The sequence below is a fragment of the Veillonella tobetsuensis genome (assembly GCF_002959935.1).
In the GTDB taxonomy this organism is placed as follows: domain Bacteria; phylum Bacillota; class Negativicutes; order Veillonellales; family Veillonellaceae; genus Veillonella; species Veillonella tobetsuensis.
Genome location: NZ_PPDF01000008.1, coordinates 460046 through 558190, shown reverse-complemented (window position 1 = coordinate 558190; position 98145 = coordinate 460046). Strand labels below are relative to the sequence as shown.

The 98145-nt window shown below is 38.6% G+C and carries 83 protein-coding genes and 1 pseudogene; 51 read left to right on the top strand and 33 right to left on the bottom strand.

Annotation, left to right across the window (positions count from 1 at the left end; genetic code table 11):
- The 14 genes and pseudogenes from VTHSUH11_RS05695 to VTHSUH11_RS05630 form a co-directional block, all read right to left on the bottom strand.
- Positions 1 to 1294: pseudogene (locus VTHSUH11_RS05695) on the bottom strand (autotransporter outer membrane beta-barrel domain-containing protein); the annotation flags it as partial.
- Positions 1295 to 1584: 290 nt separating this feature from the next.
- Complete coding sequence (locus tag VTHSUH11_RS05690) at positions 1585 to 2961, bottom strand: S-layer homology domain-containing protein (RefSeq protein ID WP_105092950.1); 1377 nt, start codon at positions 2959 to 2961, stop codon at positions 1585 to 1587.
- Positions 2962 to 3248: 287 nt separating this feature from the next.
- Positions 3249 to 4565 carry an S-layer homology domain-containing protein gene (locus VTHSUH11_RS05685; RefSeq protein WP_105092949.1) on the bottom strand — a complete coding sequence of 439 codons (1317 nt, stop codon included), beginning with the start codon at positions 4563 to 4565 and terminating at the stop codon, positions 3249 to 3251.
- 274 nt (positions 4566 to 4839) lie between these two features.
- On the bottom strand, positions 4840 to 6126 hold the full coding sequence (locus VTHSUH11_RS05680; protein WP_105092948.1) for a putative porin: 1287 nt from the start codon (positions 6124 to 6126) through the stop codon (positions 4840 to 4842).
- Between the two features lie 269 nt (positions 6127 to 6395).
- Positions 6396 to 7613 carry an S-layer homology domain-containing protein gene (locus VTHSUH11_RS05675; RefSeq protein ID WP_105092947.1) on the bottom strand — a complete coding sequence of 406 codons (1218 nt, stop codon included), beginning with the start codon at positions 7611 to 7613 and terminating at the stop codon, positions 6396 to 6398.
- A gap of 222 nt (positions 7614 to 7835) precedes the next feature.
- Positions 7836 to 8849 carry an acyltransferase gene (locus VTHSUH11_RS05670; protein ID WP_105092946.1) on the bottom strand — a complete coding sequence of 338 codons (1014 nt, stop codon included), beginning with the start codon at positions 8847 to 8849 and terminating at the stop codon, positions 7836 to 7838.
- 15 nt (positions 8850 to 8864) lie between these two features.
- Positions 8865 to 9806, bottom strand: coding sequence for a VirK/YbjX family protein (locus VTHSUH11_RS05665; RefSeq protein ID WP_105092945.1), 942 nt, complete (start codon positions 9804 to 9806; stop codon positions 8865 to 8867).
- Between the two features lie 4 nt (positions 9807 to 9810).
- Complete coding sequence (locus tag VTHSUH11_RS05660; protein ID WP_105092944.1) at positions 9811 to 10875, bottom strand: glycosyltransferase family 4 protein; 1065 nt, start codon at positions 10873 to 10875, stop codon at positions 9811 to 9813.
- 70 nt (positions 10876 to 10945) lie between these two features.
- Positions 10946 to 12976 (bottom strand): LTA synthase family protein, encoded by a 2031-nt coding sequence (locus VTHSUH11_RS05655; protein WP_105092943.1) that lies wholly within the window; start codon positions 12974 to 12976, stop codon positions 10946 to 10948.
- A gap of 65 nt (positions 12977 to 13041) precedes the next feature.
- Entirely contained in the window at positions 13042 to 13800 is a 759-nt protein-coding gene (locus tag VTHSUH11_RS05650) for a glycosyltransferase family 2 protein (RefSeq protein ID WP_105092942.1), read from the bottom strand.
- 54 nt (positions 13801 to 13854) lie between these two features.
- Positions 13855 to 14613, bottom strand: coding sequence for a glycosyltransferase family 25 protein (locus VTHSUH11_RS05645; RefSeq protein ID WP_105092941.1), 759 nt, complete (start codon positions 14611 to 14613; stop codon positions 13855 to 13857).
- 8 nt (positions 14614 to 14621) lie between these two features.
- Complete coding sequence (locus VTHSUH11_RS05640) at positions 14622 to 16559, bottom strand: LTA synthase family protein (protein ID WP_105092960.1); 1938 nt, start codon at positions 16557 to 16559, stop codon at positions 14622 to 14624.
- 193 nt (positions 16560 to 16752) lie between these two features.
- Complete coding sequence (locus VTHSUH11_RS05635) at positions 16753 to 17631, bottom strand: hypothetical protein (RefSeq protein ID WP_105092940.1); 879 nt, start codon at positions 17629 to 17631, stop codon at positions 16753 to 16755.
- Positions 17632 to 17788: 157 nt separating this feature from the next.
- The gene (locus VTHSUH11_RS05630) at positions 17789 to 18388 is read right to left on the bottom strand and encodes a class I SAM-dependent methyltransferase (RefSeq protein ID WP_105092939.1); all 600 of its coding nucleotides are present in this window, start codon (positions 18386 to 18388) and stop codon (positions 17789 to 17791) included.
- Positions 18389 to 18866: 478 nt separating this feature from the next.
- On the opposite strand from VTHSUH11_RS05630, the gene VTHSUH11_RS05625 reads away from it, so the two are divergent.
- Positions 18867 to 20216 (top strand): hemolysin family protein, encoded by a 1350-nt coding sequence (locus VTHSUH11_RS05625; RefSeq protein ID WP_105092938.1) that lies wholly within the window; start codon positions 18867 to 18869, stop codon positions 20214 to 20216.
- 398 nt (positions 20217 to 20614) lie between these two features.
- Here VTHSUH11_RS05625 and VTHSUH11_RS09560 read toward each other — a convergent pair whose 3' ends face one another.
- Positions 20615 to 20752, bottom strand: a complete 138-nt coding sequence (locus tag VTHSUH11_RS09560; protein WP_181143914.1) for a hypothetical protein — start codon at positions 20750 to 20752, stop codon at positions 20615 to 20617.
- Positions 20753 to 21121: 369 nt separating this feature from the next.
- Between VTHSUH11_RS09560 and VTHSUH11_RS05620 the strand changes: the two genes are divergently transcribed.
- Together VTHSUH11_RS05620 and VTHSUH11_RS05615 are read left to right on the top strand one after the other, a co-directional pair.
- Entirely contained in the window at positions 21122 to 22186 is a 1065-nt protein-coding gene (locus VTHSUH11_RS05620) for an efflux RND transporter periplasmic adaptor subunit (protein ID WP_105092937.1), read from the top strand.
- The gene (locus tag VTHSUH11_RS05615) at positions 22183 to 25245 is read left to right on the top strand and encodes an efflux RND transporter permease subunit (protein WP_105092936.1); all 3063 of its coding nucleotides are present in this window, start codon (positions 22183 to 22185) and stop codon (positions 25243 to 25245) included. The genes VTHSUH11_RS05620 and VTHSUH11_RS05615 overlap by 4 nt, the downstream gene beginning before the upstream one ends.
- Before the next feature lie 361 nt (positions 25246 to 25606).
- Here VTHSUH11_RS05615 and VTHSUH11_RS05610 read toward each other — a convergent pair whose 3' ends face one another.
- The 9 genes from VTHSUH11_RS05610 to dnaA all read right to left on the bottom strand — a co-directional run bounded on the left by VTHSUH11_RS05610 (position 25607) and on the right by dnaA (position 35266).
- Positions 25607 to 25924 (bottom strand): YbjQ family protein, encoded by a 318-nt coding sequence (locus VTHSUH11_RS05610; RefSeq protein WP_105092935.1) that lies wholly within the window; start codon positions 25922 to 25924, stop codon positions 25607 to 25609.
- 174 nt (positions 25925 to 26098) lie between these two features.
- Positions 26099 to 27580, bottom strand: coding sequence for an amino acid permease (locus VTHSUH11_RS05605; RefSeq protein WP_105092934.1), 1482 nt, complete (start codon positions 27578 to 27580; stop codon positions 26099 to 26101).
- A 10-nt stretch (positions 27581 to 27590) separates the two neighbouring features.
- Positions 27591 to 29492: a DNA topoisomerase (ATP-hydrolyzing) subunit B gene (gene gyrB / locus VTHSUH11_RS05600; RefSeq protein WP_059364542.1), complete on the bottom strand. Its 1902-nt coding sequence runs from the start codon at positions 29490 to 29492 to the stop codon at positions 27591 to 27593.
- A gap of 121 nt (positions 29493 to 29613) precedes the next feature.
- Positions 29614 to 29862, bottom strand: coding sequence for an extracellular matrix regulator RemB (gene remB, locus VTHSUH11_RS05595; RefSeq protein WP_059364541.1), 249 nt, complete (start codon positions 29860 to 29862; stop codon positions 29614 to 29616).
- Between the two features lie 134 nt (positions 29863 to 29996).
- Entirely contained in the window at positions 29997 to 30896 is a 900-nt protein-coding gene (locus tag VTHSUH11_RS05590) for a DciA family protein (protein ID WP_105092933.1), read from the bottom strand.
- Positions 30883 to 31983, bottom strand: a complete 1101-nt coding sequence (gene recF, locus VTHSUH11_RS05585; RefSeq protein WP_105092932.1) for a DNA replication/repair protein RecF — start codon at positions 31981 to 31983, stop codon at positions 30883 to 30885. Before recF ends, VTHSUH11_RS05590 begins: the two co-directional genes overlap by 14 nt.
- Before the next feature lie 3 nt (positions 31984 to 31986).
- The gene (locus VTHSUH11_RS05580; protein ID WP_105092931.1) at positions 31987 to 32217 is read right to left on the bottom strand and encodes an RNA-binding S4 domain-containing protein; all 231 of its coding nucleotides are present in this window, start codon (positions 32215 to 32217) and stop codon (positions 31987 to 31989) included.
- Between the two features lie 39 nt (positions 32218 to 32256).
- Complete coding sequence (gene dnaN, locus VTHSUH11_RS05575) at positions 32257 to 33378, bottom strand: DNA polymerase III subunit beta (protein ID WP_105092930.1); 1122 nt, start codon at positions 33376 to 33378, stop codon at positions 32257 to 32259.
- Between the two features lie 304 nt (positions 33379 to 33682).
- Positions 33683 to 35266: a chromosomal replication initiator protein DnaA gene (gene dnaA / locus VTHSUH11_RS05570; protein ID WP_105092929.1), complete on the bottom strand. Its 1584-nt coding sequence runs from the start codon at positions 35264 to 35266 to the stop codon at positions 33683 to 33685.
- Positions 35267 to 36491: 1225 nt separating this feature from the next.
- Between dnaA and rpmH the strand changes: the two genes are divergently transcribed.
- From rpmH to rsmG, 8 genes are all read left to right on the top strand, one after another.
- Positions 36492 to 36626: a 50S ribosomal protein L34 gene (rpmH, locus tag VTHSUH11_RS05560; RefSeq protein WP_004692946.1), complete on the top strand. Its 135-nt coding sequence runs from the start codon at positions 36492 to 36494 to the stop codon at positions 36624 to 36626.
- 79 nt (positions 36627 to 36705) lie between these two features.
- The gene (gene rnpA / locus VTHSUH11_RS05555; protein WP_105092927.1) at positions 36706 to 37053 is read left to right on the top strand and encodes a ribonuclease P protein component; all 348 of its coding nucleotides are present in this window, start codon (positions 36706 to 36708) and stop codon (positions 37051 to 37053) included.
- Between the two features lie 181 nt (positions 37054 to 37234).
- Complete coding sequence (gene yidD / locus VTHSUH11_RS05550; RefSeq protein ID WP_105092926.1) at positions 37235 to 37489, top strand: membrane protein insertion efficiency factor YidD; 255 nt, start codon at positions 37235 to 37237, stop codon at positions 37487 to 37489.
- 172 nt (positions 37490 to 37661) lie between these two features.
- The gene (locus VTHSUH11_RS05545) at positions 37662 to 38318 is read left to right on the top strand and encodes a YidC/Oxa1 family membrane protein insertase (RefSeq protein ID WP_059364529.1); all 657 of its coding nucleotides are present in this window, start codon (positions 37662 to 37664) and stop codon (positions 38316 to 38318) included.
- Positions 38319 to 38326: 8 nt separating this feature from the next.
- Positions 38327 to 39148: an RNA-binding cell elongation regulator Jag/EloR gene (jag, locus tag VTHSUH11_RS05540; protein WP_105092925.1), complete on the top strand. Its 822-nt coding sequence runs from the start codon at positions 38327 to 38329 to the stop codon at positions 39146 to 39148.
- 240 nt (positions 39149 to 39388) lie between these two features.
- Positions 39389 to 40774, top strand: a complete 1386-nt coding sequence (mnmE, locus tag VTHSUH11_RS05535) for a tRNA uridine-5-carboxymethylaminomethyl(34) synthesis GTPase MnmE (RefSeq protein WP_105092924.1) — start codon at positions 39389 to 39391, stop codon at positions 40772 to 40774.
- A gap of 148 nt (positions 40775 to 40922) precedes the next feature.
- Complete coding sequence (mnmG, locus tag VTHSUH11_RS05530; RefSeq protein WP_105092923.1) at positions 40923 to 42794, top strand: tRNA uridine-5-carboxymethylaminomethyl(34) synthesis enzyme MnmG; 1872 nt, start codon at positions 40923 to 40925, stop codon at positions 42792 to 42794.
- A gap of 738 nt (positions 42795 to 43532) precedes the next feature.
- Complete coding sequence (rsmG, locus tag VTHSUH11_RS05525; RefSeq protein ID WP_105092922.1) at positions 43533 to 44285, top strand: 16S rRNA (guanine(527)-N(7))-methyltransferase RsmG; 753 nt, start codon at positions 43533 to 43535, stop codon at positions 44283 to 44285.
- Positions 44286 to 44686: 401 nt separating this feature from the next.
- Here the strand turns inward: rsmG and VTHSUH11_RS05520 are convergent, their stop codons facing one another.
- From VTHSUH11_RS05520 to VTHSUH11_RS05510, 3 genes are all read right to left on the bottom strand, one after another.
- The gene (locus VTHSUH11_RS05520) at positions 44687 to 45544 is read right to left on the bottom strand and encodes a methylenetetrahydrofolate reductase (protein WP_082161474.1); all 858 of its coding nucleotides are present in this window, start codon (positions 45542 to 45544) and stop codon (positions 44687 to 44689) included.
- A gap of 114 nt (positions 45545 to 45658) precedes the next feature.
- Positions 45659 to 48091: a homocysteine S-methyltransferase family protein gene (locus VTHSUH11_RS05515; RefSeq protein ID WP_105092921.1), complete on the bottom strand. Its 2433-nt coding sequence runs from the start codon at positions 48089 to 48091 to the stop codon at positions 45659 to 45661.
- Between the two features lie 221 nt (positions 48092 to 48312).
- Positions 48313 to 49077 (bottom strand): vitamin B12 dependent-methionine synthase activation domain-containing protein, encoded by a 765-nt coding sequence (locus VTHSUH11_RS05510; RefSeq protein ID WP_105092920.1) that lies wholly within the window; start codon positions 49075 to 49077, stop codon positions 48313 to 48315.
- 423 nt (positions 49078 to 49500) lie between these two features.
- Between VTHSUH11_RS05510 and VTHSUH11_RS05505 the strand changes: the two genes are divergently transcribed.
- The 10 genes from VTHSUH11_RS05505 to VTHSUH11_RS05460 all read left to right on the top strand — a co-directional run bounded on the left by VTHSUH11_RS05505 (position 49501) and on the right by VTHSUH11_RS05460 (position 58577).
- Positions 49501 to 50274, top strand: a complete 774-nt coding sequence (locus tag VTHSUH11_RS05505; protein WP_105092919.1) for a ParA family protein — start codon at positions 49501 to 49503, stop codon at positions 50272 to 50274.
- A 116-nt stretch (positions 50275 to 50390) separates the two neighbouring features.
- Positions 50391 to 51302 (top strand): ParB/RepB/Spo0J family partition protein, encoded by a 912-nt coding sequence (locus tag VTHSUH11_RS05500; protein WP_105092918.1) that lies wholly within the window; start codon positions 50391 to 50393, stop codon positions 51300 to 51302.
- Positions 51302 to 52603 (top strand): [FeFe] hydrogenase H-cluster maturation GTPase HydF, encoded by a 1302-nt coding sequence (hydF, locus tag VTHSUH11_RS05495; RefSeq protein WP_105092917.1) that lies wholly within the window; start codon positions 51302 to 51304, stop codon positions 52601 to 52603. Before VTHSUH11_RS05500 ends, hydF begins: the two co-directional genes overlap by 1 nt.
- A complete protein-coding gene (locus tag VTHSUH11_RS05490) occupies positions 52597 to 53118 on the top strand; it encodes a DUF4446 family protein (protein ID WP_059364490.1) in 522 nt (173 codons plus the stop codon). Before hydF ends, VTHSUH11_RS05490 begins: the two co-directional genes overlap by 7 nt.
- A 74-nt stretch (positions 53119 to 53192) precedes the next feature.
- Complete coding sequence (locus tag VTHSUH11_RS05485; protein WP_105092916.1) at positions 53193 to 54149, top strand: M23 family metallopeptidase; 957 nt, start codon at positions 53193 to 53195, stop codon at positions 54147 to 54149.
- 768 nt (positions 54150 to 54917) lie between these two features.
- Positions 54918 to 55496, top strand: coding sequence for a cob(I)yrinic acid a,c-diamide adenosyltransferase (locus VTHSUH11_RS05480; protein ID WP_059364486.1), 579 nt, complete (start codon positions 54918 to 54920; stop codon positions 55494 to 55496).
- A gap of 41 nt (positions 55497 to 55537) precedes the next feature.
- Positions 55538 to 56668 (top strand): hypothetical protein, encoded by a 1131-nt coding sequence (locus VTHSUH11_RS05475; protein ID WP_105092915.1) that lies wholly within the window; start codon positions 55538 to 55540, stop codon positions 56666 to 56668.
- 23 nt (positions 56669 to 56691) lie between these two features.
- Positions 56692 to 57069 carry a GerW family sporulation protein gene (locus VTHSUH11_RS05470; protein ID WP_105092914.1) on the top strand — a complete coding sequence of 126 codons (378 nt, stop codon included), beginning with the start codon at positions 56692 to 56694 and terminating at the stop codon, positions 57067 to 57069.
- Between the two features lie 206 nt (positions 57070 to 57275).
- Complete coding sequence (locus VTHSUH11_RS05465; RefSeq protein ID WP_105092913.1) at positions 57276 to 57734, top strand: OmpH family outer membrane protein; 459 nt, start codon at positions 57276 to 57278, stop codon at positions 57732 to 57734.
- A gap of 249 nt (positions 57735 to 57983) precedes the next feature.
- On the top strand, positions 57984 to 58577 hold the full coding sequence (locus tag VTHSUH11_RS05460) for a hypothetical protein (protein WP_105092912.1): 594 nt from the start codon (positions 57984 to 57986) through the stop codon (positions 58575 to 58577).
- A 112-nt stretch (positions 58578 to 58689) separates the two neighbouring features.
- On the opposite strand, the gene VTHSUH11_RS05455 is transcribed toward VTHSUH11_RS05460, so the two are convergent.
- From VTHSUH11_RS05455 to VTHSUH11_RS05440, 4 genes are all read right to left on the bottom strand, one after another.
- Entirely contained in the window at positions 58690 to 59046 is a 357-nt protein-coding gene (locus VTHSUH11_RS05455; RefSeq protein WP_105092911.1) for an MmcQ/YjbR family DNA-binding protein, read from the bottom strand.
- Between the two features lie 276 nt (positions 59047 to 59322).
- Positions 59323 to 59610, bottom strand: coding sequence for a cupin domain-containing protein (locus tag VTHSUH11_RS05450; protein WP_059364474.1), 288 nt, complete (start codon positions 59608 to 59610; stop codon positions 59323 to 59325).
- Between the two features lie 252 nt (positions 59611 to 59862).
- Entirely contained in the window at positions 59863 to 60528 is a 666-nt protein-coding gene (locus VTHSUH11_RS05445) for a hypothetical protein (protein ID WP_105092910.1), read from the bottom strand.
- Between the two features lie 110 nt (positions 60529 to 60638).
- A complete protein-coding gene (locus tag VTHSUH11_RS05440; protein WP_059364469.1) occupies positions 60639 to 61595 on the bottom strand; it encodes a DUF1858 domain-containing protein in 957 nt (318 codons plus the stop codon).
- 409 nt (positions 61596 to 62004) lie between these two features.
- On the opposite strand from VTHSUH11_RS05440, the gene VTHSUH11_RS05435 reads away from it, so the two are divergent.
- The 15 genes from VTHSUH11_RS05435 to VTHSUH11_RS05365 all read left to right on the top strand — a co-directional run bounded on the left by VTHSUH11_RS05435 (position 62005) and on the right by VTHSUH11_RS05365 (position 80045).
- Positions 62005 to 62211, top strand: coding sequence for a DUF1659 domain-containing protein (locus VTHSUH11_RS05435; RefSeq protein WP_105092909.1), 207 nt, complete (start codon positions 62005 to 62007; stop codon positions 62209 to 62211).
- A gap of 124 nt (positions 62212 to 62335) precedes the next feature.
- The gene (locus tag VTHSUH11_RS05430; protein WP_059364463.1) at positions 62336 to 62557 is read left to right on the top strand and encodes a DUF2922 domain-containing protein; all 222 of its coding nucleotides are present in this window, start codon (positions 62336 to 62338) and stop codon (positions 62555 to 62557) included.
- 151 nt (positions 62558 to 62708) lie between these two features.
- Positions 62709 to 63944, top strand: coding sequence for a DNA/RNA nuclease SfsA (gene sfsA / locus VTHSUH11_RS05425; protein WP_105092908.1), 1236 nt, complete (start codon positions 62709 to 62711; stop codon positions 63942 to 63944).
- Positions 63945 to 64017: 73 nt separating this feature from the next.
- The gene (locus tag VTHSUH11_RS05420) at positions 64018 to 64836 is read left to right on the top strand and encodes a hypothetical protein (RefSeq protein WP_105092907.1); all 819 of its coding nucleotides are present in this window, start codon (positions 64018 to 64020) and stop codon (positions 64834 to 64836) included.
- A gap of 94 nt (positions 64837 to 64930) precedes the next feature.
- Positions 64931 to 65242 carry a hypothetical protein gene (locus VTHSUH11_RS05415; protein WP_244899992.1) on the top strand — a complete coding sequence of 104 codons (312 nt, stop codon included), beginning with the start codon at positions 64931 to 64933 and terminating at the stop codon, positions 65240 to 65242.
- A 64-nt stretch (positions 65243 to 65306) separates the two neighbouring features.
- Complete coding sequence (locus tag VTHSUH11_RS05410) at positions 65307 to 65585, top strand: virulence RhuM family protein (RefSeq protein ID WP_059364456.1); 279 nt, start codon at positions 65307 to 65309, stop codon at positions 65583 to 65585.
- Between the two features lie 185 nt (positions 65586 to 65770).
- The gene (gyrA, locus tag VTHSUH11_RS05405) at positions 65771 to 68236 is read left to right on the top strand and encodes a DNA gyrase subunit A (RefSeq protein ID WP_105092906.1); all 2466 of its coding nucleotides are present in this window, start codon (positions 65771 to 65773) and stop codon (positions 68234 to 68236) included.
- 164 nt (positions 68237 to 68400) lie between these two features.
- Positions 68401 to 68772 (top strand): hypothetical protein, encoded by a 372-nt coding sequence (locus VTHSUH11_RS05400; protein WP_105092905.1) that lies wholly within the window; start codon positions 68401 to 68403, stop codon positions 68770 to 68772.
- Between the two features lie 566 nt (positions 68773 to 69338).
- On the top strand, positions 69339 to 70415 hold the full coding sequence (locus tag VTHSUH11_RS05395) for a Fic family protein (RefSeq protein ID WP_059364515.1): 1077 nt from the start codon (positions 69339 to 69341) through the stop codon (positions 70413 to 70415).
- Between the two features lie 46 nt (positions 70416 to 70461).
- Positions 70462 to 70845: a hypothetical protein gene (locus VTHSUH11_RS05390; RefSeq protein WP_059364442.1), complete on the top strand. Its 384-nt coding sequence runs from the start codon at positions 70462 to 70464 to the stop codon at positions 70843 to 70845.
- Positions 70846 to 71191: 346 nt separating this feature from the next.
- Positions 71192 to 73246 carry a site-specific DNA-methyltransferase gene (locus tag VTHSUH11_RS05385; protein ID WP_105092904.1) on the top strand — a complete coding sequence of 685 codons (2055 nt, stop codon included), beginning with the start codon at positions 71192 to 71194 and terminating at the stop codon, positions 73244 to 73246.
- A 14-nt stretch (positions 73247 to 73260) separates the two neighbouring features.
- Complete coding sequence (locus VTHSUH11_RS05380) at positions 73261 to 76212, top strand: type III restriction-modification system endonuclease (protein WP_105092903.1); 2952 nt, start codon at positions 73261 to 73263, stop codon at positions 76210 to 76212.
- 322 nt (positions 76213 to 76534) lie between these two features.
- Positions 76535 to 77956 carry an ATP-binding protein gene (locus VTHSUH11_RS05375; RefSeq protein WP_105092902.1) on the top strand — a complete coding sequence of 474 codons (1422 nt, stop codon included), beginning with the start codon at positions 76535 to 76537 and terminating at the stop codon, positions 77954 to 77956.
- Positions 77957 to 78099: 143 nt separating this feature from the next.
- The gene (locus VTHSUH11_RS05370) at positions 78100 to 79530 is read left to right on the top strand and encodes a [FeFe] hydrogenase, group A (protein ID WP_105092901.1); all 1431 of its coding nucleotides are present in this window, start codon (positions 78100 to 78102) and stop codon (positions 79528 to 79530) included.
- 290 nt (positions 79531 to 79820) lie between these two features.
- The gene (locus VTHSUH11_RS05365; RefSeq protein ID WP_105092900.1) at positions 79821 to 80045 is read left to right on the top strand and encodes a hypothetical protein; all 225 of its coding nucleotides are present in this window, start codon (positions 79821 to 79823) and stop codon (positions 80043 to 80045) included.
- 279 nt (positions 80046 to 80324) lie between these two features.
- Here VTHSUH11_RS05365 and VTHSUH11_RS05360 read toward each other — a convergent pair whose 3' ends face one another.
- Positions 80325 to 82184: a hypothetical protein gene (locus VTHSUH11_RS05360; protein WP_105092899.1), complete on the bottom strand. Its 1860-nt coding sequence runs from the start codon at positions 82182 to 82184 to the stop codon at positions 80325 to 80327.
- 882 nt (positions 82185 to 83066) lie between these two features.
- Between VTHSUH11_RS05360 and VTHSUH11_RS05355 the strand changes: the two genes are divergently transcribed.
- From VTHSUH11_RS05355 to VTHSUH11_RS05310, 8 genes are all read left to right on the top strand, one after another.
- Complete coding sequence (locus VTHSUH11_RS05355; protein ID WP_244899991.1) at positions 83067 to 84776, top strand: YadA-like family protein; 1710 nt, start codon at positions 83067 to 83069, stop codon at positions 84774 to 84776.
- A 117-nt stretch (positions 84777 to 84893) separates the two neighbouring features.
- Positions 84894 to 85460 (top strand): hypothetical protein, encoded by a 567-nt coding sequence (locus VTHSUH11_RS05350; RefSeq protein WP_105092897.1) that lies wholly within the window; start codon positions 84894 to 84896, stop codon positions 85458 to 85460.
- Positions 85461 to 85465: 5 nt separating this feature from the next.
- On the top strand, positions 85466 to 86023 hold the full coding sequence (locus VTHSUH11_RS05345) for a hypothetical protein (RefSeq protein ID WP_244899990.1): 558 nt from the start codon (positions 85466 to 85468) through the stop codon (positions 86021 to 86023).
- 55 nt (positions 86024 to 86078) lie between these two features.
- Positions 86079 to 86666 carry a hypothetical protein gene (locus tag VTHSUH11_RS05340; protein ID WP_105092895.1) on the top strand — a complete coding sequence of 196 codons (588 nt, stop codon included), beginning with the start codon at positions 86079 to 86081 and terminating at the stop codon, positions 86664 to 86666.
- Positions 86667 to 87550: 884 nt separating this feature from the next.
- Positions 87551 to 88459: a YadA-like family protein gene (locus VTHSUH11_RS05330; RefSeq protein WP_105092893.1), complete on the top strand. Its 909-nt coding sequence runs from the start codon at positions 87551 to 87553 to the stop codon at positions 88457 to 88459.
- A 90-nt stretch (positions 88460 to 88549) separates the two neighbouring features.
- Complete coding sequence (locus VTHSUH11_RS05325) at positions 88550 to 89122, top strand: hypothetical protein (RefSeq protein ID WP_105092892.1); 573 nt, start codon at positions 88550 to 88552, stop codon at positions 89120 to 89122.
- An 8-nt stretch (positions 89123 to 89130) separates the two neighbouring features.
- Positions 89131 to 89700, top strand: coding sequence for a hypothetical protein (locus VTHSUH11_RS05320; protein ID WP_105092891.1), 570 nt, complete (start codon positions 89131 to 89133; stop codon positions 89698 to 89700).
- Between the two features lie 568 nt (positions 89701 to 90268).
- Complete coding sequence (locus VTHSUH11_RS05310) at positions 90269 to 90889, top strand: hypothetical protein (protein WP_105092890.1); 621 nt, start codon at positions 90269 to 90271, stop codon at positions 90887 to 90889.
- A 102-nt stretch (positions 90890 to 90991) separates the two neighbouring features.
- Here VTHSUH11_RS05310 and VTHSUH11_RS05305 read toward each other — a convergent pair whose 3' ends face one another.
- Positions 90992 to 92323, bottom strand: a complete 1332-nt coding sequence (locus VTHSUH11_RS05305; RefSeq protein WP_105092889.1) for a hypothetical protein — start codon at positions 92321 to 92323, stop codon at positions 90992 to 90994.
- A 215-nt stretch (positions 92324 to 92538) separates the two neighbouring features.
- On the opposite strand from VTHSUH11_RS05305, the gene VTHSUH11_RS05300 reads away from it, so the two are divergent.
- The 7 genes from VTHSUH11_RS05300 to VTHSUH11_RS05265 all read left to right on the top strand — a co-directional run bounded on the left by VTHSUH11_RS05300 (position 92539) and on the right by VTHSUH11_RS05265 (position 98138).
- Complete coding sequence (locus tag VTHSUH11_RS05300; protein ID WP_105092888.1) at positions 92539 to 93660, top strand: hypothetical protein; 1122 nt, start codon at positions 92539 to 92541, stop codon at positions 93658 to 93660.
- Between the two features lie 820 nt (positions 93661 to 94480).
- Positions 94481 to 95059: a hypothetical protein gene (locus VTHSUH11_RS05290; protein ID WP_059364390.1), complete on the top strand. Its 579-nt coding sequence runs from the start codon at positions 94481 to 94483 to the stop codon at positions 95057 to 95059.
- Positions 95060 to 95177: 118 nt separating this feature from the next.
- Positions 95178 to 95531 carry a Spx/MgsR family RNA polymerase-binding regulatory protein gene (locus VTHSUH11_RS05285; protein ID WP_105092887.1) on the top strand — a complete coding sequence of 118 codons (354 nt, stop codon included), beginning with the start codon at positions 95178 to 95180 and terminating at the stop codon, positions 95529 to 95531.
- Between the two features lie 133 nt (positions 95532 to 95664).
- On the top strand, positions 95665 to 96090 hold the full coding sequence (locus VTHSUH11_RS05280) for a hypothetical protein (protein ID WP_105092886.1): 426 nt from the start codon (positions 95665 to 95667) through the stop codon (positions 96088 to 96090).
- 97 nt (positions 96091 to 96187) lie between these two features.
- Complete coding sequence (locus VTHSUH11_RS05275) at positions 96188 to 96778, top strand: nitroreductase (protein WP_105092885.1); 591 nt, start codon at positions 96188 to 96190, stop codon at positions 96776 to 96778.
- Between the two features lie 333 nt (positions 96779 to 97111).
- Complete coding sequence (locus tag VTHSUH11_RS05270; RefSeq protein WP_071824921.1) at positions 97112 to 97372, top strand: hypothetical protein; 261 nt, start codon at positions 97112 to 97114, stop codon at positions 97370 to 97372.
- Positions 97373 to 97616: 244 nt separating this feature from the next.
- Positions 97617 to 98138: a MarR family winged helix-turn-helix transcriptional regulator gene (locus tag VTHSUH11_RS05265; RefSeq protein WP_059364375.1), complete on the top strand. Its 522-nt coding sequence runs from the start codon at positions 97617 to 97619 to the stop codon at positions 98136 to 98138.
- Positions 98139 to 98145: the final 7 nt, after the last annotated feature.

The following is a 98145-nucleotide window of genomic DNA, read 5'->3' as shown; positions in this document are numbered from 1 at the left end:
GTGTTGGAGTAGGAACTGGTTGCGGTGCTGGTGTTGGTTGTGGCGCCGGTTGCGGTGCTGGTGTTGGTTGTGGCGCTGGTTGCGGTGCCGGTGTTGGCGTTGGTGCCGGTGTTGGCGTTGGTGTTGGCACTGGTTGTGGTGCAGGTGTTACTGTTGTATTACCGTACACATATTTACCTTGACCATTTTGATCCGCTTGCCATGTAATAGCACCTTCTTTAGCATAGCCAGACGTTACTACCTTGAAACGGCCAGATTCAGCACCTTCAGAAGCAATGGCTACTGTGCCTTCAAGGTTTCTTTCACCAGTCACATAGTTATGGTAATACACCTTATGTGCAAGATTATCTAAAACCTTGTTTACATTATCCTCAGTAGACAAGTCTAATCCCTTGCGGCTAGTGTATAGATGAGCGCCAGCATTAGGGGCTGCGCTTGTAATATGAATGTCACCACCCCAGAAAGAATCAGCCGTTAAACCATTATATGTTGTGGTTGGCGGTGTATATTCTGGATCCTCGGTATCTGCATATTCATCATTAGGATCATAAATAAAATTCACATGGCCTTCGAGTTTATCAATATAGAGTTTATTGTGCTCATTTTGTTCTACCATATTTTGAAAATTGCGATTCGTAGAACCAACGAGTCGATGTACACGGCTAGGCATAGTACTACTATCAAGGTTGGTACCATCAAGGCCACCTTGATATAATAGCTCCCAATCCCCTCTTTCACCAAGGAACACATTGATATGATTATAGTTTCGCCTATTTTCATCAGCTAAATTGAAAGCTAGCCCAGACCAATTGGATTCCTCACCATCTATACCGATATTAATGGTTGAGCTATAATTTGGATCATTTTTAACTATAACATCGCCTTCAACGAATATTTTATCACCCGTAAATTCGCCGTGATGATCATGAACACCTATATTAATTGTACCCCCTTGAGCAAGGGCAACAGGTGTACTCACTCTACCAGAATTATATACACCTTTTTTCAATTTAATGTCTCCACCATTTTTACTGGTAGCAAATGCACTATGACCATAGCCAATATTAGAATATCCATCTTCAATAATAACCATACCACCATTCGCTACTATAGAAGATATATTTTTATCGTATTCTGGGAATACACGTATCATATCATCACTGTTAGCTACAAAATCTGTATTATCAGTATACGGAGCGGTATAGGCCGCATCTACCATCATATTAGGCATTACAGATCCAGCAATCGCCAGTGCCACAGCTAACGATAGCTTTGCTTTACTTACATGTCTCATAATAGTCCTCTCAATCACACAATGTAAACAAACTATAAATTACCTTAAATTATAATTTATAGTTTGTCGTTTGTAAATATGAGAAGAAAAATTAGTACTGGACTGTAGTATTGGTTGAGCCCTTTAATACCTATCCTAAAAATTAAAACACGCCTGTTCTAATTCTAGGGACACTATACCAGGCTATCTTACTAATTACTACAGGCGTGTTCTAATTTAAAATCCCCTTGATAAGTACCTAGATACTCATCAAGGGGATTGTTTTAATTATGAACTATACCGATGTCAGATTAGAATTGGTAGTTAAGGTCTAAACGATAGTAGTTAGAAAGTTTATCGTTATCACCAGTAGACTTGTTAGTTTTGTTGTTGAAACCGTAATATGCTGTTAAGCCTACATTATCTTGTAATGCGTAGTTTGCAGTTGCTATCCAACCTTTGAAGCCACGTAATTTAGTTACAAATGTAGCTGTATTATCAAGGTATCGAGTAGTATCATCATAGCCAACTTGCCATGTAGAAGATTGAGCAGCCATGTTTTCACCAAAATTGAAATATTGTGCTTTCACATCCCATGTACCACGTTTAGTTTGATTATATGCACCGTACCCAAGGCCAGCCGTCCAACCATAACCATAAGATACGCCAGGGGCTTTCACCCATTCACCACCAACCCAAACTTTATCAAAGTTCATATCTGTGCTGAAGCCATACATGTTGCGAATATCATTGTTAGAGGCTTTCTCTATATTATGACGAGCAAAGAATGCACCAATATTTACATGTTTATTCAATTCACCTTTTAAACTTGCATACGTAATAGTGAAGTTTTTATCTCTAGTAATTGTGCGTTCACCATATTCATCAGTTGCATAGCCGCCTTCAACAGCATAACCATAAGCTGCTTGGAATTGAACTTTATCATTGCCCGCATTGAATTGAGCGCCATCAAATGTATCATCATAGATTAAACCATTACCAAATGTTTGTTGGAAACGACCAATCTTAGCAGATACCCGTTCACCAAATTTATGATTTACATACGCACGATCAAACATTACTGTTCCAGGCTTTACGCCAATAGCTCCTACACCAGTTGGATTATGAGCATCACCAAATTCAATGTTACCAGAAGTCAAACGAACTATAGCTTCTGTACGATCATTAACCTTTGCATTAAATTGAACACGAGCGCGAGCATCGAATAAAGAACGTTGACTATAATCACGAGAATCAAGATTTGTTCTATCAGTTACATAGTGACCATTCTTTTCTTGTGCACCCAAATAACGAAGACGCATATCGCCTGTTACTTTCACATTACCTACGCGGTCTTCCAATCGTCCAACACGAACACCTAAGTTATTCAATTCATTAGAGAATTCATCAGCCAAGCGATTAATCATAGCTTGTTGTTCTGCATTAGCGCGGTCTTGATTAGCCATTGCTTTAGCAATCATTTGAGCCATTTCAAAACGAGTAATTTCTTTTTGCCCTTTGAATGTCCCATCTGGATAACCATTCACAACACCAGCTGCAGCCAATTGAGATACGGCTTGATAAGCCCAAGAATCTGTACTCACATCAGAAAATGGATTGTTAGCAAATGCCGTTGTTACACCTAATACAGCAGTTGCTGCTAACATTGCGGTAAATTGTTTTTTCATAATCTTACCCCACATACCAACTATACACTGTTAAAATTAACAATTAATAACTAATATAAACCTTTAAATACAAGTTATTATTATCAAAATATTTATACATTGTTAGTGTATCATATAAAAATATTTTTTCATAGTAATTTCATGAATATAAAATGTAGCATTAAGGACTTTCCTTCATACATGCTCTCCCTATCCTACAAACCTTTACTAATTAACAATCCCCTTGATAAGTACCTAGATACTCATCAAGGGGATTGTTTTAATTATGAACTATACCAATGGTCAGATTAGAATTGGTAATTTAACTCAACGCGATAGTAGTTAGATAATTTACGATATCTAGCATATTGTTCAGGGTTATTACGACCTTTAAAGCCCGCATAAGCACTTAAACCTAAGTTATCTTGTAATGCATAATTTACAGTTGTGAGCCAACCTTTATAGCCATGGAACTCGATATGACCTGTATTATCTGACTGTGTTGAATCATAAGCAATATTCCATTTAGAGGAGATAGCCCCCATATGCGAACCAAAGTTAAAATATTGAGCCTTTACATCCCAAGTACCTTGTTTAGCAAGGTCATAATCGCCATAACCGATACCAGCCGTCCAAGCATATGCATGTTTTGCATGCGTATCTTTCACAGTTTCCGCACCAATCCAAAGCTTGTTAAATTTCATATCTGTGCTAAAACCATACACATTTTTTAGGCTATGATCTAAAACCTTTTGTGTGTTAAAGCGCGTAAAGAAACCGCCTACATTGATATGTTTATTTAACTGACCTTTAACACTAGCATAAGAAATCGTATGATTATACTCTGCCGGAACGTTTACATAAAGCCCTGTAAGTAGATACCCATGTGCGCCTTGAAATTGGACTTTATCATTGCCAATATTTAGTTGAACCCCATCAAATTTATCATCATGGATCAAACCATTACCAATCATTTGATCAAAACGACCCGCTTTTACAGATACACGTTCGCCAAATTTATGATTTACATAGACGCGGTCAACAGTAAGTAGGCCAATCGACTCTCCACTCGGATTATAGGCAGCGCCTAATTCAAAATTATCAGATGCAACACGTACAACCGCATCAGTGCGGTCATTTACCTTCGCATTAAATTGAATACGAGCACGAGCATCAAAACGTGTCTTCTCACTATATTCCCCGTCGCTTCTTATAAAATCTGGTCCCATTGCTTTAGTGCCAAGATATCGAAGTCGCACATCACCAGTCACCTTTACATTGCCAACGCGGTCCTCTAAACGACCTACGCGAACGCCCAAATTATTCAATTCGTTAGAGAATTCGTCTGCCAAACGATTAATCATCGCTTGTTGTTCTGCATTAGCACGATCTTGATTAGCCATCGCCTTTGCAACCATTTGAGCCATTTCAAAACGAGTAATCTCTTTTTGGCCTTTGAAAGTCCCATCTGGATAACCATTAACTATACCAGACGCTGCCAATTGGGATACAGCTTGGTATGCCCAAGAATCTGGCGTTACATCGGAAAATGGATTAGCTGCGAAAGCTGTTGTTACACTTAACACAGCCATTGCTGCCAACATAGGAGCAAATTGTGATTTCATAAAATACCTCTCTAAAAGACTATATATTCACAAATATAGTTGAATCAATTCTATATGTATCCTCGTTTCCATATATGAAAAGTATACAACTACAGTATCCTTTCGTAGTATAACAATGAGAAATAAATAATCGTTAATAATATTATAAATTTTTCATATTATTTTCATGTTTTACAGTGATTCATGTATATTTTCCTGAAATATACAAAAAAGGTGACGAAACTAATATTTCGCCACCTTTGTGGTCTTTATTAATTTGTACTAATCTATTTAATTAGAATTCGTAGTTAAGATCTACACGATAGAAATCAGGCTCACAACCACAATCTTGATATTTCCAATCGAAACCATAATAAGCGGATAATCCAACTCTGTTTTTCAATGCATAATCAACTGTTGCCATCCAACCTTTAAAACCAGCCCCATACGGTTGATTCCATGTAGTATCAATGATCAAAGCATTATTTTTCATATTAAAATGTTGAACTTTTACACCCCAAGTACCTTGTTTTGCAATGTCGTAGTTACCATAACCAATGCCTGCCGTCCAAGCTGTAGATTCTTCAATATTAGAGGCTTTCAACCATTCACCGCCAACCCATACTTTATTGACGTTTACATTAGCATTGAAACCATATAATCCTTTAACAGGTTCATTGATTTCAAAATCTTCACCGTTAAAACGAGTGTAGAAACCACCTACATCAAGGTGTTTACCAACTTTACCATTCAAGTTTAATACAACGAGTTCCGGATTTATATCTGTCACCATATATCTAAATTCACCAGACACCATATAGCCATACGCTGCTTGGAGTTGAACTTTTTCATTGCCTGCATTGAATTGAAGGCCATCAAATTCGCCATCAAAGGATAAACCATTACCCAACATTTGACCAAAACGGCCGGCTTTCATAGATACATGTTTACCAAATTTATGATTTACATAAGCGCGATCAAATTTTACAGTAGTAGGATCTTCACCAAAACCAAACATTGAATTTGGATTATATGTTTCACCTAGCTCGAAATTACCAGTTGTTAAACGAACAACAGCATCTGTGCGATCATTTACCTTGCCATTGAAGAGAATGCGGGCACGAGAATCAAATCTGTATCTACTTTGAACGCCTCCATGCCCAATAGTTGGAGATGGCAAATTGTCGTATAAACTCCTAATATAGCGCAATCTCATATCGCCAGTTATTTTTACATTACCCACCCGTTCCTCTAAACGATCAACACGAACGCCTAAGTTATGCAATTCGTCGGAGAACTCATCGGCCAAACGATTAATCATCGCTTGTTGTTCTGCATTAGCACGGTCTTGATTAGCCATCGCTTTGGCAATCATTTGAGCCATTTCAAAACGAGTAATCTCTTTTTGGCCTTTGAAAGTCCCATCTGGATAGCCATTGATGATGCCAACACTCGCCAATTGAGATACAGATTGATAGGCCCAAGAATCTGGCGTTACATCGGAAAATGGATTAGCGCCAAATGCAGTCGTCACACCCAACACGGCAGCGGCCGCAAACATTGCAGAAAATTGTCTTTTCATAATTAAACCTCTTACTACTATATAACACACACAACTGTACTAGTGCCTAAATACATATTACTTATATCTCTATATTCAAATATGCATTTCATGCATTAGTAAAATGTATTTTCAGTATAACAGTAAGAATTAAATAATCCTTAATAAGAGCGTAAACTATTCATTTATATTTCATCATGTATTCATATGTACTATTTTCATATAAAAAGATGGCGAAACCTATGTCTCGCCATCTCTATTTGCTTTATTAAATTATGTAATCTTATAGATTAGAATTGGTAATTAAGGTCTACGCGGTATAAATCGTCTTCTTTAGCACCGTCCTGACTTTTCCAATCAAAGCCATAATAAGCAGTTAAGCCAACATTATTTTGTAATGCATAATTAGCTGTTGCTAACCAACCTTTAAAACCTGTCCCAACGTAAGGTTGATCCCAAGTAGAATCAAAGATTAGAGCATTATTTTTCATGTTAAAGTATTGAGCTTTTACACCCCAAGTACCTTGTTTTGTAATGTCATAATTGCTGTAACCAACGCCTGCCGTCCAAGCTGTAGATTCTGTGATTTTAGAAGCTTTCAACCATTCACCACCAATCCAAACTTTATTAACGTTAACATTAGCATTAAAACCATATAATCCTTTTACAACTTTATATACTTGTAAATCTTCACCGTTAACACGAGTATAGAAACCACCTATATCAAGGTGTTTACCAACTTTACCATTCAAGTTTAATACAACGAGTTCTGGATTTAAATTTGTTGCCATATTTTGGAAGTCTCCAGACATCATATAGCCATAAGCTGCTTGGAATTGAACTTTTTCATTACTAGCATTGAATTGAAGACCATCAAATGTACCATCAAATGCTAAACCAGCACCTAACATTTGGCCAAAACGACCAGCTTTAAGGGATACGCGTTCACCGAATTTGTGGTTAACATACGCACGGTCAACTTTAACTGTTGTATCAGCTGTAGCATCGCCAAATTCAAAATCACCAGCAACTACACGAACAACTGCATCAGTACGATCATTTACTTTTGCATTGAATTGTAAACGTGCACGACCATCAAAATTAACCTGGTTATTTGTAAACTTTTGATAACGAAGACGAGCATCACCAGTAACTTTTACATTACCAACGCGATCTTCCAAACGAGCTACACGAACGCCCAAGTTATTCAATTCGTTGGAGAATTCGTCAGCCAAACGGTTAATCATAGCTTGTTGTTCAGCGTTAGCACGGTCTTGGTTAGCCATAGCTTTAGCGATCATTTGAGCCATTTCGTAACGAGTGATATCATTTTGGCCTTTGAAAGTGCCATCTGGATAACCATTAACGATACCAGATGCTGCCAATTGGGAAACTGCTTGGTATGCCCAAGAATCAGGAGTTACATCGGAGAATGGGTTAGCTGCGAAAGCTGTAGTTACACCCAATACTGCTGTTGCTGCAAAGATTGCGGCGAATTGTTTTTTCATAAAACCACCTCTTATACTAACTACACACATACAATAGTGTTACCTCGATACATGATGCATATGTGTCCACGTTTCCATATGCATTATATTCATCGATTAAATGTACTTTTAGTATAACAACGATAATTAAATAAACCTTAACAAAAAAACAAACTATTCATTTGTATTTCATACTTTTATACAAAAAAGCTGGTGAAAACAAGTTTCGCCAGCTTTGTATTCTTAATTAAATCTAGAAAAAATATGTAATCGCAACCATTCAAGCACTGAACATACTGCAAATATTAAGATTGATACACCAACCATATGTAAAAGAAAAAATGGTGAATCAAAATAGTTATTTGCTTGAACTACTGTATTCCATAACCAATCACTAATAATAGGATTATTATGGATTAAATATACTGCAAATGTAGTAGATGCTACTGTATTAATAAATGGACTATATGAAATTTTTATATTCTTAAATATTGTAAATATGCCAATAGCAGCCAATAAGCCAACTACAGAGTTTCCTTTATGGGCTAAATACATAATATACAGGCCCTCATGTATATGAATATCATTCCACAAGATAGAGGCCAATATAAGTATAATACTCATAATACCAGCATATATAGATATCTTATCTAATTTTGCATCTCCATATTTACGAATATAAGCACCAATCATATACATAATGCCAAATGTAAAATAGGATGTTAGATATCCACCACCACTGATAAATGTACTAATCAGTGTAGGAACGGTATAAAATATAGTGGTTAATACAATTATGATTTGCCCCAATCGAGCTTTACTAACACTATTAATGATTTTATTAAATAAAGGTATTGATACATATAGTAATAAGTACGATCTGGCAAACCAGTTTAATGGTGTCAGTGGAAATATGGACTTATATATATAATCTGTCTTAATGGAAATCCCTAATGCAAAAGCCAATAGTAAAATAATGATTCCCCAAAAATAGGTACACGATAGTAGTTTCAATACCTTATTCCATCTAAAGGTTTGATTTACAAGAAAATATCCTGTTATGATGACAAAAATATCAACAGCGACCTTACTCCATGCCCCTAAGAACTGCATTCCCAGTAGATTAAACGATATAGTATCTATATTATCAAAATAGCTAAGTACATAATAGTGCCCCAACAACACCATGAACATACTAATCACCCGTAACAACTCAATGTTAGACTGACGTTGCGTTGCTATGTTTCCCTTATTCATGCTTTCCCCTATCCCCTATTTCAAATATGGTTTTAAATTTTCTTGTACTTCCTCAGCATATCGATCTAATAAATCATAGCGTTTCCGATATTGACTACGTTTTTGTGATTTAATTTCTTCAATCGGTTTACGGTATTCCTCTAATGGAATTATATAGAATCTTGGGTCTTGTGAAAGTTCCCCTCCACTTTCTTGCCACAAGGAATCTAGCTCTGCTACCTTAGCGCGATGACCGCGAACTAAATGAGTATTTGCATAAAAACCTTCATCAGATACAGCATAAATTATTTCTACACCACATTGTTGGGCAACTAATCTAAGCAAGTACATGATAAAATTTTTCGGACGATAGCCAAACATCTTTTTCGTAGCTGTCTTGGCATTGGCTAAACCATCCTTATACCCCTGAATGGTGCCAATCCACATGGCTTTTTCCCCATTAAAGCCCTTACCAAAGCGGAAGTTTGCATGATAAACACCTTCAGATTCTAAGGTCAGTAATAGCGTCAATAATCCCTCTTTACGCTGCCCTGCACCGTAATATAATTGGGCTTTCATGTTGAGCTCTTCAGATTGCCATACCACAAGACCACGTTTGATACGACTCACATCATCTAAGAAATTATCTTTATCTACAGAATACATAGACTGAATCGCTTTATCGGTGAATACATTTTGTATGTAATCAAAGTGATTGATGATGGCATCTAATCGCTCATTCGCCGTAGATTCTTTAAAGAAGAAGATACGTGTCATCAATTCGTATAACCCAATTTGACGATGTAATAATTCTGGATCTGGTTTAAAGTTAGCAAAATAGTTTTCTAACCGATTCATTTGCTGACGGCGACTGATGGAGCGAACTGTATGTAATACAACACGGCGAGTTTCTCTCCAGCTACGCTTACCATATATTTTTCGGCCTTTTGCCCATTGATTTTGTATATACTGTAACACCTTATCACCTCAAATTACGAACTATCGTTATTATGGAATCTACCATCTTGGAGATGGTAAAAGTAGTTTCAACACGTTTATATCCCTCATTAATTATAGATTCCCTAAGAACATTATTTATCATCATCTCTTGCATGGTATCTGCAATAGATGTACTATTTACGGTTTCTAACAGAATACCAGATGTACCATTCTCAATAATTTCAACTTGTGCACCCGATGTGCTTGTAATAACAGGCACCTTACAATACATTGCTTCACATAATACAAGACCAAACGCTTCTTGAACCTTAGATGGGGCCACTAAACAGTGAATAGAACGGTAAAACTGGTTCATATCCTTTTGAAATCCCATATATTGTACATAATCCTGCATCTTATGTTCTGCAATGTACTGATGCATGCGCTCGATATCAGAGGGCTTACCATCACCACATATACGTAATAAAATAGCTCTATCTCTATCATGAATGATTTTAATTGCATCTAATAACTCAAAGATGCCTTTATTTTCGATAATACGCCCTGCATAACCAACGATAAATGGACTAGTAGAAATACTTTCATTTTCAAGTACAGGAAAACGCTGTGTATTTACGCCATTATAAACGAGATGGTATTTATGAGCTATGTCGGCAATGACCTGAACATCATAGACTCGTTTAGATACACAGATAAAAGCATCTACCTGTGATTGTATCCATCGGTGGTACATATCGGTTTTTGCGTGTACCACATTATGTTTATAAAAGATAAGTTTAGCCCCTGTTAAACGTTTGAGAGCCAAGCATAAAAGGATATATTTACCCGAATGGCATTGAATAACATCAATACCATATTGCTTCATTTGTTTAACAATAGAACCAATAGATAAAAAACCTTTACACGAATAAAGATTAGCTGTAATGATTTCTGCTACTGACGTAAATCGGTCTTGTAGTTCCTGATTTGTTTCATCTACTAAAACAAAAGAGGGTATCTGCCGTCGATGTAGTTCGTCGCACATATCATATACATATTGCTCTCCGCCGCCCCATACTTTGGCGCCTACTACGTTCAGTATCGACATAGATACCCTCCTTTAAATATATATTGTAATTAACTATATATATTTAATCATATATGTATTTATTTTTCATCTACTTTTTAGAAAATAGTATCTTTTCATGATTGATCAACCAAGTTGTTAGTAAAGTCCAATCACGTGCTTCATCAGAATGATTATCGATAGGTCGAACTTGTTCCACAGGCTCAGTTGAAGGCACATTACTTTCACCATAATCCATACGGACATCACCCATCATAGTATCATTCATCCATTGATAAGGAGTTACTAAGGTTTCAGGCTGCTCCTCAAATAACGATGGAGTAATAGAATAATACTCAAATCCTTTAGGTGCAATAGCCTCGATAATCGTTGGCATAAGGCTCATATGAGTACCTTTTTGTGTAGCAATCATCGTACTATCTAGTTCAGGATGTTGCAATAATCCCACCGTACAGAAGGTATCGCGTAATGTATAATCACGGTGAATAAGCGACGTATTATTTAAAGAACCAAATAGATTAGAATGATCACCGGTAACGACAAATAAACTATCTGGGTATGCTTCCTTCATAGCTTCAACGAATCTAAAAAGTGCCTTATCGCTATAACGATACGTAGCGAGTTCCTTATTACGAGTCCTATTTGAACGTAAGTCTTCTCCTACATTAGGCATAACCTTTTTAGGGTCATAGTCGAGTAACGAATCCTCCATTTTATAAGGTCCATGATTAGAGGTTGTATAAATAAAATGGAAAGTAGGCTCATCAATTTCTTTGATTTGTTGCTCAATGTTCTCTAAAAATACATGGTCATAGACACCTACCCAAGTTTTCGGCGCATCAGGTCCACAGAATATGGATGCACTTTCAACACGGTCAAAGCCTTGGGCCTTACCAAAGTGATTAAAATTACCATAAGATGCATTTCCACCGTACCAATAAATAGTTTGGTAACCTAAGCGTTTCATTTGATGTGCAAAGGATGTAGGAAGTGATTCAGTCCAAAAACTTTCTCGTTCATTGACCTCTAAGCCTGCATCATAAATGCCACTCATAAGACTCACGATAGAGGGCCTCGAAACATTACCAGCTGGTAAAAAATTAGGAATTTGAACTGTATGCGATTGCTCTTTAAAATTCCATAATCCTGGGCAAATATTAAGAGATTTATGCGTCTCATCTAATGACCACTGAGGAATACTTTCACCAACAATAAAGAAAATATGGTTAGGTTTACTAATCTTAGGACCTTTAGCAATTCTTTTAAAAGCATATAACGGATTATCTAGCTCATGCCAATTCTCTTTATATTCACTAGGTACAACACGACTAACAGCGTGATTAATATTTTCCTCAGATGTAGTATATTCTGAGCGTAGAGGATGTTTATAAACCGTTTCCAATGCACATAAATCAGGTACAGTCGCACGAGCAAAAAATATATCTTCTTTTACAACTGTAGGAATCGTATCCCATTCTGGCTTATCGTCATGAGATAAAGTACCACCATAACGAAACCAATAGAAACCGATTACAGAAAGGGATACTAAGAAAAAGTTCCAACCTACCACTATCCAAGTATCTGTTAAATAAGCTGCTGGATAAGAAAAGGATGGGAGAGATAAGCTCAATTTACCCATATACCAAGATACAATTGCTACTGGGATAAATCCTAGTAAAACTAGGGCACCTCTATCTTGGTTGAAAAATACATCAATGAGGTTTCGTTTCTCTGCATGCTTACCATAATGGACCATATAGTTATACGTATCGTGAAAATGCTTGTAAAATATCATCTTCCCTGCAAAGGCAGCATATACTACACAAGAGTAAATCGTTAATCCAATGAGACGCACCATATCTTCATATTGATGATATGTATCAAACCATAGTGCAGGAATAGTAACAAATACTAAAGGCACTAAAAATACATAGGCATCAAAATCCATGCCCCACCAAAATCCATAGCGTAGAGCTCCTATAACAGATTTCCATCGATTTTTCCAAGATGGATATGGATTATAAACACGCATAAAAATCAAACGAAATATAGTGCTTAAAATAGGTACCCAAATCATTAATTTTATATTTTGTTGTAATGATAGAAAAAATTGTTCGCTCATTATATATTATGGCTTTCTCTCACTATAAATTCTCATATGTCTCCTTAATATCACTTACAAGTAAATTACAATTTCCCATTTGATTTATTTAAGTAATATAATTTTACATATTTTGTAACAGTATACATATAATGATACAACGATAAAATAAAACCTATCTTTCCATCAAGAAATCCTTTTTGCAAGATATAAATCTTGAAGAATGCCCAGTGAGGGCGAAGTATAATATCCTTCCAAAAAGAACAATGTTTTCCTTGTTCATGATATTTCTCAGCAGCTGCTGATGTATATTTGTTGAATTTATTGAAATACTGAGTCCAGTTATCATAGGTATAATGAAACAGTTTTCCTTTTAAAGTTTCTTGTGGAAATGGGCTAATAAAAGTTTCATGTACAAAACCTTCTACGGTCGCCCCTTCTTTTGGCATCAAACGTAATACCTTATCTGGTCGCATAGAGCCATGAGTTGCAGAGTTGTGACGAAATATATTATGACGAAATAACCAATATGCTTTTTTCTCTCTACGTTGTACAACTTGTCTTATTTCATCATTTAATTCAGATGATATCCGTTCATCAGAATCAATAAATAAAATCCACTCACATGAAGACTGACTAATACCAAATCGACGTTGTTGTGCCCAATCTCCATTCAATGCATGATGTATAACCTTAGCGCTCAATTGTTCTGCTAAAGATACAGTTTGATCTGTACTACCATCATCGATGACAAGTATTTCATTTGCACATTGAATGCTCTTAATACACTCTTCTATATGTTGTTCTTCATTACGAGCGAGGATAATCGCTGTCACATTATTCATATATTTCCCTTTAATAAAAAGATGCATGTTACTGCTATATATTATCTTATATAATTAATAATCTAATGATTCAAATGGTTTATGAATAGCTTTATCTAATCTTCTATACTGACTTATTAATTTACCTTTTAAAGATAATTGATTATATATCAGTTTATATGACGCATCTTTTTTAGATTTACGATCTGCTTTCCATAGTTTTTCTACAGTAGATGGAACTATATCTTCACTTATCTGTAATATTAAATCTTTATCAAGACAATACAATTTACATGCATCTAGCCAATAATAGAATTTAAATGCATCAATTTCAAATTTTACAGGAGTTTGTAAGTTTTTAATATTTTCGGCTCCAGCTCTATTAATCATATATCCATGCGTACAAAATGCATTTCGTGTTGAATATAGATTTACATTATTCCCTACACTGCGTATATATTTATGATGATAAATACTCTTTTGTAAAACTACTAAACGAGGTTCATCTGTTTCTTCTAAAAATTCCTTTATTTGTAATAATGAATCATAATTAAAATCCTCTGTAAAATAAATATCATCTTCACAAATCATGATACTTTTTTCATCAGAGTTAAGGAATTCATCGTATACACCACAATGACTTAAGGCACAACCAATTTCACTAGGCGATAAGAATGTATCTTTAATAGCTTTGGTATCTAATTCTTCTTTAGACATTCTATTCGCCATAACAGCATCAAAGAATCGAAACTCTACATTATGTTTCTTAAACTCTTGTGTAGCATTCTCTCTACGTGCTTCATTATTTTTATCTGAAATAACAACTATATTCATAATATCCCCTATTGATTAATACTATCCCCATGTTTTAGCCGCCATGCCGCTAGTTCTCGCATAGTTTTCATATACTTAGCATAATCTTGTGGCATTTGCTCATTTTCTAAATAAATACCATTTGTATCCATCCACAAACGATGGTTAAACACGAATGGCCCTTGATTAAATAGACTCGGCACCATAGCTTCATAGGTTTGCCCTGTGCGACCTACGAGTTCCGCCAAGGTCGGAATGATTTGGATACTCATGCCGAATGCGTCTGGTGAAAGCCATTCTTTTTTGATGCCTTGTCCATAGAAAATAATCGGAATCGTAGAGAACACATTAGCACTTTGTTCACGAGCAAAGGTAAAGCGTTCGCTATGGTCACCGGTGATAACAAATAATGAAGTTGGATCAGATTGTTCCTCTTTGCTAATAAATTCTCCCATCACATGGTCTGCATACCATATGTGGCCCATTTCATTGATTTGTTTATCCGTATTGGCAATGGAATCTGGCAAGTTCTTACGAACCTTATCCGCATCATAGCCTTCCTTCGCCACATTCACACTATATGGAGGATGATTCGACGTAGTCATGATAACATTGATGATCTTTTCGCCACGATGTTTGTCCATGTATGTACTGATAGCCTTGAACATATCTCCATCGGCTACGCCCCAAGCATTTGTTTCATTGCTCGGCATTTCAGATGCATCGTGGAATTCATCAAAACCTTGTTCTAATGCAAAGTTCTTAACATTTTGCCAAGTACTAAAACCGCCATACCAAAATATGGTCTTATAACCTAGTTTTTTCATAACCGGTCCAATACCGAGGCCATACGGTTCTTGTAACATACCTACGCTATAATTTGGATACATCCCCGTATCCGGCATGCCCGTTAATAAACCAATAATGGCAGGCATCGTACCCGTTCCTTGGGCCAAGGCCATTTGTGTACCCATCGCCTTAGGACTGCCTGCGTATTTGCGACCTTGCTCTACAAGATAAGCACCAGGTTCGTTAAATTCGGAAAGGAACGGCCATAAACCATAAGATTCACCGAGAATAATATTAATAGATTGCGGTTGTTGTTGTAATCGCTCTGTTGTTATCGTTTTTGTGAAAGCTTCATCAAATCGTGTACTATTAGGATTACCGCCAATGGATTGTATTTTTTCATGTAACTCAGCAGGTGTTAAGTGAATATCCTCTAGCTCTGAAGTCCGTTTCGCAATGGATTTTACACGGTATAATGCTTGTGCATCGTCTAATATTGTTTCATTTAATAGATTTGAATTAAGTCGAGCTGCGCTTTCCCAGTTAATGGAATTCGTATAACCAAAGGCTCCACCAAAGCGTAAAAATACGAATAATACACCAAATCCAACAAAACTGAGAATACCAGTAATCCATTTACTACGCTTAGTACTAGGTGCCCATTCATATGTGTTGATATTTAGTACTTTCACTAAAAGCCAACTGAAAACAATACTAAGCGCAATGCCACCAATTAAATATGGTATACCATGATATTCATTGATAGCTGTATTGATAATGGCATGAATATCGTCATGTTTGCCATTGATAAGCATCGCATTATACGAAGAATTGAATATGGTATAAAACGGGATACGCCCCATAAAGAGCAATGTAAAGAAGATGGTAACAAATACGTACCAAACCTTGCGTATACCTTGGGCCTTCCATTTTGGCCACACTATAGATGGCAATGTAGCAAATAGCAAACTTACAAGGACAATCGATCCAACGGTCTTCAAACTCAACCGAAAACCAAGCCATAAAGACATTAAAATACTATCCATTGTAGTCGTATCTAATTGAGATTGAAATATAATTAAAAATACGATTCTAAAAAGCGTAAACAAGATAGAAAAGAACAAAAATGCCTTTAATTCCTGTTGAATGCCTTTTATCCAGTTCAACCATCGATACATACCATGTTCCAATTTATACACCAGCCCTACAATTTATTCAAAATACAAATGTATACCCCTATTTACACGTATCATATGTACCATCACAGTTATACACGTGAATACTTCTTGCAACTCGGCCCCTTGCACCGCTTGCATTTTCCACAGCCTTTATCCGTAGTTTTCTGGCCGTGGTTATTTATGAAATCTACGGTTAGTCCTTTTTTCCAGATTTTTTGGATTCCTTTTTCAAGGATTTTTCAAGTTTCTTAGCCTCTTTATCCTTCTTGGATTTTTTATCTTTCTTCTTATCCTTGTCTTTTTTGTCTTTCTTTTTGTTCTTGTCTTTATCTTTCTTTTTCTTATCTTTTTTATCCTTTTTACCTGAAAGCTTCGCCCATTCTTCTTCTACGCGTTTCAGTTGTTTTTTGATAAGCTTGTCGATCTCCTTTTGTTGTTTAGTTTTATCCTTATCGCCTGTGGATTGTTTGGAATACAACAAGGAATTTACCATATCATAAGGATCTAAGGACGTACGAATATCTCTGTCTAATAGGCTTTCATCATCAAAATTGTCCTCTTCGTCATCAAAGTCATCATCATTGACGTCATTACGACTAGATGTTGTTTTCTTATTGGCTGAATGCTCATTAAAATAAACAGCATCTTGATTATCTATAGGATATTCCTTAGAAAGGTCGATATCTTCGAGGTCATGATCTATATCATGTAATTTAATTTGCTCCATCGTATAATCTAAGTTATCTTGATTTGATGCACCGTAACCCATCGGTTTATCAAAGGAAAGAACATCGCCAAACAAATCGCGTTCCAAGCTTTCATAAGAATTAAGCATGCTCATGCGGTCCTGTACGACCTCAATTTGATTCCACAATTCTATCAAATTTGCCGTATATTGCATACGTTCCTTAACCTCTAAATAAGCCTGATGAATAATAGACAATTCTTTTTCGTTAAGACCTTCTTCAGCACCGATTTCTTCAATCATTTGCTGAATTTCTTGATCACGATTATAACGTTCTATTAAGGCACTGCGAATTTCTTCAATAAGACTTGCTGACACGCGTTCCATACGTTCCTCCTTTATGGTATATACTCAGCCCTAATCACTACGATTAATCATTACGAATCAATACATACCATGGTGAATAGAAAATAAATTTTTATACTCTCTAATCTATTATTATATCAGAAAATACGCGGATTTTCTGCGTGTTTTAGTGAAAGTACTAAAACACATTCACTCTATATACCAATATGCGTTCTTTGTCGTCAGTTTTTTGAAATAAATCGCCGCATTGTATTGATTCTTCTGCTTCGAGGCGCACATGATTATTTAAAAAGTATTCTACTTCTTCGTTAATATAGTAGAAAAATAATAGAATTTCTCTTGGATGATGATATAAAGAATCAAAGATATTACCTAGTACGCGTTTAATGGTATGAAGTGCAAAGGGATTAAAGAAAAAGCATCGATCTGCATTGTCTGGCAATGTATAGGTAGCAGCATCGCCAAGGACAAAAGATACGCGGTTCTTGGCAGCTGGGCTTTCACCATTTACGATGGCCCGTTCATACAAACGTTCATCGTATTCGATACCAATGGAATGGCACCGCGTCTGATTCGCCATAAATATGCTAACGCGCCCCTTGCCACTGCCGTAATCGATGAGGGTATTTTGTTTCGTAATATAACCACTACTTGCGAGGCGCTCAAGAACACAATAGTCCGTCGGTTCATATGGATGATGCTCTGCATCCGAACGGCTATCATCACGGCCTGTAGTTTTGATTTGTAACACTTGTTCCCATTCCTGTTCGCTTGTCATCGTATCCTTCTCCCTATCGCTTATATACATGTACATTATGGTTCTTATCAATCATTGTATACATAGATAACATCATTTACAAATGTTAGATAATCATGTATCATAATATATGACAAAGGAAGTTAATGCGTTCAATATGTTGCACGCAAAAATGAAAAAGCAGGGTTGCCGCCCTGCTTTTTCTGTGCTAGTTACTGACGAAAGTATCTATCTAGCCACTTGCAGATGTAGTGACAGGTTACACCTGCTATGATAGACACTATTAAGGAAGTTAAAACGTCTGTCAAAATGTTGCACCCCCTTTCTGTTACCAGTCTAGGGCAGTAACACCTATAGTATATACCAAAAGTACCCTTATATATAGGGTGCTTTTCTTGTATACAAACATTTATTGCTGCTAATATGGTATACTAAAGAGTAATATTTCAATTTTTCTCATGTGCAGAATTATATCTCATAAAAAGGAGTATTTACTTACATGGACAGTGATCTGACCTTAGATTTTATAATTATTATAGTATTAATCATCGCCAATGGCTTATTTTCCATGACAGAGTTAGCCATCGTTAATGCTAAAAAACGCCGTCTCGAAGAGATGGGTGAAGCAGGTAATGAACGAGCTAAAAAAGCCTTTGAATTAGCAGAAAATCCTAATAATATGTTTTCTACCATTCAAATTGGTATTACCCTCGTTGGTATTTTAACAGGTTTGTATTCTGGTGCAACCTTTTCCGCTCCATTAGAAGAATTTTTAGTAGCTCATGTTCCAAGTATTGAACCGTATGCCACATCTCTTAGCTCATTTATCATCGTTGCGATTATTACCTATTTATCCCTCGTTATTGGTGAACTTGTGCCAAAACGCTTGGCTTTAAATAGTCCTGAAAGTATCGCAGTAGTGGTGGCAAAACCAATTTACTGGCTATCAGTAGCATTAAAACCAATCGTTAGCTTCCTCGGTGTTTCTACAGAATTTTTATTAAAATTATTAGGCGTTACTATTAAAGAAGAAGCTCCTGTAACAGAGTCTGAAATCAACAAAATGCTCACCGAAGGCGTAGCCATGGGTGCTTACGAAGAAGAAGAACCTATCCTCGTAGAAAATATCTTTCACCTAGCCGACATGGACGCATCTGACGTCATGACACCGCGGACGCAGCTTAAATGGATTGATTTAAACGCTTCTGAAGATGAAATCATGGAGGTTCTTAAAACGGCAAACCATTATCGCATTCCTGTAGGTGAAGATTCCCTCGATGAATTGCAGGGTATGATTAACGTAACAGATGTTATGGTTGAATGTTTGCAGGGTGAAAGCCCCCTTCACCACGTCATCCGTTCCTGTATGACAGAACCATTGCTTGTACCTGAAAGCATTTCTCTTATGAAATTGCTCAATACATTGCGTAATGAAGGCGTTCACGAAACCATCGTCCTCGATGAATACGGTGGCTTTAGTGGCCTCGTAACATTACATGACATCATGGAAGAAATCGTAGGCCTCATGCCATCTGGTGAAGATGAACGCCAAGAAGAAGAAAACCGTATCATCGAACGCGGTGACGGAACATGGCTTGTAGATGGTCTACTCAACATAGACGAATTTAAAGAATTCTTTCACATCGACAAAGAACTTCCTCGCGAAGAAGATGATCTATACAAAACATTAGGCGGTCTCATGAACCTACTATTCGGTAGAATCCCACGAGAAACAGACAAAACCTATTGGGAAGGATACACCTTTGAAATCGTAGACATGGATAATACGAGAATCGACAAAATTTTGGTTAGTTATGTTGAACCAGTTGTGGAACAAACAGAAGAATAAAATTTAGAGCACGTATTGTCATAAATACTAATATAAAAAAATAGACTCCCAAAAACTCCACCGGCCGGGTCTGACTCCGGCCTTCGGCCTCCGCAGGGCCAAAGTCGTTTTTGGAAGTCTATTTTTTTATTACTAATATCCTATGATCCTACGTGCTCAAATTTTCATTTCTGCTGTATTCGCACAACCGGTAAACATAATCTATGAGAGAAACACGCTACGCGGAGCCCAACGAAGGGTGTGAGCTAACAGAGGAGCGTAGCGACGTATGGGAGCCACACATCTCTAATCCAGCGGCGTAAGATTTTCCAAAGGAAAATTCACAGCCACTGGAGAAGTCGTTTTCAAGAGGGGTTCTCTCATCTTCTATTCTACGTTTGTTGCACAACTTGGTTAACTTAATCATCTAAAGCTCTTTTTAGTTCTTCTAACGTTTTATAACTAGGGTATTTCAAATCTCTAGCTATTTTCTTTGCTTCTTTCATCGCATCTAATGTTTTTTGATTATATTTTTCTCTATCTTTCTCTTGTTTCATAATTCCACCAACCTTTATCAAAACTATTATAACCTAAATTTCTCCCCGAAGGTCCCCTCTCTCCAATTATTAGAAAATATATATGTTTGTATAGGCTCTGGTTTATGATATTTTTTAACGAAGAGGCACCTTTCTAAAACCGACTTTACTAGGTCAAGCCATCAGGCGCAGACCGTTAAGGTAGCTGGAGGTTTTAGGAAGGTGCCTCGCAGTTACTAAATTTAGAAAACATATATATTTTCTAATATAATTAATATACATATAGAATTTTTGTTTAATATATAGTATTATTTAATTGTATAAAATATATATGTCATAGTAGTTATTGCTTTCACAATAATCTCTATAATATGTGTGAAGGAGAGAATTATGAATCGTAGTGTATTAGGATTGACCACGGCGCTACTGATGAGTGCACTAGTCATCGGCGGTTGTGGTTCGAATCAAGAAGAGCATGATACGAGTCTCAAGGTACGGACGATTACGATTGGCGAGGAGGCTGGCACAACGAGTGCTGGGTATTCGGGAACAATCCACAATAAAACGGAAACAAATTTAGCGTTCCAAGTTGGTGGCCGTATTATTAATAAGTTCGTCAGTGTAGGTTCCCCTGTTCAAGCGGGTCAAGTTATCGCCCAAATTAACGGCGCTGATACGGCTAGTCAAGTACAAAATGCACAAGGAGCCGTTACGGCAGCTCAATCGGCATATGAGCTAGCCAATACGAATGCGGAACGATTCCGTACTTTATATGAACAAAATGCGGTTAGTAAATTACAACTAGATCAAGCAGAAAATCAATTGAATGCTGCCAAGGCTCAGTTACAACAGGCTCAAGCAGGTCTCAATTTGAGCAATAATCAAAATAGTTATACTACTCTTGTTGCTCCAGATAGTGGCCTCATAACGGCGCTTAATCTCGAGGTCGGTCAAGTGGTCTCCGCTGGTCAACCAGTAGGCACCTTGGCGGCTGGTCATGAACCAGAGGCGGTTATTTCGTTGCCTGAACAAGAAATGAGTAAGATTCGCATAGGTAGTACTGCTACCATCAGTTTCTGGGCTTTACCTGATGTGAAAGTACAAGGGATTATCCGAGAAATTTCACCAGTACCAGACCCAATGGCACGGACCTATACGGTAAAAATTGCCTTACAAAATCCACCAAAAGAAGTACAGCTTGGCATGACCATCAACGCGGTCATCAATCAAGTAGAGACAACGGATATTTCTATTCCATTGACAGCTTTAGTGAAAGACAAACAAGGTAATAATGCGGTCTATATCATTCGAGATAAAAAAGCACATCTCGTACCAATTCAAACGGGCGATTTCGGTAATAATTCGGTTATCGTTAAAAGTGGCCTCGCTAAAGGAGATATCGTTATCACCGCAGGCACCCAACAATTACAAGAAGGGACGGCGGTGCATGAATGAAGAACTTTAACTTAGCCGATTGGGCGTTACGCCACAAATCTATTATCTATTACTTCATCGCCGTACTCCTCACCTTTGGTATATTCTCGTTCACCCATATGGGACGCATGGAAGATCCAGACTTTACGATGCGTACCATGGTGGTCGGCGTTTCTTGGCCAGGCGCATCACCGCAAGAGATGTCTGATCAGGTAACGGATAAACTGGAGGAACGACTACGGGATCTTCCGGGTGTAGATTATACTAAGTCTTTCACAGATGGCAGTAAATCTGTTATATACATCAATCTAAAAGAAGATTTGCCATCAAGTAAAATTCGTCCCGCCTGGGAAGAAGCACGTAACATTATCAATGATGAGTGGAAATCCTTACCATCTGGCGTTCAAGGTCCAGCTATCAACGATCGATTCGACGATGTATACGGCACGATTTATGCCCTTTCAGGTGACGAATTTAGTTACGAAGAAAAACGGCAACAAGCGGAAAATTTAAAACGACAATTGTTATCCGTTCCAAATGTAAAAAAGATTACCCTTATTGGAGTACAAGAAAAGTCCCTCGATATAACTATTAATAAGGATAAATTGGCCTCCTATAAGGTAACTGTTCAACAAGTGTTAAACGCGCTCAAACAGCAAAGCGCCATGGTGCCAGCTGGTATGGTTAACACCGATACGAACAATGTATATATCCGTGTGAATGGTGTATTCGATAGCGTCGATGCTGTCAAAAATATGCCAGCCCGCATCAACAATCAAATCGTACGACTTGGCGATGTAGCGGATGTAACAATGACCTATAAGGACCCATCTAGTCCTCAATTTTACTACGAAGGCAAGCCTGCCATCGGCATCGCTATTTCCATGGATGCTGGTGCGAATAATATCGAATTTGGCGAGGCTATCGATAATAAACTAAAGGAATTTAAAACGACGATTCCCGCTGGTTTAAACCTAGATCAAGTATCGAATCAGCCGCACATCGTTAAGGAATCCATCGGTGATTTCTCACAATCTCTATTCGAAGCCATCGCCATCGTATTGCTCGTAAGCTTTGCGTCCCTTGGCATTCGCACTGGTGTTGTAGTGGCGCTCACCATTCCTGTCGTTGTATCCACCGTCTTTGTGTTGATGTACGAAAACAGCATTTATCTACATAAGGTTAGCCTTGGTGCCCTCATCTTGTCACTGGGCCTCCTCGTAGATGACGCCATCATCGTTGTAGAAATGATGAGCGTTAAGCTTGAAGAAGGCTTTAACCATTGGCGTGCAGCCACCTTTGCTTATGAATCTACAGCCTTTCCGATGCTGTCCGGCACGCTCATTACCTGTGCTGGTTTCTTGCCTCTCGCCTTGGCAGAGGGCATGGTTGCAGAATTTACTAAATCCTTGTCCATCGTTGTGTTCTTAGCCCTCGTCCTATCTTGGATTGCATCTGTTCTGGTCAGTCCTGTACTGGGCTATAAAATCATAGAAAACAAGGCTGAAAAACCCGAATCCGAATGGACTCGTCGCGATCATATTATGCATCGTCTGAAAACGATTTTTTATGCACGTTTTGAAAGTCTCCTCCACTGGGCACTCGGTCATCACAAGGCTATATTACTGGGAACATTAGTGGCTTTTATCCTATCTCTATTATCATTTCCGCTCATCAAACAGGAATTTTTCCCATCATCAACGCGGAATGAAATCATTGTATCTATGCAATTTCCTCAAAGCTCATCCATCGATTATACGCAAAGCCAAGCTAAATTATTGGATGCTTTGTTAAAGGACAATGAGCATATCGATCATTACACAACCTATGTAGGTGAAGGGTCGCCGCGGTTTGTATTGACCTTAGAACCGGAATTACCACGTGCTAATTTCATGCAAACCATCATTGTCACAAAGTCCTTGAAGGATCGTGATGCATTGTTCAAGGATTTACAAGATCAGTTAAACAATCAATATTCATCAGCCCTCATCAATATGCAATTCGTTCAAATTGGACCTCCATCTAAATATCCTGTTATGCTTCGTGTATCGGGACCTAATGCATCTGAGGTAAAAACGATTGCTAATGATGTGAAAGCCATGATGCAGCAAGATAAGGACTTACAAAATATCGCCTTTGACTGGCCGGATACAGAGCCTGTAGCACAGGTTCATATCGATCCAGATAAGGCTCGTATGCTTGGCATCAATAGCTATGCTGTATCGCTTCATTTACAAAGCTTGTTAACGGGTACAAAAGCGGGTGAATATTACGAAGGTAACCAAACAATTCCTGTTACTTTCAAATTAGGTGGCAATGAAAACCACAATCTAGCGGCACTTTCATCACTACCAATCCAAACAGGCAATGGTTCCTATGTACCGCTCAGCCAAATTGCCACGATTTCCATGACCCAAGAGGAAGGGATTATCTGGCACCGCAACATGATGCCGACCATCAGCATCCATGCTAATGTTGGCCCTGGCGTACTTGGCAATGCTAAGACAAAAGAAATCTACAAGAACCTTGAAGAATATCGTCAAAACTTGCCGACTGGCTATACTATCGAGCTCGATGGCGCCGCTGAAAAGAGCGTTACAGCCGTTAAAAAATTGCTCGTCCCAATTCCTATCATGCTCTTTGTGATTATGACCATTCTCATGTTCCAATTGAAGAAAATTGCACTCATGCTCATGGCCTTATTCACGGCTCCTCTAGGACTCATCGGTGTTGTACTAGCCCTAAACATTACACGTACACCACTTGGATTTATGGCCATTCTCGGTGTTATCGCCCTCTCTGGCATGATTATTCGTAACTCCATCATCTTGTTGGACCAAATCGAAATCCACCGTGCTGAAGGCCAATCTCCACGAGAAGCCATCATCAACTCGGCCACATTAAGGTTTAGACCAATTATGCTAACCGCTATCGCAGCCATCCTTGGCATGATACCGCTCATGGGATCCGTATTCTGGAGCCCACTAGCCATCGCCTTTAGCGGCGGCCTACTCGTGGCAACGGTACTCACACTCATCGTACTACCAGTTATGTACGCAACATGGTATAAGGTAAAATAAATAATAGATATGTATTATACCTAACAATTGATTGACTACTAATTCTGATAGTATTAATATAACTTTGACAAGGGAAATAAGTAAGTTGCAATGTATTCACGCAACAAAAAAACAGCAGGGTGGCGGCCCTGCTGTTTTTATATGTTCTAGTTTCTCACTCAAACCCGGCCGATGGAAATTTTAAGCAAAATAGAATAAGTAGTGTTTCCGAACGACTTTTTCTTTTTCTAATCCAGACTGTTGTATTTAATAGAAAATAGATGGGACCACTTGTTTCATGACTTTGGCCCTGCGGAGGCCATAGGCCGGAGTCAGACCCGGCCGGTGGAATGAAACAAGTGGTCCCATCTATGAATTCTTATTAAATTACAACGGCCGTACCATTACATGTCACCATAAGCATGCCATTTTGTGCTCCTACGGTACTGTATTGGAATGATACGCCAATAACGGCATTAGCGCCGATTTTGCTAGCTCGTTTTGCCATTTCATCGATTGCTGCTTGGCGTGCATTCATTAGTGAATCTTCATAGCTTCCGCTGCGGCCACCAACGATGTCACGAATGCCAGACATAAAGTCTTTTACAAAGTTACGGCCTTCTACGACCTCACCAAATACGATACCTTTGTACTCTTGTACAGGTTTATTTTCAATATGCATAGTTGTGGTAATAATCATAATTGTATCCTCTCTAATTGACTACAATATATTTTGATTCATTATAGCAAGACTTTTATAGAAAAACAATCTTATAATGATAGCTTTCATATAAAACAATTACCTAATACTGCATGTACAAAAAAAGACCTATTCACTACTTTCATAATGAATAGGTCTGATTGTATTACGTTTTTATTTATCAAAATCGCGGTCTAGATTTACTTCTTTCAATGGAACTAATTTAGTTTTATTAATCCATTTGTAACCGAAGTATACAGCGAAGAAGATTGGCAATCCGATGTAAGCAACGGATACGCCGTACCAGTCGATTGTATCGCCTGTGAAAGCGGAGTAGTTTTGACCAGCAATAATAAAAATACATAAAATTAAAGCCAAGATTGGTCCAATTGGGAACAACCATGCTTTGTAAGGCAATTCACTAAGATCTCTACCTTGTGCAATGAATGCACGGCGGAAACGATAGTGAGAAACTGCAATACCAACCCATGCGATGAAGCCACAGAGACCAGAGATATTAACAATCCAAGTATATGCAGTACCTTCGCCGATGAAGCTTGTAAGGAATGCAAATAAACCGATGGCTGTAGTTACTACCAATGCAGGAACTGGAACACCACGTTTGTTAAGTTTAGCGAAGATTTGTGGCGCTTGACCTTCTTTAGCCAATGCGTAAAGCATACGAGTTGAAGAATACAAGCCGGAGTTACCAGCACTCAATACAGCTGTTAAGATAATAGCATTGATAAAGCTAGCAGCAAAAGCGAATCCAAAACGGTCAAATACAAGTGTAAATGGAGAAATGGATACGTTTTCAATGCTAGAATTCAATAGATTTGGATCAGTGTAAGGAATGAGGAAACCGATTACTGTGAAAGCCCCAATATAGAACAATAGGATGCGCCAGAATATGGAGTTAATCGCTTTAGGCACGTTCTTTTCAGGGTCTTCTGCTTCCCCAGCGGCTACGCCGATAAGCTCAGTACCTTGGAAGGAGAAACCAGCTACCATGAAGATAGCAAGGATGGATTCCCATCCACCTACAAATGGAGCATCACCTGTTGTCCAGTTTACAAATCCTGGAGATGTACCGCCAATGCCTAGGATAAGCATTGAACCACAGAATAGGAATACAAAAACTGTAATTACCTTGATGGATGAGAATACGTATTCACTTTCACCAAAGGAACGAGTGGACAAATAGTTGAGTCCAAATAGAATTAATAAGAATAAAGCGGACCAGACGATGGCCGGTACATCAGGAAACCAATATTTCATGATCAGGGCCCCTGCCAGTACTTCGGCAGCCAATGTAATAGCCCAGTTAAACCAGTAGTTCCAACCTAAGGCAAAACCAAAGGCAGGGTCTACATAGCGTTTTGCATAAGTCCCGAAGGAACCAGGAATCGGCAAGTACGTAGCCATTTCCCCAAGAGATGTCATGAGGAAGTACACCATGAGGCCAATGAGGCCGTAAGCTACGAGAGCACCACCAGGGCCTGCAGTACTTACTACTTCACCACCAGCTACAAATAAGCCAGTACCGATAGCACCACCTAGAGCAATCATATTCATATGACGCGCTTTTAGGGTACGTTTTAGATGTTGATCTTTGTTGGACGTAAACTCTACGTTATTATGTTGATTATCAGCCATGGTGCACCTCTTATAAGTCTAGATTACGCACATATTTTGCGTTATCTTCAATAAATTTACGACGAGGTTCAACCTTATCACCCATAAGTACGGTAAAGATTTTATCAGCTTCGATAGAATCTTCTAAGCTAACTTGTAAAATTGTACGATTTTCAGGGTTCATTGTTGTCTCCCACAATTGTTCAGGATTCATTTCACCCAAACCTTTATATCGTTGAATTGTAATACCATCGCGGCCTACTTCATCAAGTTTTGCTGTGAGCTCTGCATCAGAGTATACATACCAATGGGATTTGCCTTTTTTAATTTGGTATAAAGGCGGTTGAGCAATATAAATATGTCCTTCCTCTACCAAAGGTTTCATGTATCGATAGAAGAATGTGAGAAGCAATGTACGGATGTGAGCGCCATCAACGTCCGCATCTGTCATGATAATAATTTTATTATAACGGGATTTAGTAATATCGAATTCTTCACCAATGCCAGTACCGAAAGCGGTAATCATGGAGCGAATTTCGTTATTCGCCAAAATCTTATCAAGGCGTGCCTTTTCTACGTTTAGGATTTTACCACGCAATGGCAAAATCGCTTGGTAACGACGGTCACGACCTTGTTTTGCAGAACCACCCGCAGAATCACCTTCGACTAGATAAATTTCAGTCATAGATGTATCTTTTTCGGAGCAGTCCGCCAATTTACCAGGAAGGCTAGATACCTCTAACGCGTTCTTTCGACGTGTCAAATCACGGGCCTTACGAGCAGCCTCACGAGCACGGCTCGCCATCGTTGCTTTTTCGATGATCTTCTTCGCATCTTGTGGATGTTCTTCAAAGAATGTTTTAAGACCTTCTGACACGATAACGTCAGTAATACCTTTTACTTCACTATTGCCAAGCTTAGTTTTAGTTTGACCTTCAAACTGTGGTTCTAATACTTTCACAGAAATAACAGCAGTCAAACCTTCACGTACATCCTCACCGGAAAGATTGCTTTCATTTTCCTTGATAAGACCAGATTTACGGCCATAATCATTGAGTGTACGCGTCAATGCGGCACGGAAGCCAGATAAATGTGTACCACCATCAACGGTATTGATGTTATTTACGAAGGATAACAAGTTTTCGCTGTAACTATCATTATATTGCAATGCAACGTCAACAACTACGTCATCCTTTGTATTTTCAATGTTGATAACAGTTGGGTTAACAACTTCCTTGTTTTCGTTCAAGAATGTGATGAAAGAACTTAAACCACCTTCGTAGTGGAAGCTTTCAATACGAGGTTCCTCTTGGCGCAAATCGCTCAATGTAATGCGAAGGCCCTTGTTAAGGAACGCCAATTCTTGTAAACGGAACTTCAATGTATCAAAGTTGAACACTGTAGTTTCAAAGATTTCTGGATCTGCTTTAAAAATAACTGTTGTACCGGTGCCTTCAGCTTTGCCAATTTCATGCAATTCAGATGTTTTATGGCCACGAGCAAAGGAAATTTCTTGAATGATGCCATTTTGAGAAACTTGAACCTTAGTCCATTCACTCAATGCATTTACAACGGAAATACCTACGCCGTGAAGACCACCGGACACCTTATAGCCGCCGCCACCAAATTTACCGCCTGCATGCAATTTAGTTAATACCAATTCCACTGCGGACATGCCAGATTCATGCATGCCTGTTGGAATACCACGGCCATCATCTACAACGGTAATACTATTATCTTCATTAATGGACACTTCGATATGCGTCGCATAACCTGCGAGCGCTTCATCCACTGAATTGTCTACAACTTCATAAACGAGGTGATGCAAACCACGCACAGACGTACTACCAATGTACATCCCCGGGCGTTTACGCACCGCGTCTAGACCCTCAAGAACCTGTATATTCTGAGCGCCATAATTTTCTTCAGCCATTAAACAAACTCCTCCTAACGACATAAACCGCAATATGCTTATGCACAACACGTCTACGATTATAGTTTATCTCATTATTATACTATATATTGCTAATAACTTGAAAGCTATATATTACTAATTACTTATTCTTCAATATTGAGTAAAACTCATCAATACGTTTTTTCAAAGTTTTTAGTGATATACCAGATGCATACACACAATCATCTGTTACGATATATGTTTTTATCTTGTCTTCAGGCACCACGTTTATAACCTCAGCATCATAATACGATATGCCCGTCCTATGCGATTTTCCTGAATCCGCATGAATCATGGTAATGATTGAATTCATAGGGATACTCAAATTATCGCCAATATGTAAGTACATAAATCTCCTTATTCTTTTGAGGTGGATGGGGAGTGCTTTCTCGCTCCACCGGCCGGGTCTGACTCCGCCCTGCGGGCTCCGCAGGGCCAAAGTCGCTGCGAAAGTACTCCCCATCCACCTCATACAGCCTAATGCTATTCCAATATACCTCTAAGCATATTGAGCTCTTTTTGTTTTTCTTCACTCAAGAATTTTGATCTATGTTTATTACACAGGTTAATCACATGTTGATCTGTTAATTCTTCAGGTGGTTTATGGGTAATGAGCATGGCTGCCATATACATGTGATTACGGCTAGTTGAACCATGATATACCTTGTCTAAATAAAAATAAATAAGTTCTCTCATAGCCATGGCAAAGTCATCAAAAGTGCAGTTTATATATTTACAACATTCTTTGTATTTTATATAAGGAATCCGTCGAATTTGCCGTTTAATATTGTTGATATGCTCACGATGAATTTCATATTCACAGGTAACACAATGTTTAGTAGCTCGATTCATCAGAATTCGACAGCGTTCACAACGATGATAGCCATGTTCTAATAAATAGATTTCTTTTTTGCGACTGCTAATAATTACGTTTCTGAAAGTATCTTTTAATGTGTCATCAGAGATTTTGTTAACCATATTGTCGATAACATTTATATCATCATCGGATAAGATGATTTTTGACATATCTATATAGCCTTCTATATCAGGCATTTCTATATGATATATCTCCGGACCAGACGATTCTTTCACAAAGCTCTGACGATGCATCATAAGGCCCATTTCGGTGATAATCTCACCTTGATAATAATCATTAATGGCCTTAAGAATGCGTTTTTGGTTCATCTTAACCTCTTGCATCCACTGCGAATTATCAGCACTAAGCACAATTTTAGGAGGTTTAATGTCGATGATGCGCGTATGGCCTGCATAAATTGGACCTACCACATCACGCCAATGATGAATCAGAGTATTCAGTTTAAATTTTTCAAGTATACCTAGCTCATCAAGACCACTAGCTAAGCACATATTAAGGCTTTCCATAATGGACTTGCCCCTCCTGACATTGAATAAATTGAACACCTTGTAGGTTTTCAAAATCGTGTATATCCGTCGTAGTTATGACGGTTTGAATGCGTTTATGGATGAACTGCAATAAATTATTCCGTCTCGCCTCGTCAAGCTCGCTCAATACATCATCTAAGAGCAATACGGGATATTCGCCTACTTCGGATTTGATAAATTCTAATTCGCTTAATTTTAGTGACAGCACCGCCGTCCGCTGTTGCCCTTGGGACCCAAATCGCTTTAAATCAATAGAATCCGAAAAGAACCGCAAATCATCACGATGAGGACCTACGCTTGTGTTCATGCGATGACGATCCTGCGGCAACGACTCTTGTAATAAATCGTAAAAGGATTCCTTTGTATATACAAGATGATTATCCTTCCCATATGGTTGTTCATAACCGATGGTGAGATTTTCAAGACCGCCCGTCAATTTACGATTCATCAAATCGATGAGCAAATTTATTTTCTTTAAACTTTCCATTCGTTTTTTTACGATGAAAGCCGCCATATCCGCTAGCTGTATATCCCATTCAGCAAGAGGAATATTCTGCTTACCACGATATTCCTTCAACAAGGTATTGCGTTGTTGTAATAAGCGATTATATTGCAACAATTGATGATAATAAGTAGCGCTGGTCTGCGATATTTCCATATCAAGAAATCTACGACGCCCCGATGGACTGCCCTTGATGAGCTGTAAATCTTCCGGACAGAATATAACTGTATTTAAGGTACCAATTAATTCCTTCTGAGATATTTTAGTATCATTTAAGCGAATATCTTTTGGTCCTTGACGAAATAGCTTAATATTTACCTTCTGCGGCGTATCCTTTTTCTCAAAGTTCACCACAATACCTGATTCATCAGCATTAAATAAAAGCATATCCGACGTATCATTTGTACGATGGCTTTTACCAATGGTACCAACGTAAATCGATTCCAATATATTGGTTTTACCAGCCCCATTGGTGCCATATAAGACGATGATTTCAGGATGTAAGGATATATTCAATTCCTTATAGTTGCGAAACTGGAACAATTGCAGTGAGTTGATTCTCACCGATTATGCCTCCTCTTTGGTAACGATGAATTCTACATCGAGACCATCTACACCTATCACATCACCAACGCGACATTTTTTACGTTTTTCTGTAACGATGACGCCATTTAATGTAAGTACTTGATCATCGATAAGGCTTTTTACTTGGCCCCCTGTTTCGATGACACCTTCTAATTTAAGTAGTTGATCGATTTGAATGTACTCCGTATGGATAGGTACATGTTGTTGTTTCATAACGTCCTCCTATGGTGGACAAATTACTGTATGTGACGATTAAGCATTCGTACGAACAGGTGTTACTACGTACGTATAGTTCGGATTATTATCTTGGCGAATCACAACAGGACCATTTTGTTTTAAATACATATGGATATTATCGCCTGTGCTGTGACGCAAGATATCAGAAATGTAGCGACCATTAAAGGAAATCGTGAATGGTGTGCCCTTAAATTCCACAGGAATTTCTTCCTTTGCCATACCAATTTCAGCATTTTGGCTAGACAAAGTCACTTGTACCTCGGACCAGTCATAGCGAATTACGTTGTAACTCATATCTTTTGCCAATAAGGATACACGATCAACGGCGCCTGCAAAATCTTTGCGGTCTACAATCGCACTAGAATCGAATTGAGCAGGAATTACCTTTTCATATTCTGGATATGTACCTTCGATTAAGCGAGAAATAATATAGATGGATTCAAACATGAACACGATTTGTGTGCGATTCCAAATGATTTTAATAACAGATGGATTGTCTGTTGGCAATAAACGAGATACTTCTGCTAAAGCCTTTGTTGGAATGATAACGCGCATTGGATTAGTTGCTGGTTCATCGATAGTTACTTTCTTAACCGCCATGCGATGTGTATCTGTAGCAACCATAGTTACTTCTTTGTCATTTGCATCTTTAATTTCAAGTAAAGCACCAGCAAATACAGGGCGATCATCATCGCTGGCTGCTGCATAGTTCGTAAGGTCGATAAGTTCTTTCATCGCTTGGCTGTCCATAGTTACATGATCTTGGTCATGAATTTGTTCAACTAAGGAAAAATCGTCTGGATGCAATGTGACAAGATTAAATTCAGAGGAACCTGATGTGATTTTTAAGGAATTGCCATCTTCTGGTTTGTTCAATTGAATTGTTTCACCTGGCAATTTGCGGATTAATTCTTGGAAGTAACGAGATGCAACCACCAAAGTACCTGGTTCTAAGATTTCTGCATCGATGGTAAGTTTGATGCCCAATTCAAAATCGTTACCTTGCAGTTCCACTTGATTATTTTTTGTGGTGATATAAATGGAACCTGGTAGATTGGAACTTGTTTTGTTTTGAGATACTTTTTGTAAAACGTTAATGGCTTTTTGGAGATTGGCCTTTGGAAATTTGATATTCATATCGTAAATACTCTCCTTGTTTGTAATATTCATTGTGCGATTTACGTTGGTCCTCTATAGATAATCAACGATAGATCGGTTTTCTGATATGTTTTTGATTGTTTTGTAAGTTTAGTAGTATTTGTAGTAGGCACTGTGAATGTGTGTACATGTGAAAGTTTTCTAGATTTTGTGCCTTTCTACAGGTGTGGATAAGTGTGTGTATACATTGTTTTAGGTTATCCACATACTCACAGAAAATCTTAAATTCTGCATTATTCACAGATTTATACACAGTCTATCCACAGAGTTATCCACACCTATTTTAGTTGAGTGATGAAAGCTTGGCTTTGATGTCTAGGATAATCTGTTTTGTTTCAGGATTCTTGTCGATTTCTTTGCTAATCTTATCGTACGCATGCAAAATCGTCGTATGATCCCTCGAAAAGGCTGCTGCGATTTGTGGATAGCTTTCATTAATCACATCGCGACACAAATACATGGCAATTTGACGTGGAAATGCAAATTGAGCCTTACGTTTCTTGCCTAACAAATCTTGTTTCTTAATATTGAAATAAGTACTGATAAAATCTTGAATGGACTCGATATCAATCAGTGTCACCCGTTCCGTCGTGATGATGTCGGACAATGTTTTTTTCGTGTATTCTAGGTCGATACTGCTAGTTCGTTGTTCAAGGGATGCAGTACCGATAAGCTTGTTGAAAGCCCCTTGCAGTACGCGGATGTTTTCATCGAATTGTAATGCCACGTAGTTAATGGCATCGTTGTCGATAACGAGATTCCGATTCTTGTTGTTTTCCTTTTCAACGAGAGCTTTCAAAATGGCGATACGCGTTTCCAAATCTGGATTTTCCATGGTCGCTACATAACCTGCTTGGAACCTAGAACGCAAGCGCTCTTCGAACTGATCCATATCGTTTGGCATGGTATCGCTGGTGAGGACGATTTGTTTGTTATTGTCCAATAATTCGTTGAAAGTATTGAAAAATTCTGTTTTCGTACCCTCTTTATTTTCCAAGAACTGAATATCGTCGATGAGCAATACGTCGATATTGCGGAAGGTGTTACGGAATAGTTCGCCTTGTCGCTTGCGAATGGATTCGATGAACAAATTCATGAATTTTTCGCTCGTTGTACACATCACCTTAAGATTTGGATATCTTTCGACAATGGCATTGCCAATAGCGTGCATAAGATGCGTCTTACCGAGGCCAGACGGGCCATAGATAAAGAGCGGATTATAGTCGCCACCTGGATGTTCCGACACATTTTGAGCGGCTCCAAAGGGAATGCGGTTCGAATTGCCTGTAATGTAATTATCGAATCGATAGCCACGGTTGAGCTGAGACGACGACAAATCGATAGGAATATCCATAGACTGCAGCGTTTGCGCAGCTTTTGTCTGTTCCATAGGGAACATCGGCTCATCAGGAATTAACTCATACGTTTCTTTTCGTTGAATATACACAGGTTCATCATAGACCGGCGTGTAAAACTCCTCTTGATAAGGAACCTCTTGTTTCGTAGGTTTTGTAAGTTCCGTAGCATTTTTCAGCGTACTCAATGCAGTACTTACGGAGAAAGTATCCGTTACTTGCGGTGGCTCTACCGGTGTTTCCTCTTTGGGTGGAAATAAATCAAGTAAAACCATATTTAATTGTTTGCCCGTCACTTGCTGGATGGCATCTGTTAACATCTTACTCACCGTTTGCTGAGATTCAATGACATTTTTTATAAAACTCTGCATAACCACAATGTGAATAGAATTGTTATCTATACTCATCGGTATGAGAGATGTACTTAAACTTGAATAAATCGCAGGTGGCAGTGTTTGTTTCGCTACTTGTAATATATGTTCCCATATATCATTAAGATCAGTTGCTTGCATTTTATGCCTCTTGTGTATAAATTTTACTAAAAATGTGGATAACTTTTGTAATTATGTGTATAACTTATTCAAAAGCTGTGGAAAAATTAAAAATACCTGTGAATAACATGTGCACAACTTGTGAATAAGAGAAAATAAAATTCCCTTCCAACCTTATAAACACTAGGTTTTTACTATTCATAGGTTAAAAGAGAAAAAATGTGGATAACTTTTGTAAGCTATCTATAAAATACTTATAAAAACATATATTTTTTACCAATTTCAGTTATAATTGTACCAAAAAATAGGGGGATTGTCATTTAATCTGTGGATAACTTTTATGGAATTTGTTTATTTTTAGTTGTAAATGTTGATAAGATCGGTTAGGCCATTACTTTTTAGCTCCACCGGCCGGGTCTGACTCGCCCTTTGGGCTCGCAAGGCCAAAGTCGCGAAAAAGTAATGGCCTAACCTCACTACTTCAGCATATTAGAAACTAAAAATAAACAAATTTCATATGGGAATGGGGAACACCGGCTGGGTCTGACTCGCCCTTTGGTTCGCAAGGCCGAAGTCGCGAAAAAGTGACTACCAAACCTACTTTCATCCAAAATTAGCTAAAATAAATAAATTCCATACGGAAATAAGGGAAATGGGGCAAAATGTATTTTGCCCCTATTGGTGTTCCATTGGCCGGGTCTGACTCGCACTTTGGGCTCCGCAGGGACATAAGTAGGGTGTTTGGGAAAATAGAACAGGCCTGTTCTATTTCAAAAGAGGTGTATGTATGTTGCTCTAAAATAGTAGATTCTGTCTTCGCCGCCAAGGGAAGGGGCGCGCAATCTGTTTCAATAAAAAAACAGGAGTTGATCTATAAGGTTCAGATATAAAAGATATGGTGTCTTGATAAGATGTGAATGGTGTAATTTGTTTGGCTAATTTATGAATATTGTTTAATGATGGCTGCCTAATATTTTTGCAGCGACTTTGGCCCTGCGGAGGCCGTAGGCCGGAGTCAGACCCGGCCGGTGGAGCGAGAAAATATTAGGTAGCCATCATTACTTAAATGTAGTAATATTACTGGCAAACAAATTACATTTGTAGATTTTATTCGAAACACCATATCTTTTTTATATAAATATATATAGAAAACCCTGTTTTTTATTGACAGATTTGCGTTTTCCCTCTATAATTACCCTGTTATGGTATAAGTAAAACAAATATATAACGAGGAGGTGTTTTACTAATGAAACGTACATATCAACCAAATACTCTTTGGAGAAAACGTACCCATGGTTTCCGTGAACGCATGAAAACTATTGGTGGCCGTCTCGTATTAAAAAGAAGACGTGCTAAAGGCAGAAAACGCTTATCTGCATAATATAATGGCTCAGCAAGAGCTTTCAGAAAACTTGGCGCTCTTGCCAAGTTTTTCTATTCTATAGGACTCGGACGATACAATGGATTACCGCTTAGATAAAACGAGACGTATTATAAACAATAATGAATATCGCCTTGTGTATAAGCATGGTAAGTATGAGATAGGACGCATGTGCGTTTTATATCGTATGCCTGTAGCAAAGCAAAAAACTCGTATCGGATTTGTGACGGGGAAAAAGGTGGGCGGTGCGGTTGAACGCAATCGAGCACGTCGCCTTATGAAAGAGGTATATCGCCTCAATCAGCATCAAATTCGCGAAGGGTATCATATTGTTATCGTTGGACGTGGCCCTCTGAAGGACGCAACCTATGAACGAGCGGAAAAGGAAATACTGTACTTATTGCGTAAAAGCAAGCTCTTAGTATAATCCTATATAGGACCACAAGCATGGACAGCGCTATGCTTTGGTCCTATTCGCGTATTATGAGGCATATGGGTTAAATGTATATGTATTTTATAGTGTATATTGCTATGCATTTTATAGTGTATATTCTTATGCATTTTGATATATATACAATTTTAAATCTTACGCCTAAATGGTGAATTCTATGAAAGATACATGTATAACTATATCAAATTTTATAAAACAAGGTGTTACCTTTGTTTTATGGCTCGTTATCCGCTTCTATCAGATTGCCATATCCCCTCTCAAACCGGGATGTTGCCGATATTATCCCACTTGTTCCGCATATACTCTGCAGGCCATTGAAAAATATGGACCCTTGAAAGGTAGCTGGCTTGGGCTAAAACGCATTTTGCGTTGTCATCCATTTCATAAGGGCGGTTATGATCCCGTTCCTTAATTTGGTATTGGTGAAAGATAAGACTAGTATAACTTTCACAATTGACATTAGTTTGAGTGAGCACAGTTTTGGAAATACCTGAGCATCTGTATGGATGAAATTTAGACCATACCATAACGATATATGGATGCGCAATGGTGTCCTGTTTAGGCCTACATTCGAAGGAGAAACAATGGAAATTTTTAACTATTTAGTTGAATTTATGCGCACGCTTGTGACATATGCATTCAACTTGACTGAAATGGTCGGATTCCCAAGCTATGGGATGGCTATCATCATCCTTACTGTTTTTATCAAAGCGATTCTAGCGCCGTTGACAGTAAAACAAATCAAATCTATGAAAGCTATGCAAGAGTTGCAACCTCGCATGAAAGAGCTTCAAGATAAGTACAAAAATGATCCTGCAAGAATGCAAGCTGAAATGGCTGCTATGTACAAAGAATTGGGTGTAAATCCACTAGCTGGTTGCTTGCCTTTATTGGTTCAAATGCCTTTCTTGATTGCTATCTTCTATGCATTGCAAGGTTATCCTTACAATCCTGCATTCGAACATTTCCTCTGGCTTCCTAGCCTTGGAGAAGCAGATCCATACTACATCTTGCCTGTATTGAGTGCTTTGTCCACATGGGTTATGTCTAAACAAACTGGTATGGGCGCTTCTGGTGCCGCTGCACAACAACAAAAGATTATGACAATCTTTATGCCATTGTTCATCGGTTACATTTCCTTGAACTTCCCATCCGGTCTGGTTATTTACTGGATCGTATCCAATGTGTTCCAATTTGTGCAACAACATTTCATTTACAAAGGCTTAGAAGCTAATAAATAGGAGGCACTATGGAATTTATCGATGTATCTGCTAAAACAATTGAAGATGCCATTGCTAAAGGGGTTGCAGAACTCTCTATAGATGGTCGTGAATTGGTAGAAACAAAGGTTATTGAACAACCTTCTAATGGTTTTTTAGGCATTGGCCGTAAACCAGCCGTTGTTCGTTTGTTTTATACAACAGTAGCTGCTACGGCTACAGTAGAAGAAAAAGAAGAAATCGCTGAAATTTCTGTTGCTGTATCTAATGAGCCTGTGGCTACTTCTGAAAGTAATGTTACTGTTTCTGAAAGCTCTGCTGATGATTCTGAAATCGACGCAGTTGAAGAAGAAACAGAAACTACTAAAGAAACGAAAAAAGAACTTTCAAAAGAAACACAACAACTTATCGCTGAAAAAGGTAAGAAATTCCTTGAAGATATGTTCGGCCAAATGGGCCTTGTTGTGATAATTGAAAAAATGTTTACCGCTGATAAAATCACGTTCCAAGTACATGGTGAAGACCTCGGTATCTTGATTGGTAAACATGGTCAAACTCTTGATGCTATCCAATATTTAACTAATTTGGTAGCTCATAAAGAAGTGTCTGGCCACTGTCACATCGTGGTGGATGTGGAAAATTACCGCTCTCGTCGCGAAGAAACGTTGATCAATCTTGCAAAACGCCTTGCTTCTAAGGTAAAACGCAATCGTCAAAAGGTTTCCTTAGAACCTATGAATGCATTTGAACGTAAAATCATTCACACTGCGTTGCATGATGATAAACATATCGTCACAGAATCTGCTGGTGATGAACCATTCCGCCATATTGTGATCTCTTACAAAAAATAAAAGTGTTTGGTGGCGATAGCATTCTGATAACCTCCACCGGCCGGGTCTGACTCCGGCCTACGGCCTCCGCAGGGCCAAAGTCGGTTTCAGAATGCCACCGCCACCACCATTTTATTTATACGTAATACAATAAGTTATGGTGAAAGCTAACTTAAGGTAATCTTCGCGTGCGTAGATTGGTTTAGTTTAACTTTCACAGGCGAAGAAGATATAAAATATATTCGAAATACGGAGATTTTTATGTATATAGATGATACAATAGCGGCCATTGCGACGCCGCCCGGCATCGGCGGGGTTGGTATTATTCGTGTTAGCGGCAAGGATAGTTTTCCTATTGTAAATAGCCTGTTCAAGAGCGTTGGTACCGTTCCTTTGATGGACCGCCAAAACAGAACGATTCAATACGGAACCATTGTGGACCCTGCAACGAACAAGACCATCGACGAGGTTCTTGTGTTATTAATGAAAGGCCCTCATTCTTACACGGCAGAAGACGTGGTAGAAATTCAGTGTCACGGCGGTATTGTGCCGGTTCGACAAATCTTGAAATTGCTCGTAAATCACGATGTGCGCATGGCTGAGGCCGGTGAATTTACGAAGCGCGCCTTTATGAATGGACGTATCGACCTCACGCAAGCGGAGGCGATCATTGATATTATTGAAGCAAAAACAGAGGACTCCCTCTCCCTTGCTGTATCGCAGCTGGACGGCACAGTTTCGTCCTTTGTAAAAGATGTGCGTGAACAGCTTATCGCTATGATTGCTCATTTAGAGGTAACCATTGATTATCCTGAGGAGGATATCGAGGATGTAACGAGCCAAGAGGTTCGCGATCAATTGCAGCCTATTTTGAAAGCTATGGATGAACTCTTGTCCACAGCGAATACGGGACGCCTCATTCGCGACGGTATTACGACGGTTATTGTAGGTCGTCCAAATGCAGGTAAATCGAGCCTTATGAACGCTCTCTTGCGCGAAAATCGCGCTATTGTAACGGATATTCCGGGGACGACGCGGGATAGTATTGAAGAATATATGACCGTAGAAGGCATTTCATTGCGCCTCATCGATACGGCAGGTATTCGGGATACACAAGATACGGTAGAAGCCCTCGGTGTGGAGCGTGCTCGCGATTATATTAACAAAGCAGACATCGTGCTCTGCGTTATTGACGGGTCTACCCCATTGACCCCTGAAGAAATTGAAATTTTGACCTCTGTTAGCGGTTTGAACACTATCGTACTCCTCAATAAGTCCGATGTAGCACAAGTCGTTACAGACGAAACTATTAAAGAACACGGTAATTTTACAGCTATCGAACGCATTAGTGCAAAAGAAGGCGAAGGCTCTGCAGTTCTCTCCAAATGGGTGCAAGAACTCGTCTACGGCGGTCATGTAAAACAAGACAACAGCGCCATGATTAGTAACGTGCGCCACATCAGCCTCATGGAACAAGCAAAGACTCAAGTCGAAGAAGCCCTCTCCTCCATCGATATGGGCATGCCAGTGGACTTTGTCGCTACCGATTTGCGCAGCGCCTGGGAACTACTAGGCGACATCACGGGTGACACCATCCGAGAATCCATGATCGACGAACTATTCAGTAGATTTTGTCTCGGTAAGTAATGTAGATATGGAATGATGGCTTTCAAAAAACGACTTTGGCCCTGCGAAGGCCGTAGGCCGAAGTCAGACCCGGCCGGTGGAGTTTTTTGGAAGTTATCATTCCATATACATTTCAAAATAAGTAATAAATATAAGGAATTCAATAGATATGTATACTGTAGATAATTATGATGTCATCGTCATCGGTGGTGGTCATGCTGGTTGTGAGGCGGCCCTCGCCTGCGCGCGCATGGGTCATCGCACGTTGATGGCGACCATCAGTTTGGATAATATTGCACTTATGCCGTGCAACCCTGCCGTTGGGGGTCCTGGTAAAAGTCATCTTGTGTATGAGCTCGATGCGTTGGGCGGTCAAATGGGTATCAATGCGGATGCTACGGCCATTCAAATGCGTATGCTCAACATGGGTAAAGGCCCTGCCGTGCATTCCTTGCGCTGCCAATCGGATAAAATTAAATACCAACATTTGATGAAACAAACTGTAGAGAATACAGAGAACCTCAATGTTAAGCAAATCATGGTTACGGAGCTCAAGGTTGAGGATGGCAAGGTAACGGGCATCGTTACTGAGCTTGGCGAATTCTATGGCGCTAAGGCTGTCATCCTTTGTACAGGGACCTATTTGAAAGGTAAAATCCTCATCGGCGATATCGACTATGTAGGTGGCCCAAATGGGCAACGGGTAGCGGAACAATTTTCTCAATCCCTACTAGATAATGGCGTTGAATTGATGCGCTTTAAGACTGGCACGCCAGCCCGCGTAGATAAACGGACGCTTAATATTGAATATATGGCCGTTCAAGAAGGCGATGCACATCATCATGCCTTTTCTTTTATGGACGAATGGATCAACCGCAACGAAGATGTGTGCTGGTTGACGTATACGAACAAGGAAACGCATGAGATTATTAAAAGCAATATTCATCGTGCTCCTATGTACAGCGGTAAAATTGAAGGTGTTGGCCCGCGTTACTGTCCTTCCATCGAAGATAAGGTGGTGCGCTTTGCCGATAAAGAACGCCATCAATTATTCGTAGAACCAGAAGGAACGGGCACAAATGAAATGTATGTACAAGGCATGAGTACATCCCTTCCTATGGACGTACAATATGCATTCCTTCGCACTATTCCTGGTCTTGAAAACGTCGAAATCATGCGTCCTGCCTATGCTATTGAATACGATTGCTTGAACCCAACACAATTGACGCCAGCTCTTCAAGTGAAACATATTGAAGGCCTCTACTCTGCAGGTCAAGCAAATGGCACATCTGGCTATGAAGAAGCGGCTGCACAAGGCCTTATGGCTGGTATTAACGCAGCCTTGTGGCTTGAAGGTAAGGAACCTTTCATCCTTGCTCGCTCCGAAGCATACATTGGCGTTCTCATCGATGATCTCGTGACAAAAGGTACCAACGAACCGTACCGCATGATGACGAGCCGTAGTGAATATCGTCTATTGCTTCGTCAAGACAATGCGGACATGCGCCTTACCGAAAAAGGTCGTGAAATCGGCCTTGTGAAAGATGATCGTTGGGCTAAATTTACAGCTAAAAAAGCGGCCATCGAAGAAGGTATTGAATTGTTGCGCAACACACCTGTCAATCCGTCCAAGGAAACACAAGCCTTGCTTGAAAGCTTGGGCACAGCCCCTATCAAAACAGGCATCCACGCATATGATTTGGTAAAACGTAACGAACTCTCCTATGCTACCGTAGCTGATGCATTCGGTTTGAAACGCTTTACACCTGACGTAGAAGAAGCTATGGATATTGCCATTACCTACGAAGGGTACATCAAAAAGCAAATGGAACAAGTTGAGAAGGTTCGCAAACTGGAAGAAAAAATTCTTCCAAAAGAATGGGATTATACAGAAATTAAAGGCATTTCCCTTGAAGCGCAACAAAAGCTCAACAAAATTCGCCCTCACTCCATCGGCCAAGCAAGCCGTATCTCGGGCGTATCCCCGGCGGATGTGTCTGTACTGTTGATTCAACTAGAACAATATAATAGGAACAAATAGAATATGTGATTACATAGAAAAAAGCTAGCTAATCGTTTGATTAACTAGCTTTTTCTGTTATAAGGTTTCCCGTTCCTGATGCTCATCGACTTCGCGACCTTGACTCATATAATCTGGAGTAAATAAGGATAGCCCAAGTTTAAATAAGAACCACATACATTTTTGTTTCATGGGTACCACCTCCTATTGATTGTAGTGTATCCATAAATGATACCATTAGCAAGCTTTATTTTTATAAATGTAAAAGTGAGTATATACGTAAAAGTTTGTATATTTATATGAATATTTATAAAATACATATTATTATACTAGTAAAATATGTACACTAGAGAAATACACTGAGTGTACATTCAGAATAGACAAAATAATCTGTATGTGAAGAAAAGTTCATAGTGATAAATTAGAGATAAACAGTAAAATTTAAAAGGTAGAAATAAGATATATAAATTTGGAAAAGGATGTGTTAGAAGGTTAACAAAATAGGTTTACAATTATGAGGCAGTTTAGATGATATAAGATTTTTATGCGTACCTCCTCTTTTTGCACTTTTATCTATATAGTAAATGAGAATATATTGAGAATATGGTATAATAGATACAAATACGACTCTTATATTTCGCTTGTATGCTCTTTTTTAAGTGCTTTGTATATAATTTATCCTAGAAGTACATAAATAGGTCTTATAGCGCGAATAAATGAATTTTAATCTGAATTACATACATATAGTTAGGAGCACCGATGAAAGAAAAATATGATGTGCCTATCGCTAGTGAATCTGAGTTTGTAGAATATATGCTTTCACAAATGGTATCATTTGGATTGCCATGCACACTACAGCAAGCAAAAGATTTCTACGTGTACTATGCACGCATGATTGAAACAAATAAATATCTCAACCTGACGGGTATTACGGATATGAAGGAAGTCGTGGTTAAGCACATGATTGATTCTCTATCTTGTTATGATCCGAAAATTATCAAATCTGGATTCTCCATTATCGATGTCGGAACCGGTGCTGGTTTCCCTGGCATTCCCTTGGCCATCTATGACAGAACCTTGCACGTGACCTTGTTTGACTCTCTCAAGAAACGCCTTACCTTTCTTGAGTCTGTTATCGACGAATTGCAATTGACGAACTGCAAGACCTTACATGGACGGGCTGAAGATTTGAGTCATCAGGACTATCGTGAAAGCTTCGATATCGCCACGAGTCGTGCAGTGGCACGTTTACCAATCCTATTAGAATGGACCGTACCATATGTAAAAGAAGGCGGCTATGTAGTTGCTTTAAAAGGCGCTATCTATGAAGAAGAAATTGAGGAATCTAATAAAGCCCTTAGCACATTAAAAGCATCCATTGAAGATGTAAGAACCGTGACCTTACCGACACTAGACGATAAACGTGCTATCGTGTACATTAAGAAAACAGGAACAACACCTGGGAAATATCCAAGAAAACCAAAAGAGATAAAGGATAAACCGTTATTATAATATGCTACAATCTTTTTCATTAATGTAAGCAATCTAAAAACACCTTCCAAAAAGCCTCCACCGGCCGGGTCTGACTTCGGCCTATCGGCCTCCGCAGGGCCAAAGTCGTTTTTTGAAAGGTGTTTTTAGATTAAACTTATATTATGAGTAACAATAAATAGGAAAAGATTGTGGCATATTAATACTAACGGCCATATCGAAAACAAAACAGGGAACAAATCAATTTTGATTTGTTCCCTGTTCTTTTAAGATTTGCATATTATTTATCACGTTTTTGCTTAATTATAGAATAAAGAAGCTTCCAATAGCCTCCTAAAAATGACTTCGGGTCCCGCTTTAGCGCGATAGCGTGTCATTTTTAGGAGGCTGTTGGGAGCACTTTTACTGTTGTATTAGAAGTATTACACGTGATCAATAATATGCAAAGTCGTATCTATATCATTGAGCGGCATAATATGTACGCCCGCTGCGATTTTCTTGATTTGTTCAAGTGTTTCGATGGCGATTTCTGTACCTGCTTCTTTGCCGCCTTTTTCTACGCGATCTAAGATGTCTTGAGTAAGGCTGATTCCAGGCACTTTCTCGTGAAGGTATGTGGCCATTTTAAAGCTTTTAAGAGGAATCAAACCGAGCATGATTGGCACGTTGAATTCGGACATTGTATCGATATAGCGTTTAGCTTGTTCTAAATCGTAAATCGGTTGTGTTTGTACGAAATGAGCACCATTTTTGATTTTAGCAGCTAATTTTTGGCGTTCAATTTCTAAATCAGGGGCCCCAGGGTTACCTGTAGCACCGATATAAAAGTTTGTCGGTTCGTCTAAATCGTTGCCTGCTAAATCTTTACCGGCATTTAATGTTTTCGCAATATTGAGTAAGCCCATGCAGTCCACTTCGAATACGGATTGTGCAAATGGATGGTCCCCGTGGTCAGGCTTGTCACCAGTAAGTGTTAAGATATTGTTCACACCTAATGCTGCAGCACCAAGTAATTCGGATTGTAAACCGATGATGTTGCGATCACGGCATGTGAGGTGGAAAATCGTTTCGATATCTTTATTGTGTTGTAATAAGTAGGACAAAGAAATTGGGCTCATACGCATTTTAGACATTGGGCTGTCTGCGATATTAATGGCATCTACCTTGCCTTTTAAGCGAGCCGCTTGCTCAAAAACCTTTTGGGCAGAACTACTTTTTGGTGGATCTAATTCAACGGTGATAGTAAATTGACCGTTTTGGTGTTTCTCTCGTAATGTCATCATGTACCTCGTATGTATTCTTTGTATGATGAAAGCCCTATATGTACTATATCAGCGTTTTATGAGGCTTTCACCATCATTATTAATATGTATATTATATTTCTAGAATGGCGATTATTTCAAAGTTTCAAAGAAATCGTTCGCGTGGTTTACAGCCGCGATGCCGTCCTTGGCGTAAATATCTGCGCCCGCTTGGTCAGCGTAATCTTGGGATACTACGGCGCCACCAACCATGACCTTCGTTTTAAGGCCGGCTGCACGAATAGCAGCGATGGTATTGTCGATTTGAGGCATTGTTGTCGTCATCAAGGAACAAATGCCTACGAGGGCCGCCTTGTTGTCCTTAATGGCTTGTACGATGACCTCAGGGTCAACATCCTTGCCGAGATCGACGATTTTGTAACCATTATTTTCAAGTAAAGCGGCTACGATATTTTTGCCTAAATCGTGAATATCGCCCTTAACAGTGGCTACAACAACGGTTCCTTTATCTAAACTGTCGCTGGCTGGAATGATTTCTTTGATAGTGTTGAAAGCAGCTTGCATCGTTTCCGCAGCGAGCATAACTTGTGGCAAGAATAATTTACCAGAACCGAATTTGTCGCCTACTACGTTCATGGCTTCTGAAAGCCCTTTTTTCGTAATGTCTAATGGATCCATACCATCTGCTAAAGCCTTTTTAACAAGCTCAACAATGGCTTCCTTTTCACCTTGCTCTACGCAAGCACGAATATTGGCTAACGGATCATTGCTGTCAAAGGATGCTTTATCTGGACCCTTTGGAGCCGCATTGCCTGGGGCGGTTGTTTCGTCTTCGTAGCCGTATTCTTTAATGAACTCGGCAGAACCTGGATCCCAACCAAGAAGTGTGGAGCTTGATACGAATGCTTTTTTAGCGGCGTAGTTAAGTGGGTTCATAATTGGCGTAGTTAAGCCTGATGCGAGTGCCATTGTTAAGAACTGACCGTTTAAGTATGGACGTTGTGGCATACCAAAAGAAATATTGGATAGGCCCATAACTGTTGGGAAACCAAATTTTTCTTTATATAAACGCAATGTTTTTAGAGTTTGTCGTGCACTATCTTCCCCACTAGCAAGTGTTAATACCAATGGATCGAGTAAAAGGTCATGAGGTTGTAAACCATAGTTATAAGCGCGATTTACGATGCTTTCAGCTAAAGCGACACGGTCCTCTGCTTTTTCTGGTAAATCACCGCTGGAAAGTGGCAAACAAAGTAATGCAGCACCGTAGCGTTTAGCCAAAGGCATAACATGTGTGATTGACTCCTCTTCTCCATTTACAGAGTTGATAAGGGCGCGGCCTGGATAGTTTTTAAGGGCCACTTCCATAGCTGCGGGGTCTAGTGTGTCGATGGATAATGGCGTTTCAACAAGCATGGATAGCTCAAAAATCGCTTTTTCCATCAAAGGTGTTTGGTCCATGCCAGCAACGCCCATATTTACGTCGAGAATATCTGCACCAGCCTCTACTTGGTCTAAGGCGTCGCGTTTTACACGAATGAAAGAACCATCGCGTAACTCTTGAGCTAATACTTTTCGACCTGTTGGGTTGATACGTTCACCAATAATTAATGGCTTTACATTATGACCTAACTCAAGAAGTTTTGTACGGCTTGTAATGATTGTTTTAGGCTCAATATAAGCACGCTCTTTTGGTGTGTGTGCTTTTACAGCATTGGAAATAGATTGAATATGAGCTGGTGTTGTACCACAGCAACCACCTACATAACTTGCACCTGCATCGACGATATCAAGCATCAATGGCCCCATCTCTTCAGCCGTTAATGGGAATACAGTTTGTTTGTTGATGAGTTGCGGCATACCTGCGTTCGGTTGACAGCTGATTGGTAAATTAGTTACACTTGCGATTTCTTCAATAAGCGGTGTGATTTGCTCAGGTCCAAGAGAACAATTGATACCGATGATATCTGCACCGATGGCTTCTACGATGGTAGCTGCTACTGCAGGTGGCGTGCCTGTAATAGTACGCCCATCTTCACTGAAAGAAAATTGACAAATAATTTGTACGTCTTCTTTGGTTTTCTCTGCTTCATTACGTGCATCTAAGGATGCCAACAAAGCGGCACGCATTTCTTGTACATCGATAATCGTTTCAATGATGATAAAATCTACACCACCTTCGATTAAAGCATCTGCTTGCTCTTTGTACGTATCGTAAATATCATCGAAACTCATATTGCCTAAAGGTTGTAAAAATCGTCCTGTAGGGCCCATAGAACCGGCTACACGAGCGGATGGCTTGAACTCTGCAATTGCTTCTTTGGCAACCTTTACAGCTGCTATATTTATTTCTTTTACACGATCTTGTAAATCGTAATCTTCTAATTTAAGGCCGCATGCGCCAAATGTATTAGTAGTAATTACATCACTACCATGTTGTAAATATTGAGCGTGGATATTTTTTACTACTTCTGGTCTTTCTACGTTAAATAATTCTGGGCAATAACCTTCTTCAAGGCCTGCTGCTTGGAGCATTGTACCCATAGCGCCGTCAAAAATGTACATGTGAATCATCCTTTATATATTGCAATCTGCTTAGGTCCCCAAGGACGTTCGGCCTCCACCGCCTTAACGGTCTTCGGCCGAGGACCTCGACCTAGCAAAGTCGGGCTCAGAACCTTGGTGACCTACATTAGATTTGTAATTATTAATGTTATAAATGAATTGTTTCACGTGAAACATTTTTGCCTGCACATGGGTACAAGAAAATGTTTCACGTGAAACATTTAGTTTGTTGGTTGTCCTTTCATTGCGATGCCTGGTTCGTTTGTTGTGCTTTTTTCGCAAGGCGTTTCATTGTTTGTGTCTTGAGCACTTGCTTTTTCTGGAATTTTTCTAGATGCACAGTCTTTTTGTGAACAGGATGTACAACCTCTTTTAGTTTTTATGTCTTCGTTAGCTGGCATTAAGCCGATAATGGCTGTTACAGATTTTCTTGGAAATAATAAGAAGTTTTCCGTTACTTGTAGACCAATTTGTTCGGTCTTAATGATTTTAGCTAAATCTTTTTGAACTTCTAAAGGCCAGTTTCCGTAACCAGGGCTAAAACGCCATGTTGGTTTATATCCTTGTTTTTTAGCAATTGTATTAATTACTTCGTTAACTTGATCAGCTACCTGTTCTACAGCTGTTGTAGCAGCTGCATCAAGTAACAAGCCGACCGTATAATTACCTGCCTTAAATAGTTGCTCACTCCGCACTTCTACATCTTCACCTACGGTAACGCCTAATACATATACCTTTGTAGATTTTTCTAAATGTTTTTCTATTATGGAGCCTTCAATTTTTAATGGTGGATTACTAAGAATTGTTTTAGTCTCAGCGTCGTATTCATATTCTTGATACACACCTTTTGGTGTTGCTAGTAATTGAATCTCTTTACAAGCTTCGTTAACAAATTTTTGAGGGAAATCCTCTGCGTGTCGAAGTCCAGCATAGCGCTTTACTTCGTCCTTGTTTATGACCGGAAGCATTCCGTTATATATGGGCATGTGAAACGCCTCCTTTATAATCTATATAAATAGCTCTAGAATTGTTTAAAATAGCTTTAGAACTGTTAAATCGATAAAAAACTATCTTTTATAAGTATAAATATATCCCTATGCACTGTAAAGGCTATAGCTTCATATAATTTATTAAGGCGCGTCCATAGATAAAAGTTATATAGCTTGTATCTATATGACAACAGTTGATTTTCTATATATAGAAGTTCTATAGAATTGTTACATGTAGAAAATCTTATAATGATTTATTGTTTTAAGTACATTCGAAATGTTTCACGTGAAACATTTTGGATACTTTTATATGGACTAATCAAAAATTACCTTGTAAGGTCTTAAAAGTTCTATTTCTTTTGTGTACCCTATGTTATAATGAAATGAAATATTTTTGAACGTAAAGTCGAGGTGAATATTGTGGGCAAAGTAATAGCGATTACTAATCAAAAAGGCGGTGTAGGAAAGACTACAACATCTGTTAATCTCAGTGCTTGTTTAGCTGATGCAGGCAAAAAGGTGTTGTTGATTGATTTAGATCCGCAAGGTAATGCTAGTTCCGGTTTGGGCATTGAAAAAGATGATTTAGAGTTATGTATTCACGATGTACTGATAAATGGCGAGAATATCACTAATGTCATTCAAACTACAATGCTTAAAAAGTTATTTGTAGCGCCTGCAACAATTCAATTAGCCGGTGCTGAGGTTGAATTAGTAGGGGTTGTTTCACGTGAAACAATTTTGAAAAAAGCCCTTGTTTCTGTACGTGATGACTATGATTTTGTTATCATAGATTGTCCGCCATCCCTAGGATTGCTAACATTGAATGCTTTCACAGCGGCAGATAGCGTATTGATTCCTATTCAAACCGAATTTTATGCATTAGAAGGCGTTAGTCAACTTGTTAAAACGATTACAATCGTACAGCAAACATCAAATAAGAATCTTGAAATTGAAGGTGTATTGCTTACAATGTTTGATGGACGCACAAATTTATCTATACAAGTTTCCGATGAAGTAAAAGCCTTCTTTGGGACTAAGGTGTATAAAACGGTGATTCCTCGTAATGTACGTCTTAGTGAAGCACCTAGCTATGGTGAACCGATCATTGTGTATGATCCAAAATCAAAAGGTGCTGACGTGTATACTAAATTAGCTAAAGAGGTCATCAAGGCTTCTAAGAAAACTAAATAAATGTAATTTAGATAATAATAAATATAATGATGTAATGTAAGCACAAACTGTATATTAGTTTGTGCTGCATTTTATATATGACGGTGTGTGAAAGTACTAATAGATTGGGGATTATTATGGCGATGAAACAGAAAAAGGAAAGAAAAACATTAATGGCAATGATGGGAGAGCAATCCATTGAGACGGCTTTGCCTGATCGTGAAATCCATGAATTGCCAATAGGGGAATTGATGCCTAATGAAGATCAACCACGTAAAAATTTTGATGAACAAAGTTTGGCTACACTAGCTGAATCTATTAAAAACCTTGGCATTTTCCAACCAATCGTCGTGCGTAAACAAAAGGATAAATACCAAATCGTAGCCGGTGAACGTCGCTATCGTGCAGCTTTGATGGTAGGGCTAGAAACTGTTCCTGTAGTAGTAAAAAATTACAATACAGAGGAAATGACAGAGGTTGCATTAGTAGAGAATTTGCAACGTGAAGGTCTCGATCCAATTGAAGAAGCATTGGCATACCAAGGCTTGATGAACACGTATAAGCAAACACAAGAGATGATTTCTGCTCGTCTTGGCCGTAGTCGCTCTTATATCGCTAATATGATGCGTCTTTTGAAATTGGCTGCATCTGTGCAAAAGGATTTAATTGAAGGGGATTTGACCGTTGGTCAAGCCCGTCCTTTGTTGGCTTTGCGTAGTGCAGCACAACAAGTAGAAGCGGCAGAACGTATTAAAGAGGGTGAACTTAGCGCTCGTCAAGCAGAACAACTTGTGAAAGCGATGATGTCGAAAAAGACTAAAGCTAAAGAAACAGAAGAACCGCATAATACAGCTGAGGTTCGTGCTTTAGTTGACCGTTTGAAATTGAGTTTAGGATCTCCTGTATCTATCAAATTCCGTGCAGGGAAGAAGGTACAAGGTAAAATTGAGATTGCCTTTAGCTCTGAATCCGAATTAGAACGTCTCATCGCTTATATGGACGCTCAAGAGAGTACAGGCGAAGAAGAAACAATGGAGTTTCGCGTATAATGGAACAAACACCAAAGGCTAACCGCGTGCACATCGGCTTTTTTGGCCGGTGTAATGCAGGGAAGTCTACGTTGATTAATATGCTTACGGATCAACCGGTATCCCTCGTATCTGAGGTGGCAGGGACTACGACTGATCCTGTAAGTAAATCTATGGAAATATTGCCTCTAGGTCCTGTGGTTATTACCGATACGGCTGGTATCGATGATACTTCGGAGCTGGGTGCTCTTCGTATTGAAAAATCTGAAGAAATTATTAAAAAAATTAATCTGGCTGTTTACGTACTGCGTAATGATCAAGCGCCTACGGCTGATGACATGATGTGGCTTAATAAATTAAAGCAAAATAATGTGCCCATCGCACTGTTTATCAACGAAATTAATACTTCTCCTAGTGAAAGTACTAGTAACAATCAAAATTATGCAAGTGAAAGTACGTCAAATAAAGCTAACAATGTTCATCAAGGTTATATTAATACATATTCTGAACTGACATCTATTGCTACTGTAGTAGGTTCTACTGACTTTACATCTAATCGAGATCGCCTGATGTTACTCGATTTATTGGGTGGATTAACGCCACTAGATGTAGAAGGGGAACAAACTTTGTTGCAGGGTTTAGTAGAAACAGGGGATACTATTGTTTTAGTGTGTCCTATCGATTCTGCTGCACCTAAAGGGCGTTTGATTTTACCACAGGTACAAACGATTCGCGAGATACTAGACCATAAAGGCCTAGCCTTGGTATGTCAAACAGAAGAACTGCCAACCCTGTTAGGTAAGCTTTCACAAAAACCAAAACTTGTCATTACAGACTCGCAAGCCTTTGAGGCTGTTAACGCATTGACACCAGCAGATATTCCGTTAACATCCTTTTCCATTTTGATGGCTCGATTTAAAGGCAAATTACAGGATTTGGTAATGGGTGTAAATGCTTTGAATAATCTGAAACCAGGCGCACGTGTGCTCATTAGTGAAGGTTGTACGCATCGACGTCAGTGCGATGATATTGGAACCGTTAAGATTCCGATGTGGCTGAAAAAGAAGGGGCATACGGATTTACACCTTGAATTTACAAGTGGTGGTGCATTCCCTAAGGATGTAAGTGGTTATGACCTTATTATCCATTGTGGGGCTTGTATGTTGACGCGGCGCGAAGTGCTTCGACGCATTGATTATGCCGTTGTACAAGGTACGCCTATCGTGAATTATGGTGTACTTATTGCGTCATTACATGGTATACTAGAACGTGCTATTAGTCCGTTTTTGGACGAATTAGATAGAAAGGGATTTGAATGTTAGAAACTATACAACCCTATATCGGCGTATTAGGATGCGTACTATCTGCTATTTTGCTTGTATATTGCATCACTTTGCACATCCGATTGGGAAGCTTAACGAAGAAGTTCAATTTCTTTATGCAAGGCGAAAATGGGGTTAGCCTAGAACGTAAACTTTCAGTAGAAATCACTGAAATTAGAGAGGCTGCAAAAGGTTTGCAAGATATGATTGCAGAACAAACGCAAATTCGCAATATTCAAGGGAATACATTGCAAAAAATCGGCTTTAAAAAATACAATGCCTTCGATAATATTGGCAACGATTTATCCTTTGCTCTCACATTGCTTGATGGCAATAACAACGGTGTTTGCATTTCCAGTATTTATGGCCGCAACGACTCTCGTATTTTTAGTAAACCTATTGTGAAAGGTAAAAGTCTTGTTAATCTTTCACAAGAGGAACTGGAAAGTTTAAATGAAGCGCTAGGTGAACGTACTAATGAGGAAGCGTTAGCGAGCGTTATCCATTCCCAATAGGCAAATTGCTTTTTTGTGTTCGTATTGAACACACATGCATGAAGAATTGAGGAAAGATTAAAAGTAAGGAAGACATTTTGAAAGTACTAAGTATTTTAAGTTCTGTAGTGTCTCAAAATGGTGAGAATACCACCATTACATTGAGCCATAAACAAGCGAAGATAGCCGCAATCGTGGGAACTATCTTATTTGTAGCAGCACTTGTTTTGACTATTTGGGGCATTGCGCGACAAGCAGAAATTGTTCAATTGCGTCAACAAACACAATTGCAAACAGAACAATTAAAACTGTTACAACAAAAAACAGAAGTGTTGGATAAGAAAATTCAAAACTTAAATCAAATTAGTGAAGAAAACAAGCAAATGTTGAAGGGCGCTGAATCTGGCACACCATCTCAAGGTGGTGGCGATGGCTCTGACCCAAAGCAAGTAGCCGCTAGCGATGAGACTAGTCCCACGCTAACTGCGGCACAGCTTTCAGCTAGACTATCCAAACTAGATAAGGATGCTCAAAAATTATTGGTTAGTTTCTACACGATGCGCAATATTTTGCGTGATGGTGGGGCCCAAGACATTGCAGCTTTGCAACAATTGAACTACACCGTTGGCTCCGGTGGTTATACGAATAGTACAACCCCAAGCATCTGGCCAAGTAAGGGTGTTATTACATCTCCTTATGGTAGCCGTATCGATCCTGTAACGGGTGCAAGCAGTGCATTCCACGAGGGTATCGATATCGCCGATGATTACGGCACATCCATCGTTGCTACCGCAGCGGGGACCGTAACAATTGCAGGCTACACCGATGGGGGTTATGGTAACCTTGTGGAAATCGATCATGGCAATGGATTTGTGACTCGTTATGGCCACAATAGCGCCGTCCTCGTTACACCTGGTATGAGCGTTAAACAAGGTCAAGTGATTGCTCTTATGGGTAGTACTGGTAAAAGTACAGGCGCACACGTCCATTACGAAGTGCGAATCAATGGGACCGCAGTTGATCCAATGGTATTTTTGCCAATTAGTAATTAAATACGCTATAAGACGGGATACCCCCTGTTCGAAAGCCGACACGCTACTGCGCTTACGCGGAGCCCGAAGTCGTCTTCGAACAGGGGGTATCTCTTTTAGCGTATTAATAATTACTAAACTAGCGGGAGTGGGGAAGCTACTGCGCTTACGCGGAGCCCGAAATCATTTTCCGGAGGGGTCTATCTTTTTTCTATCTAAATTTAGTTGACTAATTGGCATAAAATACCTAGGGTATAACTTAGTTTAGAGAAGGAGCCCGACGCAGGGTGTGAGCTAACAGAGGAGTGTAGCGACGCATGGGAGCCACACATCGCCAATCCAGATGCGTAAGATTTTCCAAAGGAAAATCCACAGCAACTGGGGAAGTCGTTTTTGGAGGACACTCCCTTTCTACGCTATATATTAATTACTAAAATGGCTGGGTTGGCAGAGCGTTCATACACCTTAATTAATACAATTCTTGTATAGGATTGGAATAGATATCTTATTTGCAAATTAAAGGAGATAATAAATCTGTTCCTCATATATAGTTAGTATACTAATTTAAAAGGGATGAGGGGCCTGAAAAAACGACTTTGGCCCTGCGAAGGCCGTAGGCCGGAGTCAGACCCGGCCGGTGGAGTTTTTTCGGGTCCCTCATCCCTTATGTTTATGTATGTAATTGTAATAAGGAACAGATTTTTATGTATTATATTGCATAATAAGGATATCTATTCCTTTTCGTCTATAAATATTGTACAATTATGGTATATGAACGGAGGTATATCTATGAAGGCCTATGTACAAGTTTATACCGGCGAAGGCAAGGGTAAAACGACGGCTGCAATCGGTCTCGCTATACGAGCTATAGGCGCTGGCAAAAAGGTTTTATTTTTACAGTTCATGAAGTCTAAAGTGTATAGTGAACACAATATTTTACCGTCCCTCAAAAATATTACATTAGAAACTGTAGGTAAACCGTTTTTTATCATCAAGGAAGGCATGAAGAGCAAGGATGAGCTCGCCAAATGGGGTGATGAAGTGGTTGTATTTGAATCAGGAAATCCACCTAAGGATTATGTGGCTCTCATTGAAAAGGGCTATGAACGCGCACTAGAGGCTGTATCTAGTGGCGAATATGATTTAGTGGTTCTCGACGAATATAACATGGCTTTGTTCTTTGAACTCATTGACTGGAAAAAAACGGAGGCTCTATTAGAGGCTCGTAATCCGGAAACCGAAGTGGTGTTTACGGGGCGCGGGGCACCGCAAGAACTTCTTGATGTGGCCGATCTTGTAACGGAAATGAAGGAAGTTAAGCATTACTACATGCAAGGTGTAATGGCTCGTAAGGGCATTGAAAATTAGAGCATACTTTCAAAATCCCATAACCTAAGGAGGTGATGTGGTTGAGTATAGTCGCTATAGTGGCACTCGTCGTAGTGCTTCTCATCGTAGCGCTGATCATGATAATCCTACTAACGCCAATCACATATAGCATCGAATGGAACGGCAGGACGCCGTACCGCGCAGAATTGTCTGTTAAATGGCTGTGGCGTGTGTTGTCACTGCGTCTCGCATATTTTCAGGGCAAACCATTTTTTAAACAACTGTATCTATTAGGCATGCAGAAAATAGGCCCTGTGAAAGAATACGACGATTGGATTGCACAACGGGTTGATGACGAATATCAAAAGGCGATGGACGAAATTGACAAAGATCCGATGACGGCCCAAGCGGAAGCGATGATGAAAGCCATGCAAGGTGATGGTCAAGGCGGTACGGAACCGACTGAGCCTACAACCGTTGGCACTTCTGGTGAAAGCCTAGATTCTGTTCGCAGTGCAGGACAAGCGTCGGCTTCACAAGAGAAGCAGGTTCGCATTGAACGCGTGGATGAGTCCACCGATGAAAATAAAGGTGCTGAAGCACGAGCTGCACAATATGATGCAATTCGTGATAATCCGACGATGAAACCTGATGATGAAGTGGTGGAAAAGGTCACTTTCAATAGTGATGGCACTGTAAAAGAGAAGGTGTTTACGAAGATTGATGGTTTAAAAGATAGCGTGAAAGCTCGCTTTCAAAAGCCAGATCCAAATGATCCGGTGGCTAGTTTTAAATCTCAAATTCCAACCTTTTGGTTTATGAAACATGTGACGAATACTGAATTGTGGCGTCAATTACTACTTGTTTCTAAGCGGTGTTATGACCATTCTAAACCGCGAGATATCGCCGTAGAAGGGCGAATCGGCATCGGTGATCCATTTAAGGGTGGCATGCTTGCTTCGATGTTGTACAGTATCTGGCCTGAACAGGCTGAGAATATTGAAATTGATTATTTGAATTGGTATTTAGAAGGCAGCGGCCATATTAAAGGGCGTATAATCCTAGGTGTATTGGCTTGGCATGGAACGCGGTTTGTACTTTCACAACCGATGCGTGCACTCATTGTAGAAGCCATCAAAGTGTTTAGGGTTAAGCGCAAAGAAAATAAAGAATTAGAACGATTGAAAGCGGAACAAGCCGCTAACGCATAGTTGTCATCAGTGGAGGTACTACGATGGAGAACAGTAATGTAAAAGAAAATTTGGAAGTCCTTTTTGAGAAGTTCAAAAATATGATTAAAGTGGAAACTGTTGTTGGTGAAGCTGTACAAATCGGCGATACTACATTGGTTCCATTCGTTGACGTAACATTTGGTTTCGGTACTGGTACAAATCATAATACTGCTAACAAAAACCACGAATGTGGCGGCGGTGGCGGCGGTGCCAAAATGGAACCAAGCGCAGTGCTCGTGATCAAAGGCGACCGCATCGAATTATTCAATATTAAAGGCAATCCTTATAGCAGCAGCTTTGATCGCCTTATCGGCTTGGTGCCTGACCTCGTGTCTAAATTGAAATCCGATAAATATATCTATCTTAATGACGAACAATAATAGATAATAAAATATTGATAAGGGTTCATGATGAATTCATGGGCCCTTATTATTATTTAATAGTATACAATTGAAATATTAGATGCTATAAATAATCTCTAATTTTCATAGGTTTTTTACTTGTGAAAGCAGGGGAGATTTGATATAGTAAAAACAGTGCATTACACGTTTGTGTAGTGAAACTTTACTATTGAGGAGGATCTCAGATGAAATTGACTAAAAAATTGACAACATTAGCTATCGTAGGTGCTATCTCCGCTACCACTGCTGTGGCAAGCGCTGCTAACATTGGTTTGGTACAAATGAGTCAAGTTGTAAATAGCTATCCTGGTTACGGTGCACTTGATATGAAAATGCAACAAGTAGATGCACAGTACCGTCCACAAATCGAAAAGAAAATGCAAGAAATTGATAAAATTAAAGATCAAGCTCAAGCAGAAGCAGAATTCAATAAATCCGTAGCTCCATTGTTACAAAAAGAAAATGATGAAGTAAACAAAATTGCTCAACCTATGATGCAAAGCATTCATAACGCTATTGAAGCAGTTCGCGTTGAAAAGAAAATGGACGTTGTATTAGACGATCCTTACACAATTCGTGCAGCTGATGCAAATAGCAGCGTTGAAAACATTACAGACGAAGTAATTAAACGTCTAAAAAAATAATATTTTATCTAGCGTTTTAACGTGTGGTAAAAGGGATACCCCTCTGAAAGCCTCCACCGGCCGGGTCTGTTCCTTCGGAACAGGGCCAAAGTCGTTTTCAGAGGGGTATCCCTTTTTTCATTAATCTCTATAGATAAAATATTATTTCTTTAGACTAAGGAACAGGGAAAAGGTGTTCTTTATTTGTTTTGCCTGTAGTGATATGGTATGATTTTGGTGTTGTCGAGAAAGGATGAGGAGGTTTTATAGATGTCTCTTATGCAGTTATGTTGGGATTTAATATGGAGTCCTAGATCAAAGGGGATTCCCTATGTTGTTGAGAATGGCACATTTAATCAAGGTTTAAAGTTGATGTTAAGCTTGTTTGGTATTATGCTTGGCATTTCCTTTGTAGAAAATATAGCCGTGTTTTTGTTAACACCGGTATCCTTAGCTTATGTAATCGGAGTATTATTTGGCTATATATTGATGTGGGCGTTTTTCAAAGGCTTTTGGCTTGTATTAGCATATTTATATGTAAAAAATGTTTCTAACCGTGAGCTTACGTTTAAACAAACTTTTACAGCTGTTTCGTATGCAGTAGCCTTTGATTTTCCATTGGCCATATTAGGGTTAGTAAATTCTCTCTTAATTATAGCTTTAAATCTCATGCACTTTGGATATGTGGCTTATTTGCTTGAAAATTTTATTGGTATCGCTCTTTTGGTCATTGCTTTGTATTATATGCTTTGCTCGCTTGGTCTATATCGTAAAATGCTAGGTACTTCGTCGGCCCATATTATTTTTATTGGTATAGTGTATATCGCAATCTTATTAGTAACTGCTATAGCTTTACGCGCCTAAGTGAAAGCTATTTCATTCATTATAAAATCCAATAGTAATCTAACTGAAAGCACATAAAAACGAGCGTAAATTTTTACGCTCGTTTTTGTATATAATTTAGTTGTAATAAGTATTATTTTGTTAACCGATGACTCATATCCAGGAGCATTTTTATTCTTTCAGTAGGAACAGAACCGTCCAAAGAAACGGTTAACCAATTGGATTTATCCATGTGATATGCTGCATAAATGCCTGGTTCCTTGCGAAAGGAACCAATCATGGTAGGATCACATTTGATGTTTAGTACATCAATAGGTTTGATTTTGGTAGAGCCTAATTTATCCGTTGTAATATTCATGACTAATGCGAACCATTTACGATTATCTTGATGGCGGAATACCTTGTAATGTGGAAATTGCGTCCATGGTGTATTGGTAGTGGTGTCATCAAATTGCTTATAAATATACATTTCTAAATCTTCGCGTGTCATAAAATCCCTCTTTCTCTTAATAGATTTAGTATATCTCTTTATAGATGTAACCGCAAGGATTAACAAAATATTCTATAGAAATATATTATGAGAATGTATTGCGATAGCAATAAGGTCATCAATTATAATTAATACATACTATCAAAAAAAGCACCTATGAGCTGTAAGCTTTCTTACATTTAGTTTGTAAGATTACTATTCAGCATAGGTGCTCTTTTAATGATTGTATATAGTATTAAATGTATTTGAGAGGAGGGTTAATTAATACATTTAATCTTATTCAGGTTTATGAACGAGGTTTACGATGAACTCACTATCTTCAACGAGTGTTGCTTGAATGTAGTTATCGCCATTGAATTCAAGCACTTCACCTGGTACGAGTACATGTTCTTCTGTTTCGTTTAGGAACACTTGAACCTTACCTTTTACAACAGTAAAGATTACATTCGCTTCAGGATGATTGTGTTTTTCTACCTTTTCACCAGCTTGGCCACCTTTTTTTACGATTACGTAGTTAGGACCTTGGAATAATAAACCTAATTCTTGTTTTACTGTGCCTGCCATAATGCTGCACCTCCTATATAAAATACTTCTGTCAGTAAGAATTTAACTTATGGTCTTATTATAAATGATATTTTTTATCAATGCTGTGCCTATGGCTACAGTTTTGAAAGAAATTTCAAATTAGTACAGGCCTGTAGTAATTCATAGGATACACTTATCGGTACGGACAAAAAACGAGCGTAAAAACGAACGTAAAATTTTTCGTTCGCGTTTTCGTTCGTTTTTCGTCCGTTTTAGCGAACGAAATGGTATTTATTTTTTAGCGATTGTATATAATCGTGTGCCATTTTCTTCTGTGGTGATAAGCTCGAATTCAGGATCGATAGCTTTCACAAAGGCCTCAAACCATGTTTGGTATGCTAGTGCCATAAATTTAGGGTCAACGCCTGCTGTGCGCCAGTAGCCAGCTTGTAAGCGATGGTCGCCAACCCAAGTAAAGCGGTCAGCACTGTCCTCAACGATTTGGTCGCCGCCGTCGCAAGGCATGCCATTTACATAGAAGTTTTGAAGGGCGCTGTAAATAGCAGGCGCTGTGTGTTCTTCAAGGGAATCTTGGGCCACAACACCGCACGCTTGGCCTTGTACTGCAAAGGCATCAAGGATGGCTGTCACAACATGGATAGCATTGTCATCGGCATTTGTGTCGAGCATATCTTTAATGAAAGCTGCTTCGCGAACGGATGCTATATTGATTTGGTTAGCGAGCCAGCCATGAATATTGTTGTGGTCGATGATATTTTCTAAAGGAATGCTTGGGTTGATTGGTTCCCCATACGTATCTACGGAGATGGAGTGCAATTCTTCAGCAAGATCGTCTACCACCTTAGTTGTTTTTTCAAGGATTAAACTTTCACGCTCAACGAGCAATTGAATTTTACGGTATAACCAGTAATGAATGTGACCTAAAAATGCGGACATAGTAAGCTCCTTTATAAATCGTCTTTATGATAATGGGGAAGGACCTATGTGTCTACATAGGTCCGAATATACTCGAATATATAAATATATAAGTTAAGTATAGGTTATAATTATGCGCCTTTGCGGGCAGTTTCTAATTTATCTAGTAAATCGTATACATTAACGCCATGAATTTCAGCAGCTTGCCATAAAGGCTCCATCGTGGAGGATGGGCAACCGAGACAACCCATGCCGATGCTTTGTAGTACTGGTACTACAACAGGGTATGTATCTACGATATCGCGGATGATTGTATCTGGTGTGATTGGTTGACCTGGTTCAAGGCGCGGTGCTTCTACCTCTGGATCATTGCCGTGACCTGGTAAATTAACAACCGGTTCCGCCGCTTTCGGTTCTGTAGGGGCCCCTTCAAGGTCGCCCAATACAGCTGCTTTGAAAGCCTCTAAACCGATGCGTTCAATGAATTCGCCCATTCTTTCAATTTGAGCGTTTGCTTTGTAATATTCGATGATGCGGTCTACCAAAGCGAGTGCTTCTTTTTCAGTCGCCACTTCGGCAATAAGGTCACCAATGCGTGGGTGAGCACCGCCGCTACCGCCAGCGTATACGTTCCAGCCTTCAACCGTACCGATTACGCCAACGTCCTTCATGCGGCTTTCAGTACAAGAATTAGGACAGCCAGACACGCCAATTTTCATCTTGCTAGGCATCTCTTGGGACAAATATTTGCGTTCCAATTGCATGCCAAGATGAACGCTGTCTTGCTTAGCCCTCTTACAGAACGTTGTGCCAGGGCAAATCTTGACGCTGCGCACGCGGTTGGACACCATGTACGCTGGTTCCATGCCAAGCATTTCCCAAGCTGCGTCTACATCCTCAGCTTTCAAATTCGTAATCATAATGCGTTGGCTGCCTGTTAATTTTAGAACAGCGTTAAATTTGTTCGCCACATCAATATATTTTTGTAATTGATCTGGTTGAATAAAACCCGCTGGAATGCGTGGTGTAATAGCATAACGGCGTTGACCGTTTTTAATTCGTTGTAAATTTCCTGCAATTTGAGCCATTGTAATCCCCTCTAAATTGTAATGAACTACTTATATTCTATCATATATGTGTACTGTGAAAATAATTGTGAAAGTCTCTAATACTAACATGTATTGTGTTATATTGAGTCTCCATTAACGATGAAACTATACTCATCGTTACTGTATGAATCTAGTATAATATATTTTTCTATAAAATAATGTGTCTCAAGCTACACAAATTAAAAATAATGATCCCGTTCATGTGGTGGGATATAAATAAAGCTTTATATGTATTGGTGTTTCACGTGAAACTACTTACAAAAGTACGGCCTAAAATCTTGATTTTGGGCCGTTTTTTCATGGGTAAAATTATTTTTCCTCTTTTTCATCGAATTTGCTTGTCACGAGCCTCTTTTTGGAATGTATATAGGTGAAAGGAGGTGATCAGATGGCTGAACTCAAACGCACAAAGTTAGTGTTACGTTTTAATATCGGTACAGAAGATAAACCGAAATATAAAGACGTCAATTTCACACGCGTAGCTGAAGAAGCTACTGATGATGCCGTTAAGATTGTCGGCACCGCATTGGCTGGTCTCTATGAGAACACCATTGCTGACGTGGTACGCGTCAACGAAGTATCCCTTGGTCATTAATCTCTGCTAAGTTAATTCTTAGTTTGTAATGGCTGCGTGAGGGTTTATAGTAATCCAAACCCTATGAACCTATCGCGATTTCATTCCCATCCCTATGTATATGAATAAGAAAGGAGTGCCCAATATGGCTGATAAACGTGTGGTATATCTTAAATTTGCTACGGTCAATGGTAAAAGCGCATCAATCACAATTAGTGGACCTCGCACTGGCCTTACTTTGGAACAAGCTAAAACGGCAGCTAATGCGCTAGTAGCTAATAAGGTAATCTTAGGCTCTGGCGATGCTCCATTGGCTAGCTTTACATCTGCCAGTGAAGTCACTACGCAAAGTAAAGATTTGCAATAAAACAACATATCGCAGTTATGCGACGAATATCTTATCCCTGTTCATATGACAGCATCGGAACCTGTTATATGATCCTCCCAGCGGGCCGCTCTTCGGAGTGGCCCGTTTTGTTGTATAATAGACATAGAATATTCTGAATGCAGGAGGAACTATGAAGGTTCTATACGATACAATTTTGAAAGCTACTTATACAGGTCGTCCCAATCGCTTTGTGGTGACCTTGGATCTCAATGGTGAAAGCGTACTTGCTCATTTACCAAATCCAGGCCGTATGTGGGAACTCCTATTCACAGGGGTGATGATATATATCGTGCCTCATGATAAGCCTGATGCGAAGACGAAATACCGCGTCGTAGGCATTGAACGTGATGGCGTGGTTATTATGCTCGATACGAACTATAGTAATGATGTAGCAGAGCATTTGATTGAAAACAAACTCATTCCAGGATGGGAGGAATGGCGCGTAGTTCGACGAGAATACACGGTCAAACTACATGGCACATCATCTCGTTTTGATTTACTCCTCACCAATGATAAGGGCGATGAGTTTTTACTAGAGGTTAAGTCTTGTACACTATTCTCCAAGACCGGTGCCATGTTCCCCGATGCCATTACAGAACGAGGGCGCAAGCATTTATTACATTTGAAAGAATTGCAAAACGAAGGCTATCATACAGGGGTTCTTTTTCTCGTACAATGGGATAAGGCACAATGGTTCTTGCCAGATTACCACACGGATCTAGAATTCGCTATGACCTTTAAAGAGGTGGCCCCATTCCTCGACTGGAAAGCCGTTGCTGTGGCGTGGGATGAGACTTTCACCATGCCTACCGCGACGCGCGAATGTACTTATCCGAGTTATATCCTCGATAGTGAAGCGTATGACGAGGGCGTATACATTATGGTGATGCACCTTGACCATGATTTAGACCTTGAGATCGGCTCTAAAGGGATGATGCATTTCAAGGCGGGTTACTATATGTACGTTGGTTCTGCTAAGGCGAATTTAACGAAACGCATTGAGCGCCATAAACGAAAACGGAAGAAAATGCATTGGCACCTCGATTACTTCCGCGGCCATTGCGAAATGATTGCGGCCGTGCCTATTCGCACAAGTGGACTGCCCCTTGAAAGCTGGAGCCTTACTCATGAGCCATACCCATCCATGCCGAGCATGCCAGATCCGGATATAGAAGTGAGTGTCGAATGTGCTTTGGCTGATGCGGTGGGTGATATTGCTGAGTGGGAGGTGCCAAAATTCGGCTCCTCAGACTGCTATTGCACGAGCCATCTGTTTGGGATGATGGAAAATCCGATACATAATAAGAAATTTATGGATGTGATAGAAGATTTTCGCATGAATCAACTAGATGTGATGGTTGAGTGATTGTTGTTTATATCGGTATAGTTGATAGGACTATTTGCTACAAATGAGATGAACGGAGAGAGGAGAGTTTTGTATGTCTTTGTTTGTTAAGTCCGTGTTGTTGATTATAGTATGTGTGTGTAGTGTTGTACTAGGTGGTTGTACTTCTTCTCGATTGACGCTGTTTGATGGAGATCCTTATACGGCAGATGATATAAAATCAATGGTAGAAGAACATTTCGAGGCGTATCATCCTCGTCTTGTATTGCAGTCCTCTAAGATTATTACGACAAAGCCTTATAAACGCAATGAGTATACTTTTTTCGATGAAAATAATGGCTTTGTCTTTTCTGCGCGTGCTTCTGTAGAGGTACCTCAGTTGCCTATTCCTGGTGGACAACGGGTTACAACAGCTAATTTGAGATATGCAGAGGCGTATTTAAATCATATGAACGGAAACATAGCTGGCCTTGCTGCAACGTATGGCTTTCACATAGCCACTCCTGAGGAGAGCGAAGCATTATTTAAATCTCAGATCATGCGAAAAGAGGGTACAAGCACAGTACCTTTGTTTGAGGCGGATGATATGATATTTCTTAATCAAACATCAACGGGCGCTAACGCACTGGCTCTGTTACGTCAGATGTATGATCTATATAAACCTAATGGGGATGGCGTACTCGTAAGTAGTGTGCATGGTCGTAAGATTGGTTTTTACTATTTGCCAAATGGTGAAACGGATAAGCGTAAAGCCCTGTATATAGAAAAGTTTAGAATCGGGGGCGACAAAGAAGAATGGCGTGATACCTTGATGAGTGGCATTGGTTACTCAGATGAAAGTGCAGAGCGCATTGAACGAAAGTTAGTTGCTCTTATTGATAGGAAAATACAACAGGCTGTGAGCGGCGAGTAGCTCGGGGAGAGGTGTATCTATGAAGTAGTTGATTAGGTATATATCATTAGTTGTTGTGTGTATTTGTACATTTTTATTGAGCGGTTGTTCTTTTGTGTGGACTACGGAAAATGGTGATCCTGCCACTCCAGAGGATATTAAGGCTAGTGTGGAAAAGGAGTTCAGCGTTGTTCATCCTCGTCTAGTTCTTCAATCAGCGGTGGTGGAGAAGGAGAAACTACTATTTGCCAAATGGGAAGAGGACAAAACGAAAGCCCAGTATTTGATAGGTTTTAGGTATATGGCAAGGAATGACTGGAAAGAAACTATGCTAACAGGCATTGGCAGTACTGGTAATGATACTTCAGGTATGGAACGAGACTTTGTAAAGGTCTTGGACCATATGATATACCATGCAGCTCATTAAATAAGAAGCAGGAATAGCTTATAAGTATGAAACAAAATGAGATATAAATATAGAGGGGGATTATATGACATCTTTAGAAAATGCGATTACAGGAAATGTTATTGTATATCAAGCAGAGAATGAATCTGTTTCTACGAATGTACTATTCAAAGATGAAACGTTTTGGATGACACAAAAAGATATGGCAAAACTATTTGATGTTAATATACCTGCTATTAGTAAGCATCTGAAGAATATATTTGAAAGTGGAGAACTAGATCTGTTAGCAGTTATTTCCAAAATGGAAACAACTGCTGATATCATCCATAGTCATGCAGATGCTACAAAGGACTTATTTCTATGACACAAGCACAGAAGAAAGCTGTTAGTGAATATAAAACGTTTAATACACAACAGAAAGTAATTTCTGATTTTGATAAGTTTGTGAAAGAACATAGTTAATAATAAAGGGTTTATAGCCTTTATCCCTTAAAAATGCTATAATAATATGATGAATTGTAATCAGTGTTAGTAAAATGAGGTGAGATTGTGGCAGACCAACAATGGTCCCACGGGAATATTCATCCCGTTCAGATTGATAAAGAAATGAAGAACGCCTATATCGATTATGCGATGTCCGTAATCGTAATGCGTGCTCTTCCAGATGTGCGCGATGGCTTGAAACCAGTACATCGTCGTATTTTGTACGCGATGCACGAAACAGGCATGACGCCAAATAAACCGTACAAGAAATCCGCTCGTATCGTCGGTGACGTACTCGGTAAATATCATCCACATGGTGATAGCTCCGTATACGACGCAACGGTTCGTTTGGCGCAAGATTTCAATACGCGTTACCTCTTGGTAGACGGCCACGGCAACTTTGGTTCCATCGACGGCGATAGTGCCGCTGCGATGCGTTATACCGAAGTACGTATGGCGAAAATTACGCAAGAAATGCTCGCTGATATCGACAAGGAAACTGTTGATTTCATGCCGAACTATGATGAAAGCTTGCAAGAACCTACCGTATTGCCAGCGAAGATCCCAAATCTTCTCATCAATGGTTCCAGCGGTATCGCCGTAGGGATGGCGACAAATATTCCACCGCACAACCTTAACGAGGTATGTAATGGCCTTACCATGCTCATCGATAATCCAGATGTAACTGTGGACGAGTTGATGACGCAAATTAAAGGTCCAGACTTCCCGACTGGGGCGCTCATTTTGGGCCGGGAAGGCATTAAAAAAGCGTACTCCACAGGTCGTGGCAGCGTAAAAATGCGCGCTCGTGCAACCATTGAAGAAATGGCGAAGGGCAAGCATAAAATCGTAGTGACTGAGATTCCATACCAAGTTAACAAGGCTCGCGTTATCGAAACGATTGCGAACTTAAGCCGTGACAAGGTTATCGATGGCATCACAGCACTTCGCGACGAATCTGACCGTCAAGGTATGCGCATCGTTATTGAATTGCGCGCTGACGTGCAACCAGATATCGTTCTTAACAAATTATATAAACACACTCAACTTCAAGAATCTTTCGGCGTGATTATGCTGGCTCTCGTGGACGGTCATCCTCGCGTATTGAATTTGAAAGAAGTATTGGGTTACTACTTAGATCATCGCCTCGATGTCATCGTACGCCGCACTCAATTCGAGCTTAACAAAGCCGAAGCGCGTGCTCACATCTTGGAAGGCTTGTTGATCGCCCTTGACCACATCGATGAAGTTATCGCTACAATCCGCAGTTCTCAAACTGACGAAATCGCACGTAACGCATTGATGCAAAAATTCGGGCTTTCAGAAAAACAAGCAGTTGCCATCCTCGACATGCGTTTACGCCGTTTAACAGGCTTGGAACGCGAAAAAATCGAAGAAGAATACAAGGAATTGTTGGCATTGATCGAAGATTTGAAAGCTATTTTGGCTAGCGAAGCGCGTCAACGTCAAATCATCAAAGACGAACTAGAAGATATGAAGAAGAAATACGGCGACCCTCGTCGTTCTGAAATCACAATCGATACGTCCGACCTTGATGTAGAAGACCTCATCGCTGACGAAGAGATGGTCATTACCTTGACTAAACAAGGTTACATCAAACGCATGAACGCGAACGTATATCGCAACCAACATAAAGGTGGCGCTGGCGTTATCGGCATGAAGACGAAGGAAGACGACTACGTAACGCAAATTATGCATGTTCGCACGCATAACACATTGCTATTCTTCACGTCCACAGGTCGTACATATCGCCTCAAAGCATACGAAGTGCCAGAAGCAGGTTCCCGTAATTCTCGCGGTACTGCCATGGTTAACGTATTGCCACTGGCTGTGGGCGAATCCGTTACGACGATGATTGACCTTGAACGCATCCATGAAAATGTAAACTTATTCATGGTTACTGAGTTCGGCGTTGTGAAACGTACAGCTATCGAAGAATACCGCAACATCCGTCGTTCTGGCCTCAACGCCATTAACCTCGACGAAGGGGATCGTTTGATTTCTGTAACCGTAACGACTGGCAAGCAAGATATCTTGATTGGTACGAAACTTGGCATGGCGATTCGTTGCAACGAACAAGACGTTCGTCTCATGAAACGTGCGGCTCATGGCGTTCGTGGTATCAAGTTGAAAACTGGCGACGTTGTAGTTGGTGCAGGTGTTCTTGAGGCTGATGAAAGCGAAGTACAAGTGTTTACTATCTCCGAAGAAGGTTATGGTAAACGTAATGATGCATCTGCATATAATGTACAAAAACGCGGCGGTATCGGTACGAAAAACTTCCGCATCAACGACAAAACAGGCGACGTAGTGGCTGTTGAGGTTGTGCGCAACGATGACGAAGTGATGCTCATTTCCGAACAAGGCAAAATTATTCGTTTTAACATGAATGATATTGCTGTGAAAAAAGGCAAAGCAATTTCTGGCGTTAAAACGCAAAATCTTGACGAAGGTGATAAGGTCGCAAGCGTTGCTGTGATTCCTGCATCTGAAATCGAAGACGACGAATAATAGAGCGTATAACGTAAAGAACATATATTGTATCTAACATAGATATGCACAAATGGCGATCACCTATGTGGTCGCCACTCGTGTTTACATGGTAAGGTATGAATTACAGTAATAATGTGAACATATAGTGTTGGGCAGTTTACAGGACTGCATAGGAGAGTATAATGAAAAAATGGTTGGCTGCTGTGATGGCAGCAGGATGTATATTGGTAGGTGGCTTTGGCGTGGCCCATGCAGCTGATTGGTACTATATTGACGCTGATGCGGACGATTCTACATGGTTTATCGATAACTCTACGGTGTATAAAACAGATGGTATGGCTCGTATCAATGTGAAAGTAAACAACGTTGAAGGGTATACCTATATTTATTCCGTTGAAATCAATCGCCCCGAAAAAACATGGACAGAAGTGAAAGCAACCGTGTATAGCCAATCTGGAGAGGCTTTGTTGACCAATAATGAAAAACAAAAACCTATGAAAATTGAAAAAGAAACCATAGGTGAAGAAGTAATGCAGGCCCTTTGGGGAAAATAATTTAATATAGATGTTTTGAAACCTCGCTCTGAATATTAGCATTCTGGTGTGGTATGTAGAAATGGATGGTGTCTAAAAATCCTCCACCGGCCGGGTCTGACTTCGGCCTACGGCCTTCGCAGGGCCAAAGTCGGTTTTTAGACACCATCCATTTCCCAGCCTACCCTAGCAACATATTCAGAGCGAGGTTTCTTTTATTCTACATTAGTATTATTTTCTACAAAGGGCCGAGGGCAGAGAGTAGGTAAAGTCGTTTTTTCGAACCTATCAATCCCTTTTCATAATCTATCATTTATATAAATTCAGAGAATTGAGTTCTTTTTATCTAAAAAATTATTTTCCTCAAAGGGCCGAGGGTAGAGAGTAGGTAAAGTCGTTTTTTCGAACCTATCAATCTCTTTTCATAATCTATCATTTATACAAATTCAGAGAATTGAGTTCTTTTTATCAAAAAATTTATTTTCCTCAAAGGGCTGGAGAGGGGAGAAAAAAGACTCCTTAATATATCCCCTATATTATGTTAAAATTAGGGGAGAATAATGTGGATAGGGGAAAGGTGGTGTGGTATGCGCAGTTTTGATTATCATAGGTTAGGGGATTGTCTGTGGGGTGGTGAGGTTGTGTCGCTGCTTTCACAGATTCATGAGTATAAGGGGCGGCAGGATTTGTTTGTGTCGCAGCGGCCTAGTAGTGTGGCGCGGTTGGTGGAGATTGCGAAGGTGCAGAGTGTGGAGTCGTCGAATCGGATTGAAGGGATTGTGACGACGAAGGCTCGGATTCGTTCGTTGGTGGCGGATAAGGTGATGCCTCGTAATCGTGATGAGGAAGAGATTATGGGGTATCGTGATGTGTTGAACACAATACATGAGAATCATGAGTATATTACGTTACATAGTAATATTGTATTGCAGTTGCATCGCGATTTGTATGCTTATTCACATAAGAGTATAGGTGGACAATATAAAAATGTACAGAACTCGATAATTGAACGGCTTGCAGATGGTTCTGAGGTGGAGCGCTTTAAGCCCTTGGCACCTTATGAAACGCCTGCTGCTATTGATGAGATTTGCCAAGGTGTTAATGCGGTTCTCCAAGATAAATCGGTAGATCCATTGCTGGTGATTCCTGTATTTATACACGATTTTCTGTGTATCCATCCTTTCAATGATGGGAATGGTCGTATGAGTCGCTTGCTGACGACGTTGCTTTTGTATCAAAATGGGTATATGATTGGTAAATTCATCAGCTTAGAGCAAAAAATTGAGCGTACCAAGGATAGTTACTATGCGGCGCTAGGTGAGTCGGGGATTGATTGGCATAGGGGTGAGGAAAATATAGTTCCTTTCGTAAAATATATGCTTCGCGTTATATTGGCAGCTTATCGTGATTTTGAAAGCCGTATTGAATTACTGACTACGTCGTTATGTGCAAAGGATCGTATAAAAATCATTATTAGTGCTACCATCGGTAAGGTTACAAAAGCAGGGATTCTTGAAAAGCAGCCAGATATTGCAGTATCTACTGTAGAAAAGGCTTTGAAAGAACTTGTTGAGGAAGGCTTTATAGAACGTCGTGGTGCAGGGCGAAGTACATTTTATATAAAAACATTGCAAAAAATAAACTTTCATACAAAATACATTTAATATATGGTATAATAAATTAAATTTGATTTTAAACGAGGTGAAATATATGAAAAAATTTTTTGCATCATGTTTAGCAGCTGCTGCGATTTGCGCATGCGGTTTAGGTTCTGCTAGTGCTGTTAACTGGCAAGTATTTGGCGAAGATAGCTCTGGTATCACTTGGTACATCGACCAAGACAGCGTTCAAAAGAACGACAAAACTGCAACTGTAGCAATCAAAGCGCAAGATTCTGAAGGTTACCACTTTGTTGCAACTGAAGAATTCAACCACAAAAAGAAAACTGTGAAAGACCAAAAGGTTGTATTGTATAACCCACAAGGTTACCCAGAACGTGAAGATAAAGTTGACGGCAAAGATCGTCCAGTTGTAGATGGTTCCCCATCCGAAGCAGTATTCAACTACTTGTGGCCAAAACAAGGTAAAAAATAAGATTCATCTTATAAATAAAAGCAGTCCGCTGAAAATTCGTACAAGGAATTTTCAAAAGCTTTAATCATTCGGCATAACTTACACAATATTGTAGGTTATGCCGTTTTCTTTTTCTGCTAGATAGACGACTATATTAATATAGGTATTATTAGGCGCGATGGATTCCAAAGGTAAAAAGATATATATTTATATATTACAATAACACTATATTTTTGATATATTTAAAAGAAGTAGATGCAATAGATGTTCTTAGGAAAAATAAAAAAGCATTTTGTATTAAGAACGATATCGATTATGCTGATATTAAAGAGGCATGGTTTGATTTTAAGGTAAGGGGTAAAGCAGAATGATCAAAGATGTTCTTGCAGCAAATGAATTGGTTGAGCCAAATCAAAAGGAGATACATATTTTAAAAGAGAATTTTCCATCATGCTTTCGTGCTGATGGTACGTTTGATATGATAAGATTTTCTGAATTTTTAAAGGATAAAATTGATATTTCTCATGAAGGTTATGAATTAAAATTCTTGGGAAAAAACTATGCAAAAATGCTGGCTTCACTTGATACGGAAACTGTCATCATTCCAGATGAGGAGCATAATATACTTCCTGAAAATGCTAATAGTAAAAATATATACATCAGTGGAGATAATCTTGATGCATTGAAACACCTTCTTAAATCATATGCAGGTCGTGTTAAGTGTATTTACATTGATCCTCCATATAATACAGGATCTGATGGATTTGTGTATAATGATAAATTTAATTTTACAGCTGAAAGCCTTGTTGAAAAACTAAGTATCGATGAGGAACAAGCTAATCATATTATTGATTTAACGACACGTGGAAGAGCTTCGCACTCTGCATGGCTTACATTTATGCTTCCTAGATTACAGCTTGCAAAGGATTTATTATCAAAAGATGGCGTGATTTTTATTTCTATTGATGATAATGAAGTTAGTAATTTACGATTACTTTGCGATGATATTTTTGGCGCAGAAAATTTTATTTCTTGTCTTTCTGTTGAAAATAATCCCAAAGGTAGAAAAAATTCTGATTTTATTGCTGTTAGCTCAGAGTACTGCTTAATTTATTCAAAGAACAAAGAGCTTGCACATTTTATTGAAAATGTTCCTAAAGCTGCAAGTGATATGATTTTAGATGAAAATGGAAACTATGTTCATAATAGTGGTAAACGAGTATTAGTTGGGGAGAATAGTTTTAATAACTTAGTTTCTAATGTTGAGTCCGATAAAAACTATTCTGTTTATTATAAAAAAGAGACAAATGATTTAGTAACTAAGAAAGAAATTGTAGGGGAGATAGATAAAAAATTAGTATCTGCAGGTTATGTAAGATATGCTTCTGTTCGAGATGGTTCACTAATAGAAAATACATATACTGCACAAAAACTTACAGAATTATTTAAGAATAGTGCTTTAGATTTTTCTACCGAAAAGATATATGAAAAGAATTATGCTGATACGATTAGAATGAAAAGTCAGCTGGTAAATAGAAAATATGAGGCTATTGTAAATGGTGTCAAAAAAGACTATAGCATGGAACTTACAACTACTGGAGCTGGGACATATTTAAAACAGCTATTATCTACAGAGGCTCCTGTATTTTCGGCACCTAAAAATATGGGCTTCTTGAAACTTTTATTTACATTATTAGAGGATGATGAATTTTATATAGTAGATTTCTTTTCAGGATCAGCATCTTCCGCTGATGCGGTAATGCATTTAAATGAAGAACTGAATAAAAAAATACATTTTATTGCGATTCAGTTACCAGAAGATTTAGATTCTAAGTTAAAATATGCGACTGGTGATGATAAAAAATCTGCAAAAAATGCGATTAGATTTCTTGACAGACAAAAGAGACCCCATACTTTAGATTATATTGGCATAGAGCGTATTATAGCTTCATCCCTAAAAATTAAAGAACGTAATCCTAATACCACAGTAGATCTTGGATTTAAACATTACACATTGACTGAGGTTGACCAAGACACGTTAGATAAGATGGAAAAGTTTGATAGTAACGAACTTATTACAGATATAACTGTATATAATAAATTCCATACTTCAACTATTCTTACAACTTGGTTGGTACATGATAATTATGGGTTTGTTAACGATTGTAAAATTGTAAATCTTGCAGAATATACGGCTTATTGGTGTGAAAACCACTTATACTTTATCAATCCAGGGATTACTGAAGATGCAATTAAATCTCTTATTGAGAAATATAATATGGAAGGTACATTTAATCCTCAAAATATAGTTCTATTTGGCTATAGCTTTAACTATGTAGAAATGGAAAACCTGAAAACAAATGTTAAAATTCTGCGTGATTCTGAAAAGAACTTAAAAATTAATTTTGATATTAGATATTAAGGGAGGTATAGGTTTTGGAACTGATACTAGAACGAGCATTAGATCATCAACAAAAAGCAGTTGATGCTATAATTTCCTCCCTTGATGGGATTACAATGGTAACGCCTGTATATTCTTATGAAAATCCTACATTTGATAGAAAAAAATTAGCTCTCATAAATAATTTAATTGAAGTTCAAAAGAATATTCGTGCAGAATATCGAGGTTGCCGCGATGAGGGGGAGTATCTAAATCTTGATATTAAAATGGAGACAGGCACAGGGAAAACCTATGTATATACGCAGACAATTTATGAAATGCATAAAAAGTTTGGTTTTAACAAATTTATAATTGCAGTTCCATCTCTTGCTATCAAAGCAGGAACAGCACAGTTTATAAATGATAGTTATGTAAAGCAACATTTTTCTGATGCGTGTGGATATAACTGTGATATTGAATTAGGTATATTGGAAAGCCCAAAGAAAAAGAAAAAAGGGTTTTTAGCAATGCCATCCGCTGTACGAGATTTTGTAAATGGCTCATGTCAAAATACTAACAAAATTTATGTATTGTTAGTAAATATGCAACTGTTGACGAATGGTAATATGCTTACACGCTCAGATTATGATTACCTAGTTGAGGGTTTTTATAGGCCTTTTGATGCGTTGAAAGCGACAAAGCCAATTGTAATTATTGATGAACCACATAGATTTTCTCGTGATCAAAAAGCATATACAGCTATTGTTGAAGAGCTGTGTCCACAGATGATTATCCGTTATGGTGCAACCTTCCCAGATATAACTATTGGTAAAGGTAAAAATAAAGAGACGTTCAAAGACTTTAACAATCTCATATATGAATTAAATGCTTGTGATTCCTTTAATCTAAACTTAATTAAAGGTGTTTCAAAGGAACATTTTGAACCTTTATCCAAAAAGGAAGAAAAGGTAAAATTATTGTCCATAAAATCAAAAACTTCCGCTACATTTCAATTTAAGAAACGTGGAGAGAAAACAAAATCTTACACTCTTACTATGGGTGATTCGCTATCTATGATTGATTCATCCTTTGAAGGACTGACAATTAGTGCCATTGGTAAAAACTTCATTGAATTAGTAAATGGACAGGTAAAATTTCAAGGCGAAGAATTTAATACGGATATTTACTCCTCATCTTACCAAGAACAAATGTTGAAATTAGCTATTCAAAGACATTTTGAAACGGAACGGCAGAATTTTTCTGATAGAAAATTTAAAATTAAAACTCTGGCGCTATTTTTCATTGATGATATTACCTCTTATCGTAATTCTGCTGATGGTAAAGAGGCATATTTGAAAGTGATGTTTGAGAAACTGTTGCTTGAAAAAATCGAAGAAGTATTACAAACACTTTCTAATAATGAACAAGAATATAAGGCCTATCTTGAAGCCAGTAAGGCAGATATTTCTGCTTGTCATGCTGGATATTTTGCACAGGATAATAGTGATTCAGATGAAGCTGTTGCAAGTGAAGTAGCGGATATTCTTCATAATAAGAAAGGACTTATTTCACTTCGTAATGATGATGGTTCTTTTAATACAAGAAGATTCTTGTTTTCTAAATGGACTCTTAAAGAAGGTTGGGACAATCCTAATATATTTACTATTGCGAAATTACGGTCTAGCGGAAGTGATAATAGTAAACTACAAGAAGTAGGTCGAGGGCTTCGTCTTCCTGTAGATGAAAACGGGAATCGAATTTCTAATGAAGAGTTTAAACTCAATTACATCGTAGATTTTACCGAAGCGGATTTTGCACAAAAATTGATTGATGAAATCAATGGCGAACTAGCTGAAGTACTAATGTTATCTACAGAGGCTTTGGATGAAGTAGCTAAAAAACGTGGTGTTAATCCAGATGACTTATTTATAGAATTGCTTTCGAAAAAATACATCAATCGAAAGTATGAGATTAATATTGAAAATCGAGATGCCTTTTATTTCGACTATCCTGAATTTACTGCAGGTATAGATAGTCGTAAGGTTGATGATCGCAATAAGAATGAAAAAGTAGAAATTCATGTACGAAAAGCTGTGTACTCAGAGCTAAAAGAATTATGGGAACGCATTAATCACAAGTATTATTTGTTTTACGATGCTGACCTATCTGATGAAATACCGAATGCACTTCACGATATTTTACGAAAACATGGCGTTTTCGGCAATGTCACTTTATATAGCCATAGAGATCAAGTCGCAACAGAAGGTAAGGATATGGTTGTAAAAGTGTCTTCTGGTGTTTCATACACTATAAAACGCCCTATTCGATATAATGAATTTTTAAAACGAATTAGCCATCAGACTAGTATTCCTATTATAGAAATTCATAAAGCAATGTGTAAGCTTGCTAAGGAAAAAGAAATCTTGGATGAACACATCAACGAGTATTCTGTTGCTAATATTATTTCAGCTTTTACAGATTGGCGTATAGAAAAAATGCAAACTCGATTTAAATATAAACGCTCTACACAACCGGTAACTGAAACTGCCTTAACGTATAAAGATGGCTCTCCTAGAGAGGTTATAAAGCAAGGAGCTGTAGGTACTAAATTTGTGTCTGGCACACCTTCGGATAAATATTTATATGATAAGATTGCCTTTGACTCACCTCTTGAAAAATCAAATATTATGACCGAAATAGATGAAGTGGTGGTATACGGAAAAATACCAAAATCAAGTGTTGCTATTCCTACTATTGTTGGGGAAAACTATAGTCCCGATTTTATGTATGTTGTAAAGCATAAGGACGGAACTAAGGAATTGAATATTGTTGTGGAAACAAAGTTTGTAGAAAATAAATCTATACTCCGCGGAATTGAAGAGGCTAAGATAAAATGTGCGGAGGCTTTTTTTAAACAGCTTACTATTGATGGATATACTGTTTCATTTCATACGCAGTTAAGCAATAAAAAAGTTAAGCAAATTATAGATGATGTAATAGCAGGTTAATTAATACTATGAATATAAGCTATATAGATTAGTCTGCATTTGGTCTGCTTGAATTATTTAAGCGAGACTTATAGGACAAAACGTGTGTGTGAAAACCCTTATAATACTAGATATTCACTAGTGGTATAAGGGTTTTATCTTCCAAGTTGATATAGTATAACACGATATAGTATATCATAATATACTATATCGTGTTATACTATATGTAATAATAAAAATATAATGATATGCAGGCATATAGACATACAGCTATACAGCTATACAGCTATACATACACATATAAAGATAGATATTATCTGATAGTAACATAAGGAGGTGCAATATGGTATTTGTAGGGCGTAAAAATGAATTAGCATCCCTTGAGGCGCAATATAATTCAAATCGTTTTGAGCTCGCGATTGTATATGGCCGACGTCGCGTGGGTAAGACGTATTTGCTCAATCATTTTTTAGCGGCCCATGAGGGTGCCTATATGGTGGGCCTTGAGTCGGGTGCTAGCAACAATTTAGAAGCACTTTCACAGGCTGTATATCGTGCAACAGGAATGGTTAAAACAGGGCAATTACAGTCGACTTTGCCGGCCTTTTCGACGATTTCTGCAGCTTTAACCCATTTATTTGAGTATAGTTTGAATCATCGAGTCGTATTTATTATCGATGAATATCCGTATTTGGCAGAATCTATTCCATCTGTTTCATCCGAGCTGCAGGCTTTGGTTGATGCGTATAAAGATCGGTCTCAGTTAATGCTCATTTTGTGCGGTTCGTCCATGAGCTTTATGGAGAATCAGGTGCTCGGTCACAAGAGTCCTCTCTATGGTCGTCGCACGGCGCAGTATAAAATTAAACCTTTCACGTATATCGAGGCCCATCAAATGGTGCCACACCTTTCCTACGAGGATAGTGCCATTGCCTTTGGTCTTACCGGTGGTGTGGCTGAATATTTATCATATTTTAGGGACGGTGATTCTCTTGATGAAAGCATTATCTCCTTGTTTTTCACACCAACAGGGCGCCTTGTGGATGAGCCATCTAGTCTATTAAAGCAGGAGCTTCGGGAGCCGCGTCAGTATAATGCCATACTTAGTGCCATCGCTAAGGGAGCTAGCCGTAATAATGAAATTGCCACCAAGGTAGATATGATGACGGGGGCTTTGAATAATTACCTAAAAAACCTTATTGACTTACAGATTATTGAAAAAATACATCCTGTTGGATCTACATCCAATAAAAGTATTTATGCGATTAAAGACTCTATGTATACCTTTTGGTATCGCTTTGTAGAGCCGAATCAAGGCGCTATTGAAAACTTTAATGGCAATCTTGTATATACGCAATACGTTAAACCTATGCTTTCACATTTCATGGGACCTGTATTTGAAACGATGGCGGAGCAATATGTACAGGCTCGGATTCACTGTGGAACAGTTCCATTTTTACCACAAGAAATGGGGCATTGGTGGGGAACTGACAGCAGAACACGACAACAGGTAGAAATCGATTTAGTAGCCTTAGCAGATATACAAAAGGACACTAATGCAGAGCCTGTGCACCACTTGTTAGTGGGCGAGTGCAAATGGAAAAATAACCCTATCGGTTTAGATGTATTAGTATCCCTCAAGGACAAGGCTAGCGTATTGCATGGTGAACCATATTACTGGTTATTTAGCAAACGAGGGTTCGGATTCATAGAAGACAATAAACGGGTTGAGCTCATTGACTTACCAATGATGTATGAGCTATAAAATTTGTTGTATATAAAGGCTCGTATACTTTCAATTCCTACCAGCTCGGTACGTTGATGAACTACCCCCATATTTGTTATGCTTAAGGTATAGAAAAATTTACTTTCACATTAAGTATGATTATACAAAACGAGGAGGTCCTCATGTCCCAATTTGAATGTATCGATAAACGTGTGCCAATTGCACTCGACAATCCTGCCATTACTCATGACATCTCTAAATGTAAAAACTGTACGTTGTGCCGTCGTGCCTGCGCTGACGTGATGAGCGTGCTCGACTATTATGACCTCGAATCCACAGGCGATGTGCCAATGTGTATTCACTGCGGTCAATGTGCGGCTGCATGTCCATTCGATTCTATGCATGCTAGATCCGAGCTTGATAAGGTGAAAGCTGCCGTTGCGGATCCAAACAAAATTGTGGTTATCCAAACTGCACCAGCTGTGCGCGTAGCTATCGGAGAAGGCTTTGGCTATGAGCCTGGCACATTCCTTGAAGGCAAAATGGTTAGCGCCCTTCGTAAACTTGGTGCGGATTACGTAGTAGATACGAACTTTGGTGCCGATTTGACTATTATGGAGGAAGCATCTGAGCTCGTGGAACGCCTTAAAAATGGCGGTACGATTCCTCAATTCACTAGTTGCTGCCCTGCATGGGTACGCTTTGCGGAAATCTATTTCCCTGAATTGTTGCCGAATATTTCCTCTACTCGTTCCTGCATCGCCATGGAAGCGGCTATGATTAAGACGTATTTTGCTGAGAAAAAGGGCATCGACCCTCGCAACATCGTGTCTGTATCTGTAAATCCTTGTACAGCTAAGAAGGCTGAAACCAAGCGGGAGGAACAAAATGCGGCGGCTCGTTATCACAATGATGAAAGCCTAGGCCTCGACACAGATATTTCTATTACTACTCGCGAATTTATCTACTGGCTCAACGATGAACATGTTGATTTTGAAAGCCTCGAAGATTCTCAATTCGATGATTTAATCGGCATGGAAACTGGTGCGTCCATCATTTTCGGTAACACTGGTGGCGTTATGGAAGCGGCTATGCGTACGGCTTACAAGCTCGTTACAGATAAAGAACCACCTCCATATGCATTGACTCATTTAGAAGATGTTCGCGGCATGGATGGCGTAAAAGAAGCGACTGTACAACTTGGCGATGACCTAACATTATCCGTTGCTGTTGTACATGGCGGTAAAAATACCCGTGATTTCCTCAACGCTTTGAAAGAAAATGGCAAACACTATGATTTTATCGAAGTTATGGCTTGCCCAGGCGGCTGCATTGGTGGCGGTGGTCAACCACGCACTAAATTACCACAAGCCGTAAAAACAAAAGAAGCTCGTATTGGCGGACTTTACAAAGTGGATGAAGACTACAAATACGTGGCATCCTATGAAAATCCTGAAATTCAAGACCTTTACAAAAACTTCTTGGGCGAACCTCTAGGACATAAAGCACACGAACTACTTCATACACACTTTACAGACCGTAGTGCACAACTAGGGGACCGCAAAGACGTGGTGCCTGAAACATGCCCTACATCACCTAAGTACAAAGGGTAGTTATAGTAGACGCCCCCATCTGTTCCAAAATCCTCCGTCGGCCGGGTCTGACTCCGGCCTGCGGCCTCCGCAGGGCCAAAGTCGGTTTTGGAACAGATGGGGGCTTTCTCTACATACGTTTGTGGTTTAGGTGATGTTAGGGCATTGTTTTGATGGGAATCATCGGCGGGGTCTGACCCCGGCCTGCGGCCTCCGCAGGGCCAAAAGTCGGTTTTGGGACAGATGGGGTCTTTTTCTATATACGTTTGTGGTTTAGGTGATATTAGGACTTTGTTCTTGGAGGTGAGTGTATGACTGAGGAAGAGTTATATAATCGTTATTATGAAATACGATCAACATATGTAGAGGTCAGATTTGTTGATGGAGAGTCATTGATAGGCAAGTTAGACTCATTTGTTTCGGGTGCAAATAATGAACCAGATGAAGCATCGATATATGTTGATTGTTATGAATTGTTTGCTAGTGAAATTAGTGAAATAGTGGAGCTTTCAGATTATAGCAGTAATAGTATTTAAGACTTATAATTTCAGGGATAATAATAGAACAGATTATAGAAAAACTCGTATCATTTGTTGTGATACGAGTTTTTGACATTTGTTTTATTGATAATAGAAATTAGCTAATTGACCATCTTGGTCTTAGATAATCCAGTTGTTATTATTTTCACCATGGTTACTTTTCTGGTAAATGAGAGGGGGCTTTTGTGTTGGCGGAGTTCTTAATGTTTCTGGTGTAGTTGGTGATAGTATTATATTTTAGGGGGAACCCAATAAATGATATTATTTCAAAAGCTGTTAGTTTCTGAATTTTTTCTTTAATGTTTCTGAATTTTTCATCTTATTGAAATAGGCGGCTTCTTTTGATTTTATACAGTGACAAAGAATGTGAATTGGTTTAGCACTTGTTTTTGAATACGCATAATATAAGCGATATCCATCAGCTGTTTCCATATGATAAACAGGAAATCCTAATGAATTGATTTTACTGTTATGAGTGGCATCAATTTGTGTTGGATCAGATATTTTATATAGTCGTATCAGCATCCGGTCTATATCATCACGCACAGTTTTTGTAGAGCGTGTATAATCTGCTAAGAATTGTTTCTCTAACTCAAAATCTTCAAACTTCCGTTGTAAAATTTTACCTTCGTCCAGACGTTTTTTATCATTGTCATATGCTTGTTCATCTTCAACTATTGCTTCTTTAAGTTCTTGAATTTCTTGGGCATAGTAATTTTCTTTTTCTGTCATTTCGTGTTGTAGAGATTTATTTTTCTCTTCGAATTCATAGCTACATTCTTGGTAATAATTTGATTCTTCTTGTAATGTTATGTTTTGTGCTTTTAATTCTTTATTACGAGCTATAAGTACCTCTGACTCTTTCATTTGGGAGTTATATTTTTTTTCTATACTTTTTCTATCTTCTTGTGCAATACTTAGTTCTTGAGAGATTATCTTAATTTGCTCTTTTAAATCGTTGATAGCATCTTGGTCTATATTATTTACATCTGATTGTTGTGTTTTTAATGCTTTTTCCAGTTTTTGCTTAGAGGCTTCTAGTCTTTGTTTTTTTTCTTGTGAAAGTGCTAAATCTTTGGAAAGGATTTTTACCTTATCATTTAATTGGATAATTCTGTATTGGTTGTTTTGATACTCTTGATATTCGATAGAATCACTGGTAATCCATAAAGGTGCCCCATTTTCGTCGACGGAAAAGCTTTTGCCATAAATCGTCATAGCAATGAATACAACAACAGACATCATGGCAGATGTTAATTTTCCAGAGGTTTTAATGAAGGAGTAAATAGAATAGCCACCCAATGCGCACCAACCAATTGGTCCTGCGATGATAGAAACACCTTTAGCTACACCAGTATAGACGGCAAAGGGAAGGGTGATGCCTAGGAAACTCGTAAATATGGCATGGATGATTGTATTGATAGCGATGTAAGCCCCAAAGGAACTACCGACGGTGATAAGTGAACCAATACCTACACCCGATTTTAGAAAGCTGTTACGCAATACTTCCCCACTTAGATGATTTGTTTGCAAGGATTGTTTGATTAACTCTTTGCGGTCAGATGATAAGTTATCTAGCTCCATATCGAGTTGACGAATCATTTCATCACGCTCTTCAGCACTTTGTTTTTCTAGGCTAGAAATGATGGATTGAAGTGTTTTTTGGTAAATAATATCCGCCTTTTGCTCAATATCTAACTCTTCATTAATGGAAGGATCTGTTTTAGCGGCACTTGCAATAATTTTATTAGATAATAAGGCTAGACTGCTATCTGGTATATCTAACTCCTCGCGAACCTCATCAATAAATAATGTATAGAGTTGCTCTTGAGAATAACTTTGTAATGCGCGAATCTCTTCTTTAATTTTGTTGTTGATATCTTGATGATTTTCTTTACTTTCACGGTCTATGTCATCATTTGTTTTCTTAGATTTTCCAAAGAAACCCATAACCGAGTTGATTGCTTTTCTTCCCGTAGTTACAGTGCTATTGAACTTATCTGAGAAAATATTTTTCATCGTTTGCTGGCGAAGCAGTGCGATTAAATAGGATAACTCCTCTTTAGAGGCATTTTGTAAGCCGTCAAACAGTGTAGGTGCCTGATAAGTTTTGTAAGTAAATTTTGTAGTAGACATAACGTAATCATTCCTTTATACACGTATTCATAAAACCTTCATCTTTTATATAGTATCATACAACACCTTTTCAGAAAATTATTTTTGTAAAAGCTTTCATATTACGTACTATTTATTACATACGATAAAAAAGTCATAATTGATTTAGAGATATGTTGTAATGAGGTATACTACAAACACAAAAAACTCTACCCTAGATCTCCTAAGGTAGAGCTTTCATCTATAAATCTCTATAATACGATGCTTATTGTATCGTATATTTGTTTGATATATAATTAGCATAAGATAGTTAGACGAGGTTGGGCCTCTCTTCGTTATTGAAGGGAGGGGTAAGTCTATGAGTGATTATGAAATCATTATGCTCCTATTACAGGTAATGACCGTGGTTATTGCTTTTGGGGCGTTAATAGCGCTTATTTGTCTAGGAAAAGACAAATAGCCCTTCGTTATCTTTGATAATTCGATAACTGAAAGGCCATTTCTACATGTATATGTAATTCAGAGATGAGCCTGACGTATCCACTCGTCTGACTATCTTCTTATATTATACTGATGGTTTTGTTCATCGTCAAATATAGATGAATCATGATGGCTTTGACTATATGGTTGTTTTTCGTATGTTCTATCATATAGTTGTTAACTAATATATATGCATGAAAAAGGGGCTTTCAAAAGCTCCTTTTTTGTATAAAAATGAATAAAACATGAATTTATTGTTGACGAGGAATCTATATGAATTTATAATGAATATGATATAAGTTCGATAAAATTCAATTTACTTGTTAGAATCTAGTGTGTATAGTATCTAAGGAGTAAGAGAGAGGTTATTTCATGAAATTATATAAAGTCTTATTGATAGCTAATATATTAGGGGTCATAAGTATGCCTGCAAGAATGGCCGATTTACAGGGTAATGTCAATTTGGGAACAGATAATACTCTAGCTGCAAACACATCGGCTAATATTGCAATTGGTAATATGAATACTACGGATAGTTGGGGCATAGCAGTAGGATCGAATAATACAGCAAAGAATAATTCCATTATCGTTGGCCGTGATAATTCAGGTAATGATAGTCATGTGATTGTAGGTGCCAATAATACAGCGACTACGCCAAGATATAGGCAAGCAATTGGGACAGGAAATTTTATCTTTGGTGTTCATAATAATGTCGAAGGTGATGGATCCATTGTTGTTGGCCGAGCTAATACAGCCATATCAGAAAATCCACATCAGCCTAATACCATTATTGGTAATTCGTCATCTGCTGAAGGTAATGGTATCGTGATAGGGTCAAGTTCAATAGCAACCAGTGGTAACGTTGCGATTGGTAATAATGTGCGTGCTATTGGTACCCCAGATGCCGTAGACCCTAATAATGAATTTAAATTTTTAAAGAGTGATGCTAAACGTGGTGCAACTAGTTTGGTTTCCTTTGGTGGCAGACAGTTGAAAACAATTGCGCCTGGCGCCATGACCGAAACCTCTACCGATGCTGTCAATGGGGCCCAACTATATAGTGTGGCTAAAGAGGCTATGCGACATTCCACCGTTGCTGCCGAACCGTATACATCTGATATTATCGTCACCGAAGGTAAGAATCCAGATGGATCTACTAAGTATAAATTAAAGATGGCTGATAACTATGTTACGTCTAAAATTCCTACGGTGAATAGTAGTAGCTCTAATATTACGGTCGACAAGTATAGGCAGTTTAATACGACAAAAGATGATTATTATGTGTCGTTAAATCAAGACTTAGAGGGGTTAAGCTCTGCAAAGTTTATAGAGTATGAGGATCCTGATTTTGCACCTTCAGTTGATGCTAATAGGTCTGAAATTAATAGTAATGTAGTACGATTTAATAATATTAGAGAGAACCTAGATTCCTCGTTGACTGCTCAGGGTGTCTATGTTAATGCTGCGCATAACACGGCCTCTTTACAAAGCACAGCATTAACTTTCAACAATAGTATCGATGGCAATACGAGTCAGTTTGGCACGAACGGTTTCTCTAGCCAAACGCAGGATGGTAGATACATTGAATTCTCTACGAATCGCATTATGGCTGGCAACCAACAGATTCATAATGTGGCTAAGGGCGTAGATGATACGGATGCTGTGAATATGGCACAATTGAAAGCGGTTGAAAGCAAAATCACAAATATCAATTCTGATGTAATTAATCAATCACATGCGTATACCGATGCCCAAGTTGCAAAGATAGGTGCTGGTGCGGCCGCATTGGCTGGACTGCACCCTTTGGAATATAATCCAAATGATAAGTGGAGCTTTGGTGTGGGTGTAGGTAACTATAAAAATGCGAAGGCCACCGCATTAGGGGCCTTTTACCAACCTAATGATCATACCATGTTTAATATTGCGACGACTCTTGGGGATAGTCGTAATATGGTAAGTTTAGGGGCAAATGTGAAAGTAGGTTATCAAGACCCATCACTTAAAACAAGTCGCTTTGCAATGGCACAACAAATCAAAGACCTACAAGCTGATAATGCTTCCTTACGAGTAGATAATGAAGAATTACGGTCTGAAATAAAGGAAATTAAAGCAGCGCTACAAAAATTACAATAATGACAAATAGGCACGTTCTCACAAGTAGAGTATACTAATGAGAGAACGTGCCTATTTGTCTAGTTAAGATGAATGAGTTATAGTGTTTATAACTATAATCTCTAAGAGGAGAGTCTTATGTTAAAACGTATTTTTATAATGTTAGCAGTAGCGTTAGCTTTCACCATACCTAGCCAAGCGATATCGATACAGGAACTCAAGTCGTCACCGCAGTTTAAGGAGATTTATGAGGTAACGCCTGATGGTCCTAATGCGGATGAGCATACTACGTGGTATTTAGATACGCGTTCCATAGAGGTATTAGAGTATGCACCACCTATGTATAAAATTAAAGCTACGGTATACAATGCGTACCAATCACCGCGGAAACATGTTATTTATAGTGATTCCTGGATTGTATCCTATGATACTCGTTTGTCGCTGGCAAGTCAGGTATATCATGCAAAACAAGCCGGCACCTCGTTGACGACGGTTATTGATGCGGCACAAACGAAAGCAGGTATGACGGGAACTGAGGAACCCTTAGGCGTATTCTCTTTTGATGGTCAGTCGTTGCCGATTCATGTGAAAGCCTCTACGCGTGCTATTTTGCGCATGGCTCCGAATACGAGGCGTTATGATATAGCGGATACTTTATTCTATGAAGCGTATCGGATGCATTTTGAAGATGTGGTGGTGAAATGAGGCAGATGATGAAAGTATTATATATAACAATGGCATTGGTACTGTCTTGTGTGGTGCCAACATATAGCATGTCTATGCAGGAATTACAAAATACTAGCCACTATGAAATGCTTCGTGGTTTTGGTGAAAGCGGCAATGGTGATGGCACCTATATAGATAAGGATTCCATCAAGGCCTCTAACGGGCCGAATGGAACAAAGCAAATTACCATCACACAGTATGTGCTCATGCCTGCTGGTGACACGATTCAGGAAAAGCAGGTTCTTTACACCTTTAATACAAAGCAGTCTTTTGCCAATTTAATTAAGAAATTGGATGCCCATCAATTAGCATCGTATAAAGATCTATGGTTGTCTAAACAAAAGAATTCAGGAATTTCATCTACTATTATTGATTTTAAAGTGTTCCATGTAGATGGAAACCGATATGATGCACAAAGCGAAGCGAGAGATAAACAGATGGCAACAGCTCCGGTAGACTTTGGCTTTGCAGGATATCTTTTGGCTAACCGCTTGTATGAACGTGTGTACGGTATGCAATTTGATGATATATCGTCAAATTAAGATGAATATGTTGTTATATAGTGTTTATTGCTACAAACTTTAAGAGGTGATTCTATTGAAACACTCGCTTGTAAAATTCTTGTTAAGTTCTGTTTTTATTATTGGTTGTTTGGGGCAAACTGCGTTTGCTAAAACTGATGATGCGGGCGTTTTAGCCGGTTTAGAATCTAATTCGGATATATATTCTTATTTAAACTATTACCATTATTCCTTATGGCTAGCGGATCATCGTTATTCCTATCATGATATGTATATCTCTGCTGACCAATCGGTTATTATTTCATTATGGGATTTGTGTACACAACCGAGTACGATATATATCACAAAATCTGGGTATGCAACTAATAAAGGGGCTATGGTAGGTATGACGCGAAGCGAAGTAGAATCTCTTTATGGGCCGCTTCTTGAGGATACTGAATGGGGACGACCAGCAGAACCATATGGAGATATCTATCATGGATATGATAAATATACTGGGTACTATGTGGGTGAATACGTAGGGTATCACAACGAAGGTTTATCTTTTGTATTCAATAAATATACGAATCAGGTTGTATTGATTCGATACCAACGTAATCGGCATGGGAATAGTAATGTGTTGATGGATGTAAAAAAATATAATTTACTCCCTGAGTGGTTATAAAATCATTATGGTTATCCTTGGGATTCTATCAGTTATGATATCCTTTGGAGCACTTGTAGCGCTTATTTGTCTAGAGATAGCAAAATAGCCCTTCGTTTCTTCAGAAATTAGATTAAACGAAAAGGCCATTTCTACATGTTATTAGTTTGTGAGATGAGCCTGACGTCACTACTCGTCTGACTATATCCTTATATTATAGCGATGGATTTGTTCATCGTCAAACATAGATAAATTACAAGTAGTATAGTAGGTTAATAGTAACTGATGTGAATATGTTAGCTCACTTGCTTCGTGTTTTAATTACTATTTGTCGATATAATCTTACTCAAAGGAGTTTTATATGGAGCATATAAGTTGGGAACGAAAAATAGTAAAGGTTTATACAGTTGTATTTACAATCTTGTTCACTAGATTTATGTATTCCTATATATCTAAGCCTTTTCTTTCAGAGTTAGAGATTATTGGTATGTTATTGAGCGGATTTGGCTTGTTGTATAGTGTTATGAAATTAATATTTAATATAGATTTGTTAAAAGGATTAGCTATATCACTATTGGTATCATATGCTATTTTATTTATAATAATATTTTTGATATCCTTTATAATAATCATATTTTAATAAAGAGCTGCTTTAATGCGGCTCTTTTTTGCTTAAAATAGACTATAATTAATTATAATATATGCATAATTTTTGCTTTTTAAATAAATGAATAAAGAATGAAAATACATCGTTGACGTAAAAATAAGTAGTGCTTATAATGAAATTATATTGGAGAATATGAGATTTCTTTCAGTATTTATCTATATTCATAAGTATGTATGAATAAGAATCTATAAGGGTTATTTGTGTGTGTTAGACCATGTAGGTTAGAGGGAGAGTTATCATGAATAAGAGATTATTAGTGTTAACGGGAATTTTGTCTATTTTGAGTGTGAATGTTATGGGCGCACCAGTGAATGTTGGTACTGATACGATTACTATCGGCAGTATGTCATCAAATAATCGCTTTGATGGTACCACTATTTCTTCAAAGCAGTTTTGGATTAATGATGACTTTCCAGATGGTAGTAATGAACGTGTCATTATTAAACCAGGCACGTTATCTATGTCGAATCACGATACTAGTATGGATTTTGATGAACATGGATTGAACATTGTTGATGTGGGGGCCGCTAGCTCTATTGTGCCAGGGACGGATCCAAGTACTGTGAAAGTACATGCTACACAAGTTAAACCGACGGGTATAACTATTAGTGATGGTCGACCAGATGGCATTAATCTTACGTATGATGCGGAAGCGGGTATTCATGCAGGGGATATGAAAATTGAAAATGTAGACGATGGTCAAGCAGATACAGATGCTGTTAACGTTCGTCAATTGCGCGCAGCTACTGCGAATGTTAATGTTAGCAATATTATGGGGAACGTAGGCAACCAAATTAACAAAGCTGGTGCTGTGTCAGCTGCTTTATCTGGCTTGCATTACTTGGACTACAATCCAAATGATAAATGGTCCTTTGCGACTAGCGTAGGCCATTATAAAAATGCAACGGCTGGTGCTATCGGTACGTCTTATCAACCGAATGAAAATACGATGGTACATCTAGGCGTTGCCTTAGGTAGTGAAAGTACCTTCAATCTTGGTGCATCTTTCAAATTAGGATACCAAGATCCTAGCTTAAAAATGAGCCGCTTTGAAATGGCACAACAAATTAAGGACTTACAAGCTGATAATGCGGATTTACGTGCTGAACTTCAAGAAATTAAATTGGCACTGCAAAAAATAAAATAGTATATATTTTATAAATTATAGGCACAGCCTTATTTGCATAGTATACTTATGCTAATAGGGTTGTGCTTATTTATGTTGAGAGAGGTTTTTATGATTCGACGTATTTTAATGCTAGCTTTTGTGTTGCTAGTTTTTACCATGCCTACAGAGGCAATTACATTACAAGAGTTACAGACATCGCCGCAGTTTAAATTGGTTCATCACCATGAGTTTAGTAATCCTGTTGGAAAAGAGGGCATCTACGTTTACCTAAATACTTATTCTGTAGAGTCTTTGCACTATGCACCGCCGCAGTACACATTGCGTGGAATCTATTATATAGCTACGGTTGCAACCTATGGGGTTGGGATTCAAGAGAAACAGCTTACTGTAGAGTATGATACGAATTACTCATTGGCTACGTTGATTCGTTCGTCTCGCACGATGAATCCAAGTCCGTCCATGATTGCATTGATTCAAGCTAGTGAAAGCAATTCTGGCTTATATATGTCTGATATTGATGTGGCGAGATATGAAGCAGATGGAACCGTGAAATGGACAAAGTACTCAGAGGATACACGTAAGTTTCCAGTGAATCGTAATCATCGAATCCTATATGATTTAGCAGATACTATGTTTATGGTTACGTATCAGCAACACTTTGATGATATTGTGGTACAGTGAGGTGGACAATGAAACGAATATATTTATGTTTTCTATGGTTATTAGTCTGCCTCGTATTACCGTTGCAAGGTCAAGCCATATCACAGACTGAATTATTAGATACGGCACGATTCCAACATATTGATTCTACTGTTGATTCTGGTCGGGGCGATGGGAAATATCTTGATCTTACATCCGTTAGATCTGTAGAAGCTCCTAATGGTCACCGCCGTATCGAAGCCACTGTTTATGTGCTGATGCCTGCAGCTGACCTAATTTATGGACTTCAGATTCAATATGATTACCAAATGGATCAATCGTTGAACCATTTGATTGATAAGCATGATACATCTTTACGGAACGGTGGGAATGACCCATATATTTCCATATGGTATGCAAAACAATCAAATTCGGGAATTACTGGTACAATTACAAGTGCCAATGCTTTTAATAATGATGGCCAAACTCATAAGCAACAGATTCATATGGCTAATATAAATGCTATTCTATTACCTGTCGAATTTGGCAATGAAAAATACAAGCTGCCTAATTTGGTATATCAAAAGGCTTATGGAATAGCCTATGATGATGAGCTGTAATAGATTATCGATAGTACTCTAGAATGGATAGAATAGTGAATAGTCACAGATTAATGATTAAACTTTTTTTGGGGCTTCTGATAAAGCTTGTACTTTTACTTATTTGGGTACTCTCTTTTTGGTGCTTTTATAGATTGCTGTACGATCGATATGTATTAGAAGCATATCCATTAAGAGATTATCTTCCTATATTAATACTTTTCTTTGGGAATATTTGGTTTTTGCCGTGGCTTATCTTGTGGTATGAGAAGCTATATCCTGCATTTGATAAGCCCAAAATTTATTATAGAGTAAAAGATTGGTTCATTTCTTTAAAAGAGAACTCCTTCTTTGGTATGTTTATATTTAATAGCATAGACTTTTTTATAAAATTATGTTTGCTAACCTATGCCACTATTGTAATGCTGTTATGTATTATACTAGGGCCGGTTCTATTGGTAATCAGCAGCATGATATTTCATCACTTTTAAATAGGATAATATAAAATTATTAATTATAGGCACATCCTTATTTGCATAGTATACTTATGCTAATAAGATTGTGCTTATTTTTATGAGAGGAGACCTTTATGTCTAAAAAGAAACTGTTTATTGCTGCATTAGTCGCTGTTGTGGCGATTATTCTGGGTTGGTATTTCTTATACTTCACGAAAACCCCTGTCTATTCCTTGAATCTTGCTCGTGAAGCCGTAGAAAAGCATGATGTAAATGCTTTCAAAAAGCATGTAGATATGGATTCTATTATCGGTTCTGGTTATGATGATGTTGTGGCTATGCAACTGGAAGATCCTGAAATTAAAAATAGTCCATTTAAGGAGCTTGCTGAGGTGATGTTCCAAGGTTTGAAACCTAAGATTGTTCCTATTTTGAGCAATGAAATTTACAATGCTATTGCAAAGCAACCTGAAAGTTCAGAGCAAAATGCTCGAGAAAAACAAGCAGCTGATGAAATGAAAGAAAAAACAGGTGTCAAAGATCTTGAGTTCAAAAGCATTGGTTCTGCCACTGTTGACGGCAATAGTGCTGTTGTACCTGTTACATTTAATTCCAAAGAACTTAACCAAGACGTAACATTTAACCTTGCTATGAAAAAACTTGATGATGGCACATGGCAAGCCGTTAAAATCAATAACTTTAAGGAATTCCTTATCCTTGTGGAGCAACATGAAAAACAAGCTAAAAAGAAGTAGCGACATATAACAATAGCCAGTACTGCGATTGCGGTACTGGCTGTTTGTTTACATATATAATATTAGGTTGATTTTGCACGATGCCTAATGGGTATTAATCTCCTATGTTTCTGGAAACACTACATGTTCTTGTAACTTAAATTCCGGATTATTCGTAGAATCAAAGAACTCAATCATATTCCGTAATTTTTGGACTTCTTCAGCATTTAGAAAATTTGGATAAAAGATGGTATAGATAAAATGATAGGTACCATCATAGGATTCAAAGTTTAGGATGTGAATATCCCTATATGGTTCATAACTATGTATGGATAGGCCAGGTATATTATTATTCCATACAACAGCGTAATTAATATACTCTGGTGTTGGGTGGTACCGGTATATATCCCAGAATGAATGTAAATTCCTACTGAAATTGTAATGCCCATCAATGATATTATTACGAGTATACGGATTATTAGTAAGATTGATAGTAGAAACAAAAAAAGTTATGGATCCCTTTTTGTAATATCTCATATCTTGATAATCTTCTTTACTTTCACCTTCGAATAGGGCATCTTTAGGTACACGATACTTTATGCCATTTAGGTTTTCTATGCGTGAATATTCATTCAACTCATTGAGATTTTTCACGGATGGAAGCACGTAATTGGCGAGTAGATTGTCAGTAGGCACCTTATTCAACACCGGTTTATTATCGAAATAGGCGATACCTACGTGATATAAAGGGTAACGTATGGCAAAGCCCATCATATGTTTAAAGTTGATGGTATCGACGGTCATCGTCGTTTTTTGATCGTTTTTGAGGTAAGGCATTTTCATGCTGTCCCAGGTACCGTAGGTAATAGTAGGGTATGAAAATACAGTCGCCTTTATATCAGAAATATGCTTTTCTGGACGCTTCTTTGCTTTATCTTGTAAGAACTTACGAACGTCCTTGTCTGTTAGTTTTTCATAGGCAATTTTAGTGTTGCGCCAATCCTGATCTTTGTAATCTGCATAGTCGATTTCTAGATTAAGACTGCCATTATCGGTTATAACGCGATAATCCTCAATAGTGCGACTTGGATTTTGGTAACGCCCTATATTATATTCGCTCTTTATGCCCCCTACGGGGAATGAAAGCCTTACTTGCCCGTATTTATCATGCACAGAAATAACCGTATTATGGTAGTGTTCTGCACGATAGATAGAGGTCGCTTTGGCATATTCGATTGCACTTTTGCTAATGCCGTTATCCTTGTCCGTTGCTTTTAACATTTCTGTATAATGTGACACATCCTGTTCAATGGCTTGGTTTGTGGCCTGATAATTTATATACGCATCCTTTGGAATTTTCGCATCCGCACCAGGAATGTTGACGTCGATGGCCACTACTGGTGACAGTATAGTGCTCATGATGAAAGCACCCACTATGAGTGGTAATTTTGGCATAATAGCTTCTCCTGCTTACATGCTCCTTTTTATAGGAGCTATAACAATACTTAGATCCTCTTTGTTAAGTATAATTATATAACTTTCTTATATGTTAAGCAGTAATGAGTTTGCATGCCTTTATGCACTAAATTTTACACATCTACTCATTTATACTAAAGGTGTAAACAGCGTTAGCTTTCATCAAGATTAGTAAGGTAAAAGGGGGATGTCCTATGAATCAAGGTTTAGTACGCCAAATTAATGATATTGTTAGACCCTATCGAAAAGCGCGGATGGGTCTGCTCATTGTGATTAGCAATCCTGTTGGCCAAAGTGGCCCGACGCCACCGTTGGCATGGCAGTATATGGTTGGCCGAAATTGGTATAAGCATATGATTCATGGCACGGCGTCCGTGAATGGTGTACATGGACAGCAGCCGGTGGAAATGACCTTGTTTGCATGGCCTGAAAATCGGATTGCGGATTGGCACAGCGTGGGCGGTTGGTATACGCAGCAGTATGGGTATCCTTGCGTGCTCTGCGTGTCTCCTACGGGGCATACTAAGATGCTTCGTTATGATAATGGCAAAATGCGTTATGGCGATGACCTGGGGCCATGGGACCCTAGTCACATTGAGGATTATGGGATGGCTGTCTTTGGTAAAAGCTACGCTTGCACGGGCATTGATGGTGATTATCGGTGCATGCAATTTCCTGAATTTAACAGGAAAGAGGGCACTCATTTTGGTGCTTTGTCTGACTATATTGGTAGTGAATACATTTTACTATTTCCTAAAAGTCGCATTTGCTCGGCGTCTAAAGTCGGACGTCATTCTATCGAAGATCTAGCCAATATATGTAATATTCCCTATGATATGGTGGAACAAACCTATCTATACGAGCCTGATGATCCGACGGAATATAAAGAAACCTTTTATGCTCTTTACGTACGAAAAGCAAGATTACAAGAGGTCTTTGGCGTTTATAAACGAACCCTTATGTGTAGAGACATAAATTGGATGATTTGTGTCACACCGCGAGGCTATATGTACCATATTTCTCCATTTACCAATAGTAAAACGGGACTAACAACGGACTCATTACCTAATATTGCGTATGACCCGCATGCCGATGAATTTCTGGCCCTTCTCGCTAAAGACAAATGGGAACTATGTGGTAACTATGGTCGATTTTCACTTTATACATACAAATCCTTTATGGAAACACACGATCGTTACATCAAAACGATTTCTCCAGATCCGACATTTACCTATTGTCCTCCTACAGTAATGACCGTAGTCACAGGGCACAATATAATTCAGAAAATACTAAAAACACCATGTGTGCTAGCATAAAAAAGAGCTACCTTAGGGAATCTAAGGTAGCAATAGCAAAATAGCCCTCCGTTGCCTAGTGTAACTAGATAACTGAAAGGCCATTTCCTAAGATTTTACTATTTTCGAGATGCGCCTGACGTTTCGACTCGTCTGACTATCTTCTTATATTATAGATAGAATTGTATATATCGTCAAATACGAATAAACCATAAAACAATAGGCACAATGCTTCTTAGCATAGTATACTTATGCTAGTAAGGTTGTGCCTTTTTCGTTAGGGTTATTATATTGTTATATCATATAGTTTTGAGAGTTAGATATTTGTGAATATGTGTAAATCAATTATAAAAATTGTTTTAGGCCTCGTTGTAAAGCTATTGCTTTTAGTAATTTGGTGTATTTCTATATATGTTTTTTGTGGCTTAATTTATGATCGTTATGTGTTGGAACTATACCCATTAGGTGATAAAGTTCTAGTACTGATTTTTACGTTTGGTAATATATGGATTATACCCTGGCTGATGTTGTGGTGTAAAAAACTGCATCCATTTTTATCTAAACCTAAGATATATTATTCATGTAAATCTTGGATAGCAGAAAAAAGAGAGGCTTCTTTTGCTTTTAAATCTTTATTCTTAATTATTGAATTAATATTGAAAGCCTATGGTATATTGTGGAGTACCCTGTTAGTTGTTATATTAGCCCTAATTCTTACACCCTTATTATTACAACTGAGGAACCTCCTTTCTTGGATACTAGGATGGGGGTAATTTGAGAATTTCTCTAGTTTTATAAGTCTTTTATCATTTATATAGTTTTGAGAGTTTAGGAGAGAATGATGAGAACAAAATTTATAGTATTTAGTTTGGGTATTGCTGTATTACTGGCTGGCAATATGAGTTCTGTTGCTGATGCCAGTTGGTTGAGTAAAGCCATGGATCGTTTAGAAACAAGTAATGCTAAACTTTCACCAAGTTGGCCAAAGGCAGAGCAATATCGTCATTATAGACCCGGTCAGGTCATAGGGGCCTATTTGCCTGCGGAAGATATGAAAATTGCAGGTGTGTCCCTCGGTACATCTTTTGATGCGGTAAAGGCTAGCCTTGGTCAGCCGACTAGTGAAAAACGTGACGAGCTTACCTATGGAGGCATTAAATTCGGACATTCCTTGATGCAAGATAGCAGACCTATCGTATGGTATATAACCGTAAGCAATCGCGATGCTGTAACTGCTCGAGGCATTGCCGTTGGCGACACCTTGAAAAAGGTTATGGATGTCTATGGACGCCCTGATTTTATCGACTTTAATAACCGGTGGTTCTATGGATATCTTAGATATAATAGCGATAACATTCGCGGTATATTCTTTGAACATAATGGTAGCAAGGTGACGAAGATTATCATAAGCGATAATTAAGTAGGTGCTATCCCTACGGACGATATATAAAACAATAAATTGAAATTAATCAATATATTTGCTACACTATACATATGAATAATGATTCCTAATGTTATATGTAGATAAAGGAGTTCCTATGTTATTTGTAGAATATCCAAAGTGCACAACGTGCAAAAAAGCAAAGAAGTTTTTAGATGATTATCATATTGAGTACACAGACCGTGATATTAAATCTGAAAATCCTACAGCAGAGGAAATCGCTGCATGGTATCCTCAATCTGGTAAGGATTTGAAAGCTTTCTTTAATACATCTGGCTTGATTTATCGTGAACAACAATTAAAGGATAAATTACCAGGGCTCAGTGAAGAGGAAAAATTAGCTTTATTGGCATCTAATGGTATGCTCGTAAAACGTCCAATTTTGGTATTAGAGGACAAAGTTCTAGTAGGTTTTAAAGAAAAAGAATGGATTGAGGCACTCAATCTATAATCGTTTCTCATCAACATAAAAGGCTGTAACAGCATGTGGTAATACTACACTCTGTTACAGCCTTTTTTGTCATAAAATGTAAAAAATATGCTATAATTAATATACTATTTATAATTTAGAGAGAGTGTTTATTATGCATATTACAAAGCCCCTATTATGGCTATTAGAACCGTATATCGTATACAAAGCCTATTTGTGGGGCCTTCATTTTTATTTGCATCCATTAACTTGGGAAGGTGAAGTGGATTGGTTTTCATTGACCTTGACCATATTGCTCGCTATTGATGCTGTTGTATTACCACTTTTATTGTTATACCTACCAGCATGTAATCCCCACAAGGAAGTTCCCAAATGGATAATGAGGATGTTTAATCCTTTAGATCGTTTCGTAGCTTGGATTGAAGGAAAACAACTTGGTACGGTATGGATGAAAATCATTGGCGCTTTATGGGCCTTTTTTATATACCTTGTACCTGTTTATATCGGTGGACAACTAGCGATGGCCGTCGTTGTATCACTCATTTATGATGTGCTAATTTGGGCGACCATGCAGGTATAGACATAGTTCATAAGTATAGATATAGGTCATTAAGTATAGGCTGTACTAATGTACCTCGATTACATAGTGTTAGTGAGTACTTTCACAAGGAGGAGTCATGAATACCTTAGAATGCATTAAAACACGCCATAGTACGCGCAAATTTAAATCTGAACCTGTGGCAAAGGAATTACTAGATACTGTTATTGATGCGGGCCGTCGCGCTCCAACGGGGGGCAATTTGCAGCCCATCCATTTTATGGTAATTACCAATCCGGATGTGTTGAAAGAACTAGTAACCCTTGTTCAAGAAGAGTATGGTAAGACGGAAGTAACGGAACAAACGCCGCCATACATGGTGAACATCATTAACATGTCTAAAGAGGGCAAATTTGTATTCCACTACAATGCGCCGGCGCTTGTCGTATTGGCTCATAAACCTGTGCTAGCCAATAATTTCTCTGATGCGGCGTGTGCTATGCAAAATATGATGCTTGCATGTAATGAACTAGATTTGGGCTGTTGCTGGGTTAACCAATTGCGTCATTTACAAGACAATGAACGCCTCGTGGCGCGCTTGCGCGAACTCGGTATGGGCGATGATGAAAAGGTTTATGCTAGCCTTTCTGTGGGGTACCCTGATTTGCCAAATGGATTGAATCGTAGAGAACTGGACATCAAAGGAAATCCTGTAACATATATAGGTTAATAAATGCTCTGTAACAGTTATAGATTGAGAAATAATCCATTCCGCTAAACAATAAAATAGAAGAATAAAGTAAAAGGTCCTCAGGATGATGTATGACTACACTAATTGTGTGGTCATACATCATCCTTGAGGATTTTTTTGAGCTCTGCTGATGACTATATAGTATGTATGTATGTAAATAAAAGTGAAAATTGTGCTTGCCAACATACCCATATAAGTATATAGTATAGATAAGCATATACCAGTATAGGTATATGCAAAATGATGTTAATAGTTATATTCAGTTGAATAACAATATATAGTACGATTGATATATTGTTGCCGGAGGTATATATGGCAACGCACAATACAATAAAAGACTGGTTCCTGGAACATACCGAACCACTAACATTAATTATAGATAAAATGGATCATGCATTCTTGGTGGATGATTCTGATGGCACTAAAGCTTGTGATGTGGAAGAATCCTTCCGTACATTAGATAATATATCTGTGTTAAGCATGCCAGTAATGCCAGTACAATGGCATAGTGTATCTCAAACTGCGTTGTCATGGACCATGTTAGTTCATCAAGGCTGTCAAAAAATAAAATAATCCCTCTTATAGAACTACAATTTCAAACTAGTTGTATGTAACAGAAGGCCGCAATCGCGGCTTTTTTTCTTATATAAATTTATAAAGAGACATAGCGTTTACCCACGGCATAGATGTTATTTTAAGCAATATACCATTTTATTCTTTAAAATACTAAAGAATTTACAGAGATGTATTGACCGTTTGCTGGAAAATTGTGTACAATTAATTTAGAAATACATAGTGTGTAATGGAGGGCTAATAAATGGCTAAAATAGGTACATTAGCAGGTTATAATCGGGCTTCGGAGGTGCCGGAAGACGATTATTTATTGCTAGAAAATCAATTGGGATTTCCTTTGTATGTGGTAGCAAAGGAATTGGTAAATGCATATCGTCCATATTTGGAACCATTAAATTTAACATATACTCAATACATCGTCATGATGGCATTGTGGCAATACGGTGACTTATCCGTAAAAGAATTGGGGCAAGTATTGCGTTTAGATTCTGGTACATTAACACCACTGCTTAAAAAATTGGAACTGAAAGGGTTCTTGAAACGCAAACGTAGTCGTAATGATGAACGCGTTGTGATGGTTATTCTTACAGAAGAAGGTCATAACATTCGTGCAGAAGCAATTGAAGTACCTAAGTTATTAGTCGCTAAATCTAAAGAAGTGTTTTCTGTTCATGAAGCGGCTGAATTGAGAGCTTTACTTAACAAATTGTTAGATGCTATCGATGCTGCTCATGGTGTAGTTAATCCTGAGGATATTAAACGATAAAAAAATA

Excerpts from the sequence above, each read along its gene's own strand:
- VTHSUH11_RS05680 (WP_105092948.1), bottom strand. The coding sequence starts at position 6,126 with ATGAAAAGACAATTTTCTGCAATGTTTGCGGCCGCTGCCGTGTTGGGT.
- VTHSUH11_RS05480 (WP_059364486.1), top strand. The coding sequence starts at position 54,918 with ATGAAGGCCTATGTACAAGTTTATACCGGCGAAGGCAAGGGTAAAACG.
- VTHSUH11_RS05650 (WP_105092942.1), bottom strand. The coding sequence starts at position 13,800 with ATGAATAATGTGACAGCGATTATCCTCGCTCGTAATGAAGAACAACAT.
- VTHSUH11_RS05640 (WP_105092960.1), bottom strand. The coding sequence starts at position 16,559 with ATGTATCGATGGTTGAACTGGATAAAAGGCATTCAACAGGAATTAAAG.
- VTHSUH11_RS05320 (WP_105092891.1), top strand. The coding sequence starts at position 89,131 with ATGAAACGAATATATTTATGTTTTCTATGGTTATTAGTCTGCCTCGTA.
- VTHSUH11_RS05625 (WP_105092938.1), top strand. The coding sequence starts at position 18,867 with ATGGACAGTGATCTGACCTTAGATTTTATAATTATTATAGTATTAATC.
- VTHSUH11_RS05285 (WP_105092887.1), top strand. The coding sequence starts at position 95,178 with ATGTTATTTGTAGAATATCCAAAGTGCACAACGTGCAAAAAAGCAAAG.
- VTHSUH11_RS05410 (WP_059364456.1), top strand. The coding sequence starts at position 65,307 with ATGACATCTTTAGAAAATGCGATTACAGGAAATGTTATTGTATATCAA.
- dnaA (WP_105092929.1), bottom strand. The coding sequence starts at position 35,266 with ATGCAAGCAACTGATCTTAATGATATATGGGAACATATATTACAAGTA.
- sfsA (WP_105092908.1), top strand. The coding sequence starts at position 62,709 with ATGAAGGTTCTATACGATACAATTTTGAAAGCTACTTATACAGGTCGT.
- hydF (WP_105092917.1), top strand. The coding sequence starts at position 51,302 with ATGGAACAAACACCAAAGGCTAACCGCGTGCACATCGGCTTTTTTGGC.
- VTHSUH11_RS05670 (WP_105092946.1), bottom strand. The coding sequence starts at position 8,849 with ATGAATAAGGGAAACATAGCAACGCAACGTCAGTCTAACATTGAGTTG.
- VTHSUH11_RS05630 (WP_105092939.1), bottom strand. The coding sequence starts at position 18,388 with ATGACAAGCGAACAGGAATGGGAACAAGTGTTACAAATCAAAACTACA.
- VTHSUH11_RS05440 (WP_059364469.1), bottom strand. The coding sequence starts at position 61,595 with ATGGCTCAAATTGCAGGAAATTTACAACGAATTAAAAACGGTCAACGC.
- VTHSUH11_RS05385 (WP_105092904.1), top strand. The coding sequence starts at position 71,192 with ATGATCAAAGATGTTCTTGCAGCAAATGAATTGGTTGAGCCAAATCAA.
- remB (WP_059364541.1), bottom strand. The coding sequence starts at position 29,862 with ATGTACTTACATATTGGCGATAATTTGAGTATCCCTATGAATTCAATC.
- VTHSUH11_RS05490 (WP_059364490.1), top strand. The coding sequence starts at position 52,597 with ATGTTAGAAACTATACAACCCTATATCGGCGTATTAGGATGCGTACTA.
- VTHSUH11_RS05455 (WP_105092911.1), bottom strand. The coding sequence starts at position 59,046 with ATGACACGCGAAGATTTAGAAATGTATATTTATAAGCAATTTGATGAC.
- VTHSUH11_RS05280 (WP_105092886.1), top strand. The coding sequence starts at position 95,665 with ATGCATATTACAAAGCCCCTATTATGGCTATTAGAACCGTATATCGTA.
- VTHSUH11_RS05325 (WP_105092892.1), top strand. The coding sequence starts at position 88,550 with ATGATTCGACGTATTTTAATGCTAGCTTTTGTGTTGCTAGTTTTTACC.
- VTHSUH11_RS05360 (WP_105092899.1), bottom strand. The coding sequence starts at position 82,184 with ATGTCTACTACAAAATTTACTTACAAAACTTATCAGGCACCTACACTG.
- VTHSUH11_RS05460 (WP_105092912.1), top strand. The coding sequence starts at position 57,984 with ATGTCTCTTATGCAGTTATGTTGGGATTTAATATGGAGTCCTAGATCA.
- VTHSUH11_RS05545 (WP_059364529.1), top strand. The coding sequence starts at position 37,662 with ATGGAAATTTTTAACTATTTAGTTGAATTTATGCGCACGCTTGTGACA.
- VTHSUH11_RS05605 (WP_105092934.1), bottom strand. The coding sequence starts at position 27,580 with ATGGCTGATAATCAACATAATAACGTAGAGTTTACGTCCAACAAAGAT.
- VTHSUH11_RS05395 (WP_059364515.1), top strand. The coding sequence starts at position 69,339 with ATGCGCAGTTTTGATTATCATAGGTTAGGGGATTGTCTGTGGGGTGGT.
- VTHSUH11_RS05435 (WP_105092909.1), top strand. The coding sequence starts at position 62,005 with ATGGCTGAACTCAAACGCACAAAGTTAGTGTTACGTTTTAATATCGGT.
- VTHSUH11_RS05610 (WP_105092935.1), bottom strand. The coding sequence starts at position 25,924 with ATGATTATTACCACAACTATGCATATTGAAAATAAACCTGTACAAGAG.
- VTHSUH11_RS05660 (WP_105092944.1), bottom strand. The coding sequence starts at position 10,875 with ATGTCGATACTGAACGTAGTAGGCGCCAAAGTATGGGGCGGCGGAGAG.
- VTHSUH11_RS05330 (WP_105092893.1), top strand. The coding sequence starts at position 87,551 with ATGAATAAGAGATTATTAGTGTTAACGGGAATTTTGTCTATTTTGAGT.
- VTHSUH11_RS05450 (WP_059364474.1), bottom strand. The coding sequence starts at position 59,610 with ATGGCAGGCACAGTAAAACAAGAATTAGGTTTATTATTCCAAGGTCCT.
- VTHSUH11_RS05400 (WP_105092905.1), top strand. The coding sequence starts at position 68,401 with ATGAAAAAATGGTTGGCTGCTGTGATGGCAGCAGGATGTATATTGGTA.
- VTHSUH11_RS05510 (WP_105092920.1), bottom strand. The coding sequence starts at position 49,077 with ATGCCCATATATAACGGAATGCTTCCGGTCATAAACAAGGACGAAGTA.
- VTHSUH11_RS05645 (WP_105092941.1), bottom strand. The coding sequence starts at position 14,613 with ATGAATATAGTTGTTATTTCAGATAAAAATAATGAAGCACGTAGAGAG.
- VTHSUH11_RS05470 (WP_105092914.1), top strand. The coding sequence starts at position 56,692 with ATGGAGAACAGTAATGTAAAAGAAAATTTGGAAGTCCTTTTTGAGAAG.
- VTHSUH11_RS05300 (WP_105092888.1), top strand. The coding sequence starts at position 92,539 with ATGAATCAAGGTTTAGTACGCCAAATTAATGATATTGTTAGACCCTAT.
- VTHSUH11_RS05615 (WP_105092936.1), top strand. The coding sequence starts at position 22,183 with ATGAAGAACTTTAACTTAGCCGATTGGGCGTTACGCCACAAATCTATT.
- jag (WP_105092925.1), top strand. The coding sequence starts at position 38,327 with ATGGAATTTATCGATGTATCTGCTAAAACAATTGAAGATGCCATTGCT.
- VTHSUH11_RS05430 (WP_059364463.1), top strand. The coding sequence starts at position 62,336 with ATGGCTGATAAACGTGTGGTATATCTTAAATTTGCTACGGTCAATGGT.
- dnaN (WP_105092930.1), bottom strand. The coding sequence starts at position 33,378 with ATGAATATCAAATTTCCAAAGGCCAATCTCCAAAAAGCCATTAACGTT.
- mnmE (WP_105092924.1), top strand. The coding sequence starts at position 39,389 with ATGTATATAGATGATACAATAGCGGCCATTGCGACGCCGCCCGGCATC.
- VTHSUH11_RS05290 (WP_059364390.1), top strand. The coding sequence starts at position 94,481 with ATGAGAACAAAATTTATAGTATTTAGTTTGGGTATTGCTGTATTACTG.
- VTHSUH11_RS05275 (WP_105092885.1), top strand. The coding sequence starts at position 96,188 with ATGAATACCTTAGAATGCATTAAAACACGCCATAGTACGCGCAAATTT.
- VTHSUH11_RS05655 (WP_105092943.1), bottom strand. The coding sequence starts at position 12,976 with ATGAGCGAACAATTTTTTCTATCATTACAACAAAATATAAAATTAATG.
- VTHSUH11_RS05370 (WP_105092901.1), top strand. The coding sequence starts at position 78,100 with ATGTCCCAATTTGAATGTATCGATAAACGTGTGCCAATTGCACTCGAC.
- VTHSUH11_RS05685 (WP_105092949.1), bottom strand. The coding sequence starts at position 4,565 with ATGAAATCACAATTTGCTCCTATGTTGGCAGCAATGGCTGTGTTAAGT.
- VTHSUH11_RS05445 (WP_105092910.1), bottom strand. The coding sequence starts at position 60,528 with ATGTCCGCATTTTTAGGTCACATTCATTACTGGTTATACCGTAAAATT.
- VTHSUH11_RS05265 (WP_059364375.1), top strand. The coding sequence starts at position 97,617 with ATGGCTAAAATAGGTACATTAGCAGGTTATAATCGGGCTTCGGAGGTG.
- VTHSUH11_RS05355 (WP_244899991.1), top strand. The coding sequence starts at position 83,067 with ATGCCTGCAAGAATGGCCGATTTACAGGGTAATGTCAATTTGGGAACA.
- rsmG (WP_105092922.1), top strand. The coding sequence starts at position 43,533 with ATGAAAGAAAAATATGATGTGCCTATCGCTAGTGAATCTGAGTTTGTA.
- VTHSUH11_RS09560 (WP_181143914.1), bottom strand. The coding sequence starts at position 20,752 with ATGAAACAAGAGAAAGATAGAGAAAAATATAATCAAAAAACATTAGAT.
- VTHSUH11_RS05305 (WP_105092889.1), bottom strand. The coding sequence starts at position 92,323 with ATGCCAAAATTACCACTCATAGTGGGTGCTTTCATCATGAGCACTATA.
- VTHSUH11_RS05390 (WP_059364442.1), top strand. The coding sequence starts at position 70,462 with ATGAAAAAATTTTTTGCATCATGTTTAGCAGCTGCTGCGATTTGCGCA.
- VTHSUH11_RS05635 (WP_105092940.1), bottom strand. The coding sequence starts at position 17,631 with ATGGAACGCGTGTCAGCAAGTCTTATTGAAGAAATTCGCAGTGCCTTA.
- VTHSUH11_RS05580 (WP_105092931.1), bottom strand. The coding sequence starts at position 32,217 with ATGAAACAACAACATGTACCTATCCATACGGAGTACATTCAAATCGAT.
- VTHSUH11_RS05690 (WP_105092950.1), bottom strand. The coding sequence starts at position 2,961 with ATGAAAAAACAATTTACCGCAATGTTAGCAGCAACTGCTGTATTAGGT.
- VTHSUH11_RS05620 (WP_105092937.1), top strand. The coding sequence starts at position 21,122 with ATGAATCGTAGTGTATTAGGATTGACCACGGCGCTACTGATGAGTGCA.
- VTHSUH11_RS05365 (WP_105092900.1), top strand. The coding sequence starts at position 79,821 with ATGACTGAGGAAGAGTTATATAATCGTTATTATGAAATACGATCAACA.
- VTHSUH11_RS05500 (WP_105092918.1), top strand. The coding sequence starts at position 50,391 with ATGGCGATGAAACAGAAAAAGGAAAGAAAAACATTAATGGCAATGATG.
- rnpA (WP_105092927.1), top strand. The coding sequence starts at position 36,706 with ATGGATTACCGCTTAGATAAAACGAGACGTATTATAAACAATAATGAA.
- VTHSUH11_RS05350 (WP_105092897.1), top strand. The coding sequence starts at position 84,894 with ATGTTAAAACGTATTTTTATAATGTTAGCAGTAGCGTTAGCTTTCACC.
- VTHSUH11_RS05345 (WP_244899990.1), top strand. The coding sequence starts at position 85,466 with ATGATGAAAGTATTATATATAACAATGGCATTGGTACTGTCTTGTGTG.
- VTHSUH11_RS05375 (WP_105092902.1), top strand. The coding sequence starts at position 76,535 with ATGGTATTTGTAGGGCGTAAAAATGAATTAGCATCCCTTGAGGCGCAA.
- mnmG (WP_105092923.1), top strand. The coding sequence starts at position 40,923 with ATGTATACTGTAGATAATTATGATGTCATCGTCATCGGTGGTGGTCAT.
- yidD (WP_105092926.1), top strand. The coding sequence starts at position 37,235 with ATGAAAGATACATGTATAACTATATCAAATTTTATAAAACAAGGTGTT.
- VTHSUH11_RS05515 (WP_105092921.1), bottom strand. The coding sequence starts at position 48,091 with ATGTACATTTTTGACGGCGCTATGGGTACAATGCTCCAAGCAGCAGGC.
- VTHSUH11_RS05590 (WP_105092933.1), bottom strand. The coding sequence starts at position 30,896 with ATGGAAAGCCTTAATATGTGCTTAGCTAGTGGTCTTGATGAGCTAGGT.
- VTHSUH11_RS05675 (WP_105092947.1), bottom strand. The coding sequence starts at position 7,613 with ATGAAAAAACAATTCGCCGCAATCTTTGCAGCAACAGCAGTATTGGGT.
- rpmH (WP_004692946.1), top strand. The coding sequence starts at position 36,492 with ATGAAACGTACATATCAACCAAATACTCTTTGGAGAAAACGTACCCAT.
- VTHSUH11_RS05520 (WP_082161474.1), bottom strand. The coding sequence starts at position 45,544 with ATGACATTACGAGAGAAACACCAAAACGGTCAATTTACTATCACCGTT.
- VTHSUH11_RS05420 (WP_105092907.1), top strand. The coding sequence starts at position 64,018 with ATGTCTTTGTTTGTTAAGTCCGTGTTGTTGATTATAGTATGTGTGTGT.
- VTHSUH11_RS05310 (WP_105092890.1), top strand. The coding sequence starts at position 90,269 with ATGTCTAAAAAGAAACTGTTTATTGCTGCATTAGTCGCTGTTGTGGCG.
- VTHSUH11_RS05270 (WP_071824921.1), top strand. The coding sequence starts at position 97,112 with ATGGCAACGCACAATACAATAAAAGACTGGTTCCTGGAACATACCGAA.
- gyrB (WP_059364542.1), bottom strand. The coding sequence starts at position 29,492 with ATGGCTGAAGAAAATTATGGCGCTCAGAATATACAGGTTCTTGAGGGT.
- VTHSUH11_RS05465 (WP_105092913.1), top strand. The coding sequence starts at position 57,276 with ATGAAATTGACTAAAAAATTGACAACATTAGCTATCGTAGGTGCTATC.